General features: G+C 40.4%; 117 protein-coding genes (2 of these 117 running past the window's edge). 91 read left to right on the forward strand and 26 right to left on the reverse strand.

The features are described from left to right. The 10 genes from ABD006_RS07620 to ABD006_RS07665 form a co-directional block, all read left to right on the forward strand. Nucleotides 1-1,553: the 3' portion of a PrkA family serine protein kinase gene (locus tag ABD006_RS07620; protein WP_343839417.1), read on the forward strand. Its footprint begins 343 nt before the window's first position; the window shows 1,553 of its 1,896 coding nt (coding positions 344-1,896); the start codon falls outside the window, past its left edge; it ends in the stop codon at nucleotides 1,551-1,553. Between the two features lie 279 nt (nucleotides 1,554-1,832). Further along, entirely contained in the window at nucleotides 1,833-2,636 is an 804-nt protein-coding gene (locus ABD006_RS07625) for a transporter substrate-binding domain-containing protein (protein ID WP_343839420.1), read from the forward strand. Between the two features lie 92 nt (nucleotides 2,637-2,728). Next, a complete protein-coding gene (locus tag ABD006_RS07630) occupies nucleotides 2,729-3,379 on the forward strand; it encodes an amino acid ABC transporter permease (RefSeq protein ID WP_343839422.1) in 651 nt (216 codons plus the stop codon). Continuing rightward, nucleotides 3,380-4,102, forward strand: a complete 723-nt coding sequence (locus ABD006_RS07635; protein ID WP_343839423.1) for an amino acid ABC transporter ATP-binding protein — start codon at nucleotides 3,380-3,382, stop codon at nucleotides 4,100-4,102. Between the two features lie 141 nt (nucleotides 4,103-4,243). Beyond that, entirely contained in the window at nucleotides 4,244-5,170 is a 927-nt protein-coding gene (locus ABD006_RS07640) for a cation diffusion facilitator family transporter (protein WP_343839424.1), read from the forward strand. A 13-nt stretch (nucleotides 5,171-5,183) separates the two neighbouring features. Next, nucleotides 5,184-5,501 carry an ArsR/SmtB family transcription factor gene (locus ABD006_RS07645; protein ID WP_343839426.1) on the forward strand — a complete coding sequence of 106 codons (318 nt, stop codon included), beginning with the start codon at nucleotides 5,184-5,186 and terminating at the stop codon, nucleotides 5,499-5,501. A gap of 251 nt (nucleotides 5,502-5,752) precedes the next feature. After that, nucleotides 5,753-8,602: a 2-oxoglutarate dehydrogenase E1 component gene (locus ABD006_RS07650; protein ID WP_343839427.1), complete on the forward strand. Its 2,850-nt coding sequence runs from the start codon at nucleotides 5,753-5,755 to the stop codon at nucleotides 8,600-8,602. Further along, complete coding sequence (odhB, locus tag ABD006_RS07655; protein ID WP_343839429.1) at nucleotides 8,599-9,885, forward strand: 2-oxoglutarate dehydrogenase complex dihydrolipoyllysine-residue succinyltransferase; 1,287 nt, start codon at nucleotides 8,599-8,601, stop codon at nucleotides 9,883-9,885. Before ABD006_RS07650 ends, odhB begins: the two co-directional genes overlap by 4 nt. 254 nt (nucleotides 9,886-10,139) lie before the next feature. Next, complete coding sequence (yhbH, locus tag ABD006_RS07660) at nucleotides 10,140-11,303, forward strand: sporulation protein YhbH (RefSeq protein WP_343839432.1); 1,164 nt, start codon at nucleotides 10,140-10,142, stop codon at nucleotides 11,301-11,303. A gap of 132 nt (nucleotides 11,304-11,435) precedes the next feature. Beyond that, a complete protein-coding gene (locus ABD006_RS07665) occupies nucleotides 11,436-11,876 on the forward strand; it encodes a DUF6376 family protein (protein ID WP_343839434.1) in 441 nt (146 codons plus the stop codon). 182 nt (nucleotides 11,877-12,058) lie between these two features. On the opposite strand, the gene ABD006_RS17995 is transcribed toward ABD006_RS07665, so the two are convergent. Beyond that, nucleotides 12,059-12,145 (reverse strand): putative holin-like toxin, encoded by an 87-nt coding sequence (locus ABD006_RS17995; protein ID WP_370521838.1) that lies wholly within the window; start codon nucleotides 12,143-12,145, stop codon nucleotides 12,059-12,061. A 145-nt stretch (nucleotides 12,146-12,290) separates the two neighbouring features. Between ABD006_RS17995 and ABD006_RS07670 the strand changes: the two genes are divergently transcribed. The 6 genes from ABD006_RS07670 (at nucleotide 12,291) to ABD006_RS07695 (ending at nucleotide 19,142) form a co-directional block, all read left to right on the forward strand. Next, the gene (locus ABD006_RS07670) at nucleotides 12,291-13,970 is read left to right on the forward strand and encodes a DUF2207 domain-containing protein (RefSeq protein ID WP_343839437.1); all 1,680 of its coding nucleotides are present in this window, start codon (nucleotides 12,291-12,293) and stop codon (nucleotides 13,968-13,970) included. Nucleotides 13,971-14,181: 211 nt separating this feature from the next. Further along, entirely contained in the window at nucleotides 14,182-14,769 is a 588-nt protein-coding gene (gene safA, locus ABD006_RS07675; RefSeq protein ID WP_044161518.1) for a SafA/ExsA family spore coat assembly protein, read from the forward strand. Between the two features lie 335 nt (nucleotides 14,770-15,104). Beyond that, a complete protein-coding gene (locus tag ABD006_RS07680) occupies nucleotides 15,105-16,310 on the forward strand; it encodes a NupC/NupG family nucleoside CNT transporter (protein WP_343839440.1) in 1,206 nt (401 codons plus the stop codon). Nucleotides 16,311-16,787: 477 nt separating this feature from the next. Next, a complete protein-coding gene (locus ABD006_RS07685; RefSeq protein ID WP_343839443.1) occupies nucleotides 16,788-17,855 on the forward strand; it encodes an undecaprenyldiphospho-muramoylpentapeptide beta-N-acetylglucosaminyltransferase in 1,068 nt (355 codons plus the stop codon). A 24-nt stretch (nucleotides 17,856-17,879) separates the two neighbouring features. Continuing rightward, nucleotides 17,880-18,242 (forward strand): hypothetical protein, encoded by a 363-nt coding sequence (locus ABD006_RS07690; RefSeq protein WP_343839446.1) that lies wholly within the window; start codon nucleotides 17,880-17,882, stop codon nucleotides 18,240-18,242. Nucleotides 18,243-18,317: 75 nt separating this feature from the next. Beyond that, the gene (locus ABD006_RS07695; RefSeq protein ID WP_343839448.1) at nucleotides 18,318-19,142 is read left to right on the forward strand and encodes an aldo/keto reductase; all 825 of its coding nucleotides are present in this window, start codon (nucleotides 18,318-18,320) and stop codon (nucleotides 19,140-19,142) included. 72 nt (nucleotides 19,143-19,214) lie between these two features. Here the strand turns inward: ABD006_RS07695 and ABD006_RS07700 are convergent, their stop codons facing one another. Then, nucleotides 19,215-19,772, reverse strand: coding sequence for a beta-class carbonic anhydrase (locus ABD006_RS07700; RefSeq protein ID WP_343839451.1), 558 nt, complete (start codon nucleotides 19,770-19,772; stop codon nucleotides 19,215-19,217). A 241-nt stretch (nucleotides 19,773-20,013) separates the two neighbouring features. Between ABD006_RS07700 and ABD006_RS07705 the strand changes: the two genes are divergently transcribed. From ABD006_RS07705 to ABD006_RS07765, 13 genes are all read left to right on the forward strand, one after another. Beyond that, nucleotides 20,014-21,024 carry a TIGR00341 family protein gene (locus ABD006_RS07705; RefSeq protein ID WP_343839454.1) on the forward strand — a complete coding sequence of 337 codons (1,011 nt, stop codon included), beginning with the start codon at nucleotides 20,014-20,016 and terminating at the stop codon, nucleotides 21,022-21,024. A gap of 126 nt (nucleotides 21,025-21,150) precedes the next feature. Continuing rightward, nucleotides 21,151-21,441, forward strand: a complete 291-nt coding sequence (locus ABD006_RS07710; protein WP_343839457.1) for a HesB/YadR/YfhF family protein — start codon at nucleotides 21,151-21,153, stop codon at nucleotides 21,439-21,441. Nucleotides 21,442-21,649: 208 nt separating this feature from the next. Then, entirely contained in the window at nucleotides 21,650-21,778 is a 129-nt protein-coding gene (locus tag ABD006_RS07715) for a hypothetical protein (RefSeq protein WP_343839460.1), read from the forward strand. A gap of 393 nt (nucleotides 21,779-22,171) precedes the next feature. Beyond that, nucleotides 22,172-23,908, forward strand: a complete 1,737-nt coding sequence (locus ABD006_RS07720; protein ID WP_343840269.1) for an ABC transporter ATP-binding protein — start codon at nucleotides 22,172-22,174, stop codon at nucleotides 23,906-23,908. 3 nt (nucleotides 23,909-23,911) lie between these two features. After that, the gene (locus ABD006_RS07725) at nucleotides 23,912-25,669 is read left to right on the forward strand and encodes an ABC transporter ATP-binding protein (RefSeq protein ID WP_343839463.1); all 1,758 of its coding nucleotides are present in this window, start codon (nucleotides 23,912-23,914) and stop codon (nucleotides 25,667-25,669) included. A gap of 30 nt (nucleotides 25,670-25,699) precedes the next feature. Continuing rightward, a complete protein-coding gene (locus ABD006_RS07730; RefSeq protein ID WP_343839466.1) occupies nucleotides 25,700-26,527 on the forward strand; it encodes a S1C family serine protease in 828 nt (275 codons plus the stop codon). Nucleotides 26,528-26,595: 68 nt separating this feature from the next. Then, complete coding sequence (sigI, locus tag ABD006_RS07735; RefSeq protein WP_343839468.1) at nucleotides 26,596-27,336, forward strand: RNA polymerase sigma factor SigI; 741 nt, start codon at nucleotides 26,596-26,598, stop codon at nucleotides 27,334-27,336. Further along, the gene (locus ABD006_RS07740; RefSeq protein WP_343839471.1) at nucleotides 27,333-28,484 is read left to right on the forward strand and encodes an anti-sigma factor domain-containing protein; all 1,152 of its coding nucleotides are present in this window, start codon (nucleotides 27,333-27,335) and stop codon (nucleotides 28,482-28,484) included. Before sigI ends, ABD006_RS07740 begins: the two co-directional genes overlap by 4 nt. A 155-nt stretch (nucleotides 28,485-28,639) precedes the next feature. Then, entirely contained in the window at nucleotides 28,640-30,208 is a 1,569-nt protein-coding gene (locus tag ABD006_RS07745) for a DUF6583 family protein (RefSeq protein WP_343839473.1), read from the forward strand. A 122-nt stretch (nucleotides 30,209-30,330) separates the two neighbouring features. Then, nucleotides 30,331-31,485 (forward strand): ABC transporter permease, encoded by a 1,155-nt coding sequence (locus tag ABD006_RS07750; RefSeq protein WP_343839476.1) that lies wholly within the window; start codon nucleotides 30,331-30,333, stop codon nucleotides 31,483-31,485. After that, a complete protein-coding gene (locus tag ABD006_RS07755) occupies nucleotides 31,457-32,521 on the forward strand; it encodes an ABC transporter permease (RefSeq protein ID WP_343839478.1) in 1,065 nt (354 codons plus the stop codon). The genes ABD006_RS07750 and ABD006_RS07755 overlap by 29 nt, the downstream gene beginning before the upstream one ends. A gap of 40 nt (nucleotides 32,522-32,561) precedes the next feature. Next, nucleotides 32,562-33,284 carry an ABC transporter ATP-binding protein gene (locus ABD006_RS07760; RefSeq protein ID WP_343839480.1) on the forward strand — a complete coding sequence of 241 codons (723 nt, stop codon included), beginning with the start codon at nucleotides 32,562-32,564 and terminating at the stop codon, nucleotides 33,282-33,284. Between the two features lie 24 nt (nucleotides 33,285-33,308). Further along, entirely contained in the window at nucleotides 33,309-34,028 is a 720-nt protein-coding gene (locus ABD006_RS07765; protein WP_343839482.1) for an SDR family oxidoreductase, read from the forward strand. Between the two features lie 60 nt (nucleotides 34,029-34,088). On the opposite strand, the gene ABD006_RS07770 is transcribed toward ABD006_RS07765, so the two are convergent. After that, a complete protein-coding gene (locus tag ABD006_RS07770; RefSeq protein ID WP_044161153.1) occupies nucleotides 34,089-34,322 on the reverse strand; it encodes a YhdB family protein in 234 nt (77 codons plus the stop codon). Nucleotides 34,323-34,498: 176 nt separating this feature from the next. Here ABD006_RS07770 and ABD006_RS07775 point away from each other — a divergent pair, with 176 nt between their 5' ends. Both ABD006_RS07775 and ABD006_RS07780 read left to right on the forward strand, forming a co-directional pair. Next, nucleotides 34,499-35,185, forward strand: coding sequence for a YhcN/YlaJ family sporulation lipoprotein (locus ABD006_RS07775; RefSeq protein WP_343839487.1), 687 nt, complete (start codon nucleotides 34,499-34,501; stop codon nucleotides 35,183-35,185). Nucleotides 35,186-35,314: 129 nt separating this feature from the next. After that, the gene (locus ABD006_RS07780) at nucleotides 35,315-36,733 is read left to right on the forward strand and encodes a SpoVR family protein (protein ID WP_343839490.1); all 1,419 of its coding nucleotides are present in this window, start codon (nucleotides 35,315-35,317) and stop codon (nucleotides 36,731-36,733) included. Nucleotides 36,734-36,911: 178 nt separating this feature from the next. Here ABD006_RS07780 and ABD006_RS07785 read toward each other — a convergent pair whose 3' ends face one another. Beyond that, nucleotides 36,912-38,498, reverse strand: a complete 1,587-nt coding sequence (locus ABD006_RS07785; RefSeq protein WP_343839492.1) for a BCCT family transporter — start codon at nucleotides 38,496-38,498, stop codon at nucleotides 36,912-36,914. Between the two features lie 433 nt (nucleotides 38,499-38,931). Here ABD006_RS07785 and ABD006_RS07790 point away from each other — a divergent pair, with 433 nt between their 5' ends. Then, the gene (locus ABD006_RS07790) at nucleotides 38,932-40,116 is read left to right on the forward strand and encodes a D-alanyl-D-alanine carboxypeptidase family protein (protein WP_343839494.1); all 1,185 of its coding nucleotides are present in this window, start codon (nucleotides 38,932-38,934) and stop codon (nucleotides 40,114-40,116) included. Between the two features lie 112 nt (nucleotides 40,117-40,228). Here the strand turns inward: ABD006_RS07790 and ABD006_RS07795 are convergent, their stop codons facing one another. Both ABD006_RS07795 and ABD006_RS07800 read right to left on the reverse strand, forming a co-directional pair. Continuing rightward, entirely contained in the window at nucleotides 40,229-40,648 is a 420-nt protein-coding gene (locus ABD006_RS07795; protein WP_343839496.1) for a universal stress protein, read from the reverse strand. A 15-nt stretch (nucleotides 40,649-40,663) separates the two neighbouring features. Continuing rightward, entirely contained in the window at nucleotides 40,664-42,118 is a 1,455-nt protein-coding gene (locus tag ABD006_RS07800) for a SulP family inorganic anion transporter (RefSeq protein ID WP_343839498.1), read from the reverse strand. Between the two features lie 168 nt (nucleotides 42,119-42,286). Between ABD006_RS07800 and ABD006_RS07805 the strand changes: the two genes are divergently transcribed. The 10 genes from ABD006_RS07805 to ABD006_RS07850 all read left to right on the forward strand — a co-directional run bounded on the left by ABD006_RS07805 (nucleotide 42,287) and on the right by ABD006_RS07850 (nucleotide 50,754). Next, complete coding sequence (locus ABD006_RS07805; RefSeq protein WP_343839500.1) at nucleotides 42,287-43,072, forward strand: CAP domain-containing protein; 786 nt, start codon at nucleotides 42,287-42,289, stop codon at nucleotides 43,070-43,072. Nucleotides 43,073-43,289: 217 nt separating this feature from the next. After that, nucleotides 43,290-43,484: a hypothetical protein gene (locus ABD006_RS07810; protein ID WP_044161138.1), complete on the forward strand. Its 195-nt coding sequence runs from the start codon at nucleotides 43,290-43,292 to the stop codon at nucleotides 43,482-43,484. A gap of 97 nt (nucleotides 43,485-43,581) precedes the next feature. Beyond that, nucleotides 43,582-44,814, forward strand: coding sequence for a hemolysin family protein (locus tag ABD006_RS07815; RefSeq protein WP_343839503.1), 1,233 nt, complete (start codon nucleotides 43,582-43,584; stop codon nucleotides 44,812-44,814). Nucleotides 44,815-44,842: 28 nt separating this feature from the next. Continuing rightward, nucleotides 44,843-45,157, forward strand: a complete 315-nt coding sequence (locus ABD006_RS07820; protein WP_343839505.1) for a GIY-YIG nuclease family protein — start codon at nucleotides 44,843-44,845, stop codon at nucleotides 45,155-45,157. Nucleotides 45,158-45,436: 279 nt separating this feature from the next. Then, nucleotides 45,437-45,748 (forward strand): hypothetical protein, encoded by a 312-nt coding sequence (locus ABD006_RS07825; RefSeq protein WP_343839507.1) that lies wholly within the window; start codon nucleotides 45,437-45,439, stop codon nucleotides 45,746-45,748. Nucleotides 45,749-45,876: 128 nt separating this feature from the next. Then, nucleotides 45,877-46,689 (forward strand): bifunctional hydroxymethylpyrimidine kinase/phosphomethylpyrimidine kinase, encoded by an 813-nt coding sequence (locus ABD006_RS07830; RefSeq protein WP_343839509.1) that lies wholly within the window; start codon nucleotides 45,877-45,879, stop codon nucleotides 46,687-46,689. A gap of 460 nt (nucleotides 46,690-47,149) precedes the next feature. Beyond that, a complete protein-coding gene (locus ABD006_RS07835; protein WP_343839512.1) occupies nucleotides 47,150-47,488 on the forward strand; it encodes a winged helix-turn-helix transcriptional regulator in 339 nt (112 codons plus the stop codon). Between the two features lie 121 nt (nucleotides 47,489-47,609). Next, a complete protein-coding gene (locus ABD006_RS07840) occupies nucleotides 47,610-49,643 on the forward strand; it encodes a peptidoglycan D,D-transpeptidase FtsI family protein (protein ID WP_343839515.1) in 2,034 nt (677 codons plus the stop codon). 211 nt (nucleotides 49,644-49,854) lie between these two features. Continuing rightward, entirely contained in the window at nucleotides 49,855-50,028 is a 174-nt protein-coding gene (sda, locus tag ABD006_RS07845; protein ID WP_343839518.1) for a sporulation histidine kinase inhibitor Sda, read from the forward strand. A gap of 252 nt (nucleotides 50,029-50,280) precedes the next feature. Next, nucleotides 50,281-50,754, forward strand: coding sequence for a DUF2512 family protein (locus ABD006_RS07850; protein ID WP_343839521.1), 474 nt, complete (start codon nucleotides 50,281-50,283; stop codon nucleotides 50,752-50,754). A gap of 80 nt (nucleotides 50,755-50,834) precedes the next feature. Here ABD006_RS07850 and ABD006_RS07855 read toward each other — a convergent pair whose 3' ends face one another. Further along, a complete protein-coding gene (locus tag ABD006_RS07855; protein ID WP_343839523.1) occupies nucleotides 50,835-52,079 on the reverse strand; it encodes an MDR family MFS transporter in 1,245 nt (414 codons plus the stop codon). A 341-nt stretch (nucleotides 52,080-52,420) separates the two neighbouring features. On the opposite strand from ABD006_RS07855, the gene chrA reads away from it, so the two are divergent. From chrA to ABD006_RS07890, 7 genes are all read left to right on the forward strand, one after another. Next, on the forward strand, nucleotides 52,421-53,596 hold the full coding sequence (chrA, locus tag ABD006_RS07860; RefSeq protein WP_343839525.1) for a chromate efflux transporter: 1,176 nt from the start codon (nucleotides 52,421-52,423) through the stop codon (nucleotides 53,594-53,596). A 10-nt stretch (nucleotides 53,597-53,606) separates the two neighbouring features. Beyond that, nucleotides 53,607-53,999 carry a VOC family protein gene (locus tag ABD006_RS07865; protein WP_343839527.1) on the forward strand — a complete coding sequence of 131 codons (393 nt, stop codon included), beginning with the start codon at nucleotides 53,607-53,609 and terminating at the stop codon, nucleotides 53,997-53,999. Nucleotides 54,000-54,010: 11 nt separating this feature from the next. Further along, the gene (locus ABD006_RS07870) at nucleotides 54,011-54,823 is read left to right on the forward strand and encodes a cobalamin-binding protein (RefSeq protein WP_343839529.1); all 813 of its coding nucleotides are present in this window, start codon (nucleotides 54,011-54,013) and stop codon (nucleotides 54,821-54,823) included. 92 nt (nucleotides 54,824-54,915) lie between these two features. Continuing rightward, complete coding sequence (locus ABD006_RS07875) at nucleotides 54,916-55,653, forward strand: AzlC family ABC transporter permease (protein ID WP_343839531.1); 738 nt, start codon at nucleotides 54,916-54,918, stop codon at nucleotides 55,651-55,653. Further along, nucleotides 55,650-55,943 carry an AzlD domain-containing protein gene (locus tag ABD006_RS07880; protein WP_343839534.1) on the forward strand — a complete coding sequence of 98 codons (294 nt, stop codon included), beginning with the start codon at nucleotides 55,650-55,652 and terminating at the stop codon, nucleotides 55,941-55,943. Before ABD006_RS07875 ends, ABD006_RS07880 begins: the two co-directional genes overlap by 4 nt. Nucleotides 55,944-56,476: 533 nt before the next feature. After that, nucleotides 56,477-56,965 carry a hypothetical protein gene (locus tag ABD006_RS07885; RefSeq protein ID WP_343839536.1) on the forward strand — a complete coding sequence of 163 codons (489 nt, stop codon included), beginning with the start codon at nucleotides 56,477-56,479 and terminating at the stop codon, nucleotides 56,963-56,965. Between the two features lie 57 nt (nucleotides 56,966-57,022). Further along, nucleotides 57,023-57,553: a GNAT family N-acetyltransferase gene (locus tag ABD006_RS07890; RefSeq protein ID WP_343839537.1), complete on the forward strand. Its 531-nt coding sequence runs from the start codon at nucleotides 57,023-57,025 to the stop codon at nucleotides 57,551-57,553. A gap of 187 nt (nucleotides 57,554-57,740) precedes the next feature. On the opposite strand, the gene ABD006_RS07895 is transcribed toward ABD006_RS07890, so the two are convergent. After that, a complete protein-coding gene (locus ABD006_RS07895) occupies nucleotides 57,741-58,607 on the reverse strand; it encodes a cation diffusion facilitator family transporter (RefSeq protein ID WP_343839540.1) in 867 nt (288 codons plus the stop codon). Nucleotides 58,608-58,967: 360 nt separating this feature from the next. Here ABD006_RS07895 and ABD006_RS07900 point away from each other — a divergent pair, with 360 nt between their 5' ends. The 4 genes from ABD006_RS07900 to ABD006_RS07915 all read left to right on the forward strand — a co-directional run bounded on the left by ABD006_RS07900 (nucleotide 58,968) and on the right by ABD006_RS07915 (nucleotide 63,227). After that, complete coding sequence (locus ABD006_RS07900; RefSeq protein WP_343839543.1) at nucleotides 58,968-59,210, forward strand: IDEAL domain-containing protein; 243 nt, start codon at nucleotides 58,968-58,970, stop codon at nucleotides 59,208-59,210. A gap of 116 nt (nucleotides 59,211-59,326) precedes the next feature. Then, nucleotides 59,327-60,808, forward strand: coding sequence for a methyl-accepting chemotaxis protein (locus ABD006_RS07905; protein ID WP_343839547.1), 1,482 nt, complete (start codon nucleotides 59,327-59,329; stop codon nucleotides 60,806-60,808). A 93-nt stretch (nucleotides 60,809-60,901) separates the two neighbouring features. Beyond that, entirely contained in the window at nucleotides 60,902-61,819 is a 918-nt protein-coding gene (locus ABD006_RS07910; protein ID WP_343839549.1) for a M15 family metallopeptidase, read from the forward strand. A 166-nt stretch (nucleotides 61,820-61,985) separates the two neighbouring features. Beyond that, nucleotides 61,986-63,227 carry an MFS transporter gene (locus tag ABD006_RS07915; RefSeq protein WP_343840271.1) on the forward strand — a complete coding sequence of 414 codons (1,242 nt, stop codon included), beginning with the start codon at nucleotides 61,986-61,988 and terminating at the stop codon, nucleotides 63,225-63,227. 39 nt (nucleotides 63,228-63,266) lie between these two features. Here ABD006_RS07915 and ABD006_RS07920 read toward each other — a convergent pair whose 3' ends face one another. Continuing rightward, on the reverse strand, nucleotides 63,267-64,184 hold the full coding sequence (locus ABD006_RS07920) for a zinc dependent phospholipase C family protein (RefSeq protein ID WP_343839550.1): 918 nt from the start codon (nucleotides 64,182-64,184) through the stop codon (nucleotides 63,267-63,269). A gap of 254 nt (nucleotides 64,185-64,438) precedes the next feature. Between ABD006_RS07920 and fumC the strand changes: the two genes are divergently transcribed. The 3 genes from fumC to ABD006_RS07935 all read left to right on the forward strand — a co-directional run bounded on the left by fumC (nucleotide 64,439) and on the right by ABD006_RS07935 (nucleotide 66,808). Next, nucleotides 64,439-65,827 (forward strand): class II fumarate hydratase, encoded by a 1,389-nt coding sequence (fumC, locus tag ABD006_RS07925; RefSeq protein ID WP_343839553.1) that lies wholly within the window; start codon nucleotides 64,439-64,441, stop codon nucleotides 65,825-65,827. Between the two features lie 384 nt (nucleotides 65,828-66,211). Next, nucleotides 66,212-66,427: an alpha/beta-type small acid-soluble spore protein gene (locus tag ABD006_RS07930; protein ID WP_044161089.1), complete on the forward strand. Its 216-nt coding sequence runs from the start codon at nucleotides 66,212-66,214 to the stop codon at nucleotides 66,425-66,427. Between the two features lie 198 nt (nucleotides 66,428-66,625). Next, a complete protein-coding gene (locus tag ABD006_RS07935; RefSeq protein ID WP_343839557.1) occupies nucleotides 66,626-66,808 on the forward strand; it encodes a hypothetical protein in 183 nt (60 codons plus the stop codon). Nucleotides 66,809-66,853: 45 nt separating this feature from the next. Here the strand turns inward: ABD006_RS07935 and ABD006_RS07940 are convergent, their stop codons facing one another. Beyond that, the gene (locus tag ABD006_RS07940; RefSeq protein WP_343839560.1) at nucleotides 66,854-67,057 is read right to left on the reverse strand and encodes a hypothetical protein; all 204 of its coding nucleotides are present in this window, start codon (nucleotides 67,055-67,057) and stop codon (nucleotides 66,854-66,856) included. A gap of 211 nt (nucleotides 67,058-67,268) precedes the next feature. Between ABD006_RS07940 and ABD006_RS07945 the strand changes: the two genes are divergently transcribed. After that, nucleotides 67,269-68,405, forward strand: coding sequence for a DUF445 domain-containing protein (locus ABD006_RS07945; RefSeq protein ID WP_343839562.1), 1,137 nt, complete (start codon nucleotides 67,269-67,271; stop codon nucleotides 68,403-68,405). Between the two features lie 67 nt (nucleotides 68,406-68,472). Next, nucleotides 68,473-68,823, forward strand: a complete 351-nt coding sequence (locus tag ABD006_RS07950; protein ID WP_343839563.1) for a YlbF/YmcA family competence regulator — start codon at nucleotides 68,473-68,475, stop codon at nucleotides 68,821-68,823. A 144-nt stretch (nucleotides 68,824-68,967) separates the two neighbouring features. Here the strand turns inward: ABD006_RS07950 and ABD006_RS07955 are convergent, their stop codons facing one another. Continuing rightward, nucleotides 68,968-69,153: a YhzD family protein gene (locus ABD006_RS07955; protein WP_343839564.1), complete on the reverse strand. Its 186-nt coding sequence runs from the start codon at nucleotides 69,151-69,153 to the stop codon at nucleotides 68,968-68,970. A 173-nt stretch (nucleotides 69,154-69,326) separates the two neighbouring features. Here ABD006_RS07955 and ABD006_RS07960 point away from each other — a divergent pair, with 173 nt between their 5' ends. The 8 genes from ABD006_RS07960 (at nucleotide 69,327) to ABD006_RS07995 (ending at nucleotide 78,221) form a co-directional block, all read left to right on the forward strand. Next, nucleotides 69,327-70,226, forward strand: a complete 900-nt coding sequence (locus tag ABD006_RS07960; protein ID WP_343839565.1) for an ABC transporter ATP-binding protein — start codon at nucleotides 69,327-69,329, stop codon at nucleotides 70,224-70,226. Continuing rightward, nucleotides 70,219-71,481 carry an ABC transporter permease gene (locus ABD006_RS07965; RefSeq protein WP_343839568.1) on the forward strand — a complete coding sequence of 421 codons (1,263 nt, stop codon included), beginning with the start codon at nucleotides 70,219-70,221 and terminating at the stop codon, nucleotides 71,479-71,481. Before ABD006_RS07960 ends, ABD006_RS07965 begins: the two co-directional genes overlap by 8 nt. Nucleotides 71,482-71,583: 102 nt before the next feature. Beyond that, the gene (locus ABD006_RS07970; RefSeq protein ID WP_343839571.1) at nucleotides 71,584-71,856 is read left to right on the forward strand and encodes a hypothetical protein; all 273 of its coding nucleotides are present in this window, start codon (nucleotides 71,584-71,586) and stop codon (nucleotides 71,854-71,856) included. Nucleotides 71,857-72,035: 179 nt separating this feature from the next. Next, the gene (locus ABD006_RS07975; protein WP_343839574.1) at nucleotides 72,036-73,265 is read left to right on the forward strand and encodes a metallophosphoesterase family protein; all 1,230 of its coding nucleotides are present in this window, start codon (nucleotides 72,036-72,038) and stop codon (nucleotides 73,263-73,265) included. Continuing rightward, nucleotides 73,265-76,252, forward strand: coding sequence for an AAA family ATPase (locus tag ABD006_RS07980; protein ID WP_343839577.1), 2,988 nt, complete (start codon nucleotides 73,265-73,267; stop codon nucleotides 76,250-76,252). Before ABD006_RS07975 ends, ABD006_RS07980 begins: the two co-directional genes overlap by 1 nt. 74 nt (nucleotides 76,253-76,326) lie before the next feature. Then, nucleotides 76,327-76,896 carry a GbsR/MarR family transcriptional regulator gene (locus ABD006_RS07985; protein WP_343839580.1) on the forward strand — a complete coding sequence of 190 codons (570 nt, stop codon included), beginning with the start codon at nucleotides 76,327-76,329 and terminating at the stop codon, nucleotides 76,894-76,896. A gap of 83 nt (nucleotides 76,897-76,979) precedes the next feature. Continuing rightward, a complete protein-coding gene (gene yhaM / locus ABD006_RS07990) occupies nucleotides 76,980-77,930 on the forward strand; it encodes a 3'-5' exoribonuclease YhaM (RefSeq protein ID WP_343839583.1) in 951 nt (316 codons plus the stop codon). Between the two features lie 12 nt (nucleotides 77,931-77,942). Next, nucleotides 77,943-78,221: a sporulation YhaL family protein gene (locus ABD006_RS07995; protein ID WP_343839586.1), complete on the forward strand. Its 279-nt coding sequence runs from the start codon at nucleotides 77,943-77,945 to the stop codon at nucleotides 78,219-78,221. Between the two features lie 113 nt (nucleotides 78,222-78,334). On the opposite strand, the gene ABD006_RS08000 is transcribed toward ABD006_RS07995, so the two are convergent. Continuing rightward, the gene (locus ABD006_RS08000; RefSeq protein WP_343839589.1) at nucleotides 78,335-79,306 is read right to left on the reverse strand and encodes a peptidylprolyl isomerase; all 972 of its coding nucleotides are present in this window, start codon (nucleotides 79,304-79,306) and stop codon (nucleotides 78,335-78,337) included. 195 nt (nucleotides 79,307-79,501) lie between these two features. Here ABD006_RS08000 and ABD006_RS08005 point away from each other — a divergent pair, with 195 nt between their 5' ends. Then, on the forward strand, nucleotides 79,502-79,594 hold the full coding sequence (locus tag ABD006_RS08005; protein WP_044161041.1) for a YjcZ family sporulation protein: 93 nt from the start codon (nucleotides 79,502-79,504) through the stop codon (nucleotides 79,592-79,594). A gap of 187 nt (nucleotides 79,595-79,781) precedes the next feature. On the opposite strand, the gene ABD006_RS08010 is transcribed toward ABD006_RS08005, so the two are convergent. The 6 genes from ABD006_RS08010 to ABD006_RS08035 all read right to left on the reverse strand — a co-directional run bounded on the left by ABD006_RS08010 (nucleotide 79,782) and on the right by ABD006_RS08035 (nucleotide 83,134). Beyond that, nucleotides 79,782-79,931, reverse strand: a complete 150-nt coding sequence (locus ABD006_RS08010; RefSeq protein ID WP_343839593.1) for a hypothetical protein — start codon at nucleotides 79,929-79,931, stop codon at nucleotides 79,782-79,784. 50 nt (nucleotides 79,932-79,981) lie between these two features. Further along, entirely contained in the window at nucleotides 79,982-80,164 is a 183-nt protein-coding gene (locus ABD006_RS08015; RefSeq protein WP_044161038.1) for a hypothetical protein, read from the reverse strand. A 188-nt stretch (nucleotides 80,165-80,352) separates the two neighbouring features. Further along, a complete protein-coding gene (locus ABD006_RS08020) occupies nucleotides 80,353-80,895 on the reverse strand; it encodes a DUF3267 domain-containing protein (protein WP_343839597.1) in 543 nt (180 codons plus the stop codon). 281 nt (nucleotides 80,896-81,176) lie between these two features. After that, entirely contained in the window at nucleotides 81,177-81,725 is a 549-nt protein-coding gene (locus ABD006_RS08025) for an HTH-type transcriptional regulator Hpr (RefSeq protein ID WP_343839599.1), read from the reverse strand. Between the two features lie 142 nt (nucleotides 81,726-81,867). Further along, complete coding sequence (locus ABD006_RS08030; protein ID WP_343839601.1) at nucleotides 81,868-82,548, reverse strand: anti-sigma factor family protein; 681 nt, start codon at nucleotides 82,546-82,548, stop codon at nucleotides 81,868-81,870. Between the two features lie 4 nt (nucleotides 82,549-82,552). Continuing rightward, nucleotides 82,553-83,134 (reverse strand): RNA polymerase sigma factor, encoded by a 582-nt coding sequence (locus tag ABD006_RS08035; protein ID WP_343840274.1) that lies wholly within the window; start codon nucleotides 83,132-83,134, stop codon nucleotides 82,553-82,555. Nucleotides 83,135-83,320: 186 nt separating this feature from the next. Between ABD006_RS08035 and ABD006_RS08040 the strand changes: the two genes are divergently transcribed. Genes ABD006_RS08040 through ABD006_RS08050 form a run of 3 tightly spaced genes read left to right on the forward strand, consistent with a single transcriptional unit; the run spans nucleotide 83,321 to nucleotide 86,446 of the window. After that, nucleotides 83,321-84,484 (forward strand): COG1470 family protein, encoded by a 1,164-nt coding sequence (locus ABD006_RS08040; protein ID WP_343839603.1) that lies wholly within the window; start codon nucleotides 83,321-83,323, stop codon nucleotides 84,482-84,484. A 2-nt stretch (nucleotides 84,485-84,486) separates the two neighbouring features. Beyond that, nucleotides 84,487-85,434 carry an ABC transporter ATP-binding protein gene (locus tag ABD006_RS08045; protein ID WP_343839606.1) on the forward strand — a complete coding sequence of 316 codons (948 nt, stop codon included), beginning with the start codon at nucleotides 84,487-84,489 and terminating at the stop codon, nucleotides 85,432-85,434. Then, nucleotides 85,427-86,446, forward strand: a complete 1,020-nt coding sequence (locus tag ABD006_RS08050) for an ABC transporter permease (protein ID WP_343839607.1) — start codon at nucleotides 85,427-85,429, stop codon at nucleotides 86,444-86,446. The genes ABD006_RS08045 and ABD006_RS08050 overlap by 8 nt, the downstream gene beginning before the upstream one ends. 102 nt (nucleotides 86,447-86,548) lie before the next feature. Here the strand turns inward: ABD006_RS08050 and ABD006_RS08055 are convergent, their stop codons facing one another. Further along, nucleotides 86,549-87,034 (reverse strand): GbsR/MarR family transcriptional regulator, encoded by a 486-nt coding sequence (locus ABD006_RS08055; RefSeq protein WP_343839609.1) that lies wholly within the window; start codon nucleotides 87,032-87,034, stop codon nucleotides 86,549-86,551. A gap of 459 nt (nucleotides 87,035-87,493) precedes the next feature. Between ABD006_RS08055 and ABD006_RS08060 the strand changes: the two genes are divergently transcribed. The 3 genes from ABD006_RS08060 (at nucleotide 87,494) to ABD006_RS08070 (ending at nucleotide 90,573) form a co-directional block, all read left to right on the forward strand. Continuing rightward, nucleotides 87,494-88,708, forward strand: coding sequence for a quaternary amine ABC transporter ATP-binding protein (locus ABD006_RS08060; protein WP_044161015.1), 1,215 nt, complete (start codon nucleotides 87,494-87,496; stop codon nucleotides 88,706-88,708). After that, nucleotides 88,701-89,537 (forward strand): ABC transporter permease, encoded by an 837-nt coding sequence (locus ABD006_RS08065; protein WP_343840276.1) that lies wholly within the window; start codon nucleotides 88,701-88,703, stop codon nucleotides 89,535-89,537. Before ABD006_RS08060 ends, ABD006_RS08065 begins: the two co-directional genes overlap by 8 nt. An 82-nt stretch (nucleotides 89,538-89,619) precedes the next feature. Further along, a complete protein-coding gene (locus tag ABD006_RS08070) occupies nucleotides 89,620-90,573 on the forward strand; it encodes a glycine betaine ABC transporter substrate-binding protein (RefSeq protein ID WP_343839611.1) in 954 nt (317 codons plus the stop codon). Nucleotides 90,574-90,925: 352 nt separating this feature from the next. Here ABD006_RS08070 and ABD006_RS08075 read toward each other — a convergent pair whose 3' ends face one another. The 3 genes from ABD006_RS08075 to ABD006_RS08085 all read right to left on the reverse strand — a co-directional run bounded on the left by ABD006_RS08075 (nucleotide 90,926) and on the right by ABD006_RS08085 (nucleotide 92,644). After that, a complete protein-coding gene (locus ABD006_RS08075; RefSeq protein WP_343839613.1) occupies nucleotides 90,926-91,300 on the reverse strand; it encodes a YtxH domain-containing protein in 375 nt (124 codons plus the stop codon). 241 nt (nucleotides 91,301-91,541) lie between these two features. Further along, nucleotides 91,542-92,075 (reverse strand): tryptophan transporter, encoded by a 534-nt coding sequence (locus ABD006_RS08080; protein ID WP_343839616.1) that lies wholly within the window; start codon nucleotides 92,073-92,075, stop codon nucleotides 91,542-91,544. Between the two features lie 152 nt (nucleotides 92,076-92,227). Then, entirely contained in the window at nucleotides 92,228-92,644 is a 417-nt protein-coding gene (locus ABD006_RS08085; protein ID WP_343839618.1) for an HIT family protein, read from the reverse strand. Between the two features lie 612 nt (nucleotides 92,645-93,256). Here ABD006_RS08085 and ABD006_RS08090 point away from each other — a divergent pair. The 3 genes from ABD006_RS08090 to ABD006_RS08100 are packed head-to-tail and all read left to right on the forward strand — an operon-like array spanning nucleotide 93,257 to nucleotide 95,968. Continuing rightward, nucleotides 93,257-94,000 (forward strand): ABC transporter ATP-binding protein, encoded by a 744-nt coding sequence (locus ABD006_RS08090; RefSeq protein ID WP_343839620.1) that lies wholly within the window; start codon nucleotides 93,257-93,259, stop codon nucleotides 93,998-94,000. Then, on the forward strand, nucleotides 93,993-95,225 hold the full coding sequence (locus ABD006_RS08095) for an ABC transporter permease (protein WP_343839622.1): 1,233 nt from the start codon (nucleotides 93,993-93,995) through the stop codon (nucleotides 95,223-95,225). Before ABD006_RS08090 ends, ABD006_RS08095 begins: the two co-directional genes overlap by 8 nt. A 23-nt stretch (nucleotides 95,226-95,248) precedes the next feature. Further along, nucleotides 95,249-95,968 (forward strand): EcsC family protein, encoded by a 720-nt coding sequence (locus ABD006_RS08100; RefSeq protein ID WP_343839624.1) that lies wholly within the window; start codon nucleotides 95,249-95,251, stop codon nucleotides 95,966-95,968. Nucleotides 95,969-96,324: 356 nt separating this feature from the next. Here the strand turns inward: ABD006_RS08100 and ABD006_RS08105 are convergent, their stop codons facing one another. Continuing rightward, nucleotides 96,325-97,500, reverse strand: a complete 1,176-nt coding sequence (locus ABD006_RS08105; RefSeq protein ID WP_343839625.1) for a M20 metallopeptidase family protein — start codon at nucleotides 97,498-97,500, stop codon at nucleotides 96,325-96,327. Between the two features lie 501 nt (nucleotides 97,501-98,001). On the opposite strand from ABD006_RS08105, the gene liaF reads away from it, so the two are divergent. From liaF to ABD006_RS08130, 5 genes are all read left to right on the forward strand, one after another. Next, the gene (gene liaF / locus ABD006_RS08110; RefSeq protein ID WP_343839626.1) at nucleotides 98,002-98,769 is read left to right on the forward strand and encodes a cell wall-active antibiotics response protein LiaF; all 768 of its coding nucleotides are present in this window, start codon (nucleotides 98,002-98,004) and stop codon (nucleotides 98,767-98,769) included. Between the two features lie 12 nt (nucleotides 98,770-98,781). After that, nucleotides 98,782-99,831 carry a sensor histidine kinase gene (locus tag ABD006_RS08115; RefSeq protein ID WP_343839627.1) on the forward strand — a complete coding sequence of 350 codons (1,050 nt, stop codon included), beginning with the start codon at nucleotides 98,782-98,784 and terminating at the stop codon, nucleotides 99,829-99,831. A 14-nt stretch (nucleotides 99,832-99,845) separates the two neighbouring features. Then, entirely contained in the window at nucleotides 99,846-100,487 is a 642-nt protein-coding gene (locus tag ABD006_RS08120; RefSeq protein WP_343839628.1) for a response regulator transcription factor, read from the forward strand. Between the two features lie 95 nt (nucleotides 100,488-100,582). Then, the gene (locus ABD006_RS08125) at nucleotides 100,583-101,008 is read left to right on the forward strand and encodes a disulfide oxidoreductase (protein WP_343839629.1); all 426 of its coding nucleotides are present in this window, start codon (nucleotides 100,583-100,585) and stop codon (nucleotides 101,006-101,008) included. A gap of 4 nt (nucleotides 101,009-101,012) precedes the next feature. Then, complete coding sequence (locus ABD006_RS08130; protein ID WP_044160983.1) at nucleotides 101,013-101,417, forward strand: thioredoxin family protein; 405 nt, start codon at nucleotides 101,013-101,015, stop codon at nucleotides 101,415-101,417. 55 nt (nucleotides 101,418-101,472) lie between these two features. Here the strand turns inward: ABD006_RS08130 and ABD006_RS08135 are convergent, their stop codons facing one another. After that, nucleotides 101,473-101,985, reverse strand: a complete 513-nt coding sequence (locus ABD006_RS08135) for an antibiotic biosynthesis monooxygenase family protein (RefSeq protein WP_343839633.1) — start codon at nucleotides 101,983-101,985, stop codon at nucleotides 101,473-101,475. A gap of 135 nt (nucleotides 101,986-102,120) precedes the next feature. Here ABD006_RS08135 and ABD006_RS08140 point away from each other — a divergent pair, with 135 nt between their 5' ends. From ABD006_RS08140 to hemY, 4 genes are all read left to right on the forward strand, one after another. Continuing rightward, the gene (locus ABD006_RS08140; RefSeq protein WP_343839635.1) at nucleotides 102,121-104,292 is read left to right on the forward strand and encodes a transglycosylase domain-containing protein; all 2,172 of its coding nucleotides are present in this window, start codon (nucleotides 102,121-102,123) and stop codon (nucleotides 104,290-104,292) included. Between the two features lie 103 nt (nucleotides 104,293-104,395). After that, nucleotides 104,396-105,430 (forward strand): uroporphyrinogen decarboxylase, encoded by a 1,035-nt coding sequence (gene hemE / locus ABD006_RS08145; protein ID WP_343839637.1) that lies wholly within the window; start codon nucleotides 104,396-104,398, stop codon nucleotides 105,428-105,430. Between the two features lie 17 nt (nucleotides 105,431-105,447). Further along, nucleotides 105,448-106,392, forward strand: coding sequence for a ferrochelatase (gene hemH / locus ABD006_RS08150; RefSeq protein WP_343839639.1), 945 nt, complete (start codon nucleotides 105,448-105,450; stop codon nucleotides 106,390-106,392). Beyond that, nucleotides 106,385-107,788 (forward strand): protoporphyrinogen oxidase, encoded by a 1,404-nt coding sequence (gene hemY / locus ABD006_RS08155; protein ID WP_343839641.1) that lies wholly within the window; start codon nucleotides 106,385-106,387, stop codon nucleotides 107,786-107,788. The genes hemH and hemY overlap by 8 nt, the downstream gene beginning before the upstream one ends. Before the next feature lie 173 nt (nucleotides 107,789-107,961). On the opposite strand, the gene yhfH is transcribed toward hemY, so the two are convergent. After that, nucleotides 107,962-108,078 (reverse strand): protein YhfH, encoded by a 117-nt coding sequence (gene yhfH, locus ABD006_RS08160; RefSeq protein WP_162038939.1) that lies wholly within the window; start codon nucleotides 108,076-108,078, stop codon nucleotides 107,962-107,964. 242 nt (nucleotides 108,079-108,320) lie between these two features. On the opposite strand from yhfH, the gene ABD006_RS08165 reads away from it, so the two are divergent. From ABD006_RS08165 to ABD006_RS08190, 6 genes are all read left to right on the forward strand, one after another. Then, complete coding sequence (locus ABD006_RS08165) at nucleotides 108,321-109,058, forward strand: MBL fold metallo-hydrolase (RefSeq protein WP_343839643.1); 738 nt, start codon at nucleotides 108,321-108,323, stop codon at nucleotides 109,056-109,058. Nucleotides 109,059-109,176: 118 nt separating this feature from the next. Beyond that, complete coding sequence (gene lplA, locus ABD006_RS08170) at nucleotides 109,177-110,181, forward strand: lipoate--protein ligase (RefSeq protein WP_343840282.1); 1,005 nt, start codon at nucleotides 109,177-109,179, stop codon at nucleotides 110,179-110,181. Between the two features lie 369 nt (nucleotides 110,182-110,550). Further along, nucleotides 110,551-112,092, forward strand: a complete 1,542-nt coding sequence (locus ABD006_RS08175) for a fatty acid--CoA ligase family protein (RefSeq protein WP_343839644.1) — start codon at nucleotides 110,551-110,553, stop codon at nucleotides 112,090-112,092. 226 nt (nucleotides 112,093-112,318) lie between these two features. After that, entirely contained in the window at nucleotides 112,319-113,302 is a 984-nt protein-coding gene (locus tag ABD006_RS08180) for an ABC transporter substrate-binding protein (RefSeq protein ID WP_343840285.1), read from the forward strand. Between the two features lie 13 nt (nucleotides 113,303-113,315). Then, the gene (locus ABD006_RS08185) at nucleotides 113,316-114,326 is read left to right on the forward strand and encodes an ABC transporter permease (protein WP_343839646.1); all 1,011 of its coding nucleotides are present in this window, start codon (nucleotides 113,316-113,318) and stop codon (nucleotides 114,324-114,326) included. Further along, nucleotides 114,304-115,101, forward strand: coding sequence for an ABC transporter ATP-binding protein (locus tag ABD006_RS08190; RefSeq protein ID WP_343839648.1), 798 nt, complete (start codon nucleotides 114,304-114,306; stop codon nucleotides 115,099-115,101). The genes ABD006_RS08185 and ABD006_RS08190 overlap by 23 nt, the downstream gene beginning before the upstream one ends. 56 nt (nucleotides 115,102-115,157) lie before the next feature. On the opposite strand, the gene ABD006_RS08195 is transcribed toward ABD006_RS08190, so the two are convergent. Beyond that, nucleotides 115,158-115,343: the 3' portion of an SCO family protein gene (locus ABD006_RS08195; protein ID WP_343839650.1), read on the reverse strand. It continues 402 nt past the right edge of the window; the window shows 186 of its 588 coding nt (coding positions 403-588); its start codon lies off the right edge, out of view; the stop codon is at nucleotides 115,158-115,160.

Below are 115,343 nucleotides of genomic sequence, written 5' to 3' on the forward strand. Positions count from 1 at the left end.
TTAAGAGAGGCCTGGAGCGTTTTTCCTATACGGATTATGGTGCGGTATATGCGATTAAAGGCTGTCCCATGCATGAGGATCCTCTGCACCTGATTCCGCAGCATTTACGTGATGATTTCTATGAGGAATACGGCATACGAATTGAGGGCAATCTATCCCCGCTTAACATGATGCGGCTTGAAGAGGAATATGGAGGCAGGATTGAGGATGTGAAGGTAGAGCGGGTCTTTTTATCCGAAAATAAACGTCGGGGTATTGGTACCTTTAGCCCATCGGATCCGAAATCACAGGATATTGCTGACTTAACGGGTTCCATTGATTTTTCGACCATCGCAGAGTATGGGTCTGAATCAGATCCCCGTGCCTACCGTTTCGATGGGGAGTTAAATGTGGCCAACCGCGGTTTAATGGAATTTCAGGAAATCTTAAAGTGTGATGAGAAGTTTTTATGGCACCTTTTATCTCTTACTCAGGAAGGTAACTTTAAGGCCGGACGCTTTGCTTTGATCAGTGCTGATGAGCTGATTGTTGCCCATACGAATGAAGCGGAGTACCGTTCATTTATTGCCAACAAAAAGAATGAAGCCTTACACTCCCGGATGATTGTCATGCCGGTCCCTTATAACCTAAAAGTCAGTGATGAAGAACGGATTTATCAGAAAATGGTGAAGGAAAGTGATATGAAGAATGTCCATATTGCGCCACATACCTTAAAAATAACAGCCATTTTCACCATCCTGACGCGGTTAAAGGAGTCAAATCGGCAGGATATTGATCTCTTAAAGAAGCTCTATTTATATGATGGGCAAAATGTAGAAGGATTCAGTGAAGTGGATATTGATGAGTTCAAAAAGGAATTTCCGGATGAAGGAATGGAAGGCATTGATCCCCGTTTTATTATGAATCGGATTTCTTCTGCCATCATCAGAAAGGATACCAACTCCATTAATGCCCTTGATGTGCTGCGTTCTCTAAAAGAGGGATTAGACGATCATCCTTCGATTACGAAAGAAGACAAAGAGCGTTATTTATCCTTCATTTCCGTTGCCCGAAAGGAATACGATGAGATTGCGAAAAATGAAGTGCAAAAGGCGTTCGTCTACTCATATGAAGAATCTGCGAAAACGCTGATGGATAATTATCTTGATAATGTTGAGGCCTACTGTAATAAAACGAAAATTAAAGATCCTCTAACTGGCGAAGAAATGCCGCCGGATGAAAAGCTGATGCGTTCTATTGAGGAGCAGATTGGAGTATCGGAAAATGCCAAGCGCGGTTTCCGTGAAGAGATTTTAATCCGTATTTCGGCTTATGCCCGTAAAGGTAAACGTTTTGATTATCAGTCCCATGAAAGGCTGCGTGAAGCCATCCAGAAGAAGCTGTTTGCTGATTTAAAGGATGTCGTCAAGATTACCACTTCGACCAAAACCCCTGATGAGCAGCAGTTGAAGAAAATCAATGAGGTGATTGCCACCCTCATTGATGAATATGGATATGATTCAACGTCGGCCAATGAATTGCTGCGCTATGTCGGCAGTCTTTTAAACCGCTAAGAAAAGCCGTTTCAATGGTGAGTCCATTGGAACGGCTTTTTTTATCTCTGTATGGCTGATAAAACTGCAGATTTTCTGGAATCAGTTTTTAATAGCGGGAATAAAACCCAAGAAATAACCATAAGTATGTACAAACATTAAAGGTTCCGGAGTTTACATGTTCTAAGGATTTATTTTATGTTGCATTCCTTTTGTCTTAAGACGAAACAAGCCTATATATAATTTTCAGGGGCCTTCTGAAAAACAGTGTTTACAAAATATTAAGGGGGAGAATTTGAAATGAAAAAAATTGCTGTTTTTTTAGTGGTATTGCTATCACTGGCAATGCTGGCAGCTTGTGGTACCGGTAATTCATCAGGCAACGGAGATGGTGGTGATACAGATAGTGGTTCAAATGGTGATTCAGAAGTTTATCAGGTTGCAACAGATGCCAACTTCCAGCCATTTGAATATAAGAATCCTGAGACAGGGGATATGGAAGGGTTCGATATTGATTTACTCAATGCGATCGCAGAGGAAGCTGGATTTGAAGTGAATTATAATACCATGGAGTTCGATGGATTACTGGGTTCCATGCGTACTGGCAAGCATGACATTGGGATTGCCGGCATCTCCATTACTGAAGATCGCAAAGAGGAAATAGATTTCTCGGATAAATACTATGACTCTGGTTTAATTTTGGCTGTTCCCAAGGATTCGGAACTGGAATCCATAGAGGATATTGACGGACACACAGTAGGGGCACGTCAGGGATCCACAAGTGAAGACTATCTTAAAGAGAATACGAATGCCGATGTGAATTCGTTCCCTGAGATTGTAACAGCCTATCAGGATTTGCAGGCTGGTCGTCTGGATGCGGTGCTTTATGATTTACCAAACGTTCAATATTACATCAATCAAAATGCATCCGATGAACTGAAAACAGTAGGAGATGTTCTGCAGGGGCAGCCATATGGCATAGCGTTTCCAAAAGGATCTGATCTGGTTGAGCCTGTAAACGAAGCATTAGCGACGATTAAGGAAAACGGGACCTATGCAGAAATCTATAAGAAATGGTTTGGTACGGAGCCGCCACAGGAATAAACATCTTTAATAAACCATATTGTATAGAGCAATCAAGCGTAACAAGCAAAGCTTGTTACGCTGTTTTTTAAATTAAGGGGGAGATTTTTAGAATGATAGATGCTATTATGGATACACCGTATATAAAATCCTTACCCTTTCTCTGGGAAGGATTGCAATTAACTGTAGCCATTACCCTTATCGGGCTTTTTCTGGGTATGATATTAGGAGCTTTGGCCGGACTGGGGAAGCTATCAAAAATAAAGTTTATTCGGGGTTTCTGGACTGTTTATATTGAAATGATCCGGGGCACGCCGATTATGGCACAGGCTTTATTTATCTATTTTGGTCTGGCAGAATTACAGTTGAATTCCTTTGCTACAGGTGTTATTGCTATTGCATTAAACGCGGGTGCCTACATTGGTGAGATTGTCCGCGGTGCAGTATATTCCATTGATAGTGGACAGACAGAGGCAGGGCGGTCTTTAGGGTTAACAGAGAGACAGACGATGCGTTATATTGTCTGGCCACAGGCGTTTAAGCGTATGATTCCTCCATTGGGAAATCAGTTTGTTATCAGCTTAAAGGATACATCGGTATTTTCCGTTATCGCTGTTCCTGATTTAATTTATCAGGCTCGACAGTACTATAACGCTACCTTTGAGCAGTTTGAAACGCTTGTCATGGTCTGTATATTTTATCTTATTATAACGATTCCTGCTGCTCTTTATTTACGAAGAATAGAAAGGAAGATGGATGTCTAAATGATAACAGTAAAAGATTTGCATAAATCGTTCGGTGATTTGGAAGTTTTAAAGGGAATTGATGCCCAGGTTGAAGAGAGTGAAGTGGTCTGTGTGATTGGCCCTTCAGGATCCGGGAAAAGTACCTTCTTGCGTTGTCTCAACCTGCTGGAGGATATCACCTCAGGTACAGTAACGATTGACGGAGATGAACTAACTGCTGCTGGTACCGATATAAATGCCCTTCGAACAAAAGTGGGGATGGTTTTCCAACATTTCAATCTGTTTCCGCATAAAACAGTGCTGGAAAATGTGACGCTGGGCCCCATTAAAGTAAAAGGATTATCTGAAAAAGAGGCAGAAGAAACCGGACGGGCCCTGCTTGAAAAAGTTGGATTATCTGACAAAGCCCATGATTATCCGGACAGTCTTTCAGGCGGTCAAAAACAGCGTGTAGCCATCGCCCGTGCTCTTGCCATGGAGCCAAAAGTGATGCTTTTTGATGAGCCTACATCTGCCCTTGATCCTGAGCTGGTAGGGGATGTCCTGCAGGTTATGAAGGATTTGGCAAAGGAAGGTATGACTATGGTCGTCGTTACCCATGAGATGGGCTTTGCCCGTGAGGTTGGAGATCGGGTCATCTTTATGGATGAAGGCATCATCCAGGAGGAAGGAAATCCGGAAGATATTTTTGATAACCCGCAAAACCCTCGTACACAGTCTTTCTTGAGTAAAATTTTATAATCACATAATGAAAAAGATTTTATATAATATTGTAAGCGGAGTGTATTCTATAAATATAAGGAGTACATTTCGCTTTTTCTTTATTAATATATGTATGTTTGTTAATATGAACATATGATCATATATCAAGAGGTGAAAACAATGGGGCACAATCATAATCATGATCACGGACATAGCCATGGACATGGTCATCACCATAATGCAAATAAAAAAGCGTTACTGATCAGCTTTTGTCTGATTGCCGCTTTTATGGTTGTGGAAGTCATAGGCGGGTTTTTGACAAATAGTTTAGCGCTTATATCTGATGCAGGGCATATGTTAAGCGATGCCGCATCCCTTGGATTGAGTCTTGTCGCTTTTAAGATGGGAGAAAAAGCTGCTAATGCCAGTAAAACGTATGGATATAAACGTTTTGAAATTTTAGCCGCTTTTATTAACGGTATTACCTTGCTGGCTATTTCCCTATATATATTCTGGGAAGCGTATCACCGTTTTCTGAACCCCCCTAATGTAGGATCGGGTATGCTGATTATTGCTTCTATTGGCCTGGTTGTTAATGTTGTAGTTGCCTGGATTCTTATGAGGGGAGATACAGAAGAAAACCTGAATTTACGCAGTGCTTTTTTACACGTACTAGGTGATTTGCTTGGTTCTGCTGGAGCCATGGTTGCCGGTCTATTGATTATTTTCTTTAACTGGAATATAGCAGACCCTATCGCCAGTGTGATAGTGGCTATACTGGTTCTTATCAGCGGTTGGAGAGTGACCAGGGATTCTGTTCATGTGTTGATGGAGGGAAAACCATCTCATATTGAAATGGATGTTGTTGAGGAAACATTGTGCAATATATCAGGAGTTAAGGAAGTTCATGATTTGCACGTTTGGGCTATCACTTCAGATTTTCCAACTTTAACCTGTCATTTGATTGTTAAGGATGACGTAAACCGTGACTCGATTTTAGAAAAAGCATCAAATCTTTTACATGACAAGTTCGAACTGCATCATACGACGATACAGATAGAAGGAGCCAATGCCAAATTCCATAAAAAAGAAGATAATTGTAATTAAAGAGGCGATAAATATGGAAAAAAATAAAAATGAGGGTTATAAAGAACTGGATGAGGATACACTCTTTATTGTTTCTCAAACATTTAAAGCATTATCCGATCCAACAAGACTACGGATTTTATACTTGTTATTTCAAAACGAATATTCTGTTAATCAGATTGCAGACACGCTCCAGCTAAAGCAATCCAATGTTTCACATCAGCTTCGGTATTTGAAAGGACTGCGATTAGTAAAGTTTCGCAGAGAGGGAACGACCATTTATTATTCTCATGATGATCAGCATGTGATGAAGATGCTCGACCAGACAATCCATCATGCTTTACACCAATAAATGATGTCTTAGACTTAAAAATGCTCACTCATTCCATAAACTTTCGAAAAACTTGAAATTTCTTTACTCACAGACTTTTCTGTACAGGATTTTTTTTATATACTAAATGAGTATGGTACATGATTAGGACCTTGCACCTGGCTCAACAAATTCATGGAATATAAATGAATGAGTTGAGTCAGAAGCGGTGTAATCCTATAATAAAAAGAGTAATGTATACGTTTACGAAATTCTAATGGGGGTAGTGAAAAGTGTCAAACAAAGGGTCAGAAAGTATTTGGGATCAGTTTCACGGCCCAAACATGGGTTACGTTGAAGAGCAATATGAACAATTTTTGGAAGACCCTGATTTGGTAGATCCGTCATTAAAGGATATCTTTCGTGAATATGGAGCACCTGAATGGATATCCCCTGGCGGAACCACACAACCAGGAGAAGCACAGGAATTATCAGATGGTGACGTACAAAAAATCTCTGCGACTATGAAGCTAGTAGAGGCCATTCGTCGCCATGGACATTTAGAAGCGAATATTTATCCAGTAGGCAGGAAAAAAGATCGCTATTCTCCACTTGTTGATCCAAAGACTTATGGTTTGTCGGATGAGGATTTGCGTTCGATTCCGGCAAGATGGGTATGGAAAAACGCACCATCCAATGTGAACAATGCTTTGGATGTTGTTAAAACGCTAAAATTGCGGTATGCCGGTAAAATCTCTTTCGAATTTTACCATGTACATGATGATCAGGAACGAGAGTGGCTTCAGCAAAATGTTGAAACCGGTAATTTCAATGTCACTCTTAATCCTGACGAAAAAAAGGAATTGCTGCAAAACATAGCTGAAGTAGAAGGGTTTGAGCAATTTCTCGGAAAAACATTTGTAGGGCAAAAGCGCTTTTCTATAGAAGGTTTGGATGTTATGGTTCCAATGCTTAATCGTCTCGTTCATGAAGCAAACAATGATTCAGTTGAGCATGTACTTATGGGAATGGCTCACCGCGGTCGTCTTAATGTATTAGCCCATGTTCTTGGGAAGCCATACGATTTAATTTTTTCCGAATTCCATTCCTCACCTGATAAAGAGCTGATTCCATCTGAAGGTTCAACCGGAATCAACTATGGATGGACAGGTGACGTAAAATACCATTTTGGTGCTGATCGTGATATTAAAGGAAAGGATGAGAAAAGCACACATGTAACGCTTGCACATAACCCATCTCATCTGGAATTTGTAAACCCTATTGTGGAAGGGTATACACGTGCAGCACAGGACGACCGCACACATAGTGGCTATGCTGAGCCTGATCTTAATAAGGCGTTTACCATTTCCATACATGGAGATGCAGCCTTTATCGGTGAAGGTGTGGTTGCTGAAACATTAAATCTTTCCCGTTTAAGGGGCTATCACACAGGTGGAACGATTCATATTATTGCTAATAATCTCGTCGGCTTTACGACAAACAATACTGATGGTCGCTCCACAACCTATGCAAGTGATTTGGCAAAAGGATTTGAAATCCCGGTTGTTCATGTTAATGCGGACGATCCTGAAGCTTGTTTAACAGCTGTTAATCTCGTCTACGAATATCGTAAAAAGTTTCATAAAGATATTTTAATTGACTTAGTTGGCTATCGTCGCTATGGACATAACGAAATGGATGAACCAAGATCCACTCAGCCATTTTTATATCAGAATATTGATGAGCATGACTCAGCACTTCACGTTTATGCCCAAAGTCTGGTGGAAGAAGGTGTGATTTCAGAAGAAGAGTTTAATCAGTTGAAGAAGGATGTTTCGAAAAAGTTCAAGTCCATTTATGAAAGTATGAAGGAGGACGAACAGGATGAACCTGAAGAGGCTGAGGTACCTGAGGCTCTGACAAATGGACTCGAAGAAATTGAAACAGCTGTACCTTTGGAAACCCTAGAAGAACTTAATGAGAACTTGCTTAAACGTCCTGAAGGATTTAACGTCTTTAAAAAGTTAGAGCGAATTCTTAAGAAGCGCGCAAAAGGATTTGAGGAAGGGAAAATTGACTGGTCATTAGGGGAAGCCTTGGCCTTTGCCACTATTTTAAAGGACGGAACCCCGATTCGTATCACTGGTCAGGATACAGAACGCGGAACATTTGCACATCGTCACGCGGTTCTGCATGATGTTGAAACAGAAGATACGTACAGTCCATTTCATGATTTAGCAGGTGTTCATGCATCCTTTGATGTTTATAACAGCCCTCTATCCGAAGTGGGGGTGCTTGGATTTGAGTACGGATATAGTGTTCAATCCCCGGAAACTTTAGTGTTCTGGGAAGCACAGTTTGGCGATTTTGCCAATACCGGTCAGGTGATTCTTGATCAATTTATTGCTGCCGGACGTGCCAAATGGGGACAAAAATCAAATATGGTGCTACTCCTTCCGCATGGCTATGAAGGACAGGGACCAGAGCATTCCAGTGCACGCTTGGAACGCTTCTTACAGTTATCTGCTGAAAATAACTTTACGGTTGCGAATGTAACGTCATCAGCACAATTTTTCCACTTGCTGCGTAGGCAGGCTGCAATTGGCGGCAAAGATTCGGCACGTCCATTGGTTGTCATGACACCTAAGAGTCTTTTAAGAAATCCAAGAGTCGCTGCTGCACCAAGTGAGTTTACGGAAGGGAAGTTCAACCCGGTTGTTGAACAGAAAAACCTCGGGACGAAGAAAACAAAAGTGAAACGTGTCGTTCTGGGCAGTGGGAAGATTATGGTCGACTTGGATGAAGCACTTGATGAAAGAAAAGGGGAAGATTTCGATTGGCTTCATGTATTACGTGTTGAACAAATCTATCCATTCCCTGCGGAACAAATCAAGGATATTTTAGCTCGTTATAAAAATGCAGAGGAAATTGTATGGGTTCAGGAAGAGCCTAGAAATGCCGGCAGCTGGGACTTCGTTAAGGAGGAGCTGCAGACATTAGTGAAGGACAGTCAGACGGTGAAGTATATTGGCCGTCCTAGACGTTCAGCGCCTTCCGTAGGTGAACCTAATATTCATAAAGCAGAACAAAGTAAGATTATAAACCAGACGCTTAAGCTTTCTAAAGGAGGAGATTCCCAGTGAAAGAGATAACAATTCCTGAACTAGCTGAATCCATCACAGAAGGTACGATTTCAGAATGGCTTGTTAAAGAAGGGGACAAAGTCGAAAAGGGTGATCCAGTTGTAGAACTGGAAACGGATAAAGTAAATGTTGAAGTGAACACGGAATTTGAGGGTGTTTTAACAGAAATCGTTGCCGGTGAAGGAGAAGATGTTGAAATCGGCGATGTGATTGCCAAAGTAGACGAAAATGGAACAGCAGGTGGTGGAGTGTCAGCTGGGGAAACGAAGCCGGAAGAAAAAGAAACAGAAGCACCTGCAGAAGAGAAAAAAGCAGAGTCAGAACCAGCTCCTGCTGCTAAAGAAGAGCCGGCAGCAGCCAGTGATGAACAGGATCCAAACACGGCACCTGTGGCTTCACCAGCAACAAGAAAGCGTGCTCGTGAGCTTGGTATTGATTTAAATGAGCTGTATCCTAAAGATCCATTAGGCCGTGTACGTGTAGAAGACGTAGAACAGGCTGCAAGAGAAAAAGTGGAAAGCAGTAAAAAAGCAAAGGATTCCGGTAAGTCTTCCAAAGACGCGGAGAAAACAGAATTTGATAAACCTGTTGAGCGTGTCCGGATGTCCCGTCGTCGTCAAACCATTGCCAAGCGTCTTGTAGATGTTCAGCATACGGCTGCTATGCTCACAACCTTTAATGAAGTTGATATGACCGCCGTGATGAACCTTCGTAAAGAACGCAAGGAAACATTCCAGGAAAAGCATGGGGTGAAGCTGGGATTCATGTCCTTCTTTACAAAAGCAGTCGTTGGTGCACTTAAAGAATTCCCGCTTCTGAATGCAGAAATTCAGGGAGACGAAATTGTTAAGAAGAATTTCTATGATATTGGCATGGCCGTATCTACAGAAGATGGTCTTGTGGTACCGGTTGTAAGAGATGCCGATCGTCTGGACTTTGCCGGTATTGAGAATAAAGTTGGCGAGTTGGCGAAAAAAGCCCGGGATAAAAAGCTTGCCGTGGATGACATGCAAGGTGGAACCTTTACGATTACAAATGGAGGTACATTTGGATCCTTACTATCCACGCCAATCCTGAACTCACCACAGGTTGGTATTCTCGGTATGCACAAAATTCAAAAACGTCCAATGGTTATGCCTGACGACAGCATCGAGGTTCGTCCTATGATGTATCTTGCCCTTTCCTACGATCACCGTATTGTAGATGGTCGTGAAGCCGTTCAATTCCTTGTAAGAATAAAAGAGATGCTGGAAGATCCGTATAGTCTCTTGCTGGAAGGATAATAGAATAAGATTATAAAAAAGGCACTCAATTCATGACTTGGGTGCCTTTTTGAATTTAGATGGATTTGGCTTTAGTCTAGTGAAGGCCATAACCAGCTCGTGAGTTTTTTATAATGGTCTTCATCTTAATAAAGTAATGTAAAGACAATGGAATCTCATCAACTGCACTATATTTTCAAAAAATTCAATTTTTAGTGAAGAGAAGTCCAATTTCTGCATAAGATAACATTAATAAATCTTATGGGGGGAAATTCATGAGTGATGATAAGAGAAGCTTTGTGATATCAGAAGAAGATTGGTCTCTCCATAAAAAAGGATATGATGATCAGCAAAGGCACCAGGAGAAAGTCAGAGAAGCCATAAAAAACCGGTTGCCTGATTTGGTGACAGAAGAAAGTGTGATTATGTCAAAAGGAAAAGATGTCGTGAAAATCCCTGTTCGTTCTTTAAATGAATATAAAATCAGGTATAACTTTGATAAAAATAAACATGCCGGCCAGGGGCAGGGAGACAGCAAAGTAGGAGATGTTGTAGCTAAGGACGGCAAGCCTGAGCAAGGGCAGGCAGGTAATGGTCAACAGCCAGGGGATCAGCCCGGTGAGGATTATTATGAAACCGAAGTATCCTTTGAAGAACTGGAAGAGGCTTTCTTTCAGCATCTGGAGTTGCCTAATCTGGAAGAAAAAGAGAAGGATGACATTGTAACCACAGATACTGAATTTAGAGATCTTCGTAAAACAGGTCTCACCGGAAATATTGATAAGAAGAGAAGTCTAAAAGAGGCGCTGAAGCGAAATGCCCAGGAAGGAGAGGCATCTTTTTCACCCATTTACCCCGACGATCTTCGCTTTAAAACCTGGGAGGACATCGAAAAGCCAGATTCGAAAGCTGTTATCATAGCCCTGATGGATACCTCAGGAAGCATGGGAATGTGGGAGAAATATATGGCCAGGAGTTTTTTCTTCTGGACGACGCGTTTTCTTCGCAGAAATTATGATACGGTTGATATTGAATTTATTGCCCATCATACAGAAGCTAAAGTAGTTTCAGAGGATGAATTTTTTTCAAAAGGTGAAAGCGGGGGAACCATTTGTTCATCAGCCTATCGCAAAGCTTTGGAGGTTATAGAAGATCGATATAGCCCATCACGTTATAATATTTATCCTATTCATTTTTCTGATGGAGACAACTTAACTTCTGATAATCGAAACTGTGTGAGCCTTGTTGAACAGTTGATGGAGAAGTCCAGCATGTTCTGTTATGGAGAGGTGAATCAGTATAACCGGCATTCCACATTGATGTCTGCTTATCACAAGTTTGAGGATCCGAAGTTTAAACACTATGTTTTGAAGCGAAGAGCAGATGTTTTCCATGCCATGAAGGAGTTTTTCAGAAAAGAAGACACAGAAGCAGGCTAGGGGATGGGAGGCTTTCCCGTCCTCTTTTTTGTATAAAATGGCGATTTCCTTTGTTAAAGAAGGTGCTTTAGAAGAAGCCCGCTTGAATGATATGTTAAAATGACAGTAAATGAACGGGAAAGGAGTCTGAATGTGAAAAAGGGATTAATGGTAACCCTCATTTTCTTTATGACTACTCTGCTGACAGGCTGTAATTTGTTTAATGAAGTGAATGACTCCCTGGATTATGCTAGTGAAGCGACAGAATATATTCATACACTAAGTGAGTTTAATTCCGATCTGCCGCAGCTTATGGAAGAGGCAGCAAATAATCCTGAAGTTGAGCAGCAGCTGAATGAACGCTTGAATAATATAGAAGAGCAGATTAATGAATTTACACAGCTTGAACCACCAGCTGTAGCTGAAGATCTTCATCAGCAATTCATTAAGCATAGTGAAAACTTAAATCAAACCATCCAGCAGGTCACCGAACAAGGGGATGTTGCGATTGAACAGCTGCAAAATTCCGAGATTGTGGATACCATTCGTGATATCACGAGTTTATTAAACCAGCTTGAAAACTTAGGCTTATGAAAGTTGCCGTAGCTTTTCAGTATTAGAAAACTCATGTATAATACATTTAGACTTACGCATATATTATAAAAGACCGTTGGCGATTCACCAACGGCCGTACAATAGCCCAATTGGGGGCGACTCACACGTTAGAGCGTCAAAATGGTAACTACCCTAACTTGCTTGCCAGGCTTACAGGGTGGTTACTTTTTTATTTCAGACAGTATCGTCGCGACGAATGTTCCAAAAGAAATCATTAACATCAGCGATTCGAATACTGTTATAAGCATCACCCCCTTTCATAAAGGGAGTGAGCCACCACCCAAACCAGCCTTATTGTACAAGAGTATTGTAACAAAAAATTGGAATCATAAGAAAAGGTTGAAACGTTTTCGTTCTTTTTTCGTATATAGAGATAGGAAAGGAGAACTATCCATGAAGAAAATTGCATCTATATGTATGATTCTTGTTCTTATAGTATTATTTCCGATACAGGTCTTTGCTGTTGATTTTACCATCGAAAAGACTAGAATTGATGCGTACTTACAGCAAGATGGAACTGTAGAAGTTACGGAATCCCATACGTATCAATTTGATGATGATTTTAATGGGATTACCCGGACGATTATTCCTAAAGAAGGTTCAACCGTTGAAAAGTTTTCAGCATCTGAGAATGGTTCTTCACTGGAATTTGAACTTGAGGATGGAAATACATACAAGGTATATCGTGAAGGCGATTCCGGAGAAACGATTACATTTGATCTTACTTATACCATTCAGGATGGGATGGAAATATACAATGATGTAGCCCAATTTTACTGGCCATTTTTTGATAAAAGTAACGAATCTGATTATGAGGAGCTCGATGTATTTATTCATCCGCCTCAAACCACATCAAATGTGATTGCTCTTGGTTATGACGAGGCACAGCAGACTGCTGAAACAGCAAATGATGGAGTTGTTCATTTTGATATGGGCAGAGTTAAGAGTGACAGAAATGGAGATATTCGTGTTGCTTATCCTCAGGAGCTTTTTCCGGCAGCATCGTTAACAGACAATCAATCCGTGCGAGAGGATATTTTAGCCGAACAGCAGAGACTGAAAGATGAACGAGCAGCTTTTCAAGATAGACAGGAAAAGATATCAGATTTTGCTCCTTACATTCTTGGGGCTTTTGCCATCCTGTTTCTGGTACTCATCTGGTCAGCCTGGCGTAGTCATCAGGTCAAAAAGATAGAAGCAGAGCGTATGTATCCTGAACACACATTGGTTCCAAAAGAAGTGATGAGTACACCTGCTACGATACTTTATATGCAATCCATGCCACAGAATGCCTATTTGGTTACGGCAGCACTACTGGATCTTGTTCGTAAAAAGTATGTAAAGCAGGAAGATCAAAATACTTTCACGGTTCAGCAACGAAACACAGAACATTCCCATGAGGCATTTTTAATCAGCTGGCTGTTTGATAAAATCGGGAAAAATGGAACCTTCCACACAGAGGATTTAGAAGCCTATACAAATGAAAAGTCGAATCATAAAATCTTCCATGAAGATATGCAAACCTGGTCAGGAATGGTTGCCAATGAGATGGAAGGCCATAATTTGAAGGAGAAAAAGACAAAGCAGAAATGGGCGACAGGATTAGTCGCTCTGTTAATGATTCCGTTTGCCATTATTTCAGGTATCCACCAGCTGTTTGTATGGATGTTTGCAGCGATTACCTTATTCATTTCCCTCGAAGCATTCGCTTTGTTTTATTCACCAAAAACAGTGAAAGGGATTGCTATTCAAAATAAGTGGAAGGCCTTTCAAAGAAACTATCCTGACACCGATGTTAGTAAGGTAAAGAAATGGAAGGATAACGATCAGTTAAGAGCTATCATTTACGCAATTGGATTAAATGATAAGAAAATGAATAAGAAAAGTGAACAAATGATCAATCATTTGCCTGCAGCACAGGATTCCAGCCATAATATATCGGGTCTTCTTGTACTATCGGCTTCTGTTCAGCAAAGTTTCAGCCAAGCTGAACAAACGGTCTCTGCTACTACAGGAAGTGCCGGTACTGGAGCAGGAGCAGGCGGTGGCGGTGGTGGATCTGGAGCTTTTTAAGTAAATATAAATACCTTTGGGAATCCCCTGGATATCGATGTGGAATATCCAGTTTTTTTGTGCATTAAGCGTGTAATCATGGGTGACAATCAAATTCAACTTTCAACCACTTTTTTGTTTAATTTACAAAAATCGGCATAAACTAAGGGTGATCTTTAAGAAAGGAGTGTTACCTGTGAATGTAAAAAGGGTTCTCGTCGCTTTTGGCATTATGCTACTTTTATTCACAGTGCAAAACGTGAATGTTTCAGCACAGACGGATACATACACGGTTCAACCGGGAGATACCTTATGGAAAATATCAGTAAGGTATGAAGTCGGGCTCTCAGAAATTATTAATGCCAACCCCCAATTCAGTAACCCTGATTTAATTTATCCAGGAGATAAAGTTTCTATCCCGCTTGGAGAAGGTACTCAATCGGTTGAAGAGGAAGTAGCCAGAATTACAAATGATTATCGTTCCCAAAATGGGCTAAGTCCTCTGAAGTTTGATTGGGAACTGGCAAGGGTTGCCCGATATAAGTCAGAAGATATGAGGGATAAGGGATATTTTTCCCATACTTCTCCAACCTATGGCTCTCCATTTACGATGATGCAGAATTTCGGAATCTCCTACACCAGGGCAGCAGAAAATATTGCAGCCGGACAGCGAACCGCGCAAGAAGTAGTGCGTTCCTGGATGAACAGTCCCGGCCATCGGAAAAATATACTGGATCCCAATGTAACCCATATAGGGGTAGGTTATGCCAAAGGCGGGAGCTATGGACATTACTGGACTCAGATGTTTATAAAGAAATAATACTTAATAAGAAAAAAGTCCCTGTTATAAAACGGGGACTTTTTTCTTATTTTATACAAACTAAAATTGCTTTATTGGTTCGTAATGACGATGATTTCAGCAAAGGGGCATTGCAGTTGCACTTATTCTCCTTTAAAAAAATTGTGGAAACATGTATGGGCTTTCCGTTATAATGTTTAAATGTGTGAAGATTTTCGGTAAATCGCTTTCAATCGTTAGAATTTCAAGACAGTATTCAATCATCATAATAGGATATTTCGACAAGAAAGTCTTACTGTATGAAAGTCTTCCTGTATTCAAACAATAAAACCAGCAGGAACAAGGAGGTATAAATTGTGGATGTTGTAGGAATCTTATTTGGAATTTTAGCTATTTTAATAGTCATAGGAATCGCCTTTTTAATGTCTAATGAACGGACAAGTATTAATTTTAAAGGTATTCTGGTTATGATTTTGTCACAGCTGATCATTACCTACTTTTTATTTAAGACCGATATTGGTCAGGATATCATTTTAGCTATATCCAATGGCTTCAACAAGCTGATTGAATTTGGTATGGCAGGTGTTAACTTTATTGCTGGAGGATTAGGCGGGTTTGAAAATGCATTTTTCTTTAATGTTCTGTTGATTATTGTCTTTTTCTCTACGTTATTAGCGGTATTAACCCACCTGAAAATCCTGCCGTTAATCATTAAGTATCTTGGCTGGGGGATTTCGAAAATCACTGGTCTGCCAAAAGTTGAGTCTTTTAACGCTGTAAACAGTATCTTTTTTGGACAGTCAGAGGCATTGCTGGCCATTAAATCACAGTTTCATCATTTAGATAGCAATCGTTTATATATTGTAAGTGCATCAGCCATGGGATCTGTTTCGGCTTCCATTGTAGGAGCCTATATGCAGATGATTCCAGCAGAATATGTGTTAGTGGCTCTTCCTTTGAATATGTTCAGTGCCCTAATTGTTTCTTCTATCATCGCGCCTGTTGAGGTAAAGGATGAGGACGATGAGGTAGATATTAAAGATGTATCAGAAGCCAAAAGCTTTTTCGAAGCGATGGGGAATGGTGCATTAGATGGTGGACGTATTGCTCTGATTGTTGCAGCAATGTTAATTGCCTTTATTGCTGCTCTGGAATTCGTGAACTGGATTATTCAATTTGCCTTTGCAGGTGTAACTCTGCAGCAAATCCTTGGCTATATTATAGCTCCTCTTGGAATTCTGATGGGTATTGCGCCAAGTGAGGTTATAGAAGCAGGAAGTATAATGGGTACAAAAATTGTCACCAATGAATTTGTTGCGATGGAGCAATTTACCAATATCATGGGTGGCATGAGTGAGAAAACTGTCGGAATTGTATCTGTATTCCTGACCAGCTTTGCGAACTTCTCATCCATCGGCATTATCGCAGGTACTGTTCAGGGAATTGATCCTGAAAAAGGAAAAACAGTTTCCAAATATGGAATGAAGCTATTGATTGGTGCAACTCTTGCTTCAATTTTATCTGCAACCATTGCCGGACTAATTATTTCTCTTCCATTCTAAAGAGAAAGCTCTGAATGGGTCTATAATTGGAATCTTAAGGATTGCGACTTTTACAAATGTAAGTTTATGTGAATATGGTAAGAGGTTTTAATACCCCCCCAATCCCTGCATGGAAAGCGCCTGGGATTGGGGGGGTGTTATTTATTAGGGGAATCTTGAAATGGATAATTTCAGGATAGGTCTTTCTTTTATCACGCATTAACTGACCGTAAAACCCCCACTTATGGAAGTTTCACTTTATCACGCATTAACTGGCCGTAATACCCCCCTTCAAGTTTTGAGGGTACACCCACAAGGCTAAGTGGGGATAAACGGCCAGTAAATTCCTGATAAGTTCAACTAACCATCAGTGGGGGATGGAAAACCCCCCACTGATGGAAGTTTCACTTTATAAGAGATTTCTTTTACGATAGAATAAGTGATAAGAATGGTTTACAATCGTTTGAATTGTACATATAGAAAGGACGACAGCATCAAATGAAAAATCAATCAATTGTTTTTACCGGGGGCGGAACAGCTGGTCATGTAGTCGTCAATTTAGCACTGATTCCGGAGTTTATAAATGATGGCTGGGATGTTCACTACATCGGTTCGCATCAGGGAATTGAACGGGAGCTTATCAGTGGTATGGACGGAATTACGTACCACGCTATTTCTACGGGAAAACTCCGTCGATACCTTGATAAGGAAAATTTTAAAGATCCATTTCGGGTTTTAAAAGGAACCTGGCAATCGTTACGAATTTTATCGAAAGTGAAACCACATGCGGTTTTTTCAAAGGGTGGGTTTGTTTCGGTTCCGGTTGTAACCGCCGCCAAACTAAAAGGGGTGCCTGCGATTATCCACGAATCGGATTACACCCCGGGACTTGCGAATAAGCTTGCTTTCCCATTTGCCAGAAAAGTGCTGGCTACGTTTCCGGAAACGATGAAATATTTACCGGAAAAGAAAGCAGAATGGGTCGGAGCGATTATTCGTGAGGAACTGTTTGAGGGAGATGAAACAAAGGGTCTGAGGCAATGTGATTTCGTTAAGGATAAACCGGTTATTCTCATCATGGGTGGAAGTTCTGGATCACAGAAATTAAACGACATTATCCGGAATCATCTGGATACGTTATTGGACAGATTTCAAATCATTCACATCTGCGGGAAAGGAAAAGTGGATTCTTCCATTCATCGATTTGGGTATGAGCAGTTTGAGTATGTACAGGATGAGTTGAAAGACCTGATGGCTGCAGCTGATTTAGTGGTCTCTAGAGCTGGCTCCAATTCTATTTATGAATTTTTGGCTCTTAAAAAGCCGATGCTTCTAATTCCCTTATCCCGGCAGGCAAGCAGAGGGGATCAGATTTTAAATGCGAATTCCTTTAGAAAACAAGGGTTTGCCCGCGTCATTGAGGAAGAGGAATTACACGAAGAACGGTTCCTGAATGAGCTTGAACAATTGTGGGCAGAAAAGGAAACTATTATCGACAAAATGAAGGCCTATAAAAGTGAGAAAACGAAGGAACAGGTTATACAAATGCTTAAGCACATCAAGTGAACAGTTTTTCAGGGAGGAGATAAAATGACAGCTATCCATTGCCATTACTGCAGCAGAAAGATTCGTGACCGGGATGAGCTGGTTACGGCATCAAAGTGGTTTCGGTTGAAGGCTTTTCATTACCAATGTTATCAGGACTTAGAGCAGGAAGCAGTATTGGTTAGCAATGTCTGGGTTCCTGTAAACGGAATGTCAGGTAATATCTCCTCTGGTTTGATGCTGCTATTATCGATTTCGATGCTGACGGCAAATACATGGGGATTTATAGGGGATGCTATAGGTGTTATTGCCCTATATCAGGTGATTTTACGAATTCTCTCCTTATTGATTATTGAAATTCGGCTGCCTAACTATGTTGAAAATAAAAAACCTCTGGATAGAGGATAATAGAAGTCCTTGAGTTTGCGTTTCTTTTCTGAAAAAATTATGATCAAATTAGAAGCTAAGAAAGGAGATGTTGGCATGAGCCTAACCAGTACTTCAACATTAAATAATGGTGTTAAAATTCCGTGGGTAGGTTTAGGTGTTTATAAAGTTGATAAGGGTGAAGTTGCTCTGGACACCGTGAAATCTGCTCTTGATCTTGGTTACCGCAGTATTGATACAGCATCTTTTTATGAAAATGAAAAAGAGGTAGGCCAGGCGATTCGTAATAGTGGATTGAGTCGGGAAGATATCTTTGTTACGAGTAAAGTGTGGAACACAGAACAGGGATATGAAGAAACATTAAAAGCCTTTGATGATAGTCTGAATAAGCTTGGGCTGGACTATCTGGATCTGTATTTAATTCATTGGCCTGTACCAGGTAAATTTAAGGATACATGGCGAGCGCTTGAAGAGGTTTATGAGCAGGGTAAAGTGCGCGCGATTGGTGTGAGTAACTTCCAGATTCATCATTTAGAAGACTTAATGAAGGATGCCAAAATTAAACCTATGGTCGATCAGGTCGAATTTCACCCGCAGCTTTATCAAAAGGATTTATTAGATTTCTGCAAGGAAAATGAAATTCAGCTTGAGGCTTGGGGACCTTTAGGCAGAAGTCGTTACCTGGATGATCCTGTCTTAAATGAGCTTGCAGATAAATACGGGAAAAGTCCCGCACAAGTGATGCTTCGCTGGCATCATCAGCATGAGATTGTCATTATACCAAAGTCGACAAAGCCTCATCGCCAAAAAGAAAATGCGGACATATTTGAATTTGAGCTATCGGAAGAAGATATGAGAAAAATTGATGAGTTAAATCAGGATAAGCGAACAGGCAAGCATCCTGATGAATTTCCTTATTAAGATCAAAGACATCAGCTCCAATTAAGGGCTGATGTCTTTTTATGTAGAAATTTCCCGGGAAATATACAAGACTTAGTAGCCGTTGACAACAAGATCCAGTTTTCCGGTATGAGGATCAATGACCAATCCATGCACAGGTATCGTTTCCGGAATCAGTGGATGATTGTTTAGAATATCGACACTATTTTTTACATTATCCTCTACATTTGTAAAGCCTTTTAAGAATTCCTTTGCATCTGTATTTTGATTATTTTCAAATGCTTCAATCTGCTCCCTGGATATTCCTCTGGTCTCCAGTTTTTTAACTAAATCATCCGGGTTTACCTTTCCCATGCCGCAATCATGATGACCAATCACCATTACTTCATCGGCATTTAAGGCATGAATACCGACTAAAATACTTTTTACCGCACCGTCTGTAGGGGATGAAACCATAGCTCCGGCATTTTTTACTAACTTCACATCTCCATTTTTGATATTAAGTGCCTGGGGTAGAAGCTCGACCAGTCTGGTATCCATGCAACTTAAAATCACAACTTTTTTATCAGGCAAACCATCCGTTTCATAAGGCTCATATTGCTTGTCCTGCACAAAACGATTATTAAATTCAAGAATTTCATCTAATAACATAGTAAATCCTCCTTATCGTTTTCATACTTATTAAGGTACTATGAAAAACCATTGCTTTAAAGTCTTATTCTTAAAATACCCCCAAAGGACTCATTGAAAACCCTGATTATACTTTTACATACAGAAAAAGCAGGAGTAACATCGGCTCATGTGATCAATAAGTTTTACTAAATATGAAATGCTGGAAAGGGAAATGGGAATAGTAAGGAAGAGTATAAAGAAAAAAGGAAGCATATATACGATGAAAATGCAGCTGATTGAGGCTTATATCCCTAAAAAGCATTATGAAGAGACCAATCGTGCTTTACAGGAGTTTCCCCATCTTTCTTACAGGACATTTAAAGAAGATGCGGACATGATGCTCGTCCGTATCATCACGGAAAGCGGCCATGTTGAAGATATTTTAAACTATCTGGAAAATGAAACAAATGTGGATGAAGGCTTTGAAACGATATTACTACCGGTTCAAACCTATATCTCGAAGCAAACGTTAGAAGATAAGAATAACGAAAAAGAAAATGAGGAAGATTCAAAGCTGGTGAGAGCAAGTCGTCAGGAATTGCTTCAAACGATTGAAAAGAACAGTTCGGTTACTCTGAACTATACATTGCTCATTATTCTATCAGCCATTGTGGCCACAGTGGGATTTATTAAAGATAGTGAAGCTGTTGTTATTGGAGCGATGGTGATTGCACCGATGATTGGTCCGATAATTTCTGTAGCATTTTCTGCTATACTTGGGGATTACCCAAGGGTAGGGCGTGCATCTCTGACCTTTATACTTGGTTTTGCAATTGTTATTGGCATTTCGATAGGGTTTAGTTATCTGTTTGAAATGGGTACAGAAAACAATCAATACATTGCCCGAACGGAGGTAACCCTGTCTGATTTTTTTCTTGCGCTTGCTTCTGGTGCAGCAGGTGCATTATCCATTTTAAACCGTCTTTCTGGTAATCTTGTGGGTGTGATGGTTGCAGTTGCTCTGCTTCCACCTACGATTGCTATTGGCATATCAATCGGACAGGCACTGTGGATGGATACACTCGGTGCGTTATTGCTCGTGACCGTAAACACAACTTGTATCCTGCTGTCAGCGATTACCATTTTTTCAATCAGCGGGATCCGTCCTGTCCGATGGCGTGAGGTACAAAAGGCTAATGTGTCCAGAACATTTTCATTTATTTTTGTCGGAACTATTGTAGGAATTCTCGTTCTGGTTATCCTGGTTGGTCAGGGGATAAAATTTGAATAATCCCCTGCTCTCAGGAGATGCGGCAGAAAGGATTTTCTAACAATAAGATGAACTGGTTATTGAGGAAGGTCAAAGTCTGTTACAATAAAGGAATCAAGATACTTATTACAAAAGAGGTGTAGCTGCATGACATTAAAGATTACGAAAGAAGCTGCTAATTGGTACATAGATGAAATGGATCTGGAACAAGGAGATTATCTTCAATTTTTTGTTAAGCTTTATGGGGGAATTCCTACCATATTTCCAAGTTACTTTTTAGGTGTAGCTGAAGGCATAGACGGAGAAATAGCCATTCAGGAAGATATGGAAGGCATTCATTTTTACATCAACAATCAGGATAAATGGTTACTGGACAATCATGATTTAACGATAGAACTGGATGATGATGAACCTAAATTTATATTTGAGGAGCGGTAATCATACACCTTTCAAACTCTTGTTTGAAAGGTGTTTTTTTAGTGACCTGGGAAAATATGAATTATTAGCGAAACTTTCTTCAACTCCGTCTTTCTTCCTATTTTTATTTTTAATGGAAATTTCTTTCTTTTTTACTGTTGACTTAACTTTTTGAAAACTATATAATTTATTAGCAATTAAAATTTTTAGGAAAAGGAGGTCACGAGAGATGATTAGGAAAATGAAAATGGATGTCTGTCATTTAAGTATGCGACAACAGCGTTATGATTTCAGTACTTTACGAACTCAATATAACCGTAAAACCGTGACCTCTTTATTATCGTGTATAAAGGGATAGGATATTTTTTGTCTTTTTTGGATGTACAGGATGGGTAAATAATATCAGGTCACGGAAGGTCCGTGATTTTTTTATGCAGCTTATTTTAAAGTGAGCAGAAACACAAATGTTCAGATGATGTCAGGATTCTGAATATTTGTCTGCGCATACGTCACGGCGTATGCGCATTTTTCATTTTAAATACCTGTTTCATTTATCACGATAATGGGTTTTATGCAGGAAGGAAGTGGAGAAATGATTAAGTTTCGATTACAGCTATTTATGAAACGAGAAGGAGGCAGACTGATGATTCAATTGTCCTTTCAATTGTTAGGCAAGGAACGAAAGAGGATAGAAAGTGGATAGCGGAAATGGCTAAACTCTTTAGTAAACAACAATGAAGGGATGAGTGAAATGTTTAGTGTATTTAAGAAATTATCCTGGTATTTTAAAGAGCAGTGGCTCCGGTACACAGTTGCTATTATTGCGCTAATGATGGTGAATCTGCTTGAACTATTGCCGCCTAAGATTATTGGGCTGGCCATTGATGAAATTCAGTATCAGACCTTAACCAATGGCCGTTTAGCTGAGTTAATCCTATGGTTAATGGGAGTTATTCTAATGAGTTATCTGCTATCATTTTTTTGGGATTATACGTTATTCGGCCGTTCCATATTGCTGGAAAGAAGGCTGCGGTCCAATCTAATGGGTCATTTCCTGAGAATGACCCCACGATTTTTTGGTCATTATCGCACCGGAGATCTGATGGCCAGGTCAACCAATGATTTGAAGGCGATTATGATGACCGCAGGCTACGGCATTTTAACGTTGGTGGATTCAACCGTTTTTATGAGTTTTATTATTGTGATGATGTTTTTTACAATCAGTGCCAAGCTTACCTTGGCTGCTCTGATTCCTTTGCCAATTATGGCGTACATCATCCATAAATATGGAAGACGAATTCATACCCGATTCAGAAAGGCTCAGCAATCCTTTAGTGATTTGAATAATTATACGCTGGAATCCGTAAAAGGGGTTCGTGTGACAAGGGCCTTTGTACAGGAACGGGAGGATGAAAAGCGATTTGCCGACATGACTGAGGATGTTTATCAGAAAAATGCGGATGTAGCCAAAGTGGATGCATTTTTTGAACCAACCATTAATGTACTTGTAGGGCTGTCCTACACGATTGGAATTGGTTATGGAGCTGTTATGGTGTTTAATCAGCAAATTTCCTTTGGTGATCTGGTCAGTTTTAACGTGTATTTAGGGATGCTGATTTGGCCTATGATTGCAGTGGGTGATTTGATTAATGTTATGCAGAGAGGAAATGCTTCCATTGATCGTGTGGAAAATATCCTGGACCAGGAGCCCGATGTCCATGATCCTCCGAAGCCAAAGGTTATCGATGTACCTGAAAAAATTGAATTCAAAGATGTTTCATTTCAATATCCGGATACAGAAAGTCACCAAATCCGTAATATGAACCTGACAATCAATCGTGGACAGACCATTGGTATTGTTGGAAAAACAGGCTCAGGAAAAACTACCTTAATGAAACAGCTCCTCCGTCAATATGAGCCGCCAGAGGGACAGGTGCTGATTAATGGAATCGACATACAGGACTTCAGCCTGGACCAGACAAGGGCATGGATAGGCTACGTGCCACAGGATCATATGTTATTTTCTAAAACGATCAGAGAGAACCTGTTGTTTGGCAGTGAGCCAAAAACAGATGACGAAATTTATCAAATGCTGGAGCAGGTAGACTTGAAGGAGGACTTAAACCAATTCCCTCAGGGGCTGGATACCCTTGTAGGGGAAAGCGGGGTCACATTATCAGGTGGCCAAAAGCAACGGGTTTCGTTAGCACGGGCCTTACTTATGGACCCGGAAATTTTAATTCTGGATGATACGCTATCTGCTGTTGATGGGAAAACAGAAGCTACGATTATTTCACATTTAAAAGACGAACGTAAGGGAAAAACAACCATCATATCAGCTCACCGCTTATCCGCGGTTAAGCATGCTGAAGAGATCATTGTACTGGATCAGGGAAGGATTATAGAACGAGGGACCCATGAAGATCTTATCAAGCAAAACGGCTGGTATAAAACTCAATATGAGATTCAGCAGATGGGGGAGGTGTAAGGAATGAAAGGTTCTACGGAAAAACGACTCTTTCAATATGCAATGACAAGTAAGAAGACGATTACCATTGGGATCATCTGTTTAATCATTTCAGTAGGTTTGGAGCTTACAGGGCCATTTATAGCAAAAATCGTTATTGATGAACATATTGTAGGCATTTCAAATCCAGACATGGAGCCCGTCATTAAATGGCTGAGTCTGTATATGGGGCTTCTTCTCTTTGCTGCTTTTTTTCAATACTTTAAAACGTACTTATTACAGATCTCAGCTAACAAAATTATTCAGAGAATGCGTAATGACGTGTTTGGTCATATCCAGGAATTGCAAATGGACTACTATGTTAATCGACCAGCAGGAAAAACGGTAGCCAGAGTGACAAACGATACAGAAGCGATAAAAGAACTTTATATGAAGGTTCTTGAAACCTTTGTAGATGGTTTTGTCTATATGGCGGGAATATATGTCGCTTTATTCCTGCTAGATGTCCGATTGGCTGCCATCTGCCTAATTCTCATTCCGCTTATTTATATATGGATGCGTCTCTTTAAGGTTTACGCCGGAAAGTATAACCGGGTGATCCGCTCAACCGTCAGTGAAATTAATGCCAATATTAATGAACTGATTCAGGGAATGCCTGTTATACAGGCCTTTCGTCGTACAAAAACTGCAAAGAATGAATTTGAAGAGTTAAATGAGCGAAATTACCGTTATCAAATAAAAATGAATACATTGACGGCTCTGACATCATTTAACCTCGTTAAAATTTTACGGGGTGTCGCTTTTATGAGTATTATATGGTACTTCGGCAGTCACTCCATGTCAGGAACAGCAATGGTTTCAGCTGGGGTTCTATATGCATTCGTTGATTATATTACAAGGCTGTTCGAACCTGTAAACCAGATTGTCAGCCAACTGCCGCAACTGGAGCATTCTCGTGTAGCGGGGGCAAGAGTATTTGAATTAATAGATATACCGGGAGAAAAAGTTGAGGATAAGCCGATGCCGCCACATTCGGGGGATGTGAGATTTCGCGATGTATCTTTTGCTTATAAAGATGATGAATATGTTTTAAGGAATATTGATTTTTATGTGAAGGCGGGTCAGACTGCTGCATTTGTCGGGCATACCGGTTCAGGGAAAAGTTCGATTATGAATTTATTATTCCGATTCTATGACCCTCAGTATGGAAGGATTGAAATTGATGGCAATGATACAACGTCATTTTCACGGCAGCAAGTCCGTCGTTCAATAGGAATTGTGCTGCAGGATCCGTTCATATTTACCGGTACGATTCTTTCCAATGTAACCTTGAATGATCCTTCCATTAGCAGGCATAGAGCAATTGAGGCTTTAAAAGCTGTTGGGGCTGATACATTTATTGAGAAGCTCCCTAATCAGTATGATGAACCTGTCCGGGAGAATGGAAGTGAATTTTCAACTGGACAGAGGCAGCTGCTTTCCTTTGCGAGAGCATTGGCATTCGATCCGGCTATTTTAATTTTGGATGAAGCAACAGCAAATGTTGATACAGAAACGGAAGGCCTGATTCAGGAGGCCATGAAGGTGGTACAAAAAGGGCGAACAACGTTAATTATTGCCCATCGTTTATCCACCATTCAGCATGCAGACCAAATTTTTGCTCTGGAACGTGGTAAAATAGTAGAGAAGGGAACTCATGAAGAACTGATTCAGCACCGTGGGAAATATTATGAAATGTACCAGATGCAGCATGGAAATCAAATGTTACCATCGATATCCTAAGTCAAATTTGTCATGCAAAGGGGCATTCGCATGGATGATGAGAAACAGAAGCCTGAGACGTTAGATGAGAAGGATTTATACGAAGAGCTTGAACCTGAAGAGGTTTATGAGATTTTACAGGAAGAACGCAAAAAAGCCTATCAAAGGGAAAAGCAGGAGGAAAAGCCAAAACGTCCATTTCCGAAATGGGCGTTTTGGATCATTGCTGTTTTCATGCTGATAAGTGCTTTGCAATTTTTACCAAAGACTTTTTCCTTATCCATTATTGACTTTCTTCAGACATCTGCTAAATTATCTACAATGGATGAAATAGATACGTACCAGGAATCCGTGGTTGTTGTAGAAACCGGAGAAAGCAAAGGTACAGGATTCTCTGTTTCACCAGACGGCTACATCTTAACCAATCATCATGTCATTGATGAAGGCCCTCACTTAAATGTTGGATTTCCCAATGCAGGAGTATTTGAGGCGGATATTGTAAAAGCCTATCCTGAAATTGATCTGGCCCTATTAAAAGTGGATGGGGAAAACCTCCCTTATTTGGAGTTAGCGCCATCCGCATCATGGAAAGCCCAGGATCATATTTATTTTATAGGAAACCCTCTTAATTTTAATGGGATTGCGAATGAAGGAAAGATACTTGGACGAACGTCATCATCCAGTATTGAGGGTGATGCTATAATGCTGCAGGCCCCTGTATACAATGGGAATAGCGGAAGTCCTGTCATTTCAATGGACGGGAAGGTGATTGGAGTCGTTTATGCAACTACAAATAATACCAATTATGGTAAAGTAGGACTGGCGATACCGATCGAAAAGTTTTATCAGCAGAAAGAAGCACAATACTTTCTTAAATAAATAAAAGATTACGGTCATTTAGTAACGGTGTTTATCGAATATTTTATTAGGTCTGGAGGTGATAAAGGTTGATCGAACGCGTATTCAACAGGAAAAGAAACATCTCCTTGGAAGACCAGGTACTATCTGCTCAAAAAGGAGATGAACAAACACGAAATGACCTTCTTAAAAAGTATCAACCTTTTATCGCCAAGACGGTTTCCCAAGTTTGTAAAAAATATATCGACCCTAAGTCAGATGATGAGTTCAGCATCGGTCTAATTGCCTTTGATCAGGCCATACAGACCTACTCCACTGACAAAGGAAGTTCCTTTCTCTCCTTTGCCAAGGTTGTTGTGAAAAGAAAGGTAATTGACTATTTACGCAGTGAACAACGAAAGCAGACGGATTTGTCCATTGATCAGGACTATGAAGATGAAGAACAAATGGAAAATCAACTGGAAGTTCAGGTTGCCACGAATGAATACATTCAGCAATCAGAAGCATGGCAAAGACGTGAAGAAATTTTGGAATTCCAGAATCAGTTAAGGGAGTATAAGATTTCGTTTGATGAATTAACCAACCACTCACCCAAACATGCAGATGCCCGACAGTCAGCGATTGAAGTTGCTAAGATTATTTTTTCTGAAGAACCTTTAAGGAACTATGTTTTTGAAAAGAAACGGTTACCGATGAAGGATCTGGTCGATTATGTTGAAGTAAGTCGAAAAACCCTTGAGCGAAACCGGAAGTATATTCTGGCTATGTTTATCATCCTGTCCGGTGATTACATTTACTTAAAAGATTATTTAAAGGGGGTGGATCTATGAAAAAGGGCCTGATTGTACAAAGAAAACGCAGACATGTCATTGTAATGGGGGCTGATGGCAGCTTTCATAAAACACGTACTAAGGAACATTATGAAATTGGAGAAGAAATTGAGTTTAACGATCGCTCTATTCCTTTTTTGGATTCGATCCAAGCACTCGTTAACATCCGTCGTGTGTCGGCGGCAGCTATCATTTTATTGCTAATTTTTGTGCCTGTCATGATGATGAATCAGCCCCAGGAAGCCTATGCCTATGTTAATGTAGATATTAACCCGAGCATTGAGCTGTCCGTTAATGAAGATCTTGAAGTAACGGATTTGACCCCAATTAATCAGGAAGCCAGGCAGGTTTTGGATCAGTTAAAGGGTTGGAAAGGTCAGTCTGTAGAATTGGTTACTCACATGATTATTAACCAGACTCGGACAATGGGATATCTGAGTACTAATCACGATATCTTTATTGGAATCAGTTATCTGAAAGACCATAAAAAGGAAAATCGGGATATCTCTGCAATGATTCGTTCCTATGTCAGTGATCAAAAGGACGATGAGGTAACATTAAATACATTTGAGGTTCCGGAGCAGATCCATCAGAAAGCTCAGAAAGAAGAGGTATCGATGAATGAACTCTATGCACAGGAAATTGCCAAAAAGCAGAGTGAAACCTCGAACACATCAGACAGTGAAAATGAGCAAAGCGATCCAATGGAATCAGCAAATACCAGTGATCATGAAGAAAATAAGAGAGACGATCAGCAGAATAACCGAGAATCTCAAAGCAATAAAGTCCATCAAAAATTAATTGAAAGGTTTATTGAGGAAAAAGACTTCATTCCTCCTGGTCTTAAGAAGAAGATGGACGACGAATCCACGGATAAAGGAACAGATAAGGAATCAAGAGCTTCTGATTCAGAAAACCACAAGGAAAAGGATTCAGATTCCAAGCCAAAGGACCACGGGGAAATCGATTCAGAGGAAAATGAAGATTTCATACCACCAGGCCTTAGAAAAAATGATAAAAAGGTCCCACCTGGTCATCAAAAAAATCCTCCTGGTTTAGAAAAAAAAGAGGAGAAGAATCATCGTGGTCCCCCACATCAGCATAACAATGAGGAGGATCAGGAATGGACTCCCCCTGGATTAAGATAACGGAATATAGGTATAAAGTCCTATTATTTTCATCCGACATCCTTACTACATTTTAGTAGGGATGTTTTTTTATTTTTATTTTTATAATATTTATCTTCCACTAGTATTATTTGCGTTATATAATAATGGGGAATTTAAAAAAAGGGGAGTGCGAGATGGAACAAACACAATCAAGCAAAAAGAGGGTTATTCTTATTACCTCTATTGTACTCGTTGTAGTGATTGGCGCTATAGTGGCTTTTGCTTACAATAAAGTTACGCAAAACCCGCTGGTTCAGTATGCCAATGCAGAGAAGAAAACCTTTAATGAGGTGTGGGACTACTATGAAGAGTATTATGGAGATTCACAGAAATTAAGTGAACGATTACTTGAAGAAGCCTATGAGTCTTCATCTGAATTTACTGCCAGTGTCGAAGTGCCTGCTCAACTGACAATGGTTCAGCCGCAACTGGCTATGGTTCAGCAGCTGATCGATTCAGCAGCTCTATCTACGGATGTTAAGGTGAATCCGGATTCCAATGAAACCTATGCTGGTCTGGATGTTACGATGCAGGGTGAAAGTTTATTGAATGGTCATTTATATCAGAACGAAGAGAATACTTCCCTTCAGGTACCGGATTTGTATGATCAATATTTTTCCGTAAACAACAAATCATTAGGAGAGGAACTCGAAAAGCAGGGGATTCAGGACTTCCCTTATGACGAGGTACCTAACTTTACAGAAATTATGAAAAATTCGATGACACCTGAAGAAGTCAAGGAAATGGCAAAGGAATATTTGGGATTAGTCACTGATCAGCTCTCTGAAGAAAAGGTCAATGTAACGGAGAACGAAGAGTACAAGGATTCTACTTACACAAAGCTTGCGGTTCATTTCACAGAGGATGAAGTTCGTCAGATTTTAACGGATATCCTGACCAAAATGAAGGATGACGAACGCTTCAAATACCAGTTTGGTTCGACAGAGCTTCAAAAGGAAGAAGTTGACCGTCTGATAGGAGAAGTAGAGAATTTAAGTCTGCCTGATGGATTGGATTATGAAGCTTATATGTCAGGAGATACGGTGGCTTACCGTAATCTTTCCTTTAATGCTGCCGATCAGGCTGAAGTAACCATCAATATGGATACAATTGTGAAGGATAACAATGAATATGAATTTAACATTGGTGTTGAAGGTGTTCCGGATAATGGAGAAGGAGAATTCCTCGTTCAGTATACAGAGGATGGAAAACCTGATGGGGATGCCTATAATGTACACCATGTCTTTAATATTACGGCATCTGATGCTATGCAGGATATAGATGCTTCGATTGAGGCTGATTCTGTACTCAAAGAAAATACATGGGAGAGTCAATTTCACTTAGTTGTTAATCAGCCGCAAATGACCCAGATTCCTGATATCAGCGGTCATATCAATACTAGCAGTACGAACGAAGAAAACGGTGGAAACAGCGATTTTGAATTTGGGCTTGATTTCTCTATGGAGGATCCAAATGCCGGAAACATCACAGGTGGAGTAACGATTAACGGAGAAACAGAATATTCCTTTACGGATGATTTGGAATTTCCAACCGTTGATGAAAATAATTCGGTTAATGTTGTAGAACTGTCCGATTCAGAGTGGCAGCAAATCGGTATGGAAATACAGCAAAATGCAATGGAGCATTATCAATCCCTATTAGGTGGTGGATTTGGCAGCGGAATGATGCCTGGTAATTTCTAAAAATTTGGATTAAAATTAGAATATTGAATTAGTATCTAAAGGAGCGGGTTGTATTGATCTGGACATTGTTTCGATATAAATGGAAAAGGATCATGAAGCAACCTGCTCTTTTTTTATCTATTATGTTTTTTCCTTTTTTATTTATCGGCTTCTTTTTATTTTTCATTGCTCAAACCATAGATGAAAGTACAGATAAAATTCACGTTGCTATTGTTGATGAAGATCAGACATTCGAAACGAAAACGTTAGCGAATCAGTTACAGGCGGAGGATGCTCTGTCTGAGGTGCTGCGGATGAAATCATTAGATGAGGAACAGGCCAAACAGGAACTTGCTGCCAATAAAATAACAGCTGTCATCTATATACCTGAGGGATTCACTGCTGACCTCAGAACAGGAATAAATACACCTATTCAAGTGACGACGAATAACCAGAATCTATTCTCATCCAGTATGGTCAGACTGCTTTTAAATAGTGGAGCACAATATATATCAGCGGCTCAGAGTGGTATAAATACACTGTATGATTTATATATACAGGATTTGCCGCCGGAAGAAGACCCGCAGAGTATGCTGCAGCAGATGATTGTGAACTATACACTGTTTGCGCTTAATCGCAATGACTTATTTGAAACTGAACAAGTGGAGTCAGGGGCACATATAGGATGGGAGAATCATGGTGTTATTGCTTTTTTATTAACCAGTATACTTATTTCTGCACTATTTCTTCAGATTTTTACACACAGAGAAAGTAGTCAGGGATTGGAAGACCGTATGCGAACGCTTGGATCAACTTCCTTCACTTTTATGTGGAGTCAGTATATGTATTATGCCGGGTTTCTATTTGTAAATGTGAGTATACTCAATGGTGTCGTTTTTGTTCTGACCGATCTCGACTGGCTTCTTCATGGCTTAACCCTTATCACATGGCTGATTGTCAGTCTTATTACAGCTCTTTTCCTCTGTTTCCTGGAATGGTACCTGGCCAACCAGACTACCCGGACCAATATTTTTTTATTGCTGGTTTCTGCCGGACTCCTAATAAGTGGTGTCTGGATTCCCGTTATCTATTTGCCTGACTGGATTGAGCAAATTCTTTCCATCTCACCATTTCATCATATATACCAGGCATTTGCAGGAATGATCAATTTTGGGGAAAATCCCTTTGACCACTGGGGTTATCTGCTTGCAGGGTGGCTCGTTTTTACAGTTGTACTTATGACTGGAATATGGAGAAGGGAGCAGAAAAATGGGTACATATCTTTTCCTTTTAAATAAGCTAATTCATCAGAATAAATGGCGATTCTTTTTTATTATCTGTTTTCCCTTCTTTTTATGGTTTATTGTGCTTCCCTTCGTAACAGATACACTGGATGAAAGTGATATTCCCATCGGCTGGGTGACGAAAGAGGATTCGGAAACCTTAACAACCATTGCTGAAAGAATCCAGGAACACCCCAGAATAACCATTATTCAAATGACGGAAGAGGAAGCCTATCGGGGTGTGAAGCGTAAAGATATTGAGGCAGCATTTATTCTCAGTGACAATTTTCAGGAACAGATTAAGGCTGGTAAAGTAGATGAGTTAATCACCTGGATTCGTTCAGAAGAGTCTTTTTTTGATTCTTTTGTTAAAGAAAAAGTCGCATCGGAGGTTATGCGATTCGCCTTAAGCAGCAAAGCAGCCAATGATGTGATGATGTATAAAGGATTAACAGACAAGCAGCATTGGCAAACGGCTTATCAGCATGCAGAGCAGTATTGGGAACCGGAACCCTTGTTTCAAATGAAATTCACGCCATACTCATCTGAAGAAGCTGCTTCCGGGAATGAAAGTTCTGTTCTGCCAAAAGGATATGCGGCTCTTTTTGGCTTCTGGATGTGGTATGCATGGATGATTTTTGCTGTTTTACTGCTCTCATTATATAAGTGGAAGAAACAGGGAATTTTAGCCAGACTTCGCATACACCATGGGAGTCTCGTTCCTTTTTATACGCGTTTTTATTTTCTCACTGGCGGATTTGTTCTATTTCTCTTTTTGGCGTTAAGTTATCTTTCAAGTCGGTCACTGGAGGCATACGGTTATTCCTATACAGACTTATTATTCCCTTCTGTTATAATTCTGGCTCTCATTTTGATTTTAACCATTAGTATTACATATATAGTAAGGAAACCGTCTGTATTTTTGCTGATTTGTATGTTGTTTTCCATGATGTCTTTATTCTTTTCATTTCTGACATTTGTCTCAAATGAACCAAATACCTGGAGGATTATTTTTCCTCATACATGGCTTTATCAATTAATGTCTCAATAAAGTTGCTCTGGTAACGATTATGAAAAGGTGCGGATGTAATGTGATTGAAATAGAGCAAGTGGATTATTCTATAAAGAAAGAGGTCATTCTAAAGGATGTGTCGGCAACCATCCAGCAGGGAGAATCCATTGGTGTTATAGGTCCCAATGGTGCCGGAAAATCAACCTTTTTGAAAATTATCGCCTCCATTGTAAAACCTTCCAGTGGTAAGATTTATTATCAAGTAAATGCTTATGAGGAAAAAATAAAAGAACTAAGGAAAAATATAGGGTATATTCCACAGGATATTGCTTTATTTGAAGATTTAACTGTATATGAACAAATTACATTTTGGCAAAAGGCTGCGAGGCAAAAGGTTTCGCGAAACAATGTGAGCCAGGTGGTGGAGGCTCTTCACTTGAATGAAGTAAAGGATCAAAAAATAAAAGCATTATCCGGTGGATGGAAGCGAAAGATAAATGTAGGAATTGGGCTCCTGCACCAACCTGAATTTATCTTATTGGATGAACCAACGGCAGGTGTCGATCTTGCTGCAAAGGACGATTTGATTCAGTGGCTAAAGCTGTTACATAATGAAAGGAAAACCTTGTTAATCATTAGCCATGACTGGGATGTTTTAAATCGTCTGTGTGATAAGTTGATGATTTTTCAGCAGGGACGATTGTTATTTTTTGATGAAGTTTCAAGACTGAATGAATTTGAACAGCAGGCTATAAGGAATGGATCCTCTGAAGAATTGAGGAAAATATTAAGGCTAAGATAGTTGAGACAATAGGAGTGTTTGAACATGGAAGGACAAGTGGCTATTGTTACTGGTGCATCCAGAGGAATTGGAAAGGAAATCGCAAGGCAACTCGCTGAACGGGGAGTTAAACTGTCTATTTTGGGCAGTTCAGAACAAATTCATAAAACCCGAAAAGAGTTAACCGATCAGGAGCTGGAAAATATTCTCTCTTTTAAGGCAGATGTTGCAAAAGAATATGAAGTTGAACACGTAGTTGAAGCAACGAAAAACGCTTATGGAAGAGTCGATATGTTAGTCAACAATGCGGGAGTAGGACTGTTTAAACAAGTCGAGGATGTAACCCTTGAAGAGTGGAAAAAGACCTTTGAAGTTAATGTGCAGGGTGTGTTTCTGTGCACAAAAGCAGTACTTCCTTCTATGAAAAGACAGCATTCAGGAACGATTATCACAGTTTCATCAGATGTTGCAAGATATACAATTCCAAACGGCTCACTCTATACGGCCACAAAATATGCCGTTCAGGGCTTCATGGGTTCTATTTCCCAGGAAGTACGGGAGCACAGGATTCGTGTGGGAACCGTGAATCCCGGAATGGTGGATACATATTTTGCCGATAGCAGACAGGGTGACCCATCCAAAGAAGACTGGCTCAAAGTTCAGGATATTGCTCAGGCGGTTCTTTACATGGCCGAGGCACCCGACCATATGATGATTGATGAATTGCACCTTCATCCATTTGCGCAGGATTATCCACGTTCGTAATTTTAGAGCAGGTGTCTGAAGTGAAAAATGTAAAATAAAGAGAGGGGATATCCCCTCTCTTTATACATAATAAACAGGTGTATCCTGTGTGATGGCGTGTTCTAAATAATGAATCAGATTCTGATGGGAGCCAACAATCGTTGTTTCATCATACCCATAATGATAGGCATGTAAGAACGTTTCAATTTTTTTCGATAAAAAGTCGTCATCGGTTCTTACCATTAAGACGAGCAGGTCATCCCATTGCCCCCACAAAGTAAAATACATCGCTTTATCGTAATCGACCATATTCATCACAAATTCCCCCCGTAAAAAAGGGTTCGGTTTTAGTGTGACACAATAACCACCTTCACTTACATGGCCTTTTTTGGATATAGAACCAATTATGGTTTTGGAAAATCCTGAATCACATAAACTCCGGAAGTGCACAAATAATAAGTTTGTACCATCCAAAAAAGGAGGCCATTCCATTGAATAAAATAAAGTTAATGGGAGCAACTTTGCTGACAGCTGTAACCATTACCGGATGTCAGGGTGGCGATGAAACCGGTCTTGGCAATAATGGAGATAATGGACTTCAGCCAGTAAGATATAACAACACAACAGATATCGCTCCTAACCGAGAGCGTATCAATATGGATGGTCGTGATTTAGGTCCCCAATACAACAATGATAATAATGAGAACATTGATAACGGAAATCAGGACAATATTAATGGTCAGTTTAATAATAACGACAATAACGACACAGCCCGTAATATGAATAACACTAATGATAATAACAATGGCAACAACAATAATACAAACGATCATGACCAATTCGATGTAGCGGACCGGGCAGCAGACAGAATTACTGATGAAATTCAGGAAGTGGACCAGGCATACGTTTTTGCCGGTAATGAAAATGCTTATGTAGCGGTAGCCTTAGAAGGAAACCAGAACGAACAGGTTTCTGATCAGCTGAAACGCCGCGTATCCAAGGTTGTAAAAGCAACAGATGAGGATATTAACGATGTATTTGTTTCCGCAAACCCTGAATTCTTTAACCAGGCAGGAGATTATGCTGACCAGATCGAAAATGGGGACCCAATTGAAGGACTATTTAAAGAAATGGGAGATATGTTCCAACGTATTTTCCCAACAGATAATGATCAATAATGATAAAGCGAAGGGCTATACGCCCTTCGCTTTTTCTTACCCAAATTTCGCCAATTTCATAAAAAACTTCGAAAGCTAAGACTCCCTTCTTCATATACTGTAGCAATCATCGATTAAGGGAGAGGTTTCATGTTGAAGACGGAATATACAAGTTTAGAGAGGGCAATCGATGAAATTACAGAGATAGCGGAAGGGTTTGGCCTGGATTTTTATCCGATGCGGTATGAAATTTGTCCAACAGATATTATTTATACGTTTGGTGCTTACGGTATGCCCACGCGTTTCTCACATTGGAGCTTTGGAAAACAGTTCCATAAAATGAAGCTGCAGGAGGAACTGGGCTTAAGCAAAATTTATGAATTAGTCATTAATTCCAATCCATGCTATGCATTTTTATTAAATTCGAATAGTTTAATTCAAAACAAGCTGATTGTTGCTCATGTTTTAGGGCATAGTGATTTTTTTAAAAATAACTTACGGTACCAAAATACTGGGGAAGATATGGTGGAAAGTATGGCGGCAACTGCTGATCGTATACAGGCGTATGAAAAGCAATATGGGAAGAAGGATGTGGAAGCTTTTTTGGATGCGGTATTAGCGATTAATGAGCATATTGACCCGTCCTTACTTAGATCAGAAGGTGAAACAGACGAATCTCCGGAGCATGTTTTCCAGCCTAGACAAAGAATAGAAAATGACTATGATGATTTGTTTGGGATTGATCCCAATGAAGAGTCTTTTAAAGAAGAAGCAGAAAGTCGTTATAAGAAAATCCCGGAGAAACCGGAAAAGGACCTGCTATTATTTATTGAAGGTCACAGCAGGGAGCTTGACGATTGGCAGCGTGATATTCTAACCATGATGCGTGAAGAAATGAAATATTTCTGGCCCCAGCTGGAAACGAAAATCATGAACGAAGGCTGGGCTTCCTACTGGCACTCCCGAATTTTACGTGAATTAGATTTGTCCAGTGATGAAACCGTTGAATTTGCCAAACTTCATTCAGGGGTTACGGCACCCTCTAGTACATCTATAAATCCTTATCGCTTAGGGATCAAAATATTCGAGGATATTGAACAGAGATATAATCATCCAACCGAAGAAATGAAACATCGGGGCGTTAAGCCAGGTTCAGGCCGGGATAAACTATTTGAAGTCCGGGAGATTGAGTCGGATATTTCCTTTATTCGTAACTATTTAACAAAAGAAATTGTGGAAGAGGAGGATTTATACCTTTTCCAAAAGCAAGGAAGAGAGTATAAAGTCGTGGATAAGGACTGGACAGAGGTCAGGGATCAGCTGATTGCTATGCGGGTAAACGGAGGCTTTCCTTATATTACCGTAGAAGATGGGGACTATTTACGTAATGGTGAGCTTTACCTCCTTCATCATTATGAAGGAGTCGAATTGGATCTTAATTACCTGGAAAAAACGATGCCTTATATTTATCAGCTATGGGGCCGTACCATACACATGGAAACCATCGTAGACGATCGCATCACTGTATTCAGCTGTGAAGGCGAAAAAGTCAAGAAGCGCTATATATGAAGAAAAGCGGAAGCGCCCGTTTGCCCAGTTCCAGGGCCTTCCGCTTTTCTGTGTCCAGCTGCGGCTCCCAGGCCCAAGCGGTCATAAGCAGAATACCCTGCATGGCCAAAAAGCGGCCACTCCGGATATTCTGCTTATGCCGTCGGACCTAAACAGTCGCCTCCGCTTTTCCTGGCACCTAACTTGATTTTCTCCAGTTTTCTTCCTGATCTTTTGTGGTTTTTCTGATATTTGTGATCCACGCTTTATCCTCATCCATCATTTTCTTGGCTGCATAGATTGTAAAAAACTGAACGATAATAATTGGAATTCCCATCAAGCCGGACAGAACTTCCAACGGTGGTAATCCACCAATACGCATTAATACCAGGGCAAAAATAGTAACCACGGCGGCAACGATGAGACGTAAATATTTTGATGGCTCAGACTTACTCATATTCCGCAGACCTGTGTATGATGCAATGGTATAGGTTGTTGAATCAAGGGTTGTGGTCATAAATATGATAGCCACAATCATGAATACGGTTATAGTTACGGTTGATAATGGCAAGGAGGATAAAATGGCCGGTATGGCTGCCATTGCATCCTCTGTCACAATGTCCAGCACGGCAACTTCACCGGTTAAATACCGATGTACACCCAGTCCGCCCAGTACACCAGTAGCGACCCAGGAAATAAGCATAGGTGCAAAGAAATATGTCAAAATCATCTCTTTAATCGTTCGGCCCCGGGAAATTTTTGCGGCAAACACACTGTGCAGCATCGCCCATGTAGCACTGTATGCAAACCAGAATACGACATTACTTTCAATATACGTCGTTCCTTCTAAATCCAATGCATTTGTGTAGAAGGACAAGTCTATATAATGAGAGAGTAAAAACCCGACACTTTCCGTGAAATAATTCAGGATAAAAACTCCCGGACCTATCATCATAATAAACAGGGCAAGCGCACCCGCAAGATAGATATTTAATGTACTTAACCGTTTAATTCCTTTTTCAATTCCCAGATAAGCACTTAAGGAAAACAAGACGACCCATACAATGGTTACCGTTAATGTAAGGCCGTATGACTGTTCAATATTCAATAATGCAGCTAAATTGTATGTGATAATCGGGGCCCCAAGCCCAAGGGTTACAGCAGCTCCGGCCAAAATACTTACGAGAAAGATGATATCCAGAATTTTTCCGCCAAGCCCATCGGTAAACTTATCTCCAAAAATACTCCGGCAGGCCTCTGAAATCCTCATTAACGGTTTTTTTCTTACGTGAATGATGTATCCAATTGCAGGTGCTGCCATTACGAAAATCGCAAATACCTGTATGCTCCACATGAACATACTGTAAGCATTTCCCCACAATAAGGCTTCTGAAGAACGAGGATCAACACCACTCGGTGGATCGATTGCAACCTGTGTCCATTCAATCATTCCGGTACGCATAATCGTCGAACCAAGCCCCATAGCAATCAGAATTGAGGCATATTCAAATAAAGAAAAACGGGGCTTTTCCATCGGATCTCCTAGCACTACATTTCCATACTTGGAAAAAGCAAAATAGAAACCAGCAGCGGCCAGGATGATGGCATACCAGATGTAGCCCGATTTAAACACACGGACAACCTGATCAAAAATCTGATTTAATAGTTTAAGAGATTCGTCTTCATATAAAGCAAAGGGAATAGAAATCAAAACCATAATAACGATTGATGGAATAAAAATTCGATGATCAATGAGCTTAAGGTTTTTGGTCTTTTTATTTTCCATATCCATACCCCCATTACTGTGTTGAATGATTATACAAACAAACTCGTATGGGCGTACATATAAAAAATATTAGACAGACGAATCTCTCATTAAAGAGAGGGAAAAATTCACTTATTTTCCTTAGGGCCGTTTGGGGTAGCTTCCTAATTTGACTAACAGCACCACCCCTCATATAAATATGCACGCCCATCATACAAGTCAAAATTTTCCCGCAATTGATATTTTAACATATATTTAAAAAGAACTGCCTGTAATCTGCAGTTAAAGCCACCACAGATGATTCTGGAAATACATACCAATTATGTGAGGTGCTTTCATTACGTTACACATGTTTACATTCTGCTAACATTTCAATTACTTATGGTGAAGCGTCCTGTTTTACTGGTATAATGATTTTTGTCACTGTTTAAATTACGCTAAAGTAGGTGTTCCTATGGCAAAAATCATCGTATTCATCACCACCTTTGTGACCATGAATACCCTTTTTCTTTTACCTGTTTTTGCTCAGACGAGTCCTTCTGCTCCAGTTGTCTCCAGTCAGTCAGCAGTTATGATTGACGCTGATAATGGAAGCATTCTGTATGAAAAAAATAGTACGACTCCTATGTATCCGGCAAGCCTGACCAAAATTGCAACAGCTATTTATGCGATAGAAAACGGGGACCTGGAAGACAGGGTAACCGTTAGTGAAAATGCCGTTGATATAGAAGGAACGACCGTTTTTCTGGAAGCAGGGGAGCAGTTGACTTTAAAAAAGCTGATTCAGGGACTCTTAATTAATTCCGGAAATGATGCGGGCATTGCCATTGCCGAGCATTTAAGCGGAAGCGTTGATCAATTCGCAGAGGATATGAACAACTATCTGAAAAATAAAATAGGAGTGGAACAGACCCACTTTAAGAATCCTCATGGACTCTTTCACCCTGATCACACGACAACAGCTAAGGATCTCTCCATGATAACAAAGTATGCCTTGAAAAATCGTGAGTTTCGTGACATTTTTGGAACCGTAGAAATGGAATGGCATGGAAAGTCATGGGACACGACGCTTATTTCCCATCACAAAATGCTTAAAGGGGAAATTCCTTTTGAGGGTGTGGCTGGCGGAAAGACAGGCTATGTTGATCAGTCCGGACATACGCTGGCTACGCTAGCCAAACGGGAACATCTTAATCTGATTGTCATTACAATGCAAAGTCAATATAAACGAGATGCCTATCAGGATACCGCCAGTCTATTAAACTATGGCTTTGATCATTTTGAAACTTCCTCAATTAAAGGTCGTTCCAAGGTTGAGTTCAAAAACAAGGAGTTTATCATTCCGGAAAACCTTACCTATACACACCTGAAGAATCAGGACAAGGTTACGAAACAAATGACAAAACAAGGAAAGCTCGAACTTTATAATCAAAACGGAGAACGAATGAATTCCTATCAGTTAGTGGAGGCAGGTTCAGATCACGGTGATAAAAAGAAAGAGCCTGTAAAAAAAGAGGAAACATCAAAATCTGGCATATACGTCACCAGTTTAATGGCTGGGGTAATCATTGCTGGGTTTATCGGTTTCGTGTATCGTAAAAAACAAATCCAAAAAAAATCATATAAATCATTTATGTAAGAAGATGAACAGGGAAGAGCCATGGTTTTTAGGCTCTTCCCTGTTGAATTCCTGTAAGGAGTTTTATCACGCATGAACTGACCGTAAATACCCCACTGATGGAAGTTTCGCTTTATTTTACAATTAATACCGGACAATTGGCACGCTTAGCCACTTTATGACTGACACTGCCCAGCACCATTTCCTGAAATGCATTCAGTCCGCGGCTGCCTACAATCACGACATCAAATTCATTTTCATTCGCATAGTCAACAATTACCGGTCCAGGTTCACCGTATAGGACTGTTGTTTTATAGGAAATTCCTGCTTCCTGTAAATCTTGTTCAATACCTGTTACTTTATCCTCCTGAACGTTTGTAACCCCAACTTTATTCCAATTGTGAAGGGTATCCGACTTGACCTGATGACTTTCTTTTACGTAGACAACATCCACCAGCGAATCAGAGGAGAGCTTCGCCAAACTTATCGCGTGATTAATGGTACGCAATGCGTGTTCGGATCCGTCTGTGGCTAATAGTATTTTTTTGTACAAGACTTTTCATCCTTTCTAATGGGAACTCAATTTGCGGCTTAATTTCGCCCTGAGCTCAGAACTTAATTGATTTAATCCAATGACATAGACATTTATTTTTTGGTGCTCTAAGCTGGCTACAATTTTATCCAAAGCTGCGATGGCTGAATCATCCCATAACCGAGCTTTTGTTAAGTCAAAAATAGCCTCCTGTGCTCCTTCCATATCATAGTCAAACTCGTCGACCAGTTCTGAGACTGACGCAAAGAAAATTTCTCCCTGGAACGTGTAATACATACGGTTATGTTTGAGTTCCTTTGTCACCTTGACTTTCGAAATCTTCGCTACAAAGAAAATAGCACTCAATAATACACCTGTTAAGACGCCGATAGCTAAATTATGAGTCATCACAACCGTTAAGACTGTGACAATCATCACCAGATTATCGGTAAACGGTACGATTTTCAACGTTTTAATGGATCCCCAGTCAAAGGTGCCAATGGAGACCATAATCATTACCCCTACCAGTGCAGCCACAGGAATTTGCGCCACAATATCTCCCATAAATACAATAAGAAAAATTAAGACGAGCCCGGCAGTCAGGGCTGAAAGTCTCCCTCTGCCACCTGAGCTGACATTAATCACGGACTGTCCAATCATGGCACAACCGGCCATACCGCCAAAGAATCCTGTCACAATATTGGCGATCCCCTGACCATTCGATTCTCTGTTTTTATCACTGGACGTTCCTGTATATTCATCCACAATACTTGCTGTTAACAGGGACTCCACCAGACCAACGATAGCCAGAGCAAGGGAATAAGGCAAAATAATCATCAATGTTTCCAGACTGAAAGGAACATTGGGAAAGAAAAAGGTCGGAAATGCTTTTGTGATTTCCCCCATATCTCCTACAGTGGCAACACTTAAATTTGTTGTCATTACGATGGCCGTGATGACAATGATGGCGATTAAAGGAGAAGGGACAGCCTTTGTCAGCATAGGAAATAGATAAATAATACCAAGGGCTCCCAGAACCAGGGCATACATCACCCAGGTTGCCCCTTCAAAGTGCTCTAACTGTGCAGTGAAAATTAAAATGGCCAGAGCATTTACAAACCCGACCATGACCGATCTTGGGATGAATTTCATCAGTCTGGCTAATTTAGTTAATCCAAATATAATCTGAATGATACCGGTAAGAATAGTAGCGGCCAAAAGGTAATCCAGTCCCCATTCTGCAACTAAATCCACCATAAGTAGAGCCATTGCACCAGTGGCACCGGAAATCATTCCCGGACGTCCTCCTGTAAAAGCAATAACTACAGCGATCATGAAGGAGGCGTATAAACCAACCATCGGATCAACCCCCGCAATAATAGCAAAGGCAATGGCTTCAGGAATCAAGGCAAGAGCAACAACAATACCGGAGATGACATCTCCTTTGATGTTGCCAAACCAGGCTTCTCGTGTTGTTAAAGTTTTTTGCATTATTGAATTTCTCCTTTAGTCATTTTCTATGTTTATTTTTGTCAATCCTGCTTTAATCATGTGAGGTTTTTGATTAAATGAGATTATCGAATTGTAATTCCTTTCCATCTATAATTTTGAAATGTTTGTAAACCATAATAAAAAACATTCAAAAAGGAGTTTTGGTACATGATGAAAAAAAGGATATATATCATTAGTTTTATCAGCATCCTGTTTCTCCTGTTAGCTGCTTGTAATACAGAGGATAATGCTTTAAACAATGGAAATAATGATGACAATATTTCAAGTATTGCAACAGACTCATCCAGTAAGGATTACCCTCATACAACGCCTATCCGTATTCAGGATGCGAAGTACGAATTTAAACGTGTAGAAATGAGGCAGCAGCACGGTGATGGTCAGCAGCAAAGGAAGGACAATCAGCAGACAGAACAAAACCGACAGCAACAGGACAATCAACAGGCGCAACAACAGAATCAAAATATACCACAGCAGAATCAGAACAATCAACAGCAAAATCAAAAGAATCAGGGAAATGAACAAAATAATACGAATCAGGCCCAGCAGTCCGGAGATATCAAGGAATTTGAATCCCGTGTAATCGAACTGACCAATCAGGAAAGAAGAAATCAAGGATTACCTGAATTAAAGGCTGATGCAAACTTAAGTCAGGTAGCGCGGAAGAAATCGGCTGATATGCAGTCAAAAGGGTATTTCTCTCATACCAGTCCTACTTATGGTTCCCCTTTTGACATGATGAGGGACTTTGGCATTGATTACCAGACAGCAGGTGAAAACATCGCAAAGGGACAGTCAAGCCCTGAGCAGGTGGTAGAATCCTGGATGAACAGTCAAGGTCATCGGGAAAATATTTTAAGCAATAAATTCACACACATTGGTGTAGGCTATATCGAAAACGGTCATTACTGGACACAGATGTTTATAAGTAAATAACACATTAGAGAGCGCTGAGTCTGCCAGTGCTCTCTTTTTTTAAGGCGGAGATTGATCTGATTTGCGGGAATAATGGCTTGAATGGTCCTTAATTCATATACACGGCAAAATCGTTATTTAAAAAATGTCATAATTTTTATTAGATTTAAGCAGAATTATCATGGTAAACTCATAGTATAGAGATAATCATAATCATTAGAGGGGAGCAATGCCTTAAATGGAAGAGGAAGAAAAAAGGGTTTCGAAATTGTATCGAAGGATCTTGACTTCCGATGAAACACAAGGCCTGATTACTTTTCAACGCTTAGACAGAAATACTCAGGAAAAAGTAAAGAGAAAAATGGTACAAAATGGTTCCAACTCTGCTTATAAAGTATTAAGAAGAATAAATAACTTACAGGAGATTGATTAAGTTCAATCTCTTTTTCATTGTATGACAAACATACTACAAGTGTTTTATGAAATAATAAATCATAGCCACTAATTTCTGAAACTTTGGAGGACCCATTATGCTTATAGCTATTATCCTTCTGATTCTGACGTCACTATTTCTCTCGGGAAGTGAAACAGCATTAACTGCCGTAAACAAAATGAAAGTAAAGTCCCGGGCAGAAAATGATGACGTGAAATCAAAAAAACTATACAAGCTTATTTCCCATCCTGATGAACTTCTGACCGGTATTTTAATTGGGAATAATATTGCGAACATAGCTCTTCCAACCCTTGTAACAATGCTGGCACTGGATATTGGAATTAATGTTGGACTTGCCACTGGAATTTTAACGGTTGTTATTATTATTTTCGCAGAAGTCATTCCCAAGTCTATTGCGGCCACATTTTCTGATAAAATTGCATATATGGTGGCGCCGGTTATTGCCTTAATATTAACCATTCTAAAACCATTCACATTTGTATTATCTAAATTAACAGGTTTGTTGATTAAAATCCTGTCCAGAGGAGAAAAGCAGGAAGCAAGCTTCTCAAGGGAGGAATTTAAAACGATGATGGATATCGCCTCTAACGAAGGAACGCTGGAGAACGAAGAGTCCTACCGTATTAAAGGTGTTATAGACTTTTATAGCAAGGATGTTCGTGATGCCTTAAAGACACCAAGAATGGAAATTGTGGGAATTTCATCTGACAGTACCTTTGAGGAAACCAGAGATATTCTTTTGAATCACAATCATACTCGTTATCCAGTATATCAGGATACAATGGATAATATTGTGGGGGTTTTTCACTCCAAGCAGTTTTTAGGCTGGGCTCTGTCCGAACAAAATCAGACGCTTGCAGACTTTACGGATAATCAGCCCCTTTTTGTTGCGGAAACAACTTCGATTGAAAAAGTTTTTAAAATGATGCAAAAGAAAAAGCGGCACCTGGCGATTGTCATTGATGAGTACGGAGGTACAACCGGAATTATTACCCATGAGGATATCATTGAAGCAATGCTTGGACAGGAAATAGAGGACGAAACCGATGATGATGAAGAAATTTTAATTGATGAGTTAACCGATTCACATATGATATGCAGTGGTAAATTAGTCATTTCCAGACTGAATGATGTATTTCAGACTCGGATTCCGGAAGAGGAAGATATTCTGGCTGGTTTTCTCTATAAAGAGTTTGGTCATATCCCGTCGGAGGGTGAGGTGCTTGAATTTCAGCATCTCGAGTTTGAGGTATTAGAAATGGAAGATAATAAAATTCATAAGGTGAAAATAAGTAAAAATATCGTTTAATGGAAATGTAGGGTGAGGAGCGATTGATTTGTATTTTACTTATATACTCAGATGCGGGGATAATTCCCTTTATACAGGATATACAAGCCGGTTAAAGCATCGTTTAAAAATGCATCAGGAAGGGAAGGGGGCAAAATACACCCGGGGAAGAGGGCCTTTAAGCCTTGTGTATGCAGAGCCTCATCAGCAGAAATCAGCTGCCATGAAACGTGAATATCAGATCAAACAGATGAAAAAGGAGGATAAGGAAAGACTGATTCAAAGTCAATGTATAATTGTCAGTGTCCCAAGTAGCAACCAGGAGCTTGTTCCAAATGAAAAGGGCACATTCATAGAAAAATAAAACGAGTGCTAACAACCCATTCCGTGACCAATCGTTACGGAATGGTTTTTTTATCACGCATGAACTGGCCGTAAAACCCACACTTCAAGTCTGGAGGGTAACCCAACTAGACGAAGTGTGGGGTAAACGGCCAGTAAATTCCTGATAAGTTCAACTAACCATCAGTGGGGCATGGAGACTCCCCGCTGATGGAAGTTTCACTTTATGGTTTTAGGTCAAGGTTATCCTTTCATAACTTATAGTGATAGACCACTATATACAGAACTGTGAGGGAAGGATATGAAATCAGGAAAAGTTCTCACACTTGTTTTACAATGTTTTATTACAGTTATGCAGGCTTTACTGGGATTAAGAATCTTATTTAAACTGGTGAGTGCTTCCGAGGGATCGTTCGTACAATGGGTATATTTGTTAAGTGACCCTTTAGTCATCCCTTTTTCCGGTAGCTTTCCTCCTACAATGGTATCCGCAATGTTTTATGTTGATGTAGCAGCCATATTAGCTATGATTTTGTACACACTCGTTGGTTATCTGTTACTAAGGATAGTGGCCGGATCCCGAAAAAAGGATAGGAGTAAGTATTTATCCTGAATGAATGAAGCCTGCCATTGAACGGCCACTCGAGCAGTAGAATTATTTTTACATTCCGTAAAAAAGATGTATAATAAATTATCAAAACAAGTATTACTAAATAACTTTTCTATAAATGGGGGATAAATATGACACTACCAAAAGCACTAACGATTGCCGGTTCTGATAGTAGTGGCGGAGCAGGAATTCAGGCAGATTTAAAAACATTTCAGGAGCATGGCGTGTATGGAATGTCTGCATTGACGGTTATTGTGGCTATGAATCCACATAATCACTGGTCTCATGATACGTATCCAATCAATGCGGATACAGTACGTGCGCAGCTTTCGACCATTTTAGAAGGGGTAGGCGTCGATGTTATGAAGACAGGAATGCTCCCTACAGTGGAAATTATTGAAATAGCGGCTAAGGCTATTAAGGAGCACAACCTCAATCAGGCTGTCATCGATCCCGTTATGGTGTGCAAAGGGGCAGATGAAGTCATTTATCCTGAGCTTGCCGAGGCCCTTAGAGATGTTTTAACCCCTGTAGCGAAGATTGTGACCCCTAACCTATGGGAGGCCGGTCAGTTAAGCGGAATGGGGGCATTAACGACCGTAGAACAAATGAAGGAAGCAGCGGCAAAAATCCATGACTTAGGTGCAGAAAATGTATTGATTAAAGGTGGAAATAAACTGGAACATGAGAAGGCGCTTGATGTTTTCTTTGATGGTAAGGACCATGAAATTTTAGAAAGCGAAAAAATTGACACACCATATACACATGGAGCAGGATGTACGTATTCCTCCGCTATTACGGCTCAGCTGGCAAAGGGAGCAAGTGTGAAAGAAGCTGTCTATGGAGCAAAAAGGTTTATTACAGCAGCGATTCGCCACTCCTTTAAGTTAAATCAGTATGTGGGCCCTGTGAATCACGGTGCTCAGCGCTTCCATGGTGAATAGAAACATAGCAGCCCTGCTCTTAATCGAGCAGGGCTGTTTTTTTTGATTGTCTAGAAATTTATAAAATACAGACTATGTGGATAAGAAATCATGAGAGGTCACGTCCGGTTCCAGCGCCCAGCGACTTGCGTGACTTCCTTCACCTCCGTACGATAAGTCAACATCGACTCACAAGGTTCGTCGTGTTTCCTTTTCCGCGTGTTACCCCTGTAAGAAATAAGTGGGGGATGAACCCTCACTAATTGAAGTTTCACTTTATCTCCTCCGGCTCAGTCCAGTCCGTACGTCGCTAATAAGAAAAGCGGAGGCGACTGTTCAGGTCATGCGGGATAAGACGAAGACATGTAGTGGCATGGGTTTGGCCACGGAATGGCTTTGGCTTATATCCGCCTTTGTTCTAAAAACAGCGGTTTCATAGTTTCAATGGAACGGTTATAATTGGGATAAGGGGTGAAGGAAAATGAAACAATATGAGCTATGCCCTAAATTTGAAAAAGCGATGAATTTACTAAATAAACGGTGGACAGGTCTCATTATTTATCAGCTTTTATTTGGGTCTCAGCGATTTTCTGAAATAGAATCAGCGCTTCCTGTAAGTGGCAGACTTCTATCTGAAAGATTAAAAGAACTGGAAGAAGAGGGAATTGTGACCCGAAAGGCCTATGCAGAAGTCCCTGTTCGCGTGGAATATACGTTAACGGCAAAGGGGCGGGAACTGGAACCAGTCATCAAAGCCATTCAAGATTGGTCTGGTAAGTGGATAAGCCATATTGATACAAAAGAAGCGAATTATAATTAAAAAGGGTCCAATTTTATGGATCTTTTTTATTTTTGATAAACCATAATTTTCTAGTTTTGGCTTTATAGAAATGGTAAAATAAAGAAAGAAATTCATCAAATAGTTGGGGGAGTAGGAAGCCGTGAAACCTAAGTCACATTTGCCTTTCCGGCTTAATATTTTATTTTTTGCGATATTTTTGCTGTTTTCCTTTTTAATTGTACAATTGGGAATTGTGCAGATTCTCACGGGGGAAGAGGCGCAGGAGGTTCTTGATGAAACAGAGAACACGGTCACCAATATTCCTGTTCCCAGAGGAAAATTGTATGATCGGGATGGGAATATATTAGTAGATAATAAATCCCGGTATGCCATCACGTACACACCACCTAAAAATGTTCAGCCGGAGAAGAAGTTGGAGATTGCTCAAACCCTCTCGAATTATATCGAGATGGAGGAGCGTCAAATCACGGAGAGAGATATGAAGGATTATTGGATTCTGACCCATCGTGAGGAGGCCTATGCCCGTTTATCCAAAACTGAAAAGCAGCGTATGGATGATGAAGAGCAGTACCAGACCGTTTTAGACCGAATTACCAAATATAATTTGGAAAGCTTATCCGAAAAAGAATTAGAAGTTGCTGCGATTAAACGTGAGCTTGATGAAGCCATCGAGCTGACCCCTCATATTGTTAAAAATAAGGGTGTTACCAAAGAGGAATATGCTACGGTAGCTGAGCACATCAATGAAATGCCTGGCATAAATGTTTCTACGGACTGGGCTCGGACATTTCCTCAAGGAGAAACATTTGTAAATTTTATCGGAGGAATTTCAGATCATGAAGACGGGATTCCCAGAGATAATGTAGATTATTATCTGACCAGAAATTATAACCGTAATGAGCGTGTCGGCGAAAGCTTTCTGGAACAGCAGTATGAGGAGTTCCTTGCTGGACAGAAGGAGCAGTACCGTCATGTTACAGACCAAAATAATAATGTGATTCGGTCGGAATTAATCCAGAAAGGAAAACAAGGGAAGGACCTCGTTTTATCTGTGGATATGGAACTGCAAAAAAAAGTAGATCAAATTGTTAAAGAAGAGCTTGAAAAGATTATTCATAAACCAGCCAATCGTCACTTAAATAAAGGTCTTGTGGTTATGATGAAACCTAAAACAGGTGAAATTCTTACGATGACAGGCATTCGTTATCATCGGGCTACAGAAGATAAACCTGCTTTTTTTGCGGATGAGTCCTATCGTACGGTATATGATGCACATTTACCAGGTTCTGCAGTGAAGGGAGCTTCAGTGTTAGCCGGCTTTCAATCAGGGGTGATTACGAAAAATACGGTTTTTGTCGACCGACCTATTAAAATTGCCAGTACGGATACGAAACGTTCCTGGACGGATTTAGGTCCGGTTAACTATTTAACAGCACTTGAGCGATCATCAAACGTTTTTATGTTCTTTATTGCTATGCGCATGGGAGGAGATTATTCCTACGTACCGAACGATAATCTTAACTTTAATACCGAGGCATTTACGGAAATGCGAAATTATTTTAAACAATTTGGATTAGGGGTTGAAACCGGGATTGACCTCCCATATGAAGCAACAGGTCTTGAAGGAGATAAAGAAACTGGTGGTCTCCTCATGGACTATGCGATTGGACAATATGAGCCTTTTACTACATTGCAATTAGCGCAATATGTTTCTACGATTGCAAACGATGGATACCGTGTTAAGCCGCATTTAGTCAATGAAATCCGTTATCCAGGTACTGAGGAACAGTTAGGACCGATTTATAAGACCATAGGCCCTGAAATTATAAATAAAATTGAAATGGATGATGAGTATATACAGGCCGTCCAAAACGGTTTTTACCGGGTATTCAATGGTAGTAATGGTACGGCTGCAGGCACCTTCAGAAATCTTCCTTATGTAGCCGCCGGAAAAACAGGAACAGCAGAGAAGCCCCTTTTTGATGAAGATGGGAATCGGGTGGCTAATACAGAAAACTTAACATTGGTAGGATATGCACCATATGATGATCCTGAAGTTGCTTTTGCCATTGTTGTTCCTCAGGTTGGCAGAAGTGCCGGGGAAGGGATTAACAGGAATATAGGAAAAAGGATATTAGATGCCTACTTTCAACAACAAGAAAATGAAGAGTAACAAGAATGGTATCTGATTAAACAGGTGCCTTTTTCCATTTATCACAATTTGTCAAAAAATTTCTAAAAATGATGTTGAAACGGAGATATAAGTTATTGTAAGATAAAATTAATATCAGATTAGGTGATTTTTTGGCTTTTGATGTAAAAAAAATACAAATAGAAGGAATAAAGAATCATGTAAGTGATTTATTCAAAAAAGAGGTGTTCGTATGTTTAAACATCTGTCCGATCAGGCTCTTGAAGAGGCTCATAAAAATGCAGTAGGGTTGAAACTGGATAAGGATTTCATAGCGATTCTTGAAAGAGAAATGAAAAACCGCGGTTTATCCTATGAAATAACTTCAGGTAAGACGACATATTTTAAGCAACCATTGATCCCTTAAAATCCCCGCACACTGCTTCTGAAAAAACGATCTCTACGCCTATGAACGAATATTCCATTACATTATATTGGTATTATAATCGTCTGAAGATGAATCAGCAGTTGTGTAGGACTGTTGATCCATCTTTTTTGTGGCTAAGAAATCATGAGAGGCGACATCCGGCTCCAGCGCTCAGCCGTTTAACATGACTTCCTTCATATAAACTGCATAATTTCCTCCATGTTTGAAAATAGTAAAAGTGGAGGTGAAATTGTGAGACACTTAATGGCGCTTGGAATTAAGTTTGTCGTTATTTGTACAGTAATATTATCGCTTTACACTGTTTTCCAGAATACAGGCTTGCTTAGTTTGTTTGGAATCAGTGTGTTACTAGTCGGTCTGGGGTATTTGCTGGGCGATTTATTAATCCTGAGAAGATTTGGAAACCTGACAGCAACTTTATCTGACTTTGCATTATCTTTTCTAGTCTTATTTTTCTATGGTATGATTAATGATATTCCGACATGGGAATCAGGTAATATGGCTTTATTCAGCGCTTTTTTTATTACAATGTCGGAAGGATTATTCCATTTTTATATGCAAAACCATGTTTTTGGTGAAGCGGAGTATACGGATGTCAGCCGAACGACAAGACGAATAAATTCCCGTCAAATGCAGACCGAAACCTCAGATGAAGTGTTCCCTTACGATGTGAGGAGAAAAAAACGTCGGAAAAAACGACAATAACAAGAGACCAGGATTGTTGAAGGCAGAATCATAAGAGAATAAATCTCTAAAACTCCTTCAAACATCCTGGTCTTTTCGGTTTAATTTTGTTTTGCAAGCTCTCTGCGTTGTTTCAGATCAGGTAAAATCTTATAAATAATCATCATGCCCAGTAATCCGCAGGCCAATATTAGAAACGACATTATTTCTTTAGTAAAAATGGCACCGAGCGAAACAAATACAGAACTAAGCATCATGGATCCGTTAAAGACCATACCGTAAACAGCCATATAGGAGCTTCGTTTTTCATCACTTGGAATGCTGGCCATGTAATCCGACTGTATAGGGACCCGCATTAATTCTCCAATTGTAGCGACAATCATAAATATAAACAACATCCATATATTGTTGACGTAGCTGATCCCGACATATCCAACGGTAAAGATAAGAATGGATGAAAGAAAAGCTCTGTCTTCTTTTAGAGTTGTCACCCATTTCGTAATAAATACTGTAAGCAACACAACAATAATAGTATTTTCAGACTTTAGAAATCCAACCATTTCCACACCTGTCACATCCATAAAAAGCAAAGATTGCTCAGGCATATCCTCATTTAATCGAACCCCAATGTAGTTTTCCATTTGATTTTCGATGGACTGAATAAAAAGCCCCGCCAGGACAAAATAAAGAAACACCTTATCAAAAGCCACTTCTTTGTAGCTTTTGGCAATATTTCTTAAAACGCGTTTTTCTCTCGTTTGCTCCTGTCCCTCCATGGTCTCTTTAATGAAAAAGATGACTAAGATATTGGATATAATTCCCGTAACCGAAAGAATAATCAACAGTTCATATAAATAATGATCAAACATGAGTGCTCCGATAATACCACCAATAGCAAATGCAAGGTTAAAGCTCCAGTATAATAATGCGTAAACCCCTTTACGCTGATCAGGCTTGGTAATATCAATAATCATCGCATCTGCTGCCGGACCATCCAGCCCAAAGGAGGCCATAATCAAGAGAGTCATTATAAATGTTATCTCGGGCGAAACAAGTACAGGAGAATTTGCTATGGCCATGACAATAAAAGCAAACATACGTATGATTCCTGCAACAACCATTAATTTTTTTCTGCCCATCCGATCTGAGTAGTAGCCGCCATATAAGCCTGTTATGAGTCCGATGAATACATTAAGTAATAGAAGGATACCGGTTATTTTTGCGCCAAAGTGCTCGGCAAAATAGATAGCCATAAATGGAAAAATAGCGCCGGACACGATATCCGTGAAAAATATCTGGATAATTCGAACTTTTATATTAGAATGATAGTCTCTGAATCTGGTCATAGGTTCCCTCCGTTCCTGGTGATTGTTATATAATAGTGATATAGCTGTCAGGCTTTCCTAATCATATACGAAACCGATAAAAATGAACACGGTCTCCAGGATGAAATTTTTTGTTTATCCCTCCGATTAGAGGTGGATATGGATTCATACCCTGGACTTGTTTCCCGAAATATTAAGATTATGTAAAGATTTTAAGTCGAAATTGAAAGGTTCATAGACGATTCGGTAAGATTAAGGCAGTAAAAATATACGAAGCAGACTGTTTTTCAAGGGCTGCTGATTGCTCGTGTCTGCAGTAATTCAAAGAAACAGATACAGAAATAGATTAAGGAGGAGCATAAGTGAATGTAGGCAGATATCTGGAGATACTCGCAGTTTCGTTTAGATTGGGGCTTACCTCTTTTGGAGGACCGGTCGCTCACCTTGGTTATTTTCAGGATGAATATGTGAAACGCAGGAAATGGCTGGATGACCGTACATATGCGGATTTAATTGCCCTTTGTCAGTTTCTTCCCGGCCCTGCCAGCAGTCAGGTGGGAATTTCAATTGGAATGGTCCGGGGAGGGGTGCTTGGTGGCCTATTAGCCTGGATTGGATTTACCCTTCCTTCTGTAGTCGCACTTATAGTATTTGCATTATATGTTCAGCAGGTAGATACAGGTGGTTCCGTTTGGATTGAAGGATTAAAGCTGGTTGCGGTTGCTGTTGTTGCTCATGCCATTTTAAATATGGGAAAAAAACTTACCCCTGACCGGCCAAAAATTGCAATTGCGGTTATAGCGGCGATTGCGGTGCTCTTTTATCAAACGGCTTTCGCACAAATTGCTGTTATTGTGTTAGCAGGAATTGTGGGGTATCTATCGTTTAAGCATTCAGACCTTCCTGAAGGTGCTGATATTCAGTTAAATTTAAGGAAAAGCTTTGGAATCATAAGTCTGATTCTTTTCTTTGGCTTATTAATCTTTTTACCTGTCATGTCAGGTTTCTTTTCTAATATATATGTTCAGCTCGTTGATATCTTTTATCGCATAGGCTCGATTGTCTTTGGAGGGGGGCATGTTGTTTTACCTCTATTAGAAAGAGAGGTTGTACCCCCGGGATTGATTTCAGAGGAAGTATTTTTAGCGGGCTACGGTGCAGCGCAGGCTGTTCCAGGACCTTTATTTACCTTTTCGAGTTTTATAGGGACCAGTATTGAAGGCATATCAGGCGGTCTTGTGGCTGTACTTGCCATGTTCTTTCCTTCCTTTTTGCTTCTCATTGGTGTTTTGCCATTTTGGAATACCATCAGGAAAAAGAAATCTATTCGTGCAGCCCTGCTGGGAGTGAATGCTGCCGTTGTAGGAATATTAATTGCAGCGCTGTATGATCCGATTTGGACCAGTGCTGTTGATCAAACGAAGGACTTTGCCGTGGTTTTAGCTTCTTTTGCCTTCCTTTATTTTTGGAAGGTACCTGCGTGGCTAATTGTTATATTTACAGTTCTCTTTAACGTTTTGTTATCTGGATTACTATAGGGGTGATGTTATGAGAGTAAAGGGGTTTAATCATATTACAATCAACATTTCAGATCTGCAGCGTTCACTGCAGTTTTATCAAAATGTATTAGGTATGGATTTGGTTCATAGAGGCCGCACAGATGCTTATTTAGAGTGGGGAGACGCGTGGGTATGTCTTCTGGAGAATAAAAAATTACATCGATCAGAAAAAAAGAAACTCGGGGTCGATCATTTTGCATTTTCCATTGATGACGAGGATTTTTTTGCTGCGGTTCATCAATTAGAACATTATCACGTAAATATAGTAAGAGGTCCGGTTAAGCGAGGAAAAGGGTGGACCATTAATTTTCTGGATCCGGATGGAATTGAAATGGAACTGCATACATCTGATTTACAGGAACGGATGACGGTTTGGGAGTAAGGAGGAAAAAGATGCGACTGGTTTCCATTTGTCCAAGTAATACAGAAATTGTAGAGTATTTAGGCCTTACTGACCATCTGGCAGGAGTGGATGATTTCTCGGACTGGCCGGAAGTGGTTCAGCGATTACCGAAGCTCGGACCTGATTTAGACATTGACATGGATAAGGTTGAAGCATTAAAACCTGACTTAGTACTGGCATCCTTAAGTGTTCCGGGTATGGAAAAAAATGTGGAGGAGCTGAAGCGAAGAAATCTTCCACACATTGTTTTAGATCCCGACTCATTGGAAGAGATTGGAGAGAATTTACTATTTGCCGGCCGTTACTTAGGTGTTTCATCTAAGGCGAAGGAAATCTATCAATTTTACAAAAACCGAATAGAGGAATATCGTTCTTTAGCTAATCAAATCACAAATAAAAAAAGAGTTTACTGGGAATGGTGGCCAAAGCCTGTTTTTACCCCCGGAAGGATGAACTGGCTCACGGAAATCAGCCAACTGGCAGGAGCCTGCAATGTTTTTGCTTCGGAAGATCAGGCGAGTGTACAAACGGATTGGGAGAAGGTCAGACAACAGAATCCTGATACGATTATAATGGTCTGGGTAGGTGTCATAACGGAGAAGATGAACCCTGAACTTGTTCGCCGGCGGCCTGGATGGGAGCAAATGAAGGCTGTAAAACATAACGAAATTCTAGTGTTAGATGAAAGTCTATTTTGCAGGCCATCCCCGCGTTTGATAGAAGGACTGGAAAAGCTCGCTTCCCAGTTACATCCGGAAATTTTCCCGGCATATACCGGGAAAGATCCTCTGCTAAAATCATGAATAATTCCAGGGATACTCTTCTCAAATATTTATAAATCATTTATAATAGATACAATTTTCAAATAACCGTTATGGTTGGGGGAATTTTACATATGCAGGCAAACTCTGCTGAGAATACGACTAAACTGTCTTCCGAATTAAGTGCTGCTATTAAATCAGGTCTTGCAAAAGGATTTCCCATCTGCTTAGGGTATATTCCAATTGCCATTGCCTATGGTGTGCTTGCTGCCCAATCGATGACCCTTTTTCAACTGACAGCTATGAGTGTCCTTGTCTTTGCAGGAGCTTCACAGTTTATGGGGGCCAAGATGATTGGGGCGGGAAATGGTCTTGTAGAAATCGTTGTGGCCACTTTTGTTTTGAACTTCCGGCATTTTGTCATGAGTTTATCCTTTATGAATAAAGCCCGGCCTGTCCCTTTTAGCTGGAAGGTACCATTGTCACTTGGGTTAACAGATGAAACATTTGCGGTTTCCTCTTTACACGGAGAGGAAGCCAAAAAGCCATATGGCAAGGTGTTCTTTGCCACATTAATGCTTTTGGCTTATTCTGCATGGGTTGGAGGTTCATTCGTAGGAGGTTTGTTAGGGGAACTCATTCCTGAGCAATTAAGTCAGAGCATGAATATCGCCCTTTATGCGATGTTTATTGGCTTGCTGGTCCCTTCTGTGAAAAAGGAATGGAGAGTAGGACTGATTGCTATTATAAGCATGATTATCAATTATGCTCTCATTACTTTGAATATGGCAGAAGGGTGGGCGATTGTACTGTCGACGATTATTGGCGGTTCACTCGGGATTTTTCTGCTTAAAGGAGATGACGATAAGTGATCTGGGCCATTATTATCGGAATGTCAATCGTAACTATTGTACCAAGAATAATACCTGTATTTTTAGTGGATAAAGCCTCTTATCCGAGTTGGATTAATCGCTGGCTTGATGCTATTCCGTATGCCGCTTTAGGCGCACTTATTTTCCCGGGTATTATGACTGTAATTCCGGACCAGCCTGTTATCGGCCTTATCGGTGGAGTTATGGCCATTGTTATTGCATTTTTTGAAGTAAATGTGATTTTTGCGGTTATTGGCGCAATTGTAACAGTGTACTTACTAACAATGTGATCCCTCCGCTTATCTATTTGTTTGGCACATTCATTTTTGGTATGAGAGTCATTTTGGTTAATGCATTTCTTCTGTTTGGTCTTCATTCCTATTATGAAGGCCATTTCAACCCATTTTTTCTGGAGAGGCCAGGACAAAATTTTTTATCTAAAGGTAAATCCGAATTGTGATAGACAAAACTAATTCGCATGGTCATAAAACGAATAAAAGGATACCTTAGCGGAGGAAATATACGTAGACTCCTGCGGGAGGAAGGCCTAGGTGAGACCCCGCAGTGCGATAGCGCGAGGAGGCTCACCAGCCGCCCGCGGCAAAGAAGACACTACGATAACGACCTTTAGAGAGTTTGAGTAGATGTCGCATTTGTGCCCTTGGGTGAAAGCGAAGTATATTTCCGGAGCGGTGGTTCCTGCACCTTGGCTTCGCTTAAACCACCAGAACTGATTATAGTCGCCTCCGCTTTTCTTAATCACATTCTTTCTGTTCCTTTCATAGTTTATAGGGACACTTCACTATAGAGGGGAATGGATTGTATGTACAGACAAAATGATAATGGATTTAGCCAATTTGATGGATTTTTTGATATGTTTCAGCAGCAGTCCCCGGGTCAGGGACCACCATTTGGTCAAGGCCCTTTTCAGGGACCTGGTCAAGGGCCACCGTTTGGACAGGGGCCGGGCCAGGGAGCAGGACCACCGTTTGGTCAGGGCCAGGGCCAATTGCCTCAGGTACCTCCTTCTCTGCCAGATTTGTCTCAGGAAGGATTTTCCGGTCAGTTTGGCTCAGGTTATCAAGGACAGTTTGGAGACGGCCCCTCAGTTCAAGCCGTTGACCCTGGCTCTTTTCAGGGATGTTTAAGAAGATTGACATTGGTGCGCATGACAAATGGCCGAAGATTCTGGTTTTATCCAACCTATATCGGAAGAACGTCGGTAGCTGGTTACAGGTGGTTCCCGCGTCGAAATCAGTGGGCTTACACAGGATTTGATACAGATCGTGTTGAATCCTTTCAATGCTATTAACAGTAATCCAGCTGTAGATTTGTTCTACAGCTGGATTCGTTTAAATGGGGGATTGAAATGTATACTGTGCGAAAGGCTTCCTTTCATGATGCAGCTGGTATTGCTCATGTTCATGTAGATAGCTGGAGAAGTACATATAAAGATCTGGTCCGCAAACAGGACTTGGATCAGGAAACATCTTATGAAAATCGAAAAGCATTTTGGGAAACGATTTTGAAAAAGCATTATAAAAATCAGATTCTTTACGTTGGGGTTAATGAACAGAATCAGGTGATTGGTTTTATTTCAGGTGGTGCTGAACGATCAAAGAAGTTTGACTATGATGGGGAGATTTATGCCGTCTATATTCTGGAGCAATATCAGGGCTTCGGACTTGGGAAAGCATTGTTGAATGCCTTTATGAAGGAAGCCCTGCAGCTTGGCTATCAATCAGTATTAGTATGGGTATTAACAGCTAACCCATCCGGTAAATTTTATGAATATTTTGGGGCTAAGCCTATTGAAGCTGAAGAAATAACGATTGGTGAAGGTACATATGAGGAAACAGCTTTTGGCTGGCCGCAGATTAATAAAAATCCATCTGCCTAGTGGGACTGGGTCTGAAAAGTTGAAACCCATAGCATGGTCTATCTCATGCTATGGGTTATTTATCACGTATTAACTGGCCGTAATACCCCCACTGATGGAGTTTCACTTTGTGTTGGTATAGGAAAATTTGTGGAATAAGGAGAGGTGACGTTTGGCTCCAGCGCCCAGCCGCCTAATCAGATTTCCCTCACTTATAAGGTTCAATATGAATATGGGTATGGTGAATATGAAAGGCCTCGGCTAAATATTCTTCAACCTGATCTGTTATTTGGTGACTTTCTTCGACTGTTAATTCAGGGTGAACTAAAATCGTCGCATCAACCAGAATCTGGTTTCCATGTAACCGTGCTTTGATATCCTTCACTTCCTGAACTCCTTCAACTTTAGCCATACCTTTTTTAATTTGTTTAATTTCCTTACTGTCAAAACCATCTGTAAGCGTAAGGGATGCATCTTTAAAAATGTCAAAGGCCGTTTTACAGATGATAAGACCAACAATAATACCAGCTATAGGGTCCATCCAGGATAAACCGAAGTGACTTCCGATAATCCCTCCGAAGGCACCAATACTGACCAGGGCGTCTGATAGGTTGTCCTGTGACTGTGCATACAAGGAGCTGCTTTTAATCTTTTTAGCCAAAAATAAATTATACCGATAGACACCAAACATAATAGTCGCACTAAATAACGCTGTATAACCAGCAAGCATATTGGGGGTTTCCAGCTCATGTTCTGAGAGTTTTGTAAATGAATTGAAAACAACTTCGATGCCGACTGTGATCATCACAAAAGCAGCGACTAACGACGCAATAGATTCAGCGCGGAAATGTCCATAGTGGTGATCCTGGTCCGGGGGCTTTCTGGATATTTTCAGACCTATTAATACAGCGATGGAGGCGACCACGTCTGTAGCATTATTCAGTCCATCAGCCCTTAAAGCCTGGGATCCGGCAATATAAGCAATGATGAGTTTAAGAGAGGATAAAAATAAATAAGATGAAATGCTGAGCCAGGCACCTTTCTCTCCCCGTTTTAAATCGTAATATTCCTGCATGATTCTTTCCTCCGATTAGGGTGCATTCGTAATATATAGCGTAACAGACCAAATAGTAAAGGTCTAGAATGAATTGCCTGCATCCGTATGTACGCCTATATTTTGTTCGAAATTCGTTGAGTTAAACGGTATATTCAGATAGGTATGAGAAGAAATTGATTTTCACTAAATTTCAGAAGTTTATGACATCCGTTTAAAAGGGAAAAGACTTTTAAACATATTCTATACAATAAGCAAGCATTTACCTTTATAACTTTCTTAATGAAAATAAGATTTATGGAATAAAAATTCATTTTAGATTATTGAAAATTTTCCGAATTTCTTAGATAATAGTAAAAAGGGAACAAGGGGGGATGTTCCGTGAAAAAGCAGAAGCAGTCCTATATCTTAGTGAAATATGAAAATTGTTCACCACAGCCGTTTAAGGCAAAAAAAGAAATCTCCTATGAAATTAAATTGGCATCACGATTAATCCTGGATGAATTAACGTTTAGTCATAATAAAGCCGTTATTGAAAAGCAGATCAATTCGGCGATTGATTCAGACAATCGCAGCGAATTTTATGAATTAAGCAAAAAGTACCAGCCGTTTATAAAAGAATAAGAGAACAGGGTATTTTGTTAAATCCTTTGTCATTTTGTATGACAAAGGATTTTTTAAAGGAGTTTGTCAAAGATTGGCGAATCTAAAGAGTAATAGGAAAGAGATGGAGGGTGAAAATGGAAGGGAAAACGTTTAATCATAGCTATTTTCAGCGAAAGCAAAACCGGATATTACTGCAAATACTCACATTTGGAGTTGTTTTAGGCTTAGGTGCTGAAATTGCCGTTGGGGCTCCGTTGCCGAACATGATTGCACTTGGAGGAATAGGGGGACTTATTGTTGCACTCATTTTAATATTACATATTAGGCATTGGCTCCCTCATGCTATTCCTTATTTATCCATTACGGGGATTTCCATTGTTTCAATGGTCATTATACATAGTTCGGATTATGTGACCAATATGCTGTTTGTGTTTTTCTTACTTGCGGTCGCTGCTATCGCCCTGTCACTAAGAGTTTTAACAACAGGAGCCATCATGGGACTTGGAGTGATGGTTTATTTTATTATCCTGAAGGGCGATGTTGTAGGCTTTGATGGTCGGGCGATTGTTATGACATTAGTGTTCTATACTTTAGTCTTTACACTGCTCTATATTCAGGTTCTTATTGCAAAAGAACTATTGAAGGGTGTACAGGATTCCCTGGATCAATCCAATAAGTTGCTGGCCGACCGTGAACAGCAAAACAACCAAATTAAAAAAACAGCTAAAACCGTACACCAATCGATTCGGAATATTAATGAAAGCAGCCAAAAACAGTCGCAGGCCATGCGTGAAATGAATCAGTCCTTTAAGGAAGTTGGAGGAGCCTCAGAATCACAGGTTGAGTCTGTGTCCAATATTACAGCTTTGACAAGCGAATCAAATAATAAGGTATCTCAAATGATGAAGTCTTTTGAATATCTTGGTCAGACTGGTGAAGAGGTTTTGTCCTCATCAAATACTGGTGAAGCATCTCTTAAAAAGCTGGGCGAAACGATGGAAGGATTCCAGCAATCATTTCAGACGATGCAGCAGAATATGAATGTCCTGACGGAAAAAATAAGGGAAGCGACAGGATTTACCGGTCAGATACAGGATATAGCAGAACAGACGAATCTGTTAGCCCTTAATGCGAGCATTGAAGCGGCTAGGGCCGGAGATGCAGGCAAAGGTTTTGCAGTGGTTGCAGAAGAAATCCGTAAACTTGCGGAAGTGTCCAATACGACAGCTAAGCAAATTGACGAAACATTAAAAGCTGTGGAAGAAGACGCCAGCCAGACCCATCATCATGTAAAACTAAATGATGACAAGTTAATGGAAAGTCTCTCCATAACAAGGGATGTGACAGATTCATTAATTGAAATCGGTAAAAATATTCATATATTTATTGATCAGTTGCGTGAGTTTGGACAGGAAGCAAAAATTATCCAGGACTCCTCAGATGGGATCGATCAATCGGTCAATGAATTAGCTTCGTTAATAGAAGAATCAACAGCGACGATGGAACAGATGCAGACGACCGTCCAGGAGCATTTAGAACGCCAGGAACATCTATTGAAAGCTGTGGAACAGACAAGCCGTGCGATGTCCAAGCTGGAGGAGCACCAGCAGAGTTAATCTAATCATCAATCAAATTCATGCTATACGACTCTATATCAAAATGTTATATTTGAAATAAATCGACAACATTTTGGTTAGAGGGGAAATAAGATGAAAATTAAGTATTCAGCAGCCGTTATTATGCTGGTTGTGATGACTCTTACTGCCTGCCAGAACCAGGAAGTGAGTCAGGATCAGGAAAAACAGTCAGCAAATACAGAACAGAATCAGCAGGAGAATCAAAATGAAGAGAAGAGTTCTGAGAACGAACAAGATCAAGATACAGAAACGAATAAAGGGGAGTCCGGTGAACAAACTTCAGAGGACTCTGAGATGAATGAAGGTAGTAAAGGATCAGATCAGGAAACAGAGGATAAAAAGAACGCCAATGATAAAAATGAAAAGCCGGATGAAAATGGGATTGTTACCCTCTCGGATCCAACGGCAATTGACCTGGTAGTCAATAAACAAAGGAAGTTACCGGACGGTTTCGTGCCACCAGACCTGGTTGAACCGGATGTTCGTTTTTCATTTGACGAATGGAGAGAGAAAAGACAGATGCGGCAAGTGGCAGCAGGGCCATTAGAAAAATTGTTTAAAGGTGCCAAGCAGGCAGGCATAAACCTGTTCGCCGTTTCTGGTTATCGTTCCTATCAGCGGCAGGAAACGATTTATAATTATAATGTGGAAACAAAGGGATTAGAGCATGCCAATAAATATTCTGCTAAGCCAGGCCATAGTGAACACCAGACGGGATTAACGATGGATGTTTCCTCTCCGGCAGTGTCTTATGATTTAGTGGAAGGGTTCAGAGATACAGCTGCAGGAGAATGGCTTGCCAAACATGCTCACGAATACGGCTTTATTATTCGATATCCAAAAGGTAAAGCGGACATTACCGGTTACAGCTACGAACCTTGGCATATACGTTATGTTGGAAAGGAACTTGCTAAAGATATTTACGAGCAGCAAGTTACGCTGGAGGAGTTCTTTGGATTACAGCCTGGAGCAGGGACCGATGAAAAGTAAAGATATCAATTATAAATCCAAATCTAAAGCTGCAGATTTGGATTTTTTTATTAATTTTCTGTAAAAATTAAAAATTCAGGATACTTATATAAAACTTTCTGCTATGCTTAGGAAAACAGTAATGGGGGTGTAAAGCGTGAAAAAGAAAAAGGTCATTCGAAGCTGGATGCTCTATGATTGGGCAAACTCAGCTTTTGCGACAACGATGATGGCTGCGGTTTTGCCTGTATTTTATTCTGACTACTATGCATCGAACCTGTCGGATCAGACGGCTACAAGCTACTGGGCGTATACACAGTCTATTGCTGTTCTGATTGTTGCTATCCTGGCCCCTGTTTTAGGAGCTATTAGTGATTACTCACAGGCAAAGAAGAAGTTTTTACGCTTTTTTGCTTATATGGGAATCCTTGCAAGTATCTTGTTTGCAGTTGTAGGTGAAGGACAGTACTTATTTGCTTCCATATTAATGGTTATTGCCTCTGTAGGGTTCTCAGGGGGAAATGTGTTTTATGACGCATTTTTGCCGGAAATTGCTGACAAAGAACAGATTGATAAGGTCTCCACATCAGGGTTTGCTTTTGGTTACATAGGTGGGGGAGTTTTACTTGCGATCAATATCCTAATGATTCAAAAATATGAATGGTTTGGGTTTCCGGATATAGCTGCTGCAACAAAAACAGCCTTAATATCCGTGGGAATCTGGTGGTTTGTCTTTTCACTCCCCCTGTTTAAAAACCTGAAGGAGGAGAAGAGACAAAAACGAAAAAGGGATGAGTCTTTTATTGTAATAGGCTTTCGTCGTGTCGGGCATACATTTCGTTCTCTGCGTCATTTTAAGCAATTATTTATATTTCTAATCGCTTTTTGGCTGTTCAATGATGGGATATCGACCATCATCCGAATGGCGACCATTTATGGCAGAGAGATCGGAATTGGACAAAGTGATTTAATTATTGCTCTGTTAATGACTCAATTTGTCGGCATTCCCTGTACCTTTCTTTTTGGCTGGTTTTCGAAAAAAATTCATCCTAAACAGGCACTGACCCTTGCCTTGCTGGTTTATGTAGCGATTGTTATACTGGGCTATTTTATGACCTCTGCTCTGCATTTCTATCTGCTGGCCATTTGCGTCGGGTTCGTTCAGGGTGGTGCGCAGGCTCTTAGCCGCTCCATATTTGGAAGAATGGTCCCCCGGCAAAAGGAAGCCGAATTTTATGGGTTTTATGGGATTTCCTCCAAATTTGCAGCCATTGTAGGCCCCTTTGTATTTGGGCTCGTAGGACAACTGACAGGATCCAGTCGGCTCGGTATTTTGGCTTTGTTAGTATTCTTTATTGTCGGCATTCTTTTACTGCAAATGGTTAATATCGAAAAAGGAGAGCGGGAGGCTGAGGAAGCATCTTTATAACAAGAAAGCCGCGACACTAATCGGTCGCGGCTTTTGCTCTTATAAAATCGGACGGCTATAGCGGTTTTCCAACTGTTGATTTACCGGCTTCCCTGTATCGTAGGATATATTATCAATAAGTTCAGCTACTGTTTGTTTATTTTGAGATGTAGGGTGTTCCCAGTACTTAATAATGGCAAACAAGGTTTCCAGTCCTTCCTTTTTCCCTTTATTATATAAGTCGATAAAGCTTTCAGTACTAGGTTCGTTTGTTGCCGGATGGTACCATGTGGAATGGTCCTCATTGAGGTAATCCCTATCTTTCTTGATTGGCTGATGAGAAAAGGGAGAAATCATGGAACCCAGAATCCTGTTTTTCCAGCTGTATGGATCAAACAGTACTTTTAATGCGCGTTTCATATCCCGGTAGGCAAGCTGAATAAAATCATCCGGGAGTTTATCTGTGTGCTCGGAAAAATGGTGCATGATGGTGTTCTGTAAAAGTCTGCTTACTTCCTTATCAAGGGTTGGACCTACATCTATTTCTTTATAAACGGGAACCTTCCATGTATCAAGATTTCGGTATTTTCGCATCATCAATGTATCAATAATCACTTCAAGCTCCTGATGCTTATTCTTTTCATAGCCTGCACGATAATGTATATAAGGGTGTGTATTCCGGTCTAATATATGGTGTGAAACAAATCCCAGAATGTAGGCTTTGGTTGAATTTGATTTAGAAATACCTGACTGAAGAATATCCATAAGAAATGGACCGCATTTTTCAGTATGCAAAAGCTTCCCCATATCATTTATTTCCCCATTATGTTTCCATGGCCAAAAATTGTGATAGAAAAATGGATCTGGCCCCTGGGCACCTAAGTTCATATAGCCCTGTACGTCTTGAAGATGGACTGGATCATTCAAGGAAACCATAATATCCTCACAAAACATAATATGCGTCCATATGTTAGGCATAAGATGACCCGCCTTTCTATCTGTATTTCCCAGCTTCCTTTACCTCTGATTTGGAAGCGAGTAAATGTAATGTTCCAAGAATAAAAACTTACTATCTGACAGTGCTGGTATTTACATGTATATTATAAAGGACATATCGCAAAAAAAGAGAGGTTTATCTGACATTTTTTTGTCTACAAGTAGGCAATTTTCAAAACATTTGGTATGGTAAAAGAGTAAACGAGTTAATAAAGGGGTATAAGGAGGAGAACTATATGGACTATCGCATTGAAAAAGATACCATAGGAGAAATGAAGGTTCCAGCAGACAAGTATTGGGGTGCCCAGACACAGCGAAGTAAACAGAACTTTCCAATTGGCGGCGAAAAAATGCCAAAGGAAATTGTAAGTGCTTTCGCCATTTTGAAGAAAAGCGCAGCGAAGGCAAACGAAGAGCTTGGCCTTTTAGAGAAGGAAAAAGCAGACGCGATTACATATGCTGCAGATAAAGTGATTGAAGGAGAACTGGAGGAACATTTCCCACTTGTCGTATGGCAAACAGGAAGTGGCACACAGTCGAATATGAATACCAATGAAGTAATTGCCTATGTAGGAAATCAGTGGCTGGAAGAGCAGGGAAGTGAATGGAGGCTTCACCCGAATGATGATGTGAACAAATCCCAAAGTTCAAATGATACGTTCCCAACAGCCATGCATATTGCTGCCGTTTTAAAATTAGAGGATCTGGTACTGCCAGCTCTGAAAAAATTAAAACGCACACTTGCAGATAAATCAAAGGCTTATGAGGACCTTGTCAAAATTGGTCGTACTCATTTACAGGATGCTACCCCATTGACCTTAGGACAGGAAATCAGTGGCTGGCATCGAATGCTGGAAAAAACCGAGGATATGATTCATAACAGTTTATCATCCATCTATGAGCTGGCAATTGGTGGCACAGCAGTAGGTACCGGCTTAAACGCTCATCCGGATTTTTCCGAAAAGGTATGTGGATATATCAATCAGTTTACCAACAAGACATTCATTTCTGCTCCTAATAAATTCCATGCTTTAACGAGTCATGATGAATTGGTATATGCTCATGGTGCATTAAAGGCATTAGCGGCTGATTTAATGAAAATTGCCAATGATGTGCGCTGGCTGGCAAGCGGTCCTCGTTGTGGAATTGGTGAAATTACGATTCCTGCCAATGAACCAGGAAGCTCCATTATGCCAGGAAAGGTTAACCCAACACAGAGTGAGGCTGTAACGATGGTAGCCACGCAAGTGATGGGAAATGATGCAACCATTGGATTTGCTGCCAGTCAGGGGAATTTCGAACTGAACGTATTCAAACCGGTTATTGCCCATAACTTCCTGCAATCCAGTCAATTACTGGCAGACAGCATGGTATCCTTTAATGACCGTTGTGTAGCTGGCCTGGAGCCAAATGAAGAGAAAATTAATGAGTATTTAAAGGATTCTCTCATGCTCGTAACTGCATTAAATCCTCATATCGGCTATGAAAATGCAGCTAAAATAGCCAAAAATGCATTTGAGAAAAACCTGACTCTTAAAGAATCAGCACTGGAATTAGAACTGTTAACCGAAGAACAATTCGATGAATACGTAGACCCCAAACAAATGACAAAACCAAATGCATAGAAAAGCGGAGGCGACCGGTTAGGTCCGACGGCATAAGCAGAATATCCGGAGTGGCCGCTTTTGGGCCATGGAGGGTATTCTGCTTATGACCGCTTGGACCTGGGAGCCGCAGCTGGACAAAAGAAAAGCGGAGGCGACCGGTTAGGTCCGACGGCATAAGCAGAATATCCGGAGTGGCCGCTTTTGGGCAGCCATGGAGGGTATTATGCTTATGACTGCTTTAGCCTGGGAGCCGTAGCTTGACAATAGAAAAGTGAAAACGGCCATTTAGCCTGGCAGCTATTTTGGAAATTACCCGTCAATACGTAAAAAAATTACCAATCAAAAATACTCATATGTTTATCACCTCCTGTTCACAATAATAAGCACAGGAGGTGATAAACAATGGCAAACAACAACAGCAACAATTCTAACCAATTAGTAGTACCTGGAGCTGATCAGGCAATTAACCAGATGAAAACTGAGATTGCTTCAGAATTTGGTGTAAACCTTGGTGCTGATACTACCTCTCGTGCAAACGGTTCTGTTGGTGGTGAAATCACTAAGCGCCTTGTAACGTTTGCTCAACAACAAATGGGTGGCCAATCTGGACAACAATAAATAAGGATGGAATAAACAGAGGAGGGATCCCTGATCTCTCCTCTATACATACAAAGAAAATTCTTTAACGGATTCCAATTTTTATACCTTTTGGCCTCTTGTTAACTATGTAAAATGGGGTGAGGCATCGTGTACGTTTGTCCAGTCTGTAATGGTCTCTCAAAAATGGAGAAAACCTGTGAAGTTTGCCGGGGACCTATGTTGGACCGGGGACGAATTGTTGATTATTATGATGATTACAGTCCGTATTGGGAGGAAGAAGATGCCAAAATGGTTGACGGCGTGTTAGAATCGAAGGCCAACCATTTATGCGTTCATGTTTACCATTGTTTATCATGTGATTCGGAAGTTGAAGTTTCGGTAAAAGAGGTCAAAAGATAAAGAACAAAGGTCGGAACCACGATTGTTCCGACACTTTTTTTGATATTAGCCTTCTTTATGATCCGAGGGTGTGGAGTCCGGAAAATCCTCATCATTTTCAGGTAATTTGCGGGCCGCTTCAATTTGAATACGGTTATGGGTCCGGTTTACCCGGCCGCCCGCCATCCCCTCATTAATCATTCGATCAACATCCACATCATATTCTTCCCGGCTATCCTTGAACTGTTCATGACCATTTGGATCAGGCATCATTATTCCCCTTTCCTTCATCCTAAGCTTGTTATGAACCATTAGTTGCGTACGCTTACTTTTTGTTTTTATGGTAAGCTGTATACTCGGTATTTTTTACATCAACGTTGATAAACATGAATGCTTTACAGGAAATTTGTTTATACATGAAGAGGAGGTGTATTATACTTTACGTACAGTCAGTATTCAAAAGTAGGAGAGAGATAGCTACATGAATATATGGATAACTTTTTTATTTATGATTATTGTTGGTGCTGTTATTGGTGGAATGACAAATTCCCTGGCAATCAGAATGCTTTTTCGACCTTATAAGCCTAAATATATTGGCTCTGTAAAAATTCCTTTTACTCCAGGTCTGATTCCGAAACGACAGTCTGAATTGGCCAGACAAATGGGAAATACGGTAGTTAAACATTTATTAACACCAGAAGGCATGAAAAGGAAAATCCAAAATCCACAGTTTTATCAGCAGGTGGTCAGCTGGATTAAGCAGGAAATTGAACGTTTGGGAATGAGTGATAAGACAGTTCAGGACCTTCTTCAACAGCTTAATTTAGGACTATCAGATAAGGAATTAAGAAAGTCCTCGACATCATTTATCAAAAAACAGATAAATCAATGGCTCAGAGCAAATGAACATCAGACATTTCGCGCCCTTCTGCCTGCAGAAGTTCTGAAAAAGAGTGAAAAATATATCCCGGAATTCAGCACTTACTTAATAGAAAAAGTGGATCAGTATATCAGCAGTGAGCAGGGCAGACAAAAAATCGGACGTATGGCTGAGGGTTATCTTGGAGGTTCCGGTTTTTTCGGGCATATGGTATCTTCTTTTCTTGGAGAAGAAGGCCTGGCCGACCGCATTCAGCCAGCCATTTCCCAATATTTAAAATCTGAGGACGCCCATCAGATGGTAAGAGGTTTAATTAAGCAGGAATGGGAAAAACTGCAGGATAAGGAAGTTCGTGAAATGGAATCGCATTTTATTACGGATCGGTTGAAATCGGACATAGCTGACAAGCTGGCAGGGATGATTCCTCTGAATGAACTGTTACATACACGGGTGAAAACGATTGTGACTCAATATCAGGATGTTATCGAAAATCGGCTTATCCCACATCTTGTTACAATGCTGCAGAACTATTTGGAAAAGAATATTGAATGGCTTATGAGCAGGCTTCATTTACAGGAACTGGTCAAGGATGAGGTGGAAAACTTTGAGGTCCATCGACTGGAGTCCATGGTTTTAGGAATTTCCAGACGGGAATTAAAGATGATTACTTATTTAGGAGCAGTCCTGGGAGGCGTTATCGGCTTCATACAGGCCATAATTGTCATCGTACTTACATAGTTCATGCTATACATGAGGATGAATGTTTGTTAAAGTTAAAAAGTATAAGATTTTTAGGAGGTTAATAATGGCGAATTTATATGATGTAGCCTATGATTTAGAAAATACTTTAAGGTCCAGTGATGAATTTCAGGGACTGAAACAAGCTTATGAGGCTGTAATGAGTGATGAGTCTTCTAAAAGAATGTTCGAGGACTTTAGAAATACACAAATGGAACTTCAGCAAAAGCAAATGCAGGGTGAAGATATTACAGATGAAGAAGTAGAAAAAGCAAGAAAAACTGTTGAACTCGTTCAGCAGGACAATAAAATTTCTTCTTTAATGGAAAAGGAACAGCATCTGAATAATGTCATCAATGATATCAGTCAGATTATCACCAAGCCATTGGAAGAATTATATGGACAGGACGATCAGTAATAAAACAAAAAGCCATCCCGGAGTCTGAGCTCTGGGATGGCTTTTGTTTGTAGAGTAAATTAAAAAATTGAGATCGGTTGCTAAAAATGCTGGAATGGCGCCGTCCAGCTCCAGCTGGACAAACGGGCGCTTCCGCTTTTGTTCTTAGCGATGAAATAGGACAAGGTGGCCGTTTGGTGATACACAACGGTGGGTATGCTCCTGATAGTCCTTTTCCTCTAATATCTGATGTCCAATTCGCTTGGCTTCTTTATCATCCTGTGCTTCCAAAGTTTCATCAAGTAAATTACTTCCATCTTTTTTAAATACGGTTAAATAATAAGTCCCCATCGTTTTTCCCTCCTCATATGTCCGCTTTCATGAATGACGATTCAGTAATATATATTCTTAAGAAAATGTAAAAATCCTGCTTCTATCCAATATTATATTGTAAATATTTGAAACCTTATCTATAATAATGTCGTACTACATGACTAAGTGTATGTAAAGAGAGGAGAACGTTCATGACATTGGAATTAAAGGGAGTGACCAGAAAATTTGGCTCTTTTACTGCAGTTGATGATTTATCCCTTGAAATCCCCGAGAGTCAGATTTTTGGGTTTTTAGGAGCAAACGGTGCGGGAAAAACCACTACTTTCCGTATGATATTGGGGCTGTTGCAGCAAACAGAAGGGTCTATCAAATGGAATGGAGATTCTATTCATTATAATAAAAGTCATTTAATTGGTTATTTACCAGAGGAGCGAGGATTATATCCTAAGCAGAAGGTAGAAACACAGCTTGTCTATTTAGGCCGGCTGCGGGGGATGGATAAATCCGAGGCTTTGAGACAGCTGGATTACTGGCTGGAACGTTTTAAGGTACCTGAATACAGAGGGAAAAAGGTTGAGGAGCTATCGAAAGGAAATCAGCAAAAAATCCAATTTATCAGTGCAGTCATACATAATCCAAAACTGCTGATACTAGATGAACCCTTTTCAGGCCTTGACCCTGTAAATGTTGAACTCCTGAAACAGGCTGTCATTGATCTTAAGAAGCAGGGGACTTCGATTGTTTTTTCATCTCATCGAATGGAGCATGTAGAAGAACTCTGTGAACACCTTTGTATTATGCATCACGGACGTCCAGTTGTTCACGGGGACTTACGTCAGATTAAACGGGATTTCGGCAGGAAAAACGTTAGGGTTCGTGCAGATTTTGATGTATCCTTCATTCAGGATATCCCGGGTGTCGTACGTTTCAGGAATCTTACAGAGGGCTGTGAGGTTCAGGTTGAAAATGAAAGTGTGTCCCAGAGAATATTTGAATCGATTCAGGATAAAGGGTTTGTACGCACGTTTGATATAGAAGAGCCCTCTTTAAATGATATTTTTATTGAGAAAGTGGGTGCTTCCTATGAGTAAGTTCTGGACAATTTTAAGCTACACATATACCAGCCATTTAAAAAGCAAGTCTTTTATCATTATCACACTCATATCGCTGCTTCTGATTGCAGGATTGACGAATTTTCAGAGGATTGTTGATTTGTTTGATGATGGAGAAGAAGGAAGTACCGAGAAAATAGCCGTAATCGATGAAACAAATCAGATATACAGTCAGCTTGAGTCCTCGATAACGAATATAGATGACGGAATTGAAGTTACAGCTTTCTCAGGAACAGAAAAAGAGGCTAAAGAAGCTGTGAGAGACCATGAGTTTCTAGGCTATGCCCATGTGTCTTTAAATGATCAGGACCTTCCTGCTGCCTCCTTTTATGCGATGAGTGTAGCGGATACAAGCCATGCTGTGGATGCATTACAACAGGCTCTGAGTCAGGTGAAAACGGGAATCATTACCCAACAGGCAGGGATTGATCAATCAACCGTACAGCAAATCTTTGCCCCCGTATCGATTGAAACGGAATCTTTAAAAACCGAGGCAAAATCTGCTGAGGAAATGAATCAGGCCCGTGGTCTGGTGTACTTTATGATTTTTCTGATTTATTTCGCTGTTCTCTTATATGGAAATATGATTGCGAGCGAGGTAGCCGTAGAAAAATCTTCAAGAGTCATGGAGATTCTTGTTTCCAGTGTTTCACCTGTTACACAGATGTTTGCGAAAATCATCGGAATTGCCTTGCTTGGTTTAACACAATTCGGCTTAATTATTTTAGTGGGCTACGCATCGTTAAAGGCGAATCAAAATGAGCTGGTCGGAGGAATCTTTGAATATCTTGGTTTAGGAGAAGCTCCTGTCAGCACCATTGTATATGCAGTGGTGTTCTTCCTCTTGGGCTATCTGCTCTATGCTATGCTTGCCGCTATGCTTGGATCCCTGGTCAGCCGGACGGAAGAGGTCAACCAGATTATTACGCCTATGATGTTTCTCATTATTGCAGCCTTTATGATTGCTATGTATGGGTTGAACGATCCGACAGCATCATTTGTAACGGTAACATCGTATATTCCTTTCTTTACACCGATTATTATGTTTGTCCGTGTGGGAATGTTAAATATACCGATTTGGGAGGTTGCCTTATCGATTGGGATTTTAATCCTGACCATTTTTATTTTTGCTAACATCGCTGCAAAAGTATATAAAGGCGGCGTCTTAATGTATGGGGCAACAACATCTCTAAAAGACATCAGAAAAGCTCTTCAATTAACGAAAAAAGATTAATACACCGTAACCTGATCATAGAATTTTTCAGTCATTATCTATGGTTTTCTGCTACAATAAACGTATTGCAATCAGTAGAAATCACAACCAGGAGGAGCTTTTATGAGTTCTATAATAAATATAGCCGTTCGATTTTCCATGGTTCTGCATTTTTTATGGTTTACCCTGTTTTTTGCCTATATATTTGGGTTTATTGGTCTGGAAAGTGCATTTTTACACCCGGCTGTCTGGTTAACAGGCCCGGTATTTGGGGCCATAATATCGATCATCGCATTTATTAAAAAAACGGCACTGGTACCTGCGATTCTGTCAATGATCTTTTCTGCAGGCACATTTTTGCTCTGGTCGTTAATTTTGGGAATTAATCAATTTTAAAATTTGATGTATTGCCTTGTGCAATACATCTTTTTTAGTTTCACTTTATAAAATACAGATTTGTGGATTAGTAATCAGGAAAGGCCACGTTCGCACTTGAATCATTATCGAACGTGCATTCGCTTTCTGATTCTGGTAAAATATAGGTGAATATAGAATGATAGGAAGGAGTACCATTGATGCGAAAACCCCTTCGTTTTTTACATACAGCGGATCTGCATTTAGACAGCCCTTTTAAGGGAATGTCCAATATACCCGATCGATTGTTTCAGCAAATTACGGACAGTACCTTTGAGGCCTTTGAACGTATTATTGAAGCGGCTATTAGCCATCAGGCAGACTTTGTATTGATGGCTGGGGATTTATTTGATGAAGAGGCTCGAAGCTTAAAGGCACAGATGAAAATAAAACAGGGTCTGGAAAAATTACATCAGTATCATATCGATGTTTATATAAGCTTTGGTAATCATGATCACTTAGGTGGAAGCTTTTTTAATATGGATTATCCTGATAATACTCATTTTTTTCTAAGCGAAGAGGTTACCTCCATCCCTTTTTATAAAGATGGGGCTCACGTTGCTAATATTTACGGATTCAGCTATGAAAAAAGAGGCGTATATGAGGAAAAAGCTCAGGAATATACAATAACCGGCGAATCGGTTTATCATATTGGAATGCTCCACGGAAGTCTTTCGACGAATCAGGAGCATGACCTTTATGCTCCATTTCATCTCAGCGATTTTCGGGATTCTCACATGGATTATTGGGCTCTGGGTCATATCCATAAACGGGAGGAACTCATATCGTCGCCACCAGTGGTGTATCCGGGAAATATCCAGGGAAGGCATATCAATGAAACAGGGGAAAAGGGCTGTTATATCATAGATTTAGCTGATAATCACTGTGAAAAAACCTTTGTCCCGGTCCAGACGTTTCGATTTGAACGGATGGATTTGGATTTCACGCACTGTACAAGTATTAGTGAGATTGAAAAGCACCTGCAGGACCAAAAGGATAGGATTCGGGAAACGCTCGGATCATCAATCATTCGATTTTCGATTAAGCTTGATAGCACCGCCATTCCTTCTGTAAACCAGAAAGATGTCCATGAGCTTCAGGAAATTTTAAACGAGATGGAGGAGCTGGAGCAGACGTGGGTCTGGATTGAAAAAATCAAAGTACAGAAAACACAGCCATGGAACAAGGAAGAGCTTAAAGAGAATCATCATTTTATTGGAGAACTTGTCCGGATGATTGAACATGATCAACAAGCCTGGGTTGAATCTCTTTCAGAAATAACAGATCATCGTGAAATACGAAAACTTTTAGAGCCGATGACAGATGAAGAGCTGTCTGAAATCAAAGATGAGGCAGAAGAGCTGCTGCTGGAAGAATTAATGAAAGAGTGATGATGATGTGGATTGAAAAGATACATATTTATGGATTCGGAAAATGGCAGGATCAGGTATTTGAATTTAATGAACAACTAACCTCTGTACAAGGACCCAATGAATCAGGGAAGACATCCTTAAAGCAGTTTATTTTATATGTGTTATTTGATTTACCCTCATCAAGAAGAAAGAGATATATTCCGAAGCAAGGCAGTACCTACGGCGGACGTCTGTTTTTGAATACTGAAAAACATGGCTATGTCATTGTGGAACGAATGATGGACAAGCGGAAAAATCAGGCCATTTGTATTTTAGAGGATGGCCGTCAGGAAAAGGAAGATTTCCTGACAGCAACGATTCTGAATGGCATGAACCGGCATACATTTGAACAGATTTTTTCTTTTAATGATCAGGACCTTCAACGGCTGCATCTTATTAAGGAAGAGGATCTGGGAAATGTTTTATTTGGAATTGGACTGTCTGGTTCCGATAAAATGACCCGGCTTGAGAAGGATTTGTCCAGACAAATGGAGCAGTTATTCAAAAAACGGGGGAAAAAGCCGGTTATTAATGAGCAGCTACGTCAATTAAAGGACGTAAAAGCGAATATCAGGGAATTAGAGAATGATGAAGACAAATATAATCATTTACAGGAAGAAATCAAACAGCATGAAGAGGCGAAGCATAACAAAGAACAGGAGCTGGAGGATAAGAAGCAAAGAGTAGAATGGCTGTATAAGCATTTGCGCGTGAAGGAGGCTATCCAGGAATATCAACAGCTTACTCTGAAAATAGGTAGTTTCAAAGATGTGGAGACTTTTCCACATAAGGGGCTGGAACGACATCGTCAATTAAAAGAGTGGATGCTTCCATTGGAAAGTGACATCCATAGGTTAGAGAAGCGTATAGAATCCAGGGAAGAGCATATAAATACGCTGCATGATCAGCTGCTTCAGGAATCAGTATTTCAGGAGCTGACAAACATTGATGAGCTTTGGAATGAGTATCAATATGTAAAGAAGCAGATAGCCGATAAGGAAACAGCATTAAAGGAAGTGGAACAGTCGATTCATCACCAGCTTTCCCAGTTAGGCTATCAGCCGGGAGAGATATCTTTTGCTGATTATCATCTATCCGCTTTTTCAGAGGATAAATGGCGTTCTTTAGCTAAGGATTATGAACAGCTTCAGACAGAGGAAGAAAGGCAGAAAATCAAGGAAAAGCGTCTCCTGGATGAGCAACAATCACTAGAGAAAAAAGTGGCAGAATATCAAAACCTGCTATTGCCGAGAGAAGAATACGAGAAAATGAAAGAGCAGGTGAACCAGCATCAGGAAGCTAAATGGAAACAACAATGGGTAAAAGAGCAACAGGTGACCCAACAGGAAGAGAGCCGGACCCTTGAACATACCATCCAGCGATTTCAACGGACGGGAACCTCTTCAGTACTTGTCAGTATACTGATCCTCATTATATCAGGGATTCATGCTTTTCTTACGGAGAGTATTGCCGGCTATATATGGGGAACCGTCTTCCTCTTAATAGGTATTCTGATAAAAGTGGGCACCGGAAAAACTGCCCGGGACTTAAAAAAGCGTCTTAACCAAAACGACGAAAGCACAGAAAGCTTAAGTCACCCGGTTTTCTCTGAAGATCAGCTCCAGCAGCTTAAACTCCGTATAGATGAGCATGAGCACGATTTAGCTGAATGGAAGGACTGGAGAGCTAAACTCAGGGATCATAACAAGGAGCTTGAGCAATGCAGGCAGGACCAGGACCTTCTGCGGCAAAAAGATGATCGAATAAGGAAACAGATTCATGAAGAACGTGAATCCTATCCCTTTTTACAGAATATTGAGATTGCCTATTGGCCTTCTTTATATTACAAGGTGATAAAGCTTCAGGATGAGGAAAGACAGAGAGAAAATGTCAAGGAAAGCCTTGCCGACATCAAAGGTCAGCAGCATAAACTGGAAAAGCATGCAAACGAAATCGCCGGGCAATGCAGTCACAAAATGACAAAAACAGACCAAATATGGAAGGAATTAGCTCAGCTAAAGGAGAATGAATATAAAAAGAGAGATCTTTTGAAACGGCTAAAAGAAGAGAGGGAGCAGGATCAAACGGAACTTAAGGAACTAAAGAATCAATTGGCTCCTTATATAAAAGAGCAAAAGGACCTCTTTGCCAAAGCTGGAGAAACAGATGAAGAATCGTTTATGGCAAAGGGGACATTGGTGGAAGAAAAACAACAGCTTCGCATAAAACAGGAGGAATGGCTCAACCATATTAAAATGGTTTTTGATTCGGAAGCAGAAAAGGTTGTGCAGCAGTCCTTCGATTGGGATAATATACAACGGGAATTAGAGGAGAAGCAGCGGAGTATAAAATTACTTACAGAATCTATCGAAAGAAACATTCAGGACATTGCTGATTTAAATGCTCAACGTCAGCAGCTGGAAAAGAATGAACAGTTATCCTCTCTGCGTCATCAATTTGCATTCCAGAAAAATAAATTAAGGGAACAGGTAAAGCAATGGATGGTCTATAAAGCAGCTGAGTCCTTTCTGAAAAAAACCAAGCAGATTTACCAGAATGAATATTTACCTGAAGTAATAGAAAAAGCTTCGTCGTATTTTAGGAGACTTACAGAAGGAAGGTATCTTCAAATGATACCGCCTACTGATGATGATACGTTTAAAGCAGAGTCTGCTGACCATATACTTTATGATGTATCTGAATTATCTACTGGTACGGCGGCACAGGCCTATGTTTCCTTAAGATTAGCTCTTAGTGAAGTGATGAATGACCATCATGGTGTTCCATTTTTAGTAGATGATGCATTTGTCCATTATGATGATTTCAGGAAAAAGGAAATGTTAGCGATTATTCATGAAATCAGTCAGAGACAGCAAATGATTTATTTCACATTTAACCGAAATGACGACCGTGATCAGGGCAATATTGTAGTAAATCTGCAAAATCCGGAAATTTCATTGCTATAAATTCGCACAACCAATGGAATCGTGGTAAAATATTTTCAGAAATAGGCTTGGCTGAAGGCTTGGAGGGTTTCAAGTTGGGTAAACATGAAACAAATAGAGAAGATTGGGAAAAACATGAAGAAACATTAGAAAAATTTATCCAGGTGATTGCAAAAAATATGAGTTTGTATGGGATCACAACATCGGTGGGCCGTTTGTATGGGACCCTTTATTTTTCTAATGAACCTATGACACTGGATAATATGCGTGATGCTTTAAAAATGAGTAAGACCAGCATGTCTACTGGTGTACGTGCATTATCCGAAATGAAGATGGTGGAGCCGTCCTTTAAAAAGGGAATGCGTAAAGATTTATATAAATCGGAAGAGGATTGGTATAAGTCCTTTACTTCTCTCTTCGGAAATCGCTGGCGCCATCATACTGAAACGAATATTGAGGAAGCTGAGGAAACCATACATGAATTGGAAAAACTTAAGCAGCAGACCGATGAAGAAGAGCTTAAGGAGACCATCAATTATGATATAGAAAAGCTTGAATATGCTAAAAATTATTATTCCTGGCTTATGAAATTCATTCGTGTGGTCGAAACAGGTGAAATCTTTGAATATGTTCCAAGAGAAAAAAACGACGGGACGAATGAATAATAAGTTCAACTAACCATCAGTGGGGGATGGAGAACCCCCCCACTGATGGAAGTTTCACTTTATAAATTGGGAGAGGGATTGTATTGTTAAAAGAAATTGGCTATGTCGAAGTTGGTCAGCCATTTGAAGGATTTTTACTGATAAAATCAGCCACAAAAGGTGTTGCCAGTAATGGTAAACCTTTTTTAACGCTGATTTTGCAGGACAGCTCAGGTGAAATAGAAGCTAAACTCTGGGAAGCTACAGAAGAGGATGAAAAGACGTTTACACAAGAGCAAATCGTGAAGGTTGCAGGGGACATCAGCCAGTTTCGGGGAAAGCCTCAGCTCAGAATCCAGCAGATTCGTCCTTCCCAGCCGACTGATGGAGTTCGGCTGCAGGATTTTCTCGCAAAAGCACCTGTTGAAGTAAACCAGTTGGAAGAACGATTAACAGAAGCTATATTTGAAATGGAAAACCCGAATATACAAAGAATTGTACGGTACTTTATCAAGAAGTATGAAAAAGAATTATTCCTGTTCCCGGCAGCTGTAAAAAATCATCATGAATATGTTTCAGGCCTGGCCCATCATATTTGTTCCATGCTGAATATCGCGAGAGATCTAAAACATCAATATGATGATATTAATCAGGACTTACTTTATGCGGGCATCATTCTGCATGACTTAGGAAAGATTACCGAATTATCAGGCCCGGCAGCTCCTAATTACACTACGGAAGGAAAACTATTAGGCCATATTTCTATTATGGCTGAAGAAATAGGGAAGGCTGCTGAAGAATTAAGTATTGAAGGGGAAGAAGTCTTATTATTGAAACATATGATTTTGTCCCATCACAGTAAAGGGGAGTGGGGAAGTCCCAAACCCCCTCTGATAAGAGAAGCAGAAGTCCTTCATTTAATAGATTTAATTGATGCAAAGATGAATATGATGAACCGGGCACTTCAGAAGACAAAACCAGGTGAATTTACGGAACGAATTTTTGCTTTGGATAATCGGAGCTTTTACCGCCCTGTTTTTGAAAAAAAGGATTAGTTCTATTTTTTCTTGTACAGGCATAGGTTTGTACAAAAGGCAGATGAAGAAGGGGAGATTCATGTCATGATGATTGGTCCATTTCCATGGTGGATTGCGGTTATCATTGGTCTGATTATTTTTAGCGGATATATGGCTTTCCGTGCGATTCGATCTGAAATGAGATTAGAGCAGGAATTTATTGAAAAAGAAGGTAAGGTTTATATGGACCGGATTGAGGAAGAGAGAAAACATAAGGAAGAGACAAATCAATCAGGAAAAGGCGAGGATGAAGTACAGTCCATAAGCTGAAAAAGCCTTGCTAAACCATTTATGGTTAGCAAGGCTTTTTCATAAAGTCTGTTAAAAAACGAACACATTTGCCGTCATGAGCAAATGTGTTCGTTTTTTTGGTATCTCATTACTTATTCATTACTCTTACTTTCTTCGTTATCGGAGCTGGAGCTGTTTTCTTTATTGTCGCCACTTCCACTATTTTGACTATCTCCGTTGTTTCCACTTTCTTTATTCAGATTAAACATGCCCTTATATTCGTCAATTTTGACATCAATATTTGCATCCGTAATCATTTGTCGAAGGTTTTCCTGTGCTTTTTGTAATTGTTCTTGATCTGATTGTAATTTCTCTTTGGCCAGTGTATTCTTTATATCCTCTTTCATATCTTCCAGTGGGTCAATTTCTTCTTCAACATCACGCTTATCTGTCACTTTGATTACGTGCCAGCCATGTGTTGTTTGTACAGGCTCGCTGATTTCTCCCGGCTCAAGGTCAAATGCAGCGTCCTTAAATGGAGCTACATACTGGTCGGTAATTTTAATGAAACCGTAAGATCCGCCTTTTTCAGCTGAGCCTGGATCCTGGGAATTTTCCTTCGCTAATTCAGCAAAATCCGCTCCGTTATTGAGTTTGTCAATAAGTTCCTGCGCTTTCTTCTTTTCCTTAACCAGAATATGACTGACTTCCACTTCATATTGCATACGGTTGTAACGCTTTTGTACGGCATCATCTGAAACTTCTATGCCATCAATTAACGCTTGTTCCTGAAGCTTCATTTGTTTTACATATTCACGATAATCCTCTTCATTTTGGAAATTTTGCTGTTGTAGATACATTGAAAAAGAATCGCCATATTGTTCCTTTTCTTGTTCAATTTGGGTATCAACCTGATCTTCAACATCATATTTGTCTTCAAGAATCTGTGTAATCACCATATTGTTTAGAACACTTTGACCTGCTTTTGATTTTAATTCTTCATAAAATTCATCTTTTGTAATGTTACCGGTTTCCGATTCTACTACAACCTCTCCATCCTGAGAGCAGGCAGCAAGGGCTAGTACAAATACAGCCATGATGGATGCAATGGCAAGTTTTTTCATGTTAACACTCCTAATCCTTGTTCATTAATAATTGTCTTTCAACAATATAACATATTTTTTCATTAATACATAGTTAAAATACCATTTCGGAATTTATACATTGTGGGCAAAATTTTTTATTTATAGGGAAGTGCCTACTCAAAATGATCATCAGATACATAGGGTGGAAGTGTAAATATTTAAGGAGGTGCTCATATGGGTTACGGAGGATATGGATACGGCAGCGGTTTTGCGTTAATTGTTGTGCTGTTTATTCTGTTGATTATTGTTGGTGCGGCCTGGTACTAAAACAAAAATATAAAGTGAGACTTCAATCGGTGGGGGAATTTTAACCCCCCACTGATTGTTAGCGAACTTATCAGGCCCCAAACGAGCAGATACTTCATCATCCGGCGATCGAATTACGAAAGTCCGAAGAGGGATAAAAAAGGGGGAAGCCTGACTTGGCTTCCCCCTTTTCATGGTGTTTAATTTGTTATAACGTAAATGTCTGATGCTTTCCCTGATAAAGGCCTGTCTGATTCCACCAGATCTGAACCGGTCGCCTCCGCTTTTCCTGTCCAGCTGCGGCACCTAGGTCAAGGCGGATATAAGCCAAAGCCATTCCGTGGCCAAACCATGCCACTCCATGTCATTGTCTTATCCCGCACGACCTGAACAGTCGCCTCCGCTTTTCTAGCCTAAATATAATACTTCTATATAGGAGGAGATAAGCAGGATCGTGATGGAGATGTTTATCGTTTTGAATACTTTATGGGATTTATCATTAGACATTTCGGTTTTTAAGCATAACGAATACGTTAGTGAATTGAAGATATATAAAGTAAATAATGCAAATGGTACATAAAATAACAGCATATTTCTCCCTCCCGTGCGTACCTATTGTCTAACTGTGGCACCCTGGGTAAAAGCTTGTCATTCTGTGGATTATGCTTTTACTGTCTGCTTTGCCTGGTGCCTGCACTTTTAAAATTACTTTATCAAAAAATATGATGATTGAACAGATATAATGATAAGGAAATGGAAAAGCACCCTTTGCCAGGGTGCTATTTTTGAATCAGTATATCATACCCATCTTTCGCATTTTCAATTTTGCATTTTTTCGGAGCTTTTAAAAACTGCTTACAATAATAATAGTCCTTCAATGATAATCCGATATTAAAAGCTGTGAATAAGAGTATATAAGGATAATAGTCTGCAAGAACAAACCCGGCAATTAATGCTGGAATGGTAAGGAAAAGGGTAGGTCCAAGCCACATAAATATTGAAACTTTTTTAGATAAGGAGGACTTTGGCTTAACCATAAGTGCTGGCACGAACCGCAGTAATACGCTCCAGTTAATCTTTGTTCGTTTATAGCAGAGAATTAATGGGATAACATGTGCCATTTGATGAACAGTAGGTAAAGTGAATAAAATAATTAATAAAGGTATAAATCCATGATCTTTTATTAGGACATCCTGATGATAAATCGAATAAGGTAAAAAGAGAATGATAAATGAGAAGAAGGCAAGAAAACTTGACATTAAATAAAGTCTGCCTAATCCAAATTCTCTTGAAACGTTAACGGTTTTCCAGCAATTGTTCATTGCGGGTCCCCCCTTACTACATGCTGTATTTTTTCTGAGTTCTTTATCCTCAAGGAATAATACTCGCTTTTTGAACCAAAATCAATACCTTTTTCATCATAAATATAAAAATTTTAAACAGGCATTCATTACATGCAGTAAAAAACAATGGTAATGTAGGAAAACTCACTGAAAACGTGTTTTCTGGTTTCTGAAATCCTGTGGTATGGAAGGAGGATTACACAACTGAAAATATTCTATGTCTCAAAAGAAATAAAGTGTAAACATATACCCATGTGATGTTATTTCACGGTGTCATTTTTATCTGTTACGGTCTCTTTTACAACATTTTGGATGGAACGATTGAAGATATCCATATATTCATCTCCATAAATATCCCGAATGACAGCAATCAAATCCTGAAATTCCGGAAATTTTCCATAGAGTTCCTGCAGCTTCAAGGAACCGTTTACAATTCGGTTGTTATCAACATTATGGGTATCAAGGATTTCCTCTAGTAGATGATTTCCTTTTTGGGTGAGCTCCACATACGTATTTCTTTTATCATTCTCTTTCTTTGAAAAGGTCAGCAGCCCGCGCTCTTCCAGCTTTTTTGAAAAGTTAAACGCTGTTGATACGTGCATAACTCCGAATTTGGATATTTCAGAGATGCTTGATCCTTTGAGATGATAGGCAATTAATAAAATATGGTGTTCATTTATATTTAAGCCAAATGGTTTCACCCAATCCTGCCAGTCTTTTTCTATTGCCTTCCATAATGCTTTGCTAAGCTGTGTCATTTTATGGCTGTATATAATCGCTTCTTCTATGGAATAACGCTCGCTACTCATTCTATCACTCCCTATTATAATATCGCTTTGGTTCTATTATGCCAGTAATAAGGAGATTAATAAAGTTTATTTTTCGAAATATTTTTTAATCATAGCAAAAAGCATCAGATTAAGTCGGAACAGAATCTGATGCTTCCCCCTTTTATTCCAAAAGAGACTCGTTATTCAGTTGTACAGCCCGGAATTCATAGCTGCTGATGGGGTTTTGGTTAAGCTGATTTTTCAGGATGAGCCGGTAAAATTCCCGCAATTGCTGATCTTTAATATAAATATATTGATGATCATGATTTAACTCAATGGAACCCTTTGTAATCGTGGAGTTATTGGTTTCGATATCTGCTCTCACATGCTTCTCCAGGTCGTCATCAATGTAGAGAATCATTTCTCTGCGGACGGGATTATACCATGCATATCCTTTATTATCTCCACTGGACGTATGAACCAGATCATAAATTTCCGTTTTGGGATCAATTACAAAGCTTTCGTTTTGATTTGCTGAATGTGTAGCTGTTTCATGCTCCGTCATCTTTTCCCCGGTAAAAACGCCGCTTATAAATAATACGGCACCTATGGATACAGCAAGAATACCTTTATACCAGGTTTTAAATTCCCTCTTTCGTTGGCGCTGGACTTCTGAAGACAGCTGGTTCCAAATTGATTTCTGCTGGGTTTCAGGAACCTCAACTTCTTCATTTAGAGTATGGGTCCAGAAGGAGAATAATTCCTGGCAATCCTGGCATTCATTTAGATGCTCCTGAACTTTAATTTCTTCATTTTCGGGCAGCTCCTGCTCAATAAAATCAATGATCTTTTCTTCTGACAAGTGGTTAGGCATCATGGCGATCACCTCTTTGTAAATCCTGTGGTGATAGGTAATATTTCTTTAAATTTTTGATTCCATAACGGATCAGGGATTTTACCGTTCCTAACGGGCGATCTAACCTTTCTGCTGTTTCTTTATGAGACAGGGATTCAATATAGTTTAAGTAAATAGCCTGTCGTTGTGCCGGGGGCAGGTGCTGAAGGGCATCCTTTAATTGTTTTTTGTCTTCATTGGCTAATGCAATGTCTTCTACACTTTGTTCAGTGCTTTCCTTCTGATAGAGTAATTGCTCTTTTAAGACGACTCTGTCTTTCTTGCGGATGTAATCGATGGCCCTGCTTTTTGCCCGAACCGCCAGCCAGGATTTAACGCTTCCGCGGGTGGGATGATAGCTATTAGCTTTACGATAGTATTCCAGAAATAAATCGTGACACAAATCAGCTGTGTCATCACGATCTTTAAGGATGGAATAAACAATTTTGTAGATAAACTGGAAATAACGTTCATATAAAATTTTAAAGTCGTCCAGTGACCCCTTTTCAACCGCTTTTAATAATTCCTCATCCGTTTTCTCTTTCTCCAGCATCCATTTCACATCCTATCCACATGGGTTAAATATCTCCTTTATTATTTATAAAAGGCATTTCAAATGTTTGTCAACTCTTTAGTGCTTTAAAGCATGTGGGGACAGTCCCAAAAAATTTAAAAAAAGTTAAATCCAATACCAAATCGGTGACGTATTAATAAAAAAATTTACAGGGAGGAATGGATGATGTTCAAACGTAAGTCTTTTATTTTGCTGACATTATTTACTCTTTTACTATCGATGGTCATGCCGTATAAAGCGAGTGCGGCTGAAGGGGTGACCCTATATACACCACTGACCGGGCTGTCCCTTACCCCTGGAGAAACGGCAAATTATGAGGTTGAAATCATTAATGAATCAAACCAGGTGAAAAATTTAGAGCTGGCTGTCAGTGATTTGCCGAAAAAATGGAGCTATACGATGACAGCTGACGGCTACGGTGTGGATCATTTATCTGTAAAGCCTAATTCAACTAAGAGCTTTCAGCTGGATATTGAGGTTCCGCTAAAAGTTGAAAAAGGGGCCTATAATTTTGATGTTACAGCCACTTCTGAAACAGGAGCAGTCACTACTTTACCTATGACCGTCAACATCACAGAACAAGGGGTATTCAAAACAGAATTAACCTCTGATCAGACAAATATGGAAGGAGACTCAGAGTCAACATTTACATACGATGTGGAACTGTTAAATCGTACAGCAAGTGAACAGCGCTACTCTTTAAAAGCTGATGCACCAAGCGGATGGCAGGTGAATTTTAAAGCGAATGGGAAAGATGTAACGAGTGTCACGGTTGGATCCAATCAAAGCTCAAATATTACCGTGGAGGTTGTCCCTTCTAAACAGGCAAGTAAGGGTACCTACGAAATTCCGGTTACAGCACAGGCAGGTCAGGCAAATGCGAAGCTTACCCTGGAATCTGTGATAACCGGTACTTATGGACTTGAGCTTACAACCCCTGACGGAAGATTAAGCTCTGACATACAAGCAGGGGATACAGATGTTATAACACTCGAAGTAAAAAATACAGGCACGAGTAAGCTGGAAAATGTAGAGTTATCAGCTGCGAATACCCCATCGGAATGGGATGTTACCTTTGAACCTGGGACGATCAGCGAAATCCCGGCTGGACAGTCGGTTAAAGTAGATGCAACCGTTAAGGCCAGTGATAAGGCGATTGCCGGGGATTATGTGGTGGAAATGAAAGCATCCACCCCTGAAGCAACCGCAAATTCACAGTTTCGCATGAGTGTGAAGACGTCGATGGTATGGGGCTTTGCAGGTCTGGCTATTATTATTGCTGTCGTTGTGGGTATAATCTTCCTCGTCAGAAAATATGGGAGGAGATAAAGATGGCAGAGACTATGATTCAATTAAAAAATATCACCAAGCAATATAAAGAGAATAAAGCTGTTAAACAATTAGATCTTTCCATTCATAAGGGTGAGGTTTTTGGATTATTAGGACCAAATGGTGCAGGTAAATCCACAACGATTTATATGATATTAGGTCTGACTGAGCCTACAGAAGGGGAAGTATACGTCAGTGGCATCCATGCAACAAACAAACCTATAGAAGTTAAGAAAAAGGTGGGCTTTCTTCCGGACAATGTTGGATTTTATGAGGATATGACTGGGATGGAAAATTTAATTCTAACCGGGAAATTAAATGGTTTGGGCCGTGTGGAAGCCAAAAAAAGGGCGACTCATTGGCTGGAACAGGTTCGTATGGATCACGCGGCTGCTAAAAAAGTTGGAGAATATTCCCGTGGGATGAGACAGAGATTAGGGCTTGCCGACATCCTGATGAAGGATCCGGAAGTGGTTATTATGGATGAGCCAACTTTGGGAATTGACCCAAAAGGGATTAACGAGCTATTGGAGTTAATCCGTAACCTTAGTGTCGATCATGGGTTAACTATTCTGCTCTCCTCTCACCAGCTGCATCAGGTACAGCAGATTTGTGATCGTGTTGGTATCTTTGTAAAAGGCGAACTGCTTTCCTATGGGGATATAGAGGACTTACAAAAAACACTGTTAGATGACACATTATTCTTATATAAAGCAAAAGTAAAGGGTCCAAGTCATCAGCTTGTTGAAAAGCTCAGTATGGAACCCAGTGTAGAGTCTATTGATTGGGATGAAGAAGCCTATTACATTAGACTAAATAAAGAAGATCAAGGGGAGCTGGCCAAATTTTTCATCTCCAATCAATACGATTTGCTGTCCCTGAAGCGAATGTCTTATGGGCTGGATGATATTTACCAGCGCTATTTCGAGGGAGGTGAAATCAGTGATTGAAGCTATTAAGGATAAAGAGAAGTGGATTCAGCGGATTCAGGATTTTGCCAACAGCTCAATTTGGATATTAACCCGGAAGGAAATCGCAGACCATATTAAAAGCTATCGTTTCAACATATTAATGGCCATTATTTTACTCACATGTGTGGGATCCTTGTATACGGCCTTCTCCTCTATTCGGGATGTAGCGTCTAATTTGGAAAATAATCAAAGCCTTTTTCTATATCTAAGAGTATTCACGATTACAGGCGAAAATGGAACACTGCCATCTTTTGTGACGTTTATCAGTTTTCTTGGCCCTCTGCTGGGGATAAGTCTTGGTTTTGATGCGGTAAATAGTGAGAGAAATAAAAATACATTACTTCGGATTATGTCCCAGCCTATACCACGAGACTACATTATTTTGTCCAAGTTCCTGGGTTCGCTCGCCGTGATTGCCGGATTTATCTTTTCGCTGGGACTCTTAGTGATAGGAATCGGAATTCTATCAATGGGAATTCCCCCAACGTTTGGTGAGGTCATTCGAATATTAACCTACTTAATTATGATTATCATCTATATCGGATTTTGGCTTTCGCTATCCATTCTTTTTTCAATACGTTTTAAGCAGGCGGCCACATCGGCGCTGGCAGGAATTGCAATCTGGTTATTCTTCAGTATTTTCTATCCCATTATTGTCAACCTGATTGTGAATGCTTCTGTCCCGGATCAGTTATTTCAGGGAGCCGGCTCTGTAGGTGCCCAGGCTGAAAGTCAGCAGCTGTTAACAACATTGATGAGATTTTCACCTAATTATTTGTTTTCAGAAATTACGACCATCCTACTCATTCCAAGTTTCAGGACGTTAGGTCCTATCTCCATGGAACAGCTGGCAGGCAGTGTTTCTGCTCCCCTGGGATTAGGGCAGAGCTTAACAATTATCTGGCCACAGGTAATTGGAATTTTGTCAGCAGGAATGATTTGTTTTGCCATTGCCTACTTTATCTTTTTATTTCAGGAAATTCGTTCATAATAGAAGAAACCCGGAATATTCCGGGTTTCTTCTATTATGATAGTAATAGGGCCTTTTGTACTGGCCGCTAAAATTATCACATCTGCCTCGAAATGGTCGGCATTAATCATCGACGTTTAACTGACGGAAAGATTCCCTTAACTGAATGTGGAAGTCAATCATTTGATTAAGATAATCGGATAGCTCATTCAGGTCTGAAGTCTTACGGTTTGGATGCTCATGGAGCTCCTGCTGAATCGTTTCTAGGGCGTCCATCTGATGTGCGGATGCATCGAGCCACTTGTTGATATAGTTGTTCATAAATGTTTTAAATATTTGATGATTTGCTTCATATAAATCCTTGCGCACACCTTTTCTCCATACACGTGTAACCAGATTCGCACCAGACAAACTTCTGATGCTCGTGCTCATAGAGGTTTTGCTTTTACCCAGGGCTGCTCCCATTTCATCAAGTGTCTGTGGTTTATTCTTTAGATACAAATAAACGAATAGTCTAGCTTCAAGTGGGGCCATTCCGAACATTTCTATAGTCTTGGCAAATTCAATAATAATTTTATTTGATATGTCCTCTACAGTAGTTACGTTCATACAATCCCCCTATATGTACTGCTATATAAAGGTTACACGAAAACAACAATCAATAAAACCAATGGATAGGGTAGAAAAATGGCGAAAAAAAGAGATACTAAAAGAATAAGTTCGCACATGTTTATACAGAATAAACTGTACATAAAAAACATACAAAATCATCGGTATTTAATATTTGAAATTTATGTACCTTTTGCTTTATAGTATTAAGAGTGGTCGATGCAATGCAATGCAATGGTAGCAATTAAATGTAAATCATTACCAAATTGAACGAATTTAGTTTGGTGAGATATTCCTGTTAAATCCATAGGAGTGTGTGCAGGACAGTACTTCTCTCTGATAGCAGAAAAAAAGATGTGCGATTTAATAGATTTTAAATAAATAATCTTTGAAAAATTAATCTATTATTTGTTTCAGAGAGGATCAAAAATGAATTAAGGAGTTAAGAGAGGTGAAACGATGAGTAAGATTAAAGTGGACCGATTAACAAAAGTTTTCGGTAAACGTCCGAAACAAGCCGTGAAATACCTCGATGAAAACAAATCGAAAGACGAAATTCTCGAGATGACAGGTATGACGGTTGGTGTCAATCAGGCATCGTTTGAAGTTGAGGACGGTGAAGTATTCGTTATTATGGGTTTATCCGGTAGTGGTAAATCTACACTTGTCCGTATGTTGAACAGGCTCATTGAACCAACTTCAGGGGATATATGGCTTGGAGATGAAAATGTTACGGAAATGAACAAAGAACAATTGCGTAACTTACGCAGAAAGAAAATGAGCATGGTTTTCCAAAACTTTGCCCTTCTCCCACATAAAACCATCCAAAAAAACACAGAGTATGGTCTTGAAATTCAGGGTATTGATAAAGAGACTCGTGCCCAGAAAGCACAGGAAGCACTCGAACTTGTTGGTTTAGGAAATTATCTTGATAAATACCCAAATGAACTTTCTGGTGGTATGCAGCAGCGTGTTGGACTTGCAAGAGCGCTCGCTAATGATCCTGAAATTCTATTAATGGACGAAGCATTCAGTGCATTGGATCCATTGATTCGTAAAGATATGCAGGATGAACTGCTGGATCTTCAGCAAAGTATGAGTAAAACGATTATCTTTATTACACACGACTTGGATGAGGCGCTTCGAATAGGTGACCGTATTGCATTGATGAAAGATGGAAGCATCGTTCAAGTTGGTACAGCTGAGGAGATTCTAATGGACCCTGCTAACGATTATGTTGAACGCTTCGTTGAGGATGTTGATTTATCTAAGGTCCTTACAGCTTCACATATTATGAAACGTGCAGAAAGTATCGCTGTGGACAGAGGTCCAAAAGTAGCCTTGAAGCTCATGAGAGAATATGGTATTTCCACTCTATATGTTGTGGACAAAAAGAAAAAATTACTAGGCTATGTAACAGCAGATGATGCAGCAGCAGCAGCGAAAGAACAAAAAGGTCTGGAAGAAATTTTAACTTCCGATATTCCAACAGTGCATCCAGATACATTGCTTGCTGATGTGTTTGTACCATTGTCTGATGATAAGGCACCACTGTCTGTTGTCGATGATGAAGGTCGACTTGTGGGAATTATTGTACGTGGATCTGTTATTGGCGCACTAGCTGGAGATAATGAGGCATTAAACGGAGATGGGGGTGTTGGAGCCAATGGATGAGACTCAACTATTTCCCAAACTCCCATTAGCAGAATGGGTTGAATGGTTTGAAGAATTTTTAAAGACATATCTTTCTGGATTTTTTGATGGCGTTACAAATATTATTGAATTTGTAACAGAGAATTTTGTTCTATTATTAACATTGGTACCGCCTTTTGTATTAATCATTCTGGTCGCACTGCTTGCATGGTGGATTGTGAACTGGAAAATTGGTGCTTTTGCTCTTATAGGACTAGGTCTTATTAACAACTTAGGCTATTGGCCTGAATTAATTGATACTGTAGCACTTGTTATTATATCTGTTCTGATATCTATGCTTATAGGTATTCCAATTGGGATATGGATGTCACAGAAGAATTCGGTGCAGGCTGTCATAACACCAATTCTTGACTTCATGCAGACAATGCCGGCCTTTGTTTACTTAATTCCGGCAGTTGTTTTCTTCAGCCTTGGTATGGTACCAGGCGTTGTGGCAACGATTATCTTTTCGATGCCACCTACTGTAAGACTGACAAACCTTGGTATCCGTCAGGTTGATCAGGAGCTTATTGAAGCATCTAACGCTTATGGATCAACAACTGGACAGAGGCTGACTAAGGTACAGATTCCTCTGGCTATGCCAACGATTATGGCTGGTATTAACCAGACCATTATGCTATCCCTTTCAATGGTTGTTATTGCTTCCATGGTAGGGGCACCTGGTCTTGGAACCATTGTATACAGAGCTGTAACACAGGTTCAGGTTGGACTAGGATTTGAAGGTGGTTTATCCCTTGTTATTCTTGCGATGTTACTTGATCGTATCTCTCAAGGGGCAAATAAAAAATAAGATGTTCACGGGTAACTGCATCGCTAAATGATGCGGTTCCCCGAACATATATATTATTAAAACTTTAGGAGGAATACATCTTATGTTTAAGAAATTTAAATTTCTTGGTTTAACCGCAGCACTATTACTAGCACTTCTTTTAGCAGCATGTGGTGGCGGTGAAAACACCGATGATAGCAGCGATAACGCTGACAACGGAAATGCTGAAGAATCAAGCGGTGTAGAACTAGGTGAATCTGAATTAGAAATTCCGTATGTAGCATGGGCAGGTGCTCTTGCACGTACTCCATTAGTTCAACAGGTTCTTGAAGAGGTAGGATACACTGTAGAAACTACACAAGTGGAAGCAGGAGCTATGTGGTCAAGTGTTGCAAATGATGATGCGTCATTCATGACAGCTTCATGGCTGCCAGCTACCCACCAATCATACTGGGAGCAATATCAGGATGATGTAGAAGTTGCTGGTGAATTTGTAGCACAGGCACCACTTGCATTAACTGTTCCATCTTACATGGAAGATGTAAACTCTATTGAAGACCTTAAAGGTAATGAAGAATTAGGTGAAGCAACAGAGTGGCAAATTATAGGTATTGACCCAGGTGCCGGAATTATGCAGAATACACAAACAGCACTTGAAGAATATGGTCTGGAAAACTGGACACTGACTTCCAGTTCTGAAGCTGCCATGCTTTCTGAGCTGCAAACTAAGATTGAAAATGAAGAACCAATTATCGTACCACTTTGGAAGCCACACTGGGCATTTGCCGAAATGGATCTGAAAATGTTAGAAGATCCTAATGAAGTTTATGGTGGTGCTGGTGACCGCATCGAAGCTATCGCACATAAGAGCTTCAAGGAAGATTCACCTGCAGCTTACGAAGTGATTCAACGCCTAACAGAAGACTACAACACTGAAATGGAAAACGAATTGCTAGTAGCTATCAACGGTGGAGCTGAACCAGCTGATGCAGCAGCTCAATTCCTTGAAGACAATCCAGATCTTCTTGAAAAATGGACAAAAGATCTAGGTGAATAATCTATATTGAATAACTGTAAAAAGGCTGTCTCTACATTGAGACAGTCTTTTTATCACGTATTAACTGGCCGTAATACCCCCACTTCAAATTTTGAGGGTAACCCAACAAGACTAAGTGGAGGATAAACGGCTAGTAAAAACCTGATAAGTTCAACTAACCATCAGTGGGGGATGGGAAAACCCCCACTGATGGAAGTTTCACTTTATATAGGTGAAGCCAAGTGCAGAGATTTGGGGGTCAATCAGGATTCACTGATCATTGATTTTCTGTGATATATGAATGTTAATATAGGCTAATGATTTTTTTCCACATAAAAAAGTGTATGTCCTATACGAACATACACCGTTATCCTTATTCGTTTTCTTTTTTAGCTGCATTCATTTTTTCTTCTAATTCCTTCAGGCTGTCCTCTACATTTTTTAAATGCTCCTGGATATTTTCCTGATGTGGTTCAATCGTCTTTTTCCAATTTTCAATAGATTCTTTTACATCCTGAGAGAGTTCTTTTAGAAGAACCGCACCTTCTTTTGTTGTTTTAGTCAATTGATTTTTCAAATCCAGACCTTCGTTTTTTAATTCTTCAATCGTTTGTTTAAGCTTTACACTTTGTTCTCTTGCTCTTCTGCGTACGTCTTGTCCGGAAGATGGTGTTGTAAGTAAAGAGGTGGATGCACCGATGACACCACCAAAAATGAGGCCAAGTAATAATGATTTTCCTTTTGACATATCATTACCCCCTTTAGTAGTAAAAATCGATCGTTGATGGAAATGAGCGATTTAATCATTCAGTAATCAATCTGTATACAAAACAATAAAAGCGTAATCATTTCCTTATAGTTATTATTATAACGCTTTTCATTCATAATGTTTAGGAAAAACGTAAAAATAAGTGAAAAACAAAACTCCAGAGCATCACTGCATCTGGAGTTTTACGTAAATATTCTTAATGGAACAACCCTATAGATTTCTATGCCTTTTGCAATGTGATCGTGGACCGTTTCATGATGGACTGAAGTATTGGATAAACAACAAATATAATAATGGTATTGGCAATCGTTGCCGGGATAACGACTGAAGCAAAGAGTGCGCCAAAGCCTGCTCCCAGTTCAACACCCAGAATAAATAGTGCAACGGATAAGAAAATCGCTCCACTAATCATGGTACCGATGGCAGTCATGACTGGTGCTGAAATAACATCTTTCACTCCTTTGGATAGCAATACATAAAGTCCAAAGAATATAAAGGCAGTAATTGGTTTATCAATGAGATTTGAAATCTGTCCACCAGGCATTGTTGTTGTTAATGCGGTTAATAGTCCTGTAGCCACCGAAAGCACGAGTACATATTGAACCTTTGGAAACAAGAGTATCCCCAGGAACATCATCGCCAGTTGCAGGTCATGCTTCATTCCGAAAAGAACACCGGGCATTACCAGGTGCAATACAGTACCAATCCCGATAAATAGGGAAAGCAAAATTAAAACACGTGTATCCATTTTCATTTGTAAATCCTCTCCTCATCTAAACTATTCTCAACTAATGTCTTTCCAATCATATCCTGGTGATTGATTGCGAAAGAGTTATCATCATTATAACAGAACCGCGTTACCAGCTAAAGAAAAAGTTTCAGGGATTTATAAAATTTTTCAGAAAATTAATCGATATTTTTTGTAACCTCGTCTGCAATCTGTTGCAGATCATGCTCATCTGGATGTGTTTCCCATTTCAGGTCAAACCCGTCCTTATCATCATCATATCTCGGTATTAAATGTATATGTAAATGAAAAACAGTCTGACCGGCAAATTCTCCATTGTTTTGCAAAATGTTTAAGCCCTTAGGCTGGTATGTTTTTCTGAGAGCATTCGCTATTTTAGGAATTCTGGAAAATACCTTCTCAGCAACTTCCGGGTCTGTCTCAAAAATGTTCTCTGTATGGTTTTTGGGAATCACTAAGGTATGTCCCTTTGAAACTTGACTGATATCAAGAAAGGCATATACATCATCATCTTCGTAAATTTTTGCTGAGGGAATTTCACCATCTAAAATCTTACAAAAAATACAGTCTGCCATGATTATCCTCCTCATACTATTGTTTCCTTTATTGTAATAAAGGGAAAAAAACAATGCAATAAGAAAAGCGAAGGCGACCGGTTAGGCCCGACGGCATAAGCAGAATATCCGGAGTGGCCGTATTTTGGCCATGGAGGAGATTCTGCTTATGACCGCTTGGGCCTGGGAGCCGTAGCTGGACAATAAGAAAAGCGAAGGCGACCGGTTAGGCCAGACGGCATAAGCCACAAAAAAGGCAGAGCAACATGTGCTCTGCCTTAAGGAACGGGGATGCATACTGTTGATGAGATGGGGAATACGTTCAGACTATACCTAGTCTGGACGCAATAGTCTACAGTAGCTTTACGGGAATCATCAAGTGTGAAAGAAAGTTGCCTTTCACGAACACCCCATTTCAAAAATGGTTCATTTTAACGTGAAAGAATAATGTCTTTCACCAACACCCCACTTTAAATGGTTTGACGTTCGAGACAATGTTTCACGACTGACTATCTGCCCCGTTCCTCAGTTATTATTGTGTTCAGCATAAACAGGAATTATTCATCTTTTGCAAATCAAAATGTTGATGGTAAAATTTAGATTAGGTATGTGATGGAAGGTGGAGGTAAATCAATGGATCAATTATTAAAGCTGGAGAATGTTCTCGGAGGATATACACAAAAGAATGTTTTAAAGGGGATATCCTTTGATGTACGCCCGCATGAAATTGTGGGATTAATCGGTCTTAACGGAGCCGGAAAAAGTACATCAATTAAACATATTATAGGACTCATGGAGCCAAAAAAAGGGACAATCTCCATTAATGAACAGACATTTCAGGAAAACCCTGAAGATTACCGGAAACAATTTGCTTATATTCCGGAAATGCCTGTTTTATATGAAGAACTGACTCTATATGAGCATCTGCGCCTGACTGCAATGGCCTATGATATACCAGAGGATGAGTTTGAAAAGAGAATCGAGCCCCTCCTGAAGGAATTTCGGTTAGAGAAAAAATTGAAATGGTTCCCTGTTCATTTTTCAAAAGGGATGAGACAGAAAGTGATGATTATGTGTGCCTTTCTCATTGAACCATCCCTCTACATTGTAGATGAGCCCTTCGTCGGACTGGATCCATTAGGGATACAATCCTATCTGCAAATGATGGATAATATGAAAAAACAGGGAGCAGGTGTGCTTATGTCCACACATATACTCTCCACGGCTGAGCGGTACTGTGACCGGTTTGTGATTCTGCATGATGGAGAGGTGCGGGCAAAGGGAACACTGTCAGAGCTTAGAAAGGAATTTCAAATGCCTGATGCTACCCTGGATGATTTGTATATTCAATTGACGAAGGAAGATCAGCATGTTTGATGCCAACGAATTATGGAAAAAAAGATTAGGGGCTCATCTGAAAGAAACAGGCCGGTACATGCGTCTCATTTTTAATGACCATTTAGCTTTTGCCTTGCTGTTTTTTATTGCTGCCTTTGCTTACTTTTATCAGCAATGGCTTGAGAATCTGCCGGAAAATTTCCCGGTTGCATGGATTATGGGAATTGTCTTAGGTTTGCTGGTCACCCATAGTCAGGTCCGAACCCTGTTGCAGGAAGCAGACACCGTTTTTCTTCTGCCTGCCGAGCATAAAATGGGAAGCTATTTTCGCAAGGCATTCTGGTACAGTTTTTTCACTCAGCTTTACTCTTTAGCACTGGGATATGCAGCATTAAGTCCTCTTTATTTAACTGCTTATTCGGACAGGGGAGGCGAATGGTTGATTTACCTTGCTGTCATTCTGATCATCCTCAAAGTCTGGAATCTGCTATTAGGCTGGTGGTTATTAAAAGAGCGGGATGTCCAATATCGCTGGATGGACACTATTTTACGTGCTGTTCTGAACATATTAATTGTGTGCTTCTTTATTCAGGGGGATGCCATACTTTATGTCAGTATGATGACGATCATATTGACGGGATACTTCCTGTTGCTGTATCAGGTTTACCGGAAAAAGCAGGGCGTTGCCTGGGATTTACTGATCGAAAAAGAGGAAGCGAGCATGCAGGCCTTCTACAGATTAGCAAACATGTTTACGGATGTACCGCATTTAAAGAAAAAGGCTAAAAAACGACATTCACTTGTCCGTATGCTCATTCAGCCCGTACCCTTTGAGCAGAGGGAGACCTTTACGTATTTATATCGGATAACATTTGTGAGAAGCAGTGATTATCTTGGAATGTATGTAAGATTACTTCTCATTGCAGCATTCTTTATATTCTGGATACCGATAATATGGTTCAAGCTGGTCTTTGCATTGTTATTCATCTATCTGAGTGGGTTTCAGCTTATTACGCTTTGGAATCACCATAAGACGATTGACTGGCTGGATCTGTATCCAATTCCCAAAGAAGTAAGAAAGCGCTCTTTACAGCAGTTTTTACGGTTTGTCATGCTCATAAAGACATTTATCTTAGGCTTTCTAATGCTTTGGGCTGCATCCTGGCAGGAAATGATTCTGTTTTGGGCTCTGGGTGGATTATTTACTCTCATATTTGTGAATACATATGTGAAGAGCAGGCTGGAACGAAAGCGGACAATATAGATCAAAAATGAGGGAATGATCACATGCAAGCCTATGAACAACAGGTTCTTAAGGAAGCTTTAAAATGGAAACGGAAAATGAAGAGAAAGTCTTCACTGGTACAAAAGGCATCGAAATCCGTACAGACTAAAATCAATCAGAAAATTCCGGATCAGGCTCATAAAGTGATTACGGAGAGCATTCGTAAAATGATAGAAGTATCTTTAACTAGCTCCGCATATATTTATAAAGTTGAAGTAAACCCGGAATGGGGATTCGAAAAAAGGGAACAGGAAATCAGAGAACGTCTGCAGAAGTATCGGAATACGGCTGCGGTTGAAGGTGCCGGTACAGGTGCTGGTGGTATTTTCTTAGGTATGGCAGATTTCCCCATGCTTTTAAGTATAAAGATGAAATTTTTATTTGATGTGGGGCAGCTATACGGGATGAATGTCAACAACTACGAAGAACGAATGTATTTGCTTCATCTATTTATGCTGGCTTTCTCAGGTGATCAAAGCCGGGCCCGTGTGTTACACAGAGTCGTTCATTGGGAACAGGAAAAGGAAAAATGGGCCGAAATTGACTGGAAGGAGCTGCAGCAGGAATATCGGGACACGATTGATTTTGTGAAAATGCTCCAGCTTATTCCCGGCTTTGGTGCCGTTGTTGGGGCGTGGGCGAATTCCCGATTATTAAACCAGCTGGGAGAAACAGCCATGAATGGATATCGACTCAGGCTGCTGGACGGGAAGAATAATTAGATGATAACGAAACAAACAAGAGCATCCAGGCTATGTGATGAACCCTGAGATGCTCTTGTTTTGTGTTTTTGAAAAATCGTTATCACGTATTAACTGGCCGTAATACCCCCCACTTCAAGTTTTGAGGGTAACCCAACAAGACTAAGTTGGGGATAAACGGCCAGTAAAAACCTGATAAGTTCAACTAACAAGAAAAGCGGAGGCGACCGGTTAGGTCATGCGGGATAAGACGAAGACATGGAGTTGCATGGGCTTGGCCACGGAATGGCTTTGGCTTATATCCGCCTTGACCTGGGAGCCGCAGCTGGCCAAATCAGTGGGGGATGGAGAACCCCCCCACTGATGGAAGTTTCACTTTATGAATGCTTTTCCTGATAGCTTCGATAAGCCTGCAGCAAAGTTTTGGCGTCCAGTGGAAGGGCCCTTTCATCGAAGTCAAATTTCGGATGGTGATGAGGGTAATTCTCTTTTTCTTTTTGAGCTCCAGTAAAATAAAAGGCACCCGGTTTTTCCAATAAATAATAGGCAAAATCTTCACCGGTCATGGAAGGTTCCACTTCCTCCGTATCCTTTATTCCCGGAACGTTTTTTCCTTCCTTGAGAATCAGTTCAGCCTCATCCGGATGATTCACAACAGGTGGATAACCCTTAGCGTAATGAAAATCATAGTCTGCCTCATAGGGAAGACATACACTTTTTATAATGCTCTCCATCTGCTCAATAATCTTTTCCTGAACATTCGCATCAAAGGTTCGAACAGTTCCAACCAGTTTAGCAGAGTCTGCAATAATGTTGAAGGCCTGGCCGGCTTCAAAGGTTCCGACAGTAACGACACCTGTTTTCAGCGGATCAATACGGCGGCTCATAATTTGCTGAAGCTGTGTGACCAGCTGTGAGGCGATGACAATGGCATCCTTTGTCTGGTGAGGCTTTGCTCCATGGCCACCTTTCCCCTTAATGCTAATTTCAAAGCGATCTGCACCTGCCATAAAATTTCCTTTAGAGGTATGCAAAAGCCCAAGGGGGGTATCTGTCCACAGGTGCGTGCCAAATACAGCATCAACGTTTTCTAATACACCTGCTTCAATCATCGGTTTTGCCCCACCTGGCGCATATTCTTCAGCAGGCTGATGGATGAAAATTATCGTTCCTGGAAGCTGTTCCTGAAAGGGAAGGACAGCCTTTGCCAAACATAACAGAGCTGCTGTATGTCCATCATGACCACAGGCATGCATGACACCTGGAACTTTTGATTTATACGAAACTTCATTTTCCTCCTGTATGGGGAGTGCGTCAAAATCAGCACGTAAAGCCACAGTTTTACCTGGTTTTCCACCCTTTAGAGTGGCTGTGACACCATAACCTCCAATATTCGTACGGCAGGGTATGCCCAGCTGATTATAAAAATCGGCTATGTACTTTGAGGTTTTTTCCTCATGAAAGGATAGCTCCGGATACTGATGAAGATACCGGCGGATGTTGACCATCTCATCAAATAAGTCATCAACAGCCTGAAAGATTTTGTCCCACATATGAATCTCCTCTCCACGTATTTAATCGTGATGCAGCTGTCCGTCATATTCTCCCTTTAATACATGGAAGGAGAGATATAAAGGTACGGGTTAACAGACGCTGACATCCCGATAAGATCACTATATAGTTAAATTATAACAAATAAAGGCCTGTCCCCCAATCCTTTCCGCACAGATAACAGACCTGTTATGATTATACATCCTTCAGCAGTCGCTCAATCCCCACTTGTGGTGCATTTCGTCTGCAAGGCTATAAAACCATCTCGCTATACTGAGTCGTTATGACAGATCGATGTCTTTTTATCCCGGAATTTAAAAAATCAGTCCACAGGCGGAGACGGAAACCAACTTCTGCTTGTATCCTGATTATTTAGCAGGGATATATACTGGTTATATTCAAGTCAATGTAACTCTGAGCTTTATTCTTAGCAGGTGTAAAGAAAAAGAAGGAATTTTGTCGTCTTTGTATAATACAATGATTATGGAAAGAAGAGGGTGAATATGAAATCACAAAGCTTAGTTAAAGTTCTTTTATCATTCTTATTGATTGCTGCGGGTGTTTTTCTCATATTGGAGAATATAGGCATTATTTCCGTGGAAATATCCGATATTATTGCAAAAAACTGGCCGATTCTATTAATTGTGATTGGCCTGAAGTGGTTTGTCGACAGTTTTCGAGATAGCAAAGGGGGTAGCTGGGCTTTTGGCTCCTTTCTCGCTATTTATGCGTCTCTTGTTGTGTTAGGGAATTATGGCGTTCTTTCCTTTGGATTCGGTGATATTTGGGAATTATGGCCCTTACTTTTGATTTATATTGGTTTGCATTTTTTATTTTTCACGAAAAGGAAGGATAAAAAAGGGAATGGAGTAAAAGTCACCATTGATTCAGACCGTGGGAATACCAAAAATAATCACTCATTTGTCGGATCCCATAATTTTAACGAAGAAAATTGGACAGTAGAGCCCCTGGAAATGTGGTCAGGAGTAGGAGATTACTATTTTGATTTTACAAAGGCTTATATTCCAAATAGAGATACCCCTATTACAATCAAGGGCTGGGTAGGGGATGTGCGTATGCTGATGCCTGAGGATATAGCCTTCAGGATCGATGCAACGGCAAGTGTAGGTGATATTAAAGTGCTGGAGAAAGAGGCAAATGGTGTATCAAAGAATCTCGTTTATCAAACCCCTGACTATGAAGAGGCTGTTCAAAGGCTGACCATTCATCTTCATCTCCAGGTGGGCGATATTCGGATTGATCGGGTATAGGAGAGAATATATATGTTTCACAAACTCAATAGTCTGCGCTTTCAGATCGTACGTACACAGTTTCAGACCATTTATTTTTCCTTGTTAGTGATTGCCTGTGTGTTATTTTTTACATATTCGGTCATCCATCCATCCTGGCTGACTCTGGAAGCCATTTTTTTCAGTATATTATTAATCTGCCTGTTGATGACCCCTGTTGCTATGTACGTAAGCTTTCATTATGCAGGTCAGGTCAAGGAAAGAATGGATGGAATATCGGTTCTAATTACACAATTGGCGAAAGGGAAATATGGTGCCAGAATCATTAATCAAGATTATAAGAGTTCAGGTGATGAGATTGATTACATAGCCGATGATTTAAATCAATTAGCCGAAAAAATGGAAAAGCAGGTGAAGTCCCTGCAGCGGATGGCTGATGAGAAGAATGACTTTGCCCAGGAGGCACACAAAGTGGCGACCATGGAAGAAAGACAGCGACTGGCAAGAGATTTACATGATGCTGTCAGCCAGCAGCTATTTGCGTTAACCATGATGTCACAGGCTACCGTAAAATTGCTCGATAAAAAGCCGGAAAAAGCTAAGGAGCAAATGAAGGAAGTCGCCCAAATGGCTCTGCAGGCCCAAACAGAAATGCGGGCACTATTGCTTCACCTTCGTCCTGTTCACTTATCCGGGGAATCCTTACAGACAGGCATTGCAAAACTGATAGAAGAACTGAAACAGCGCTGCTCCATTGATTTTCAGGTGAACTTAGATGACACCTTACATCTGTCAAAAGCCACCGAAGAGCAGCTCTTTCGAATGGTACAGGAAATTCTCTCCAACATTCTCCGGCATGCACAGGCCAGTCATGTACTCCTGGAACTGAAACAGCGTGAGGAAAGTGTCACACTTTATATTCGGGATGATGGGAAAGGATTTAATGTCAGTGAGAAGACGGAAAATCAAGCCTCATATGGGTTAAAGACCCTGAACGAACGGGCCGGGGAACTTGGGGGTTCCTTTATTATACGTTCTAAAGAGGGAGAAGGAACATATAGTACGATACGTATACCACTCTAGGGGGAAGAAGATGAATGAAAAATCAAATAAAAGTATTAATTGTGGATGATCATGAGGTTGTTCGAAAAGGAATTTCAACCTATTTAATGACAGACGATGACATTGCAGTCACCGGGGAAGCAACCAGTGGGAATGAAGGCTGTGCTCTGGCGAAGAAGGAACCGCCGGATGTGGTTCTGATGGATTTAATTATGAATGATGGGAATGGAATTGAGGCAACCAGAGAGATTATGTCCTTTCACCCTGAATGTAAAATTATTATTCTGACAAGCTATTACGATGATGAAAAGGTGTTTCCAGCCCTCAAAGCAGGTGCATTCAGTTATATGCTGAAAACTTCCTCAGCAGAAGAAATTGTCGATGCGATTAAAAAGGCCTACAAGGGTGAAAATGTTATTGAAGCTAAGATTGCGGGTAAAATGATGAATCGTTTCAGAGCGTCCCATTCTCTTCCTCATGAAGAACTGACAGAGCGGGAGAAGGAAGTCCTGATCTGTATTGGGCAGGGATTAACCAATCAGGAAATAAGTGAACAGCTCTTTATTGGAATTAAAACCGTGAAAACTCATGTAAGTAATGTTCTTAGTAAGCTGGAGGTTCAGGACCGTACCCAGGCGGCGGTATATGCACACAAAAACGGTCTGATGAACGATTGATCAAATATAGATTTCCCTCTGATGTTCTATGAATTATGTTATGATAAAATAGACTTTAAGATTTGACTGGAATTTTTCAGTGAGGAGATATACATATGACGTTTAGCAAGACTGAGGAAAATCTGCTGTTAATCATATGGGGAACAGCCTTTATCGCTACTTGTGGAAGTCTGTTTTATTCGGAAATTATGCAATTTGAACCCTGCAAATTATGCTGGTTCCAACGAATTTTGATGTATCCACTAGTCGTGATTATTGGCACAGCTATTATCAAAAAGAATGCTCAGATCGCGTTGCCGGGATTTATCTTGAGTATTATAGGTGCACCACTTGCTCTCTATCACTATATCATTCAGAAGGTAAATAGTGCCGGGGCTGCTGATTTTTGTGGACAGGGGGCTTCCTGCACAGCAGAGTACGTTAATTATTTTGGTTTTGTTACGATACCATTTCTTTCATTGTTTGCTTTTACAGCAATCGTAATCTTATTTATTGTCAGCTTTACAAAGAGAAGGGGATGAAAACGTGAAAAAAATATTCATTATCGGTGGAATCATAGTCGTATTATTCGGGGCACTTATTGCTGTTGTACAATATCAGAATAATGATTTATATGGAAATCAGATAAAGCCGGATGAACTGCAGCAATCTCTGGACAACGGGGAAGACAAGACCATTTATTTCTATAGTCCGGAATGCCCGCACTGTAAAAAAGCCACTCCAATTGTTGTTCCACTAACGGAGGATTTGGGAATTAACATGGAAAAGGTCAATGTTCTGGAGTATGAGGAAGCTTTGCGCCAATTTAAAATTGAGTATACCCCAACCATTGTCCGCTATGAAGATGGAGAGGAAGTCAAGCGCTTTGTCGGAGCAGCTGAGGAAGAAAAATACAGAACCTTTTTTGAGCAGAATGTATTAGATGAATAAGTGGTACTGAAAAGCCCATGGCTCTAAGCTGAACAATAGAGCTATGGGCTTTTTCTTATGATTCGGTTGAAACCATGGAATAGGCGGTTACATAGGACGGACCTGCGCTGTAAGAAGGCCGATCCTGTTTTTGATCAGCATTCCCTTTATGGGCTTTCGCAAAGGATTGGGAGTTTTTCCAGTTTTGAAAGCTCTTTTCGTCCTCCCATTGAGTGAGAATAATATAAGTATTGCCATGAACAGGTCTTAAAACACGGATGGCCTGAAATCCAGGCATTTCTTCAATTTTTCCCTGCCGGTTCAGAAAACGATCCTCAAATATCGGACGTCCTTCGTCAGTGACAGGAATGTTATTCATCACCACATAGCCTTCTTCCTGCATTTCTCCAACGTAGTCAACCGTTTCATACGTTCGTTCCTCTGCAAATAAATCATCATTATTCCCTTCGTAGTAGGCCAGACCATTTTCCCCATTCTGCATGATGAGAATTCGGGCTTCCGGATGGTCCTGCTTAATTTTTTCTAAAAACTCCACGGTACCATTGGTCATAAGGACTTGCATATCCATTCTCCTTTCATATGCTTCCTATTATCAATCTGCCCATAGACTTATCAAGGCAGACATTTAATTATAATTTACGACAATTTTATCGTATAATAGGAGTGATAATGGAAATTTCGACATCTGTTTGAGGTGCTAATTGTGTTAAAACGAACCCGGATAAAGGAATTATGGAATCAACAGCATCCTGCTGTGAAATGGGCACTGATTCTTGGTTCAGGTACGATTCTGCTGAGTATCATTGGCTTTTCCCTTATTTTACTAGGAGGGAAGTGGGTTGTCGATGATAAAGGATTTGTCTTTTCAGAAGCCACGGTCATTCAAACAGAAAGTGGCGAAGAAGTAGCTACTCTTTACAGTGAGAATCGTACATATGTACCGATTGATCAGATTCCGGATTATGTTCAGAATGCTTTTATTGCAATTGAAGATCAGCGGTTTTACAAGCATGCGGGGGTTGATCTGATTTCTGTGGGAAGAGCCGTTTTTCGCGATTTAATTGCTTTTGAGAAAGTAGAAGGGGCCAGTACGATAACCCAGCAGCTGGTGAAAAACCTTTTCTTAACGAATGACAAATCATGGATGCGTAAAACCAAAGAAGTGATGGGTGCTATTTATCTGGAGAGGAATATGAGCAAAAATAAAATCCTCGAGTATTACTTGAATGAAATCTACTTTGGACACGGGGTATATGGAATTCAGGAAGCATCCCGATTTTATTTTAATAAAAATGTACAGGATTTAACCGTGTCAGAAGGGGCAATGCTGGCTGCTATTCCTAAATCACCTACGTATTTTTCGCCAGTTGATTATCCGGACAATGCAAAGGAAAGAAGAAACCTGGTTTTAGCTTCCATGCAGGAAATGGATATGCTAGACGTTGAAGAAATGACGTCATTACAGGGAAAGACGCTTGGAATCGAGCAGGGGAATCCGGATAAGCGACCGTGGATTGAAACCTATGTTGATCTTGTATTAAAAGAAATGGAGAAGAAATTCCACATTAGTCGGTCTCAGGTCTATCGCGGAGGCTATACAATTGTCACAGGCATTGACCCTGACATTCAGCGAATCGCCTATGAACGATTCCAAATGGACGAGTATTTTAAGGGTGGTTCGACAAAAGGGATGGAAGGAGCATTTGTACTTATTGATCAGGAAACAGGGGCGATTACAGCAGCCCTTGGAGGCACACAGTTTGAGCGTGGCGATTTAAATCGAGTATCGGTCAAACGTCAGCCTGGATCAGTCATCAAACCACTCTCAGTATACGGACCTGCTCTTGAAACAGGGAATTATACGCCTTATTCTTTGCTGGTGGATGAAAAAAGAACCTACCAGGAAAACTATACACCGGAAAATTATAATGATACATACGAAGGAAAGGTAACGATGTATGAGGCGTTGGTTCAATCCAAAAATGCACCTGCTGTCTGGCTGCTGAATGAAATAGGAATTCCATATGTGAAAGGATATTTTGATGGCTTAAATATTTCCCTTCCTGATCAACAGCTAGCCATTGCACTGGGAGGTCTATCACGAGGGATCAGTCCTCTGGAGATGGCAAAAGCCTACCGTACCTTTGTTCATCAGGGCCAGTCTGTGGAGCCTTATGCGATTATACAGGTGAAGAAGGATGGGGAAGTGGTTGGAAAAGTCGAGATGAAAGAAAATCAGATTTTTGAGCCACAGACAGCCTGGAATATGACCAAAATGCTTCAGGCCGTTGTAAATGACGGAACAGGAAGTTATGGGCAATTTTCTAAAGCACTGGCAGGAAAAACAGGTACAACCCAGCACCCCAGTGTTTCCGGTATGAATAAGGATATCTGGTTTGCAGGCTATACACCTGAATATGTGGGTGCAGTCTGGATGGGATATGACAGGACAGATAAAGAGCATTATGTAAAAAGCGGGAGCAGTGCACCGACCAAATTAATGAAGGATATATTAACAGATATCGATCAGAAACGTTCCTTGGCAAAAGAGTTTAACAGACCGGACAATGTAAGGGAATTGTCGGATCCTGTCAGACTGCCTGTGGTTGATGATCTACAAGTGGACCGCCGATTTGGTATTTTCTCTGGCGTAACAGCTGAATTGACATGGACACCTTCAGAGGATGAACGGGTCATTTATCGTATTTATGAAAAGAGTGCGAATGGCTCCACTTTGATAGGGGAGGTTGAAGGCAAGGGAACATTTGAAGATGAGAATATCAGGATGCTGGAGAAAAAGACGTATTACATTGTGCCCTATAACCCGCTGAGTAAGGAAAGTGGCCAGCCATCCAATGAAGCAGTCATTGATTAAGACAATTTCGTGACAAAACATTCGCTTTAGTGTACAGTCAAAATGTTTTCGTATACCATAATAGTTGGATATGAGATGAATAGAGATGAAGGGTGACAGTAGAATGAAGGCATTTAATGATACGATTTTAAAAGCGTATCGGGGGGAGAGTACCTCATACGTACCTTTATGGTTTATGCGTCAGGCAGGGCGATCCCAGCCTGAATATCGAAAATTAAAAGAAAAATATTCATTATTTGAAATTACCCATCAACCGGAGCTATGTGCCTATGTAACCAGGCTTCCTGTTGAAAATTACAATGTTGACGCAGCCATTTTATACAAAGATATAATGTCCCCTCTGCCTCCAATTGGGGTTCAGGTTGAGATTCAGCCTGGCGTGGGACCTGTTATTGATAACCCCGTCCGTTCGAAAACAGATATAGAACGTCTCGGGGAGATTGACCCGGAGCAGGACGTTCCCTATGTCCTGAAAACAATCGAAATCCTCTCAAAAGAGCAGTTGGATGTACCGTTGATTGGCTTTAGTGGTGCACCATTTACGCTAGCGAGTTATATGATTGAGGGCGGACCTTCGAAAAACTATAACAAAACCAAAGCCATGATGTACGGAGATCCGGAAACATGGTTTGCACTGATGGACAAACTAGGTGACCTGATTATTCGCTATGTGAAAGCGCAAATTAAGGCAGGAGCCAGTGCTATACAGATTTTTGATTCCTGGATTGGCGCTGTCAATGAAGAGGATTACCGAATTTTTATTAAACCGACGATGGAAAGGATATTTTCTGCAATAAAAGAAGAAGGAGTTCCAGGTATCTTATTTGGTGTAGGTACCGGCCATCTTCTTAAGGAATGGAATGATTTGTCTGCCGATGTGATAGGTCTTGACTGGCGAACCTCCATTCAGCAGGCACGAAGCATGGGGATTACAAAAACCCTCCAGGGAAATCTTGACCCGGCCGTCTTACTTGCGGATTGGGATGTGATTGAAGAGAGGGTTAAGAGGATTTTAAATCAGGGAATGAGTCAGCCAGGATATGTGTTTAACCTGGGACATGGAGTATTTCCGGATATTAACCCGGGGACATTGAAAAAATTAACAAGCTTTATCCATGAATATACCAAACAATCATAATAAACGAGGTGTTGAAAATGACGAAGAAAAAAATGGGACTATTAGTGATGGCGTATGGTACACCATACAAAGAAGAAGATGTTGAACGTTATTATACGGATATCCGTCACGGAAGAAAGCCTTCTGAGGAAGATCTTCAGGACTTGAAGGATCGTTATAAAGCAATTGGAGGCATATCACCACTTGCTCGTATAACCAAGGAACAGGCAACTTCTTTAGAACAGCAATTAAACGAAATGCAGGATGAAGTAGAATTTCATATGTATCTAGGATTAAAGCATATTGAGCCATTTATTGAGGATGCTGTGGAAGAGATGCACAATGACGGCATTGAAGAAGCTGTAAGTATTGTACTGGCTCCTCATTATTCCACATTCAGTGTAAAATCCTATAATGGTCGTGCTCAGGACAAAGCCGATCAATATGGAATTAAGTTGACCTCAGTAGAAGACTGGTATGATGAGCCTGGATTTATTGATTTCTGGGTAGAGCAGATTAACAAAGTATATGGCGAGATGACAGATGAGCAGCGTGACAAAGCTGTATTAATCGTATCTGCACACAGCCTGCCGGAAAAAATACTGAAGGATGGCGATCCTTATCCGGACCAGTTAAAGGAAACAGCAAGATTAATTACAGATAAAGCGGGAATTAAAAACTATGAAATCGGCTGGCAGAGTGAAGGAAACACTCCTGATCCATGGTTAGGTCCAGATGTACAGGATCTGACAAAAGACTTATACGAGCAGAAAGGATACCGTACTTTTGTATATGCTCCTGTAGGATTTGTGGCTGAGCACTTAGAGGTTCTGTATGACAATGACTATGAATGTAAAGTGGTTTGTGAGGAACTGGGTGCTGATTATTTCCGTCCAGAAATGCCAAACAGCCATCCGCAGTTTATTAAAACTTTAGCCAATGTTGTATGGAGCAAGGCTAAAAGTGGGGTTCAAAATGGGTAATAAACAGATTGCAGTCATAGGCGGCGGAATAGCAGGGCTAACCGCTGCCTATTACTTACAAAAAGAAATTAGAACCCATCAGCTTCCTTATGAAGTGAAGCTGATTGAAGCAAGTGAGGAATTAGGCGGTAAAATTAAAACCGTAAAAAAGGATGGCTTTACTATTGAAAGAGGCCCGGATTCCTTTTTGGCAAGAAAGACAAGTGCTGCACGACTGGCAACTGAGGCGGGACTTGAAGATGAGCTGATTCGTGTTTCATCAGGAAAATCGTATATATTGGCCAATGGGGAATTACATAGTATGCCAAAAGGCTCTTTTATGGGTATCCCGACACAAATCAAACCATTTGTAACGTCAAGTTTATTTTCGATTCCAGGTAAGCTGAGGGCTGCGGGAGATTTTGTTCTTCCTAAAGGAAAACCCCAGGAAGATCAGGCCCTGGGACACTTTTTCCGCCGACGTCTTGGAAATGAAGTTGTGGAAAATATGATTGAACCATTACTGTCAGGGATTTATTCCGGGGATGTAGACAAGTTAAGTTTAATGGCAACCTTCCCGAACTTTTATGATATGGAGCAGAAATATGGCAGTCTGATCCGAGGTTTACAGGAGACAACCGCAAAACCATCAAAATCAGGTACCCAAAAGAAGCCGGGGATGTTTTTAACCTTGAAAAACGGTCTTTCTTCCCTTGTTACTGCTGTTGAAGAGAAACTGGAGGAAGAGACTGTTCTTAAAGGTGTCGCCGTAAATCAGATTGAGAAGAAGAATGAATCATATCAACTGTCCTTAAGCAATGGGAAAGCATTGAGTGCAGACGCTGTCATCATGGCTGCTCCTCATTTAGCGGCTCAGAAAATGTTAAATCAATATGACTTTATGAATGAATGGAAGGAGATGCCTTCTACAAGTGTAGCCAATGTAGCCATGGCTTTTGATGCGGCTGATATTGAAGATGATATTGATGGCACAGGCTTTGTAGTATCACGGAATAGTGATTTCCGAATTACCGCCTGCACCTGGACACATAAGAAATGGCCTCATACAACACCTGAAGGAAAAGCACTGGTTCGCTGTTATGTAGGAAGACCAGATGATCAGGAGGTTGTCCATTTCTCGGATGAGGAAATTGAAGAGATCGTATTACGTGATTTAAATAAGCAAATGAAGATTAAAGGGAAACCTGAAATGAAAGTGGTCACACGCTGGAAAAATGTTATGCCTCAATATACTGTTGGTCACAAACAACGTGTTCAGCGAGTGAAGGAACAAATGGAACAGCACCTGCCCGGTGTCTTTTTAGCTGGCAGCTCTTATGAAGGCATAGGATTACCCGACTGTATTGATCAGGGCGAGAATGCTGTAAGAGATGTTCTTGCGTTTTTAAATAAATAATACGGTGGTTTGGTCAACCGGAAAAGATCATAGGAAGTTTCACATTATTGTAAAGCCTTTTGAATAGCAAAGGGCTTTTTCTTTTGGATTAATATCTGTTATAACACAGAAAAAGAAGGACAGCGGTTTCTGTCCTCCTAAAGGGTAGTGATATGTGATGACAATAAATCTGGTTAACGTGCCGGATGATCGCAATCGTCACAGATATTTCCGTAACAATCAGCCTTCTCGTGGATTTGGCTTCCGCATTTTACACACTTTTTCGATGGCAGATTTCTGAAAAACTCCATAATACTGGACAAGGTTGATCCCTCCACTGTGTTATATAATAGCTTTAACTATTTATATTGTATTATAACACAAGCTCATTTGCAATATGCTGTTTTATAACAAATTTTAAAATTTTATTATTTAGATTATACTTGTTTGTGGGAAGGCTTTTAGGGAGCATCATTTCGTTGGCTGGACACATAGGAAACATACATTTGATTAAAGATTTCCCATGATTGATTTTAAATGAGGAGGAATTTGGATGAGAGTTAAGGTAATCGGCTTCTGGGGTGCCTATCCTGAAGCGGAAGGTGCCACCTCGAGCTATTTATTGGAACAGGATGGGTTTTCGCTGCTGATTGACTGTGGAAGTGGCGCATTGTCCCGTTTGCAAAAGGAACTGGAAATAACGAATCTGGATGCTCTTATTCTCTCCCATTATCATCATGATCATGTAGCAGATATCGGGCCGCTTCAATATGCATTTTTGGTACAATCCTATCTTCGTGAGGACAGCAAGGTGCTGCCTGTTTATGGCCACCTGCGATATCAGGATTTCTTTCATTCATTAACCCATCAATGCACAAAAGGAATTGCTTACAATCCGGCAGAGCCTTTACAGGTCGGCCCTTTCACCATTACATTTTTGCAAACCCGGCACCCGGTTCCGTGCTATGCCATGCGTATGACAAATGGACAGCACACGATTGTTTATACTGCAGACACAAGTTATTTTGAGGATCTGGTTCCGTTTTGCCAAAATGCTGATTTACTTATTGCTGAATGCAGCTTTTACGAAGGTATGGACGGAAGTGGGCTAGGCCATATGACTAGTGATGAGTGTGGAAAATTAGCACAGGCAGCTGGGGTACAACAGTTATGGTTAAGCCATCTTCCCCATTTTGGCCATGTTGAACAGCTGAAAGTAGAGGCTGGCCGCTACTATTCAGGAAAAATCGAACTGGCACAGGAAGCCCTGTCCTTTAGCACTTTAACGTAAGTGGGGACAGTCCCCAAAAATTTAAAAAGTGAAAATTATCACAACCCTTTTCTTTTGCTTTCCGGTTTACAAGTGTTTACAATATTAGACGAGACTAGATAAGGAGTGACCTGTTATGATGTATTTTATTGATAATGAGGGGATTACAGATCCTCAAATAAACCTGGCTATTGAAGAATATGCTCTAAATAACATGGATATTGAAGGCGGCCATACATATTTACTTTTCTATGTGAACGGTCCATCCATCATTATAGGCCGTAATCAGAATACGATTGAAGAGATCAATACAGACTATGTAGAAGAAAACGGAATTAACGTTGTCCGTCGCCTATCTGGTGGAGGAGCGGTTTATCATGATCTTGAGAATCTGAATTTCAGCTTCTTAGCTAAAGATGACGGGAATAGTTTCAGTAACTTTGCGAAATTCACACAGCCTGTAGTGGATGCCCTTCAAAATCTGGGTGTAAATGCAGAACTGTCTGGTCGTAATGATATTGAAGTAGACGGACGTAAGATTTCCGGAAACGCGCAGTACTCTACTAAAGGCGTTATGTTTAGCCATGGTACGTTGATGCTGGATTCAGAGCTGGAAAACGTTGTGAAAGCACTGAAGGTTAAATCAGAAAAAATTAAATCCAAGGGTATTAAATCCATTCGCAGTCGAGTGGCTAATATTTCTGAATTCCTTGATGAAAAAATAACCATGGATGAATTCAAAAGCCTTATTCTACGCTATATTTTTGATGTGAAAAATGCAGAGGATGTACCAAAATATAAACTGACAGAAGAAGATTGGAAAAAAATCCATGAGATTTCCGAAAATCGCTACCAGCAATGGGGATGGAACTACGGAAAATCCCCTAAATTTGATATTCAGCAGTCTAAGCGTTTCGAAGGTGCAGGTACCATTGACGTAAGATTAAATGTTAAGAAAGGGGTTATTGAAGAGAGTAAGATTTACGGTGACTTCTTCGGGGTAGGAGATGTGAAGGATATTGAGGAAAAACTGAATGGTACCCGTTATAATCGTGAAGCTCTCACTGAAGCCCTTAGCGATGTAGACATTAAACATTACTTTGGAAAAATTACTTTAGAAGACTTTGTTGGGTTAGTTTACTAACATAAGGTGAAGAAAAACATGTGTTTCCGTTCGGGAAGCGCATGTTTTTTATATTAACTCTCAAAAAGCATGCCACTCCGGATCTTCTGCTTATGCCGTCGGACCTAACCGGTCGCCTTCGCTTTTCTTTGTCCAGCTGCGGCTCCCAGGTCCAAGCGGTCATAAGCATAAGCTCCTACGTGGCGGAAAAGCATGCCACTCCGGATCTTCTGCTTATGCCGTCGGACCTAACCGGTCGCCTTCGCTTTTCTCACTCATGAAAACCTTTTCTTGTTTATCTGTTTTTTCTGAATTATAATGAAAGTAAGTCTTTTTTTATCTTTAAAAATGAATGATTATTCATTCACCGACTACTTAGGAGGGATCATAATGAACTTAAGTGATCAACTATCCATAACAGCTAAGAATCACTTAAGGGAAACAGCATACGTTTTTCAGGGGGATGAAAAGACGTATCAGGAGTTAGAAGGGGCGGTCACAAAATTTGCCTCGAGTTTAAAAGAGTTGGGGTATGGCAAGGGAGACCATATTGCTCTTGTTTCAGGGAATACTCCACATTTTGTTATTGGATTATATGGTGCAATGCGTATAGGGGCTACTGTTATACCGATAAATCCGATTTATACTGCGGATGAAATCTCCTACATTATTAATGACGGTGATGTAAAAGGGATTATTACTCTGGATGTACTGCTTGAAAAGTTTGAGCATATGTCCCATTTAATTCCGAATGTCGAGCACTATATTGTGGGTGAGACAAACCCGGAAATGCATTTTAATCAATCACCATTAGCAGAGAAGCTAAAATCTTTTGCTCAGCTTCTGGAACAAGGAAGTTTAGATCTGGAAAGGCCCGAACTCGACGATGAAGATACAGCCGTTATTCTGTACACATCGGGTACAACCGGAAAACCCAAGGGAGCTATGCTGACACACAAAAATCTATATTCAAATGCCAAAGACGTAGCAGATTATTTAAAAATCGGTCCGGACGATCGGGTTATTGCTGCGCTGCCAATGTTCCATGTATTTTGCCTGACGGTTGCATTAAATGCCCCTTTAATGAATGGAAGCCAGGTATTAATTATGCCGAAGTTCTCTCCTGTAGACGTATTTAAGGCAGCAAAGGACTATCAGATTACAATTTTTGCCGGAGTTCCTACTATGTATAATTATCTGCTTCAGCATCCTGAAGCAGATTCGGAAAGCTTCGAGAGCATGAGGCTATGTATTTCCGGAGGTGCTGCGATGCCTGTAGCACTACTGGAGAACTTTGAAAAGAAATTCAAAGTTATGATTTCCGAGGGTTATGGTTTATCGGAAGCATCGCCTGTAACGTGTTTTAACCCATTGGACCGCCCTAGAAAGCCTGGTTCCATCGGACAGAGCATTATTCATGTTGAAAATAAGGTAGTGGATGAATTTGGGGAAGAAGTACCGGTGGGTGAAACAGGTGAGCTTGTTGTTCGCGGCCCTAATGTAATGAAAGGCTACTATAAGATGCAGGAAGAAACCAATGCAGCATTAAAAGATGGCTGGCTTTATACCGGTGACATGGCCAAAATGGATGATGAGGGATATTTTTACATTGTTGACCGGAAAAAAGATATGATTCTTGTAGGCGGTTACAATGTCTATCCTCGTGAAGTAGAGGAAGTTTTATACGACCATGATAAAGTAGCAGAAGTGGCTGTTATTGGTGTGCCTGATCCCGACTCAGGTGAAGCAGTTACAGCCTTTGTGGTGCTGAAAGATGGGGAGGAAGTCTCCGAAAGTGAGTTAATTACTTATTGTTCGCAGCATTTAGCGAAATATAAAGTACCGGCTAAAATTGAATTTTTGGATGAACTGCCAAAAAATACAACCGGAAAGATACTGCGCCGCTCTCTTAAAGAAATTGTACAGAACTGATCACCTGCACAATCAGAGGATGTTTTTCATCCTCTGATTTTTTGCACCTTCCGTTTCCTTGTTTCATAGAATAGAATAATTCTATTTTGGTTTTCGTTCTTCAACTATTTTTTCGTATTCAGGGGTTGAAATGTATTTATTTTTTCTTTAGACTTTAATACATAAAAGCGTAAAAGCATAAAAGCGTCAGAGCGCTAAAGGGGGAAGAAGCGTGAAAAAGCTTGGAATGATTCTATTATTTGGATTACTAGTTTTCGTATCTGCTTGTGGCGGAGGAGATGCATCTTCTGAAGGAGATGGAAATGCGAGTGGAGGCTCGGATTACACTGTCGGGATTATGCAGCATGTGGAGCATCCATCCCTGGATGCAGCGACAGAAGGGTTTAAAGCAGCTTTAAAAGAGTCAGATTTGAATGTAGCTTTTGAAGAGGAAAATGCTCAAGGGGATGCAAAAAATAACCAATCCATTGCAAGCAAATTTGTTGGGGATGAGGTTGATTTGATTTTTGCCAATGCCACACCAAGTGCGCAAAGTGCGGCGAATGAAACATCTGACATTCCCGTTGTCTTTACTTCTGTTACCGATCCTGAGGGTGCAGGGTTAGTGGAGTCTATGGAAAGTCCTGGAGGGAATGTAACAGGTACATCTGATTTCAATGCGGATGCCATCCCGAACACATTGCAGCTCATTAAGGATATGGGATATGACACCGTTGGAACCATTTATAATGGTGGGGAACAAAACTCTGTTACTCAGGTTGAGATTATGAAGGAATCTGCTGATGAATTAGGGGTTACGATCGAAGAAGCCAATGCAGCAACATCTGCAGACGTAAAACAGGCTGCAGAATCCCTGATTGGAAGTGTAGATGCTATTTATATTATTACCGATAATACAGTAGTTAGTGCACTCGAGTCGGTTATCATGATAAGTCAGCAGGAAAAATTACCTCTGTTTGTCGGTGAGTTAGACTCTGTTGCACGCGGTGGTTTTGCCGCCTATGGATTTGACTATTACGATATTGGCTACAATGCGGGTCAAAAAGCAATAGAAATTCTACAGGACGGAAAGAATCCAGGTGAAATACCGGCTGAATATCCACAGAATTTGAAACTTCATATCAATGAAGATGCCGCTGAAAAAATGGGTGTGGAAATTACAGATGAACTAAAAGAACAAGGAAAAATTGTTCAGACACAACAAGAATAAAGGGTGACAGACTATGGTTGAGGCACTATATGGTGCGTTAGAATCCGGCCTGATTTATGCTTTAATGGCATTAGGCGTTTATTTAACATTTAGAGTACTGGACTTTCCAGATTTAACCGTTGATGGTAGTTTTGTTACAGGTGGAGCTGTCAGCGCCATCATGATTGTAAACGGTTCTGACCCCTTCCTTGCCACTGTGCTTGGAGGGGTTGCCGGCTTTTTAGCTGGATGTATTACAGGATTACTTCATACAAAGGGAAACATTAATCCGCTGCTTTCCGGGATTTTAATGATGACAGGTTTATACTCTGTTAACTTACGGATTATGGGGCAGGCCAATATTCCGCTGTTAAATGAATCAACTGTATTTTCTGTTATCGGAAGCTGGTGGACAAATGTAAATGCAGACGAAATCCTGCTTAAGCCTTTTACGGCTCTGGGGATTGATCATTATGCCCCAGACGGCTTTTTAGTCATTATCAGTATGTTAATCATTGTGATTCTCATTAAATTACTGACGGACTGGATGCTGCAAACAGAAGCCGGCTTAGCCCTTAGAGCGACGGGGGATAACATCCGTATGGTCCGCAGTCTTTCAGCCAATACCAATCGTTATATCGTAATGGGATTGGGACTATCCAATGGGCTTGTTGGTCTGAGTGGTGCCCTGATTGTACAGTATAATGGGTTTAGTGATGTGAACTTAGGTGTAGGTATGATCGTTGTGGGTCTGGCTTCCGTTATTATTGGTGAGGGGCTTTTTGGTACGAAAAAAATTGCCCGTACTACCTTAGCTGTAATATTAGGTGCCATTGCTTACCGTATTATTATTGCTTTGGCATTACGAGTAGATTTTGTAGACGCAAGTGACATGAAATTAATTACGTCAGTGATTGTGATCGGCGCATTGGTTCTTCCGCATTGGTGGAAGCAGACCAAAGAAAATAACAGGCGTAAGTCTAAGCGTAAAAGGTTAAATGAAAATTTGGGGGCGAATGAACATGCTTCAGCTAAATCAGATTGAAAAAGTCTTCTATGAAGGAACCCCTGATGAGCGAAAAGCGCTCCAAGGTGTGGATTTGACGTTAAACGAAGGTGATTTTGTAACAGTTATCGGGAGTAACGGAGCAGGGAAATCAACGCTATTAAACATTATTGCCGGAGTGCTTTTCCCTGATTTCGGGGCGGTTTCCATTGACAACAGAGAAGTTACATTTATTCCTGAACAGAAACGTTCGAAATTTATTGGTCGAGTGTTTCAGGATCCAATGGCAGGTACGGCCCCAAATATGACAATTGAAGAAAACTTAGGACTCGCTTTAGGGCGTACGAAAAAGCGCTCCGTTCTCAGAGGGGTTAATGCCAGGAAACGTGAGGAATTTCAGGAACTGCTGTCATCAATTGATATAGGATTAGAGGACCGGCTTAATACAAAGGTTGGTCTGCTGTCAGGTGGAGAACGTCAGGCCTTATCGCTACTGATGGCTACCTTTACCAAACCTCGTATTCTATTACTTGATGAACACACAGCAGCATTGGATCCTGCCCGCCAGGAACTGATTACGAATATCACTAAGGAACTAGTGAGGAAACACCAGCTTACTACTTTAATGGTCACTCATCAGATGGATCAGGCTATTGAACTGGGGAACCGTCTGTTTATGATGGATGAAGGACAAATCATTTTCGATGCGAATGCAGAACAGAAGGCAAACTTAACCGTGGAAGATTTAATTAATGAATTCCAGAACATCCGGGGCAAAAAATTTGATAATGACCGGGCTGTACTCTCAAGTTAGAACAATGCAGAAATGACACGATCCATCATGGATCGTGTCATTCTTCTGCTTCATTTCTAATCAATCTTACTGGTAATGCTGCTGTATACTTCTTCCTTGTCGAAGTCCTCTCCCATTGGAAATTTATCGACTAATTGATTGTCTTCATTTAATAAGTATGAGTAGGAGGTATGGGTGATAAAGTCTGTTCCCACATCATTAAACAGAAGACGGAAGGGCTCTGCTACTTTTTCTGTATCCTC

This window comes from Salinibacillus aidingensis (assembly GCF_039522525.1).
GTDB lineage: Bacteria > Bacillota > Bacilli > Bacillales > Alkalibacillaceae > Salinibacillus > Salinibacillus aidingensis.

Coding starts and splice junctions, on each gene's coding strand:
- ABD006_RS07625 (WP_343839420.1), top strand. CDS start 1,833: ATGAAAAAAATTGCTGTTTTTTTAGTGGTATTGCTATCACTGGCAATG.
- ABD006_RS07630 (WP_343839422.1), top strand. CDS start 2,729: ATGATAGATGCTATTATGGATACACCGTATATAAAATCCTTACCCTTT.
- ABD006_RS07635 (WP_343839423.1), top strand. CDS start 3,380: ATGATAACAGTAAAAGATTTGCATAAATCGTTCGGTGATTTGGAAGTT.
- ABD006_RS07640 (WP_343839424.1), top strand. CDS start 4,244: ATGGGGCACAATCATAATCATGATCACGGACATAGCCATGGACATGGT.
- ABD006_RS07645 (WP_343839426.1), top strand. CDS start 5,184: ATGGAAAAAAATAAAAATGAGGGTTATAAAGAACTGGATGAGGATACA.
- yhbH (WP_343839432.1), top strand. CDS start 10,140: ATGAGTGATGATAAGAGAAGCTTTGTGATATCAGAAGAAGATTGGTCT.
- ABD006_RS17995 (WP_370521838.1), bottom strand. CDS start 12,145: ATGCTTATAACAGTATTCGAATCGCTGATGTTAATGATTTCTTTTGGA.
- ABD006_RS07670 (WP_343839437.1), top strand. CDS start 12,291: ATGAAGAAAATTGCATCTATATGTATGATTCTTGTTCTTATAGTATTA.
- safA (WP_044161518.1), top strand. CDS start 14,182: ATGCTACTTTTATTCACAGTGCAAAACGTGAATGTTTCAGCACAGACG.
- ABD006_RS07685 (WP_343839443.1), top strand. CDS start 16,788: ATGAAAAATCAATCAATTGTTTTTACCGGGGGCGGAACAGCTGGTCAT.
- ABD006_RS07690 (WP_343839446.1), top strand. CDS start 17,880: ATGACAGCTATCCATTGCCATTACTGCAGCAGAAAGATTCGTGACCGG.
- ABD006_RS07695 (WP_343839448.1), top strand. CDS start 18,318: ATGAGCCTAACCAGTACTTCAACATTAAATAATGGTGTTAAAATTCCG.
- ABD006_RS07700 (WP_343839451.1), bottom strand. CDS start 19,772: ATGTTATTAGATGAAATTCTTGAATTTAATAATCGTTTTGTGCAGGAC.
- ABD006_RS07705 (WP_343839454.1), top strand. CDS start 20,014: ATGAAAATGCAGCTGATTGAGGCTTATATCCCTAAAAAGCATTATGAA.
- ABD006_RS07710 (WP_343839457.1), top strand. CDS start 21,151: ATGACATTAAAGATTACGAAAGAAGCTGCTAATTGGTACATAGATGAA.
- ABD006_RS07715 (WP_343839460.1), top strand. CDS start 21,650: ATGATTAGGAAAATGAAAATGGATGTCTGTCATTTAAGTATGCGACAA.
- ABD006_RS07720 (WP_343840269.1), top strand. CDS start 22,172: ATGTTTAGTGTATTTAAGAAATTATCCTGGTATTTTAAAGAGCAGTGG.
- ABD006_RS07725 (WP_343839463.1), top strand. CDS start 23,912: ATGAAAGGTTCTACGGAAAAACGACTCTTTCAATATGCAATGACAAGT.
- ABD006_RS07730 (WP_343839466.1), top strand. CDS start 25,700: ATGGATGATGAGAAACAGAAGCCTGAGACGTTAGATGAGAAGGATTTA.
- ABD006_RS07740 (WP_343839471.1), top strand. CDS start 27,333: ATGAAAAAGGGCCTGATTGTACAAAGAAAACGCAGACATGTCATTGTA.
- ABD006_RS07745 (WP_343839473.1), top strand. CDS start 28,640: ATGGAACAAACACAATCAAGCAAAAAGAGGGTTATTCTTATTACCTCT.
- ABD006_RS07750 (WP_343839476.1), top strand. CDS start 30,331: ATGTTTTTTCCTTTTTTATTTATCGGCTTCTTTTTATTTTTCATTGCT.
- ABD006_RS07755 (WP_343839478.1), top strand. CDS start 31,457: ATGGGTACATATCTTTTCCTTTTAAATAAGCTAATTCATCAGAATAAA.
- ABD006_RS07765 (WP_343839482.1), top strand. CDS start 33,309: ATGGAAGGACAAGTGGCTATTGTTACTGGTGCATCCAGAGGAATTGGA.
- ABD006_RS07770 (WP_044161153.1), bottom strand. CDS start 34,322: ATGAATATGGTCGATTACGATAAAGCGATGTATTTTACTTTGTGGGGG.
- ABD006_RS07780 (WP_343839490.1), top strand. CDS start 35,315: ATGTTGAAGACGGAATATACAAGTTTAGAGAGGGCAATCGATGAAATT.
- ABD006_RS07785 (WP_343839492.1), bottom strand. CDS start 38,498: ATGGAAAATAAAAAGACCAAAAACCTTAAGCTCATTGATCATCGAATT.
- ABD006_RS07790 (WP_343839494.1), top strand. CDS start 38,932: ATGGCAAAAATCATCGTATTCATCACCACCTTTGTGACCATGAATACC.
- ABD006_RS07800 (WP_343839498.1), bottom strand. CDS start 42,118: ATGCAAAAAACTTTAACAACACGAGAAGCCTGGTTTGGCAACATCAAA.
- ABD006_RS07805 (WP_343839500.1), top strand. CDS start 42,287: ATGATGAAAAAAAGGATATATATCATTAGTTTTATCAGCATCCTGTTT.
- ABD006_RS07810 (WP_044161138.1), top strand. CDS start 43,290: ATGGAAGAGGAAGAAAAAAGGGTTTCGAAATTGTATCGAAGGATCTTG.
- ABD006_RS07815 (WP_343839503.1), top strand. CDS start 43,582: ATGCTTATAGCTATTATCCTTCTGATTCTGACGTCACTATTTCTCTCG.
- ABD006_RS07825 (WP_343839507.1), top strand. CDS start 45,437: ATGAAATCAGGAAAAGTTCTCACACTTGTTTTACAATGTTTTATTACA.
- ABD006_RS07830 (WP_343839509.1), top strand. CDS start 45,877: ATGACACTACCAAAAGCACTAACGATTGCCGGTTCTGATAGTAGTGGC.
- ABD006_RS07835 (WP_343839512.1), top strand. CDS start 47,150: ATGAAACAATATGAGCTATGCCCTAAATTTGAAAAAGCGATGAATTTA.
- sda (WP_343839518.1), top strand. CDS start 49,855: ATGTTTAAACATCTGTCCGATCAGGCTCTTGAAGAGGCTCATAAAAAT.
- ABD006_RS07855 (WP_343839523.1), bottom strand. CDS start 52,079: ATGACCAGATTCAGAGACTATCATTCTAATATAAAAGTTCGAATTATC.
- ABD006_RS07865 (WP_343839527.1), top strand. CDS start 53,607: ATGAGAGTAAAGGGGTTTAATCATATTACAATCAACATTTCAGATCTG.
- ABD006_RS07870 (WP_343839529.1), top strand. CDS start 54,011: ATGCGACTGGTTTCCATTTGTCCAAGTAATACAGAAATTGTAGAGTAT.
- ABD006_RS07875 (WP_343839531.1), top strand. CDS start 54,916: ATGCAGGCAAACTCTGCTGAGAATACGACTAAACTGTCTTCCGAATTA.
- ABD006_RS07885 (WP_343839536.1), top strand. CDS start 56,477: ATGTACAGACAAAATGATAATGGATTTAGCCAATTTGATGGATTTTTT.
- ABD006_RS07890 (WP_343839537.1), top strand. CDS start 57,023: ATGTATACTGTGCGAAAGGCTTCCTTTCATGATGCAGCTGGTATTGCT.
- ABD006_RS07895 (WP_343839540.1), bottom strand. CDS start 58,607: ATGCAGGAATATTACGATTTAAAACGGGGAGAGAAAGGTGCCTGGCTC.
- ABD006_RS07905 (WP_343839547.1), top strand. CDS start 59,327: ATGGAAGGGAAAACGTTTAATCATAGCTATTTTCAGCGAAAGCAAAAC.
- ABD006_RS07910 (WP_343839549.1), top strand. CDS start 60,902: ATGAAAATTAAGTATTCAGCAGCCGTTATTATGCTGGTTGTGATGACT.
- ABD006_RS07915 (WP_343840271.1), top strand. CDS start 61,986: ATGCTCTATGATTGGGCAAACTCAGCTTTTGCGACAACGATGATGGCT.
- ABD006_RS07920 (WP_343839550.1), bottom strand. CDS start 64,184: ATGCCTAACATATGGACGCATATTATGTTTTGTGAGGATATTATGGTT.
- fumC (WP_343839553.1), top strand. CDS start 64,439: ATGGACTATCGCATTGAAAAAGATACCATAGGAGAAATGAAGGTTCCA.
- ABD006_RS07930 (WP_044161089.1), top strand. CDS start 66,212: ATGGCAAACAACAACAGCAACAATTCTAACCAATTAGTAGTACCTGGA.
- ABD006_RS07935 (WP_343839557.1), top strand. CDS start 66,626: ATGTTGGACCGGGGACGAATTGTTGATTATTATGATGATTACAGTCCG.
- ABD006_RS07940 (WP_343839560.1), bottom strand. CDS start 67,057: ATGCCTGATCCAAATGGTCATGAACAGTTCAAGGATAGCCGGGAAGAA.
- ABD006_RS07945 (WP_343839562.1), top strand. CDS start 67,269: ATGAATATATGGATAACTTTTTTATTTATGATTATTGTTGGTGCTGTT.
- ABD006_RS07950 (WP_343839563.1), top strand. CDS start 68,473: ATGGCGAATTTATATGATGTAGCCTATGATTTAGAAAATACTTTAAGG.
- ABD006_RS07955 (WP_343839564.1), bottom strand. CDS start 69,153: ATGGGGACTTATTATTTAACCGTATTTAAAAAAGATGGAAGTAATTTA.
- ABD006_RS07960 (WP_343839565.1), top strand. CDS start 69,327: ATGACATTGGAATTAAAGGGAGTGACCAGAAAATTTGGCTCTTTTACT.
- ABD006_RS07965 (WP_343839568.1), top strand. CDS start 70,219: ATGAGTAAGTTCTGGACAATTTTAAGCTACACATATACCAGCCATTTA.
- ABD006_RS07970 (WP_343839571.1), top strand. CDS start 71,584: ATGAGTTCTATAATAAATATAGCCGTTCGATTTTCCATGGTTCTGCAT.
- ABD006_RS07975 (WP_343839574.1), top strand. CDS start 72,036: ATGCGAAAACCCCTTCGTTTTTTACATACAGCGGATCTGCATTTAGAC.
- ABD006_RS07980 (WP_343839577.1), top strand. CDS start 73,265: ATGATGATGTGGATTGAAAAGATACATATTTATGGATTCGGAAAATGG.
- ABD006_RS08000 (WP_343839589.1), bottom strand. CDS start 79,306: ATGAAAAAACTTGCCATTGCATCCATCATGGCTGTATTTGTACTAGCC.
- ABD006_RS08005 (WP_044161041.1), top strand. CDS start 79,502: ATGGGTTACGGAGGATATGGATACGGCAGCGGTTTTGCGTTAATTGTT.
- ABD006_RS08015 (WP_044161038.1), bottom strand. CDS start 80,164: ATGCTGTTATTTTATGTACCATTTGCATTATTTACTTTATATATCTTC.
- ABD006_RS08020 (WP_343839597.1), bottom strand. CDS start 80,895: ATGAACAATTGCTGGAAAACCGTTAACGTTTCAAGAGAATTTGGATTA.
- ABD006_RS08025 (WP_343839599.1), bottom strand. CDS start 81,725: ATGAGTAGCGAGCGTTATTCCATAGAAGAAGCGATTATATACAGCCAT.
- ABD006_RS08035 (WP_343840274.1), bottom strand. CDS start 83,134: ATGCTGGAGAAAGAGAAAACGGATGAGGAATTATTAAAAGCGGTTGAA.
- ABD006_RS08040 (WP_343839603.1), top strand. CDS start 83,321: ATGTTCAAACGTAAGTCTTTTATTTTGCTGACATTATTTACTCTTTTA.
- ABD006_RS08045 (WP_343839606.1), top strand. CDS start 84,487: ATGGCAGAGACTATGATTCAATTAAAAAATATCACCAAGCAATATAAA.
- ABD006_RS08055 (WP_343839609.1), bottom strand. CDS start 87,034: ATGAACGTAACTACTGTAGAGGACATATCAAATAAAATTATTATTGAA.
- ABD006_RS08060 (WP_044161015.1), top strand. CDS start 87,494: ATGAGTAAGATTAAAGTGGACCGATTAACAAAAGTTTTCGGTAAACGT.
- ABD006_RS08065 (WP_343840276.1), top strand. CDS start 88,701: ATGGATGAGACTCAACTATTTCCCAAACTCCCATTAGCAGAATGGGTT.
- ABD006_RS08070 (WP_343839611.1), top strand. CDS start 89,620: ATGTTTAAGAAATTTAAATTTCTTGGTTTAACCGCAGCACTATTACTA.
- ABD006_RS08075 (WP_343839613.1), bottom strand. CDS start 91,300: ATGTCAAAAGGAAAATCATTATTACTTGGCCTCATTTTTGGTGGTGTC.
- ABD006_RS08080 (WP_343839616.1), bottom strand. CDS start 92,075: ATGAAAATGGATACACGTGTTTTAATTTTGCTTTCCCTATTTATCGGG.
- ABD006_RS08085 (WP_343839618.1), bottom strand. CDS start 92,644: ATGGCAGACTGTATTTTTTGTAAGATTTTAGATGGTGAAATTCCCTCA.
- ABD006_RS08090 (WP_343839620.1), top strand. CDS start 93,257: ATGGATCAATTATTAAAGCTGGAGAATGTTCTCGGAGGATATACACAA.
- ABD006_RS08095 (WP_343839622.1), top strand. CDS start 93,993: ATGTTTGATGCCAACGAATTATGGAAAAAAAGATTAGGGGCTCATCTG.
- ABD006_RS08100 (WP_343839624.1), top strand. CDS start 95,249: ATGCAAGCCTATGAACAACAGGTTCTTAAGGAAGCTTTAAAATGGAAA.
- ABD006_RS08105 (WP_343839625.1), bottom strand. CDS start 97,500: ATGTGGGACAAAATCTTTCAGGCTGTTGATGACTTATTTGATGAGATG.
- liaF (WP_343839626.1), top strand. CDS start 98,002: ATGAAATCACAAAGCTTAGTTAAAGTTCTTTTATCATTCTTATTGATT.
- ABD006_RS08115 (WP_343839627.1), top strand. CDS start 98,782: ATGTTTCACAAACTCAATAGTCTGCGCTTTCAGATCGTACGTACACAG.
- ABD006_RS08120 (WP_343839628.1), top strand. CDS start 99,846: ATGAAAAATCAAATAAAAGTATTAATTGTGGATGATCATGAGGTTGTT.
- ABD006_RS08125 (WP_343839629.1), top strand. CDS start 100,583: ATGACGTTTAGCAAGACTGAGGAAAATCTGCTGTTAATCATATGGGGA.
- ABD006_RS08135 (WP_343839633.1), bottom strand. CDS start 101,985: ATGGATATGCAAGTCCTTATGACCAATGGTACCGTGGAGTTTTTAGAA.
- hemE (WP_343839637.1), top strand. CDS start 104,396: ATGAAGGCATTTAATGATACGATTTTAAAAGCGTATCGGGGGGAGAGT.
- hemH (WP_343839639.1), top strand. CDS start 105,448: ATGACGAAGAAAAAAATGGGACTATTAGTGATGGCGTATGGTACACCA.
- hemY (WP_343839641.1), top strand. CDS start 106,385: ATGGGTAATAAACAGATTGCAGTCATAGGCGGCGGAATAGCAGGGCTA.
- yhfH (WP_162038939.1), bottom strand. CDS start 108,078: ATGGAGTTTTTCAGAAATCTGCCATCGAAAAAGTGTGTAAAATGCGGA.
- ABD006_RS08165 (WP_343839643.1), top strand. CDS start 108,321: ATGAGAGTTAAGGTAATCGGCTTCTGGGGTGCCTATCCTGAAGCGGAA.
- lplA (WP_343840282.1), top strand. CDS start 109,177: ATGTATTTTATTGATAATGAGGGGATTACAGATCCTCAAATAAACCTG.
- ABD006_RS08175 (WP_343839644.1), top strand. CDS start 110,551: ATGAACTTAAGTGATCAACTATCCATAACAGCTAAGAATCACTTAAGG.
- ABD006_RS08180 (WP_343840285.1), top strand. CDS start 112,319: ATGATTCTATTATTTGGATTACTAGTTTTCGTATCTGCTTGTGGCGGA.
- ABD006_RS08185 (WP_343839646.1), top strand. CDS start 113,316: ATGGTTGAGGCACTATATGGTGCGTTAGAATCCGGCCTGATTTATGCT.
- ABD006_RS08190 (WP_343839648.1), top strand. CDS start 114,304: ATGCTTCAGCTAAATCAGATTGAAAAAGTCTTCTATGAAGGAACCCCT.